Consider the following 114,261-nt stretch of genomic DNA (forward strand, 5'->3'; position numbering starts at 1 on the left):
TCGTGCACCCCCGGGCTGCATAGGCTGGAGGCCATGAGGACTCCCCCGCCGACCGTGGTCGCCGCCCCGATGGCGGGAGGCCCGAGCACCCCTGCCCTGGTCGCTGCCGTGACCCGAGCGGGAGGGTTCGGCTTCCTGGCTGGGGGCCTCAAGACCCCTGACGCCCTCGCCGCGCAGATCGCGGAGCTCAAGGCAGAACTCGGCCCCGACCAAGGGTTCGGCGTGAACCTGTTCGTCCCCAATCCCGAGCCCCCGGTCAACCTGGAGCCCTATCGCGACGAGCTTGCCGAGACTGCCGCTCGCTTCGGGGTTGAGGTCGGCCAGTCGAACTGGGACGTCGACGACCACTACCCCGCCAAGGTCGAACTCCTCGCCTCCGAGGGCATCGAGGTGGTCTCCTTCACCTTCGGCATGCCCGCCCGCGAGGTCATCGAACGCCTGACCACCGCCGGCTCCACGGTCTGGGCGACGGTCACCAATCCGGCCGAGGCCATTGCCTCCTGGAGCCAAGGAGTCGATGGGCTTGTCGTCCAGGGCCCGGATGCCGGCGGCCACCGTGGCACCCAGCGCCCCGGCGTGAACCCCGACCAGACCCCGCTCCCGCAACTGGTCGCCAGCATCGCCGAACTGGTCCCCCTCCCCCTGTTCGCCGCCGGAGGCATTCGCGGACGCGAGGACATCACCGAACTGCTGCGAGCCGGCGCCCAGGGCGTCCAGATCGGCACGCTGCTGCTGCGCACCCCCGAGTCGGGCGCCCAGCAGGTGCACAAGGACGCCCTCGCCTGGGAGCGCGAGACGCTGGTGACCCGGTGCTTCAGCGGACGCTGGGCGCGGGCGATCCGCAATCAGTTCACCGATGCCCACCACGCGCAAGCGCCTGGAGCCTATCCACAGGTCGCCCAACTCACCGCGTCCATTCGGGCCGCGGCCCAGCACGCCCAGGACCCGGAACACCAGCAGCTGTGGGCAGGAACCGGGCATCTGCAGGCCCGTGCCGTCCCGGCCGGCGAGGTGATCGCAGATCTCTTGCCCTGACGGCGTGGCGCAGCACCGGATTTGGTTGGATGGAGGGGTGGCCATCGAGACTCCAGTCCGGCCCAAATTGGGCATCCTCACCAGCGGGGGCGACGCGCAGGGCATGAACGCCGCCGTGCGGGCCGTGGTCCGCTCCGCTCTGACCGCCGGCGCCGATGTCTTCGCGATCTATGAGGGCTACCAGGGCATGATCGAGGGCGGCGACGGCATCCGCCAGTTCGGCTGGGACGACGTCGGCAGCATCCTCCACCGGGGCGGGACCGTGATCGGCACCTTCCGCTCGATGGACTTCCGCGAACGCTGGGGACGCCGCCAGGCCGCGAAGAACCTGGTCGAGCGCGGCATCGACCGTCTCGTGGTGATCGGGGGCGACGGTTCCCTCTCCGGACTGGACGCCTTCCGGCAGGAGTGGAGTGAGCTGCTCCAGGAACTGGTCGAGGCCGGCCAGATCGACGCCGAACTGGCCTCCCGCTACCCAGCCCTCATGATCGCCGGGCTGGTCGGCTCGATCGACAACGACCTGGTCGGCACCGACATGACCATCGGCGCCGACTCCGCCCTGCACCGCATCATCGAGGCCACCGACGCGCTGAGCAGCACCGCAGCCAGCCACCAGCGCCGCTTCGTCGTCGAGGTGATGGGACGCCATTGCGGCTACCTGGCCCTGATGGCCTCCATCGCGGGCGGCTGTGACTACGTGTTCATCCCCGAGAACCCGCCGCCGCCGAACTGGCGCGAGTCCATGTGCGAGGGTCTGGTCCGCGCCCGCGAGGCCGGGCGTCGCGACTCCATCATCGTGGTCGCCGAGGGTGCCCAGGACCTGGAGGGCAACCGCATCACCTCCCAGGAGATCGCCGACACCATCAAGGATCGGCTCAACGAGGACGCCCGCGTCACCATCCTGGGCCACGTCCAGCGCGGCGGCGCGCCCAGCGCCTATGACCGCTGGGCCAGCACCTGGCTGGGCTACGAGGCGGTCCAGGAGGTGCTGGGGGCAGGCCCCGAGACCGAGCCGAAGGTGATGGGTGTCCGCGGCAACCGGACCGCCGCCATCAGCCTGCGCGAGTCCGTGGCCCAGACCCGTGAGGTCCCCAAACTCATCGCCGCGCAGGACTATGCCGGCGCCATGGAACTGCGAGGCAGCAGCTTCGTGAACTCAGTGCGCATCCACAAGGAACTCTCCACGACGTTGCGCACTGAACCCATGCCAGGGTCCAAGAGGATCGCGATCCTGCACGCCGGCGGCTTGGCCCCGGGCATGAACACGGCCACCCGGGCGGCCGTCCGACTGGGCATCCAACGCGGGTTCACGATGCTCGGGGTCGAGAACGGCTTCGACGGGCTTCGCGAGGGGCTGGTGCGTGAGCTGACCTGGCGGGAAGTGGACGGCCTGGTCGGCGAGGGTGGGGCGGTGCTCGGCACCCGCCGCACGGTTCCCGAAGTGGAGGACCTCTACGCGATCAACCGTTCCCTGGAGGAGCACCAGGTGGACGCCCTGATGGTGATCGGCGGCTTCAACGCCTACGAGGGGGCTTGGCGAATCCACAATGAACGCGGACGCTACCCAGCGTTCACGCTGCCCATCCTGTGCATCCCCGCCTCGATCGACAACAACCTTCCCGGCTCGGAACTGGCCATCGGCCCCGACACGGCCCTGAACGTCATCACCGACGCCCTCGACAAGGTCAAGATGTCCGGCTCGGCAGCCCAGCGCTGCTTCGTAGTCGAGACGATGGGACGATACTGCGGCTACCTCGCGCTGATGAGCGGCCTGGCCGGCGGGGCCGAACGGGTCTACCTGAACGAGGAGGGCATCACCCTCGACCAGCTCAATGAGGACGTGCACTGGCTGAACGAGGAGTTCTCCACCGGGCGCAAGCTCTTCCTGGCGATCCGCAATGAGAACGCCAATGTGCACTTCACCACCGACTTCATCGCCCGGCTGTTGGAGGAGGCCGGCGGTCACAAGTACGACGTGCGCCAGTCCATCCTCGGCCACATCCAGCAGGGCGGCTCCCCCTCCCCCTTCGACCGCCTCCATGCCACCCGCCTGGTCTCCAGGGGCCTCGACATCCTGGCCGAGGAACTGGCGAGTGACGAGCCGGAGTCCTGGTACATCGGGCTGGTGGCGTCCCGGATCGAGAAGGCACCGCTGCAACACATGCACGACTTCATCGACGAGAAGCACCGGCGCCCGCGAAAGCAGTGGTGGCTGGAGCTGCGAAAGGTGCAGCGGGCAGTCGCGGGATGACCCCCTCTCGCGTGGATTTGCTTTGCACACACGGGTGTTGCGAACGAACCGTGCCACCTGGCCTGCTTCGCGACTCGTCGTGAACGACGATGTTGCCAGCCCGCATCAAGCGGACTGGCAACATCATTGGCCGATCAGTTTCCTGAGTTCGGCAGGCCGGGACGGGGCTTGCCGTTACCCGGGGACTCGCCCGGAAGCGACGGGGTAGGCGTTGGTGTGGGCCCTCCTGTACCCGGCGATTCACTCGGAACCGACGGGGTAGGCGTTGGTGTGGGCCCTCCTGTACCCGGCGATTCACTCGGAACCGACGGGGTAGGCGCCGGTGTGGACCCTCCGGTACCCGGCGATTCACTCGGAACCGACGGGGTAGGCGCCGGTGTGGACCCTCCGGTACCCGGGGATTCACTCGGAAGCGACGGGGTAGGCGTCGGTGTGGGCTCCCCTCCACCAGCGGGGACGGGTGGGATCCAGCGGTAGAGGAAAGTGCCGGAGGCCATGGCGATGCTGCCGTCGTTCAAGACGTCGAACGTGCGATAGGGGAACTTGCCGAAGGACTCGTATTCTCCGGTGGCGGGATCGACGCGGTAGAGGTTGCCGCCCACCTTCACATAGAGAAGGCCGGTGGTTCCATCCAGCTTGATTTCGGCGACGGGCGCGGGCCACGTCGGGCGGCCCATAGCGGGATCCTCGGTGAGACGGAGCTGCTCGAGGACGGACCCATCCTTGGTGGAGAGTTTGTAGAGGCTGCCTCCACCCACAACCCACAGGTTGCCGTCGGCCGTCAGAGTCGTGCCCAAGAAGGCCGGATGGCCGTCGCCGGGCGAGACTTCCCACAGCACCTTGTCCGCGTCGAGGTCGTAGGCCAGCACGGTGCCCTCGCTCTGCGGCGGTGTGGGGCTGCCTGTGCCTCCGTAGATCCAGGTTGCTGCGTAGACAACGGAGCCGACGCCATCGAGAGAAGTCACTGCACGGTTTTCCGAGATGGGCTCGATCACCCGCGGCTCGGTGCCTTCTCCGCCTGATACCACCAGGGCGCCACCGAAGTTCGTGAGCTTGGGACCGGTAGCGCCGATGATCCTGTTGCCAACCCGAGCCAAGTCAAAGATGCGGTCCTGTTCGGTGCCGGCGTACTCCTTGAAGTCCCATAGCCGCGCCGGGTTCAGATCCGGCTGGCTCGTGGCCAGTGGGTGCAGAGGCTTTTTTGGATCGTAGGAGTAGCCGCGGGCATCAGGGTAGGTCCCAATGTAGAGGCGATCGCCGTCGTCGAGGAGCACCTCGGACTGAGCGAAGCGCCGAAAGGCGGTCTGGCCGTTGTCCTTGTTGACGTGGGCGAAGCCGGCAAGATAGCCGCCAGCCCAAATGTGACCGTCGCTGGACCCTTCGACGGAGAGGACGTTCTGCGTGCCACCGGGGACACCGATGAGGCTTGCTGTGGATTTCCCTGTCTGCGGATTGTAACGAAACACCTCACCGCGCCAGAACAGGCCGACGAGGGTCTGGCCGGGCCATGCCGGGTCATCCAGGTCCGCCCAGCCGACCCCGCGGTAGTTGTAGACACGGCCCTCATAGCGAAGCCCCGTGCCACTGATTTCTCCGGTATGGGGGTTCCAAGCGGTCAGCTCGTTTTTGCGTACGACGTAGATCTCGCCGTCTTTGCCCGGCTTCGGCAGTTCAAGGCCGGCCACCATGTCGATGCTGTGCTCGCCCCAAGCTCCGGCTTCGACGTCGTACATGAACAGGGGGGCATACTTGATGTCGGTGCCGATGCGCACGAACAGGTCATCGCCAGAGAAGTTGATGTCGAAGACCGACATCAGAGGATTGGCGTCGTCAATGGACTCGGGCAACTCCAGCTGCGTTTTCTCCCCGGTCTCGGCATCGATCTTCCAGAGCAGGGCGGGCGCCATCGTTCCGTAGTAGATCTTGCCGTCGCGGGCGGCCAGCGTCCGGCCCTGTTCGCTGGCATCGGTGATCTGTCCGTAGTGGCGGAACTTGTCGGTCGCCGGATCGAAGGAATACAGCTCAGCGCCCGGGAAGGTGCTGCCGTAGATTTTGCCGTCGTCGCCAACGGTGATGTCCCAGGCAAAGGTCTGCCCCTTGCCCACCGAGCCCAGATCTTCCAACTTGTCGCTGCCGGCTCGCAGGCGGTAGAGGTGCCCGTTGGTGTTGGTCGAGGTGTACACGTCTCCGTCGTCCGTCACCACGACGGAGTACGAGCTGGAAGCACCGGGGATGTCGATGGCATTGGTCACCTCATTGGAGCGCAGGTCGACGATCACCAGCTGGGCCGGATCGCCGCTGACAGCGGTGTACAACTTGGGTAGGCCGTCTGCTCCGGTGTGGACAGCACCACCAACCGCGTTGACATCCATCAACGGCTCGCCGAGGCTGGTGGCCTCTTTCGGGATGTCGGGGGTCTCCTCGGCCTTCGCGGCGATGCCGCCGAGCCCCAATAGAGCACCGATGAGCATTCCGGCGGTCAGCCCTCTGGACCATCGTAGAGATCTGGTGGCGGTCATAGTGTCCTCACTCTCCTGCCGGCACGTCCTTGTGAGCCGGAGTTGTCGGTTGCTGGCAACTTAACACGATTCTGGGAGCGCTGAAAGGGTTTTCTCTAGGGTTGATACCCCCAGACGGCGCAACGGCGCCTGCCAGTACGATCGCTTACTACCCAGGACCTCGAGTGGCCCGACATCGACAAGAACGGCGCGACCGACCTGCTCATCCGTGACACCACGGGCTCGCCACCGCTGGCCGACACGCACCGGCGGTGCCTGCATGAGCCCACGCCCCTGCCGTTCGGCGGCCCGCGAGGCGCAGAGCGCCCGTACTCGACGGGACGCCGCACACCGGTGGGGCGACGGCATGGGATGGCAGGGGTCAGCGCCGAGCGCGCACAAGATCCTTCATCGGGGAGGCAACCTTCCGTGCCCGGCCGGCGTCTTGATGATCAGGACGGCAATTCACGCTCAACCAGGAAGGCACTTCGATGAACACCACCCACCGACGAGTGGCGCGCCGCATCGCCACCCTGTCCATCGCAGCCGGCATGGCCGCCGCTGGCGCCCTCACCTCGACTCCCGCCCAGGCACTGCCCCCGCAGCCCGGATCGGTTCCCCACATCAACTTCGGCGACACTCGCGATGTCGGCCTGGTCCGACTGCACGTTGACTACCCCACCCAGGTGGGCGACGCCTCGATCTACGAGACCAAGGTGAAGATCTGCAATCTCGGCACCGAGAAGCGCTGGGTCGGCCCGGACACCTTCAGCTACACCGTCGCCAACTACGACACCCGGTTCTACAACCCGCACGGCGGCTACATCTACAAGGGCCTGGCCAACCGGTGGCTGGCCCCTGGGACCTGCGCCACCGGCTCCCTGGTGAATACGGGCAAGGAGCCAGCCCAGCTCGCCTTCTACGACAACTGGACCAACAAGCGCGTCGACATCCTGCCAGCCACCGAATGGGAGGCCATCTTCAAGGTGGGCTACGCGAAGTCGGACGGCGCCTCCGGCTACCACGGTGACGTCACCGGCGACAAGCGCGCTGACATCATCGGCCTGAAGAGCAACTCCCTGATCACCTATCAGACCAACACCGGTCCGATGCTGGTCACCCAAGGCGTCCTGAAGCACAACCTGCCCTACCCCACCACGATGAACTTCGTCGCGAAGCTGCCCGACATCGACAAGAACGGCGCGACCGACCTGCTCATCCGTGACACCCATGGCACCATGTTCCTGCAGAAGATGATGGGCAGGGGCCGCGCAGGCGACTCGCGCATCGTCGGCCAGGGCTTCCAGGGCAACAGCCTGATGCTGGTCGTTGATGACGTCACCGGCGACGGATGGCCCGAACTGTTCGGACGCAACTCCAGGAACCAGCTGGTGCGCTACACCCTGTCCCCCACCGGCATCCGCAACACCACGGTGGTGGGCTGGAACTGGCAGGGCGTCAACCGCATCCTCTCGGTCGGCGACTTCTCCGGTGACGGCATCCCCGACCTGCTCGCCACCACGACCGACGGCCGCCTGATGCGCTACACCCTCAATCGCAGCGGCGCCATCACCAGCACCCGCCAAGTGGGCCACGGCTGGAACCAGATGAAGCTGGCCTTCAGCCCTGGCGACATGAACCAGGACGGACGCCGCGACATGGTCGGCATCGGCAATGACGCCAAGCTCTACTTCTACGCCAACCTTGGTGCCAGCCGCTGGGGCACGAAGAAGCAGATCGGCCACGGCTGGACTGGCTTCGAGACCATCGCCTGATCACCGGCCAGGTACTGCCACCCGTTCCACCCCGCAGGGCCCGAGGCGTTCACCCGCGCCTCGGGCCCCTTGGGTTGGCGCCGCACTTTTCACTTGACTGGAATCAAGTCAATTTACTAGTGTCGAGGCATGGCGAAATCCACCTTCCGACCTGCGGGTGCCCTCATCGGGTCCACCATCGCGATTCCGTTCGGCCTCGTCTTCGTACTGGTGAACGGCTCCCGACTGCCCGGCTGGGGGCGAGCCGCCTCGATGACCCTGGCCGTCGTCGGAATCCTCGCCGCCGTCGGTCTGGTGGTCGCCCGTCGTGGTCCGCTCCTCCACGCAACCGACGCCGAAGTGCACCCCCATGCCTTCGATCGCCGCTACTGGCTGATCGTCCTCGGGGAGGCCATCCTGCTGTTCGGCGGCCTCCAGGTGCTGCGCCACCTGGGCCACGCCGACGGTGGCGTTGCCTGGGTTGCCACCATCGTGGGCCTTCACTTCCTGCCCCTGGCGCGCCTCTGGAAGGAACCGGTCCACCTCTGGATCGGCCTGGCGCTCATGGTGCTCGGTCTGACCGGGCTGGTGCTGCTGGCCTCAGGCAGCGAGCCGTGGGTCATTTCGGCCATCGCGGGCGTGGGTTCCGGGGTCGTGCTCTTCCTGTCGGTGATCCACGGGCTCGCCACCGCTGGCCGACACGCACCGGCGGTGCCTGCATGAGCCCACGCCCCTACCGTTCGGCGGCCCGCGAGGCGCAGAGCGCCCGTACTCGCGAGCGGATCCTCGCCGAAGCTCTGCCCCTCTTTCTGGCCGGAGGATTTCGCGGGACCAGCCTGACTGCTATCGCACGGGCGGCGGGCACCACATCCCAGACCATCCACACCCACTTCGGCTCGAAGAGCGGCATCCTGCTGGCCCTGCTGCAGCAGCTCGAAACCACCGCGGACGCCGAGGGCTGGCGCCAACGAGTGGCTTCTGCGCCCAGCGGCCGGGAGCGTCTGGTCGCCTGGGCAGGCTGGTCGGTGGCCATGCTGGCGCCTGCACGCCGGCTGGCAAGCCTGATGCAGGAGGCGTCCGCGGACCCCGCGATGCGCGAGCTCAAGGAAATGGGCGACCAGCACCGGCGCGCAGGCGTGCGGGCACTCGCCGAGCAGATGGCCGTCCGGGGAGAACTGCGACCCGGCATTGATGCGGACCGGGCCGCCGACGAACTGTTCATCCTCACCGGACTGGAGGTCTACCTGACTGCGGCGTCCTGCGGGTGGGATGACGAGCACATCGCGCAGTGGCTCGCCGACCTGCTGGGGCGCCAGCTGCTGCCGTGACTACCACGATGTGCTGCCGCTGCGGCAGCACATCGCGGTAGGGCCCAGCTGACCATGACAAGCAGCCGGCCGCCCCACCTGGGAGCGGCCGGTCGTTGCAGCGTGCGGCGTGGATCAGCCCTTCGAGGGGGCGGTCATGTCACCGGGGACGACCCACTGGTCGAACTCCTCGGAGGTCAGCTCGCCGGACTCGAGCGCCGACTCCTTGAGGGAGATGCCCTTCTTGTGGGCGTTCTTGGCGATCGCGGCGGCCTTGTCGTAACCGATGTGGCGGTTCAGCGCGGTGACCAGCATCAGGTTGCTCTCCAGGTTCGCGTTGATGCGCTCCATGTTCGGCTCGATCCCCACCGCGCAGTTCACGGTGAAGGAATGGCAGGCATCGGAGATGATGCGGATCGACTCCAGCACGGCGTGGGCCATGACGGGCTTGAACACGTTGAGCTGGAAGTTGCCCTGGCTGGCGGCGAAACCGACGGTGGCGTCGTTACCGAAGACGCGGGTGGCGACCATGGTCATGGCTTCGGACTGGGTGGGGTTCACCTTGCCGGGCATGATCGAGGAGCCGGGCTCGTTCTCGGGGATGACCAGCTCACCGATGCCATTGCGGGGGCCGGAGGCGTACCAGCGCACGTCGTTGGCGATCTTCATCAGCGCCATGGCCAGGTTGCGCAGCGCAGAGCTGACCTCCGCCAGCGCGTCGTGGGCCGACAGCGCAGCGAACAGGTCGGGCGCCTGCACGAACGTGAGCTCCGTGCCCAGAACCTTGGACGCCTCGGCGGAGATCTTCTCTGCGGTCAGCTTTCCGAAGTCGGGGTGCGCGTTGAGGCCGGTGCCCACGGCGGTGCCGCCGATGGCGAGCTCGCGGGCGCCCTCGTCGGCCTGGTGGACGGCGTTGAGGGTGAAGTCGAGCTGTGCGACCCAGCCGGCGATGACCTGGCCGAGCTTGACCGGGGTGGCGTCCTGGAGGTGGGTGCGGCCCACCATCACGACGTCCTTGTACTCCTCGGCCTTGGCGGCCAGACAGTCACGCAGCTCGGCGACCTTGGGGTAGAGGCGCTCGGTGAGGTCCATCACCACAGCGATGTGCATGGCGGTGGGGAAGGTGTCATTGGAGGACTGGCCACGGTTGACGTGGTCGTTGGGGTGGACCGGGGCCTTCGAGCCCATCTCGCCACCGGCGAGCTCGATGGCGCGGTTGCTGATCACCTCGTTGGAGTTCATGTTCGACTGGGTGCCGGACCCGGTCTGGAAGACGACGAGCGGGAAGTGGTCGTCCAGCTTGCCGGCGATCACCTCGTCGGCGGCCTGAACGATCAGGTCGGCGACATCCGTCGGCAGCTCGCCCAGCTCACCATTGGCCTGGGCGGCACTCTTCTTCAGGATGCCGAGGGCACGAATCATCGAGGGGCCCCACACGAAGGTGTCGCGGCCGATGTCGAAGTTGTGCAGGGAGCGCTCGGTCTGGGCGCCCCAGTAGCGGTCGGAGGCCACCTCAATGGGGCCCATGGAGTCCTTCTCGACACGAGTAGTCATGCCCCCGAGCCTATTGGGTCGGGGGTGGGCCGATCAGCGGGGGTCCGAGGTTGGGAACAGCACCCTCACCGTCGCCCCTTCCCGCGCAGGCTGGGGACGCCGCGTCCGGGCGCGTCCTCAGATCTGGGTGCCGAACAGGACGCCGACACCCCAGGTGATCCCCAGCGCCGCCGCACCCCCCACCACCAGGCGCAACACGGCACGCGCGACCGGGGCGTCCCCGATGCGCGCCGAGATGGTGCCGGTGATCCCCAGCGCCAGCAGCACAGCCGCGAAGGTGACCGGAACCCGCAGGCCGGCGGGTGGCAGCAGGATGGCCAGCAGTGGGATCGCCGCACCCAGCGCGAAGGCTGCGAAGGAGGCGATGGCAGCATTCCACGGGCTGACGACGTCGTTGATGTCGACGCCGTGCAGCAGTCGCAGGGAGGTGGCCAGGGGATCCTTGCGAGTGGTTTGGCCGGCGGCCCTGAGGGCTGTCGCGGGTTCCAGACCCTGCTCCTCGAAGAGGCCGGCCAGGTCACGCTCGACCTCAGCAGGGTTGTCTGTCAGCCGGCGGCGCTCACGGGCGATCATCGCGTGCTCGGAATCAGACTGGCTGGACACCGAAACGTATTCCCCCAGCGCCATCGAGATGGCACCACCGACGATCGCCGCGATACCGGCAGTGGCGATGGCGCTGTGGGACGAGGTGGCACCGGCCACGCCCACCACGACGGCCGCGACCGACACGATCCCGTCGTTGGCGCCGAGCACCCCGGCGCGGAGCCAGTTCAGCTTCTGGCTCATGCTCTGCTGTTCAGCCCCGGCCCCAGCCACCTCGGACCCGGCCCGGGTCTGGCCAATGGGAATCTCCGCTGTCTCCATGACAGCAAGGTCTACCCCGTGTCAGAGCTGGTCTCCAGCAAGGATAGGCGGCCCTAAGAGCTAACCCTCGTCACGCTTTCACCACCCCTGCGCGTGAAAAACACCAGCCCGAAAGGGGGTGTTTGCCATGATTGACGGTGTTCCCAGCCTGAGGCCGCAATTGCCAGCTGTAGCATCTCAGGAATGCCTCGCCCTCGCCTCCACGATGAACGGCTCAAGGAGCGGCTCCTTGAAGCCGCCTCCCGGATGATCTCTTCCTCCGGCGGCGACTTTGCCCTGCGCCCTCTCGCCAAGTCCGTGGGAACCTCCACCACCGCCGTCTACTCGCTGTTCGGTTCGCGCCAGGCCCTCGTGGACGCGGTCGCCCTGCGCTCAGCGCACTCCTTGCGCGACGCCCTGCTCGCTGCCACCGACGACAACCTCCTGTTGCGGCTAATGAACCAGGGGCTCGGCTACCGTCGCTCCGCCGTGGAGAACCCCGGCATGTTCCGCATCGTCTTCACCGGCGAACACCACTCCGACGACTTGCTCGCCGCCCAGGAGGAGATCGCCATCCCCTTCCGCCGGACCGTGAGCGAGGCCATGGAACAAGGGCTGCTCCACGGCGACCGCAAGCGCATCCTGCGCCACCTCCATTCCGGAGTGCACGGCTTCCTTCGGCTCGAGGGCAGCGGACGCATGGGCAGCGACCCCGAGTTCCGCCTGCTGCTCATCGACCTGATCTCGGCACATGTGACCGAGAAGGGACGCAAGGAGCTGGCAGCACTGGACGCCGCCGGGGAGACACTGGCGTCCTGACCCGGCGCTGGGCCGAACAATCGCCCCGGCGCCCAATCCCTGCGCTAGCGTGAACACGTGGACGAACAGGTCGCGGCGAACGTCCGGCAGCAGATCAGCCTCTACGGGCGCCCCTTGGGCGAGGTGGTCCGTGACGTGACCACTGCCCTGGGCATCAACCAGGGCCGGCTGGCCGACGTGCTGGGGATGAGCGCCCCGATGCTGTCCCAGCTGGCGTCCGGGCGTCGGGTGAAGATCGGCAACCCGCAGGCAGTGGCCCGCCTGCAGTCCCTGCTGGACCTCTGCGGCGTGGCCGCCACCCTGAAACCAGACGAGGTCGAGCGCCAGATCGAGCAGATCGCCTCCACCTCGGCGACCATCACCACCAGCACCACCAGCGATCCGCTCATCCACCAGCTGCGCGCCATCGCCGGCTCCCCCGATGCGCTTCTGGCTGCCGCCCGAGCTTCCGAGATCCACTCCCCCGCGCTGGCCACCCTGTTGAGGCGTGCGGCAAGCCATGGCTGATGTGGTCGCCGGACGCTTCCAGTTGCTCGACGCGCTCGCGTCCGGTGGCATGGGAGAGGTCTGGCGGGCCCGAGACCTGCGCACCCACGAGGTGGTGGCGGTCAAGGTCCTGACGCAGTCACATGCGTCGGGCCTGATGCGATTCATGCGCGAGCAGGGGATGCGGATCCATCATCCCCACGTGCTGACCCCGCTCGGCTGGGCAGCAGCCGACGGCCGGGTGCTCTTCTCGATGCCGTTGGTCGACGGCGGCTCGGTCGCCACCCTGGTCGGGGACTACGGCCCCCTACCCACCCGCTACGCCGCCGAACTCCTTCGCCAGTTGCTCGAGGGTGTGGCCGCCGTCCACGCCGCCGGCATCATCCATCGCGACGTGAAGCCCCAGAATCTTCTGCTGGACGCCACCGGGTTCGAACGTCCCCGGCTTCGGCTCAGCGATTTCGGTGTCGCGCTGCCCGAGGACGGTGTGCGGCTGACCACACGGTCCACGGTGGTGGGGACACCTTCCTACCTGGCTCCAGAGCTCCGCCTGGGGGCAGAACCCAGCCCCGCGCAGGACGTCTACGCGGTGGGAATGGTGGGCCGCGAGCTGCTCACCGGCGTCCGACATGTGCCGGGGGACCCGGAGCCGGATCGCCCTCCGCAGGCCGACCCCGAGCTGTGGCGCCTGCTCGATTTGCTGATCCAGGAGGACCCCGCCCGGCGTCCCGGCGTCGCAGAGGCGCGACAGGCGCTGGAGGACCCGCGTCATGGGTGGGTGGAACAGGACGACATCGAGGTCTTCCACCAGCTCCCCGACTCCCCGACCGACCTGGAGCCGACCAGGCGGGTGCTCCGTCGCAGGGCGCCAGCCCCGACCCCCCTTCCTCACACCCCTTTCTCCCAGATGCCAGGCAATCCCCACACCCCATTTCCCCTGGCACCACCGCCGGACTCCCCTGCTGATCCCGCAGCGACGCCCCTCACGACCGCACCGGCAGCCTCGGTTGTGGCGCTTCCGGCAGCCCGGCCCGGTGTGTCCCGACGCAGAACCGCGCTTGCTGTGACATTGGTCGCGGGCGGGCTCGCGGTGGTCGTGGCCCTGGTGGCAATGGCCGTACTCGGCTGAGGATTGCGGCGAGGGTGCGAGGGCCCGCTCCGATGACGGGACTCATCTCTTGAGGTCAAGACTTTCGAGCCCGAGGGGTGACCGTATAGTCTGGGCCCACCTGCCTCCGTCCACAACGCATGCCGTGACGGATGACGTGACAGGTCAACTCGCTTCAAGGAGGAACCGACCCATGACCGATGCCGCAGTTCTGAACGTCGGCGAAGCATCCCTCGAGATGCCCATCGTCCCGGCGACCGAGGGACAGGACGGCTTCGACGCGTCCAAGATCCTGGCCACCACGGGCAAGGTGTCCCTGGACGTCGGCTTTGTGAACACCGCGTCCTGCCAGTCGTCGATCACGTTCATCGATGGTGACCAGGGCATCCTGCGCTATCGCGGCTACCCGATCGAGCAACTGGCTGCCGAGGCCACCTTCCTCGAGGTTGCCTACCTGCTCATCTACGGCGAGCTGCCAACCCAGGACGAGCTGGACGCGTTCACCGAGCAGATCAACGACCGCATGATGATCGACGAGCGCCTGCGCGAGCTCTACCGCGCCTTCCCCCGGGGCGCCCACCCGATGATGGTGCTGGCTGCCGGCGTCCTCGGTCTCGGTGCTTACAACCGCGCCCGCATCGACCCGCACAGCCCCGAGGACGTCGAGGAGTGCACCTACCGCCTGTTGGGCTCCATGCCGACCCTGGCTGCCTACGCGTACAAGTCCTCGGTGGGCCAGCCCTTCCTCTACCCCCAGGCCAAGCTGAGCTACGTCGAGAACTACCTGCGCCTCTCCTTCGGCACCCCGATGGAGGAGTACAGCCTCGACCCGGCCGTCGTCCGCGCCTTCGAGACCCTGTTCATCCTGCACGCCGACCACGAGCAGAACTGTTCCACCTCGACCGTTCGCATGGTGGGCTCCTCGGATGCCAACATCTACGCGTCCATCTCATCCGGTGTGAACGCCCTGTCCGGCCCGCTGCACGGCGGCGCCAACCAGGCGGTGCTGGAGATGCTGGCCGAGATCAAGGCCGAGGGCATCGACACCAAGACCTTCGTCTCGCAGGTCAAGGACAAGAAGTCCAACCGTCGCCTGATGGGCTTTGGCCACCGCGTGTACAAGAACTACGACCCGCGCGCCAAGATCATCAAGGGCCACGCCGACGAGTTGCTGCGCTCCTCGGGCAAGTCCAACGCCCTGCTCGACATGGCCCTGGAGCTGGAGGAGACCGCGCTGAACGATGAGTACTTCATCGAGCGCAAGCTCTACCCGAACGTCGACTTCTACACCGGCCTGATCTACGAGGCGATGGGCTTCCCCGCCACCTACTTCACCGCGCTGTTCGCTCTCGGCCGCCTCCCCGGCTGGATCGCCCAGTGGCGCGAGGAGGGCCAGGACCCCAAGCGCAAGATCGGTCGCCCGCGTCAGGTCTACACCGGCGAGGCGCTGCGCAACTACAAGCCGATCGACGAGCGCTGACCGTGCCTTCGTCGAACTGAGCGCCCCGACCTGAAGGGCTCCGTCCACCTGGGCGGAGCCCTTCGCCGTTCCACATCCCCCGGCCATGACGCGTTTGCACGAGTCCCATGCGACCGCCCGCGATATGTCCAGGGCAGGAGCATGCCCGGCGGGCAAACGCGGGTAGGGGCGGCGGGCACGCGGGGAGGGGGCGGCGAGGACCCGGGTGGGGCCGGTGGACTCCCAGTCGTGTCCCACCCGGGAGCTAGGGTGGCACCAGACCGCCCACCACCCCCGGCACCACGGAGGACCCATGGCCACCTCACTCGGACGCCTGCCGCGCGCGCTCACCCCCCTCCTTCTCGGCCTCGCCATGATCCTCAGCCTGGGCCTGGCCGGGTGCAGCAAGCTCGGGCCCGAGTCGACTGGTGGGAAGAGCCAGGGGGGTCAGGGGCGTCCCCCGGCAGGAGAACCCGACGCCGCACCCAGCGCCACCGACTTGGCGAAGGCCCTTGTCAGCGGCAACTTGACCGCGGTGAAGTTTGTCGGCGACCAGGCCACGGCCTCCCAAGCGGCCATCGACGACTACACAGTGATCATGGCCGGCATGGACGGCATCCGTCCCGTGAAGGTCGATCTGAAGGGCGTCGCCTACAGGGGGAAGGGGCTGGCCACCGCGGGGCTGAAGCAGACCTGGCAGATCGGGGGCAAGACCTGGACCTTCGACACCGAGGCGTCCATGAACCTGGTCGACGAAACCTGGTACATCGTCTGGAAGCCCACCATCGTCCACCCCCAGCTGACCGACCACTCCCGCATGCGCCACACCCGAGAGCTTCCTGCGCGCGAGCCGATCCTTGACCGCGACGGCAAGGCGCTCATGGAGGAGCGCAACCTGGTCCAGGTCGGCATCGACAAGGCCAACCTCGGCAAGGACAAGTGGTCCTCCTCGGCCCGGCAGCTTGCCACCGAGCTCAAGATCGACCCGGCCGAGTACGACACGAAGGTCCAGTCCGCCGGCGAGAAGGCCTTCGTGATCGCCAAGACCATCTCGATGAACGAGATGACCAGCACGGCCATCAACACCCCCGGCGTGGTCTCGGTCGACATCACCCGCACCCGACCGATCTCCCCCGGGTTCGCCGAGTCCATCCTCGGCTCGGTGGGCGAGGCCACCCCGGAGCAGGCGAAGGCGTCCAAGAACCTCTTCCAGCCCGGTGACCAGGTCGGTCAGAGCGGCCTGTCCAAGCGCTACGACGCCTGGCTCCGTGGCACCCCGGGTGAGGTGATCACCCTGGTCAAGCGCAAGTCCGCTCCCAAGGATTCCGACCACGTCGACATCACCGTCTTCTCCACCGAGAAGAGCGCCGGGAAGTCGCTGCAGCTGACCCTGTCGACCGAGCAGCAGAAGAAGGCCGAGCAGGCCCTGGAGGGCGTCGACCAGGTCGCCTCCGTGGTCGCCATCAACGCAACAACCGGTGAGATCCTGGCTGCCGCGAACTCCACGGCGCGTCCGGCCAACCCCGACGCCACCTTTGGACGCTACGCGCCCGGCTCGACGTTCAAGGTCGTCACCGCCCTCGCGATGGTGCGCCAGGGCATGAGCGCCGGGACGCGGGTCTCCTGCCCGGCGACCCTGACCGTGAACGGGCGCACCTTCAAGAACTACAACGACTACCCCACCAGCAAGTTGGGCACCGTCACCCTCGCCGAGGCGCTCGCATACAGCTGCAACACCGCCTTCATCGGGCAGGCCGCCAAGCTCCCCAAGGACGCCCTGAAGTCGGCGGCCGCATCGCTTGGGATGGGCGTCGACTTCGACGCCGGGTTCCCGGTCTTCTACGGATCGGTCCCCACCACCGATGATCCCGTCGTGGCAGCGGCGAACACCATCGGACAGGGCCAGATCGAGGCCTCCCCGCTGGCGATGGCTGCGGTCGCCGCATCGGTCGCGGGCGGCACGACGGTGGTGCCGTGGCTGATCAAGGGCAAGACCCCCAAGGCCACCGCCGAGCCACTGACGGCGAACGAGGCCGAGCAGCTCCGCCTGATGATGCAGGCCACCGTCCAGGAGGGCGCTGCCCGCTTCCTGGGCTCGAAGGCCGATGGGGCCAAGACCGGCACCGCCGAGTTCGGCAATGAGACCCCGCCCAAGACGCACGCCTGGATGATCGCCTACAAGGGCGACCTGGCCGTCGCCGTCATGGTCGCCGAGGGCCAGTCCGGGTCGAGCACCGCCGGCCCGATCCTGTCGAAGTTCCTGGACAACTGAGGAGGAATCGTCATGGACTCCGCAGACATCACCAGTGACCGTGAGCACCGGGCCCTGGTCGCCGCCACCTCCCTGATCGGGGAGGCTGATCGGATCGCCTTCCTCACCGGGGCGGGCATCTCCACCTCTGCCGGCATCCCCGACTTCCGCGGCCCCCAGGGCGTGTGGACGCTGGACCCGGCTGCCGAAGCGGCGTCCACCCTCTCGCGCTATCTCGGCGAGTCCGAGGTCCGCCGGGCGGCCTGGCAGCTGCGCCAGGCCGAGGGCCTCTGGGGCGCCGAACCCACCCCGGCCCACCGGGCCATCGCTGCCGCCGAGAAGGCGGGGCGCGTCACGGGCATCATCACCCAGAACACCGATGGGCTGCACCAGGTGGCCGGCAATTCCGACGGGCTGGTGCACGAAGTCCACGGCAATGCCCGGATCACTCGCTGCGAGCGCTGCGGCGCCGAGCAGGAGACCTGGGATGTCATCACGCGGGTCCGGGCCGGTGACCTCGACCCGCACTGCCGCGAGACCATCGAGGACCACGACTGTGGCGGGATCCTGCGCGCAACGACGATCCTGTTCGAGGAGCCACTGCGTCCTGAGGTGATGGACGCCGCCGCGACTGCTGTCGAGGATGCCGACGTGCTGGTCACCGTCGGCACCCTGCTCAGCGTCTTCCCCGTGGCGGGCCTGGTGCCCTTCGCGATCGCCAATGGCAAGCCGGTGGTGATCCTCAACCGCGACGAGACCCAGTACGACGACTTTGTCCAGGCCGCTGTTCACCGGGACGTGCAGGAGGTCGTCCCCGCCCTGCTCGGCCTGGGCTGAGCCCGCGCCGATCGGGCGATCGGCCTGCCCGGGCAGGCGTTCGTTGAGGTGGAGCGGATACAGGATGCTGAAGAGGACTGACCCGCCGCTACCCTTGTCGCAGACAGCCACCTGAGGAGAGCCCCATGTCGACCTGGCAGCCCGAGAACAACCCGTCCGCCGGGGAGTACTACCCGCCCACCCAGCAGCTGCCTGGTCAGGACCCGTACTACCAGGCCTCGCCTGGCTCCTATGGATCTGCGGCCCAGCCCTACGGCAACACCCAGCCCTACGGCAACACCCAGCCCTACGGCAACACCCAGCCCTACCAGCAGCCGATGCAGGGTTACGCGCCCGATCCCTATGGTCAGGCCTACGGAGCGCCGATGGGGTATTCAGGCGTTCCCGCCCCCTACGGCGTCGACCCCATGACCGGCCTTCCCTACAGCGACAAGTCCAAGCTCGCCGCCGGACTGCTGAACATCTTCCTCGGCAGTCTGGGCGTGGGTCGGTTCTACACCGGCCACTGGGGCATCGCCCTGGGCCAGATCGCCGCCACGTGGCTCACCTTCGGCATCGGTTCGATCTGGCCGCTGATCGACGGCATCGTGACCCTGACCTCGAGCTCCCCCAAGGACGCCCAGGGTCGAGTACTGCGCCCCTGAGCTGCGGGGCCCCTGAGCTGCGGGGGGCCCCTGAGCTGCGGGGGCACGAGCCCCCGGGCCTGGGGCCGCGGTCCTGCTACTTGTGCTCTCCGCCATGCTTGCGCCGTTCGGCGAGCTTGGCGTACATGTCGTCAATCATGGTGGCGAACTTCTTCTCCACCTCACGCCGGCGCACCTTGAGGGTCGGTGTGAGCAGCCCGTTCTCGATGGAGAACTCCTCCAGTGAGGTCCGTAGGTCCTTGATCTGCTCCTGGCTGGGCAGCTTCTCGGTCACCTTCGCCACCCGGGCACGCAGTTCGTCGAGGATGCGCTGATCGTTGGCCAGATCCTCATCCTTCTCTGAGGTGACCCCGAGCTTCGCGGCGAGGTCCTTCAGCTGGGGCAGCGAGGGACGCACCAGGAGCGTCAGGAAGGGGCGTCCCTCACCGATGAGCACGGCATGCTCGAACAGCGGATCGGCCAGCAGCAGCCCCTCGATCTGCTGCGGGGCGACGTTCTTGCCGCCGAGGGTGACGATGATGTCCTTGATCCGGTCGGTGATGACCAGGAAACCGTCGACGTCGACGTAGCCGGCGTCCCCGGTCTGCAGCCAACCGTCCTTGAGCGCCTCAGCGGTGGCCTCGGGGTTGTTCCAGTAGCCCTTCATCACGTTCGGGCCGCGGTAGAGGATCTCCGAGTCCTGCCCGATCGCCAGTTCGCCGCCGTGCATGACACGACCCGCGGTGCCGATCTTGAAGTCCTGCTTGGAGTTGAAGCTCACCAACGGCGAGGCCTCCGTGAGACCGTAGCCGACCTGGATCGGCAGGCCGGCCGCGGAGAAGAACTCCTCCACCTCCTTGCGGATCGGGGCACCACCGCAGGCCATCACGGCCTTCGGCCCGCCGATCGCCTGGCGGATGTTCTTGAGCACCAGCTTGTCGGCGAGGGCGCGCTGGGTCTGCAGAAGCGTGGAGGGGGTGCGTCCCTTGCGGTACTGGCGCTGGTTCTGGCCACCGACCCGCAGCGCCCAGTCGAAGACCGTCTTCTTCACCGGGGACGCGGCAGCACGCTCACGGGCGACCTTGTACACCGTCTCGTAGAGCTTGGGGACGCTCACCAGCAGCGTGGGCTGGACCTCCATCAGGGCGTCGGCGACCTCGCGCGCATTGGGCAGGTAGGTGTTCAGGCAGCCATGGCTCAGCACGACGCTGGTCCAGGCTCGCTCCAGTGCGTGGCTCAGCGGGAGGAAGCACAGCGAGTGGTCGGTTGGCTGGATGTCGAACATCATCGAGACGGCATCGATCTGGGCGACCAGCGCCTCGTGGGTCAGCATGACGCCCTTGGGTTCGCCGGTGGTTCCCGAGGTGTAGATGATGGACGCCAGGTCCTCACCGGCGGCCTGTTCCCTGCGGCGGGCCACTTCAGCGTCCAGGTCGCCATCGACCTCGGCAACCAGCCACTGGTCCAGTTCTGGGGTGTCGTCGGTGACCGCACCCAGCGAGATGATGCGTTCGAGGTGCGGAAGTTGCTCATGCGCCTCGCGGACGCGTCCCAGTTCGGACTCACCGCCCACGAACATGAGCCGGGCGTCCGAATCAGCCACGATGTGACGAATCTGCTCAGGAGTGCTGGTGGCGTAGATCGGCACCGGGACACCGCCGATGCGGGCCAGGGCGTAGTCGATCTGGCTCCATTCGGGGCAGTTGTTGGCGAACAGGGCGACCCGGTCCCCGCGCTGGATCCCGTCACGAACGAGGGCACGCGCGATGGACTGGACCCGCGCGTCGAACTCGCGATAGGTCTGGACCTTGTACTCCGGGGTCCCATCGGCACTCGTGCCGGTCTTGATGCGGGTGGCGGGGCGGTTGCCGTGGACGTGCACAACGTGGCTCAGCAGGCGGTCGAGGTGCTTGACCTCGATGCTGTCACCGGGGACGCGCTTGCCGGCGCTCGTCTGCTTCTCTGCAGCCATCAGACACTCCTGGGTCGACGTAACTTACGCCAGCGTAGCCTGTCGCCGAGGAGCAAAGGTGACGTAGCCATGGACAACGTCGACGCCCTGCAGCTGCGCCATGCCTGTACCGCTCGGCCTACGCTGTCCCAGTGACCGACGCTCCGCCCACCATTTGCCCAGCGCGACCCCCACGCAGCCTTGCCCCGGACCTTGCCCGCGGGCTGATGCTGCTCTTCATCGCGCTGGCGAATGTGGCCTGGTATCTCTACGACCGACCCGGGGGCATCATCGGGGCCCACCCCGAGCCGGGCTCGGTACCTGACAAGGTCGCGCAGGCACTGATGATCACCTTCGTGGACGGCCGGATCTTCCCGCTGTTCGCCTTCCTCTTCGGCTACGGGATGGTGCAGTTCTACACCAGCCGACGCCGTCAGGGGCTGTCCGACAAGGACGTCCGCACCATGTTGGCCAGGCGGCACTGGGCGATGTTCGGTCTGGGTGCCGCGCACGCCATCCTGCTCTTCGTCGGCGACGTGCTCACGTCCTATGCCATCGCCGGCCTGGTCGTCGGCGCGATCTTCTTCCGCCATCGCACAGGGGTGCTGAAGTGGTGGCTCATCATCCCCGGCTCCCTCGGCGCCCTGGTGGCGGGGCTGGTGGTCGTCATCGGCATCCTCGCCGGGCCCGGCACCATGGAACCCCTCGACATCGCGCAGTCCACCGCAGGCGAACCGAGCTACGTCGCCTCGATGCGCACGCGGACTGTCATCTGGGCCGAGACCGCCGCCGTCGCGGGCCTGTTCTTCACGATTCCCTTGCTCCTGCTCGCGTCCTGGGTTGCTGCCCGCGTTCGGCTGCTCGAGGACGCGGCCCAGCACCGCCGACGGTTGGTGACCATCGCCGTCCTCACCCTGCCGATCAGCTGGGCGGCGGGAGCGGCCCAGGCACTGCAGCAGATCGGGGTCCTGACCTCCATCGCGCCCTGGACCTTCACGGCCTGGGAGATGTTCGTCGGCCCCATCGCCGGCCCGGGGTATGCCGCCCTGTTCGCCCTGCTGGCCACCCGCTACACCGACCGTCGGCCTGCCTGGGTGCTCGCAGTCTCTGCCGTCGGGCAGCGTTCGCTGAGCTGCTACCTGTGGCAGTCGATCATCATGGCGCCCGTGCTGTCTGCCTGGGGCCTGGGTCTGGGTGGACGCCTGACCACCTGGTCCTCGCTCCTGTTTGCCGCCGCGGTCTGGCTGGTGTCGGTGGTGATCGCCGACCAGCTTCGGCGGCACGGGAACAGGCGAGGGCCCTTCGAGCTGCTCCTGCGCAGGCTCACCTATGGCGGCATCCCGGCGCGCGCGCAGCCGGTCACCGCCCCGGTACTGATGCCCTGGGAGATGCCCGCGGGCTGGATGCTGCCGCCTGCCCACGCCCCAGGGGCACCCCCACCACCCAGCTGGACGCCCCCACAGGGTTGGGCTCCCCCGCCACCCGGGTGGGCAGCTGCCCACGAAGCGACGAGCGTCAGCGCGCCACCGGCTGCTCCAGCAACTCCGGTGAGGCCGCGAGATCCTGCTCGCTGAAGGGCGGGAACCCCACCAACTCTCAGAGGCGTTCCCGCAGCCAGGCCAGGTCGTCCGACTGCCCCGACACCCCACCGGGGGTCTCAACCACCACCGGCGCTCCCGCCACACGCACGACCTCGACCAGGCCCTCCGGGTCGCACTGCCCGGACCCGAAGTTGGTGTGCCGGTCGGCGCCCGAATCGAAGGCATCGCGCGAATCGTTCGCATGCACCAGGTCGATGCGTCCCGTGATCGCCTTGACCCGCTCGACCAGCCCAACCAGCTCTTCGCCGCCGGCATGCGCGTGGCAGGTGTCCAGGCAGAAGCCGACGCGGTCGGCATTGGCCGATCCCTCGATGGTCGACCACAGCTGGTCGATGCGTTCCAGCTTCCGGGCCATCGCGTTGGCGCCGCCAGCGGTGTTCTCGATCAGCAGCGGGACGTCGATGGTCAGTCCGTCGATGGCCTTGCGCCAGTTGTCGAAGCCGAGCTGGGGGTCCTCATCGGCAGTGACGTGCCCGCCGTGCACGATGACTCCCTTCGCCCCGATCTGGGCGGCCAGGGTGAGGGTCTGTTGCAGCAGCTTGCGGCTGGGGATGCGGATGCGGTTGTTCGAGCTGGCCACGTTCATCACATAGGGCGCATGCACGAAGAGCTGGACGCCGGCCTCCTCAGCGACACCCTTGAGCACCTCCGCGCCACCGGCGTAGGCCAGCTTCGGGGCCTTCCAGCTCTGCGGATCCCCGAGGAAGAACTGCGCCACGCTGGCATCGCGGGCCAGCGCCTCGGCGATCGGGTCGTCCTGGTCAACATGCGCACCGAGCGCCACGGGTTCAGCCATGCCGACAGTCTAGGCACGCCCTCCCGGGTGGGCTGGCGGGCCAGCGGCGCCTACGGTGGCGTAGCCTGCGGGAATGGCCATCCTCCGCGACGCACCCCTGCCCCAGGTCTTCCGCCACAGCGCGCAGGAGCATCCCGAGGCCCTCTGTTGGCGCGTCCGCCGCGATGAGGAGTGGCAGACCTGGACCTATGCCCAAGCCGATGCCGAGGTGCAGCGGCTGGCGTCCGCACTGGTGGCTGATGGCATCCAGCCCGGTGACCGCGTCGGCATCTTCGCCAACAACCGTCCCGAATGGACGCTGGCAGACCTGGCGATCCTCAGCATCGGCGCGATCGTCGTGACGGTCTTCGCAACCTCTGACGTCGACCAGGCCGAGCACATCCTGCGCGATTCCGGGGCGACCCACTGCATCGTGGCGGGGCGTGGGGAGGCCTTCGTGCTCGCCCAGGCCCACCTGCCGATGATGCGCCACATCCTCACCATGGACCGGGTGCCCGGCTACGACTCCCTGGTCGAACTGATGGATCGCGCGCCCGACGCGTCCGATGAGGTTGCCCGGCGCAGCGACGCGCTGACGCTCGATGACGTGGCGACGATCATCTACACCTCCGGCACCACCGGGGCGCCGCGCGGCGCGATGCTCACCCACGGCGGTTATGCGCACCAGCTGCGCACCATCGATGACCTGTGGCACCTGGGGCCCGGCGAGTCGAGCCTGAGTTTCCTGCCGCTCGCCCATGCGCTGGAGAGGGTCTGGACCTTCTATGTGATGGCCAGCGGCATGGCCAACACCTACTGCGAGGACCCGCGCACCGTGGCCGAGCTGATGCCGCTCGCGCGTCCGACCACCATCATCTCGGTGCCCAAGCTCTACGAAAAGGTCTATGCCGGGGCGCACGAGAAGGCGTCCGGGTCACCGCTCAACCGTGCGATCTTCGACTGGGCGCTCCGCGTCGGGGGACGCAACCAGCGCCACCATCGCAAGGGTTCCACGCCGCCGTGGTGGTGGCGTGCCCAGTTGCCGTTGGCCGACAAGCTGGTGTTGCGGGCGATCCGCGAGGCGGTCGGAGGTCGCAAGACGCTGCTGATCTCCGGCGGTGCGCCGCTGCGGATCGAGGTCGAGGAGTTCTTCTCCGCCGCCGGGATGCTGCTCGGCCAGGGCTATGGGCTGACCGAGACCGGCCCGATGACGACCGCCTTCGCGAAGGACAGTTTCAAGCTGGGCACGGTCGGCAAGCTGGTCGCCGAGGCCGAGATTCGGCTTGGCCGCGACGGGGAGATCCTGCTCAAGGGCCCCCACATCATGAAGGGCTACTGGAACAACCCCGAGGCGACGGCCGCGATGTTCGACGAGGAGGGCTGGTTCCGCACCGGCGACGTCGGCTACGTCGACACCCAGGGCTATGTGGTGATCACCGACCGACTCAAGGACATCATCGTCACCCTGGGCGGCAAGAACGTCGCCCCGCAGCCGATCGAGGGGCTGATCCTCTCCGACCCCCTGTTCGAGTACGCCGTGGTGCTGGGCGACAACCGCCCCTACCTGACGGCGCTGCTGCAGCCCTCGATCCCGGCCCTGGAGGAACTGGGTCAGGCGATGCAGCTGTCCTGGGAGACGGTGGGTGAGCTGCTCAAGCACCCGCGGATCCTGTCGGAGGTCACCGAACGGTTGAGCCGGCTGCAGTCCCGCGTCCCCGGGCATGAGAAGGTGCGTCGGGTTCGGTTGCTACAGGGGCTCACGATGGAGGACGGCACGCTGACGCCGACGTTGAAGGTGAAGCGGAAGGTGGTCGAGAGCCGGTTCGCGGAGCTGATCGAGCAGATGTACGCGGGGACGCCGGCACGCTGAGTCCAGCCCCGTCGGGTCGCGGCCCATCACCGGACTGCTCCTGACCGTCACCGCCCAGCCCGAGGGGCGCCAGTCGTCAGACCAGGTCGACGAAACGGACCGTGCCGGACAGCAGGTCGATGACGGCCAGGCGTCCGGCGAGTGGTTCGCCCAGGCCCGTCAGAACCTTGACCGCCTCGGCGGCTTCCCAGGCCCCGGCCAGGGTCGGCGTGGCACCCAGGATTTGCGGCGGCGCGGGCAGTTCCTCGCGGACGCCCACGACGTCCTCCCACTGCGGACCGCCGGGCACGAAGACCGAGACCACGGCGGTCCAGCCGTCGATGCCCGCCCACACCCACGGACGCCCCGCAGCCCGGCAGGCGGCTGAGATCGCTGCTCGGGAGGCCTGCCGGTCCGTGCAGTCCACGACCAGGTCGTGGGCCGCGACGAGGTCGACGTCGTCGGCGGTCAGGCGGTAGTGGCGTCCCTCGATCTCACTGTCGGGCGACAGCGCCCGCATGCGCGCAGTGGCGAGTTCGACCTTGCGCCGACCGACGTCCTCGGTGGTGAACAGGGTCTGCCGGTTCAGGTTGGAGGTGACGACGTGGTCGTCGTCGAGCAGGGTCAGGTGACCGATACCGGCCGCCGTCAGCGCGGGGATCGCCCCGGCACCCAGGCCACCGCACCCCACCACGAGGACGCGGGAGTTGCGCAGTTTCTCATGGCCTTCGCCCAGCAGTCGTCGCTGCCGGAACCACTGGTCGTCCTCAGCATTCACCCAGACCCACCCACTCCGTGGTGCCGTCGGCGAAGGTCTGGTGCTTCCAGACCGGGACGCGCTCCTTGATGCGGTCCACCAGGGCCGCGCAGGCGGTGAATGCCTCGGCGCGGTGAGCGGAAGCGCACGCAGCGACGAGCGCCAGGTCGCCGACGACCAGGTCGCCGACGCGGTGCTCGGCATGGATCGCGACTCCGAACTCGGTCTCCACCTCGGCAGCGACCTCGGCCATGATGCGGGCGGCCTCGGGGTGGGCGGAGTAGCTCAGTGCGGTGACGGGGCGGTCATGGTCGTGGTCCCGCACGATTCCCTCGAACAGGACGCAGGCGCCGTCGGCCCTGGTCACCACTGCCTCTCGGGCGCGGATGGGATCCAGCGGGGTGCCGGAGATGGCTGCATGGGGCATGCCCTTCAACCTAGCTCACCTGCAAGGATGGGCGACATGAGCGATGTGGCCTGGCACCGAACATTCGAGCAGCATCGGGAGGCCTGCGTGGCCTTGGCGCCCGCGCCGACTCGGGTGGACGTGCCCGTGCTCGAAGCCCGCCGACTGGTGCTGGCCGAGGATGTGCACGCGACCCTCAACCTGCCCGCCACCGACGTCTCGGCCATGGACGGTTTCGCGGTGCGGCACGCCGATCTCCGCGAGGGCGTCGTGCTGCGCGTGGTCGGCGATGTCCCCGCCGGTGCCCCCGCAGACGGTGAGGTCACCGAGGGGACGGCAGTCCGGGTGATGACCGGCGCCGGGATTCCGGCGGGCGCGGACACCGTGGTGGCGGTCGAGCTGACCGACATTCCCCGCGGGCCGGTTCCGCTGCCGACGCAGATCACGGTCCGTGAGGTCCCTCCCCTGAACGACGCCACCCGCAGGACTGGCTCAGACGTCGAGTCCGGCAGCCTGGTGGCGTCCGCGGGGACGATGGTCGGACCGCTCGAAGTCGCCGCCCTCGCCGCGCTGGGACGCCCCACGATCCCCGTGCTGCGGCTCCCCCGCGTGCGCTGCGTCGCGACCGGGGCTGAGCTGCGCGGTCCGGGTGAACCGCTGGAACCCGGGCAGCTGCACGACTCCAACTCCTATGCGCTGGCTGCCCTGTGCGAGTCGCTGGGACATCCGGTCGACCGGGTGACCATGGCCCACGACGACCCTGACGCCATGGCTGCTGTCCTCCCCGGACTGCTCGCCGATGTTGACGTGCTGGTCTTCACCGGTGGGGTCAGCGCCGGCGCCTTCGAGGTGGTGCGCCAGACCCTGGCCGAGCGCGGCGTCGAGTTCGGCCAGGTCGCGATGCAGCCCGGCAAGCCGCAGGGCGTGGGAGTGATCGACGGCGTGACGATCTTCTGCCTGCCCGGCAACCCGGTGTCCACCGTGGTCAGCTTCCTGGGCTTCGTGCGGCCCTGGCTGGACGCAGCCTCCGGGCGTCCTGCCGCCCAGCCGCTCACCGCCACCTTGACCGAGGGTTGGTCGAAGAAGCCGGGACGCGCCCAGTTCATGCCGGTGCGACTCATGCTCGGGGCCACCGGCCATGAGGCCAGCCAGGCCACCGCCGGAGGCTCGCTGTCGCACCTGGTCAGCCGGCTGGTCGGGGTGGACGGCTTCGCGATGGTCGACGCGGAGGCGTCCGAGGTTCGTGCCGGCGACGAGATCAAGGTCATGATGGTGCCATGAGCCAGCAGTTCACCCACGTCGATTCCCGAGGCGCCGCCCGCATGGTCGATGTCTCCGGCAAGCAGCCCACCGTCCGTCGCGCCACCGCGCGTGCGGTGGTCGAGCTGGGGCCGACCGTGGCGTCGGTGATGGATGACGACGCCGTGCCCAAGGGTGACGTGCTCGCCGTCGCGCGCATCGCCGGGATCGCGGCTGCCAAGAAGACGCCTGAGCTGTTGCCGCTCGCCCATGTGATCGGCGTGCACGGGACCACCGTCGACATCGAACGCGAGGGCGAGGTCCTGACCATCACCGCCGAATGCGCCACCGCTGACCGCACCGGCGTCGAGATGGAGGCGCTGACTGCTGCCTCCGTGGCAGCACTCGCCGTGGTGGACATGGTCAAGGGGCTCGACAAGGGCGTCCGGATCGCCGGGGTCGAGCTGATCGCCAAGTCCGGCGGCAAGTCCGGCGACTGGCACCGCGCCTGAGTCCTGCGAACTCGGCACGAACCGCTCAGTGATCTCCGCCCGCGGCCTGGGCGAGCAGGTGGTCCAGCAGCGGGTCCAGCACGTCGATGGCGTCCCGGCAGCCACCGACGCTGCCCGGGAGCGTGATCACGACCGTCCGCACGGAGCCCTCGATCACGCCGGCGACGCCGCGGGTCAGGGCCGCCCCCACCACTCCAGCGGACGCCCCTTTGGCTCGCACCAGCTCAAGGATCCCCGGGATCTCCACGGAGAGCAACGGGGCCACCACCTGCGGGGTCAGGTCGCGCGGAGTGATCCCGGTGCCACCCGTGGTGAGAACCAGCGCCGCACCCGAAGCGACAGCGTCCGAGACCGCCGCAGCGACCGGTGCCCCATCAGGCACCAGCACCTGCGACACCTCAAACCCGCGTCCGCGCAGCCACTCCGCCAGCAAGCGGCCGGAGCGGTCCTCCCCGATGCCGGAGCTGATCCGGTCCGAGGCAGTGACCACCACCGATGAGACGTTCATCACGCCAGTGTAGAGTCGAACGCATGTCCGTCCTGCCCCTCGCCGACCGTTTCGGTCGCACGGCCACGGACCTTCGGCTGTCGGTCACTGATGTCTGCAACCTCCGCTGCACCTACTGCCTGCCCGCCACGGGCGTGACCTGGCTGCCACGACCGACCATCCTGACCGCCGAGGAACTCGCCCGCCTGGCCAGGGTGGGGATCGAGCGTCTCGGCATCACCAAGATCCGTCTCACTGGTGGTGAGCCGCTGACCCGCCCCGACCTGGTCGAGATCGTCGAGCGCATCGCCGGCCCGCACCCGGAGGTCGAGATCGGCCTCACCACCAATGGCGTCGGCCTCGCCGCCCTGGCCCATGACCTCAAGCGAGCGGGCGTCGACCGGGCCAACATCTCCCTCGACACCATCCACGCCGAGACCTACCAGGCCATCACCCGCAGGGACGGCCTGACGTCAGTGATCGCCGGCATTCGCGCGGCCTCGGAGGCGGGCCTGGGTCCGGTCAAGGTGAACGCGGTGCTCACCAAGGGCGTCAACGACAGCCAGTTCCTCGACCTGCTCGACTTCTGCCTCAACGAGGGCACCGAGTTGCGTGTCATCGAACAGATGCCGATCGGCGCCACCCGCGACTGGGCCGCCGAGAACCTCATCTCCGCCGATGCGGTGCGCGCGATGGCCGAGGAGCGCTATGAATTGCGTCCCCTGCCCGGGCGCGGAGCCGCCCCCGCTGCCCGCTGGGAGGTCGTGGACAACGGCACCGTGCGCGGCACCCTGGGCATCATCGCCTCGGTCACCGAACCCTTCTGCGGAGTCTGCGACCGCACCCGCATCAGCGCGGATGGGCAGCTGCGTTCCTGCCTGTTCTCCCGCGACGAGACCGACCTGCGCACTCCTCTGCGGGGGGGCGCGACCGATGACCAGATCGTCGAACTCTGGGCCGGGACGATGTGGGAGAAGCCGCGTGCCCATGGCTCGGGCCACGGCGGTTTCGGCCCCGGCTTCGAGCAGCCAGACCGACCCATGAACGCGATCGGAGGATGACATGCTGATTCGCTGGTTCGCCGGTGCGGCCCAGGCCGCCGGCACCACCGAGGAGACCATCGACGACCCACGGGAGGGCACGATCCGCGAGGTGCTGACCGGTGTGCATCCGGACGCCGCCGAGGTCCTGCAGCGGTGCAGCTTCCTGGTCGACAAGAAGTCGCTGCCCGGGGACGCCCCCTGGCCCAGCGACGCGCAGACCCTGGACGTACTACCCCCCTTCGCAGGCGGGTAGGTCGTGACCGAGCACCACAACGCACCCGTCATCTGTGAGGGCGCGACCCCGGCATTGGGGGAGGCAGCCGCCCATGTGCTGATCGTGACCCACACGACCGACGGAGTCTGCGAGAACCGCTCCGGGCGCACCCTGGTCGAGGCCCTGGAGGAGCTGGGCTGCGACGTCACGCTCACCATCGTCCCCCCAGACGTCGACAGCGTCCGAGCTGCGTTGGCACAGGCCATCGCGAGTGCCGACGTCGTGGTGACCTCGGGCGGCACTGGCGTGCGCCCCGGTGATGTCGTGGTGGACGAAACCCTCGCTCTCGGTGTGGTGGAACTGCCCGGGATCGCCGAGGAGATCCGGCGCCGCGGCACAGCCAGGACCCCCGTGTCGATGCTCTCGCGGGCGGTCTGCGGCATCGTCCGCGACGGCGAGCGGCGTGTGGTGGTGCTGAACTCCCCCAGCTCCCGTAGGGGCGCGGCGGACGCGACCAGTGTCCTCGGCGAGGTCCTGCACCACCTGTTGCGCGACCTGCGCGGCGTTAGCCGCAGCGGCTGACCCGCTCCAGGTCAAGCGGTGGTGCGACGTCCCTTGAGCAGCAGCGTCAGCACCAGGCCCAGCGCTGCCGTGATGACCAGCGCCCACAGGCCGAAGGCGTACGAACGGGTCTCGGGGTTGTAGGTCGCGGCCATCAACAGCGGCGGGAAGTAGCCGCCCAGACCACCGGCCGCGGCCACCGTTCCCGAGACAGCGCCGACCTTGTCCTTGGGCGCGACCCGCGGTACCCAGCCGAAGATCGAACCCTGGCCAAGGCCCAGGGAGGCAGCCATCAGCAGGAAGGTGACGCCTGTGACGATGCCCTCCGGCGGCTGGAAGCTCACGATTGCGGCGGTGACGATGATGCCCACGAAGGCGATCGCCGAGATGATCCTGGCCCCGAACTTGTCGGCGAGCGTCCCGCCAAAGGGGCGGGCGACCACCGCAGCCAACACGAACATTGCCATGCGGTTGCCGGCGCCGATGACGTCCACCTCCGTCGGGTAGACGGTGGTGAGGTACTTCGGCAGGAAGGTCGAGAAGGCCACGAAACCGCCGAAGACGATGGCGTAGAGGAAGCACATCTGCCAGGTGATACCCAGCTTCAGCGCGGCTGTGATGCGCGGGATGATCGGATTCACCTGGCGGTCCCAGGCCGGGGACTCCTTCATCAGGAACCAGACGACGGCAGCCATCACCACCAGCACGCCGGCGATCGCGTAGTGGGTGCCTGCGTAGCCCAGGCTGCCCTTGGCCAGGCGGGGCGTGACCAGAGCAGCCACCGCGGTGCCGCACATGCCCATCCCGAAGATGCCATTGGCCAGACCGCGCTTCTCGGGCTCGTACCAGGCCGAGGAGAAGGGGATGCCGATGGCGAACACGGTGCCGGCAATACCGAGGTAGAAACCGGCAGCCAGCAGCAGCGGGTAGGACTTCATCTCCCCGGCCACCGACACCAGGATGACCGCCGGTGCGGCGAGGAGCAGGATGGTCGCGAACATCGTGCGGCCGCCGTATCGGTCAGTCAGCGCACCGACCAGGATGCGCCCCAGCGAACCAACGAGCACCGGCATCGCGAGCATGATCGCGATCTGGCCCTCGGACAGGCCCATCGAGGTGGCATAGGTCTTCTGCAGCGGCGCAATCGACATCCAGGCCCAGAAACCGGTCATGGACGCGATCGTCGCCAGGATCACCTGGGGCAGCTGCTGCCGCAGGTCATGGCCAGCGGCAGGCGAGGTGGGGGCCGGGGACGTGGGGGTGGCGGAAGTGCTCATCATCGGGTCCTCTTCTGACCGACGGTCTGCCAGCTGCTGCCCTGGACGGGGCGGGTGCCGCGGCTGCGGTAGACGATGTAGGGGCGGAACAGGTACTGCACGGGTGCGGCGAAGGCGTGCACCAGGCGGGTCAGCGGCAGGATGCAGAACAGGAGCAGACCCACCACCACGTGGATCTTGAAGGGCAGGGTCGCGGCTTCCATCGCCGCGATGTTCGGCTTAAAGGTGAACAACGAGCGGAACCAGACCGAGACGGTGTCGCGGTAGTTCACCTCTTCACCGTTCGGGCGCTCCCCGCCGAAGAAGGTGGCCACCAGACCGAGCACCAGCGCTGCGGTCAGGACGACGTACATGCCCTTGTCATTCCACGTCGTGGCGGCGAACACCGACGGGTTGGTGCGGCGCCGGATGATCAGCGCGAACAGGGCCAGGACGCAGACGACACCGGCGATACCGCCGACCACCAGAGCCATCAGGTGGTAGGTGTGCTGGCTGATCCCCACCCTGTAGGTCCACTCCTTGGGGATGAGCAGACCCACCAGGTGACCGCCGAGCACCGCGAACAGCGCATAGTGGAACAGCGGCGAGGCGATCTTGAGGATGCTCTTCTCGTAGATCTGCGAACTGCGGCTGGTCCAGCCGAACTGGTCGAAGCGCCGCCGATACCACAGGCCACCGATCAGCAGCAGCAGAGTCAGGTAGGGCAGGACGCCCCACAGGAAGACACTCATCTCACGGCCTCTCGGTTGGCTGGGCAGGCTGGCATTGCTGGGTGGGGTCTGCGCCGGCGGGACGCACCAGCGGATCCGGCAGGAAGGTCACCGGGTCTCCCCCGTAGCCATCGAGCCCGACGGTCTCGACCGGCATCGCCGCCTCGGCCAGGGCCTGGACCTCCGCGCGAGTGGTCGGCGAGGGCCCGGGCAGGGTGGCACAGATGGCCTGCAGGATGCCCGCCTGCGGCAGGTCGTCCTTCTCGAGCTGCAGACGCAACAGTTCGAGGCTGGGCCGGTAGCGGCGCAACAGGTCGCGTCCCCGTTCAGGGTCACCGATCGCGGCGAACTCGAGGACCATCGGCAGGTGGTCAGGCAGCTCGCCGGCCAGGTCGACCAGCAGCCCGGAGTCGCGATAAACCTGCTTGAACTGGGCCAACACCTGCCCGCGCCGGCGGGTGTCACCGTCGGTCCAGTAGGACAGGTGCAGGGCATGCCGGCGTGAAATGTCGAACTCCTGCACATGCCATGACTGCGCCCCCGCCAACGGCATCGAGCGCAGATGGGACAGGGTCGGCGCGAACTGGGCCTCCGCCCCGGTGCCGACCAGCGCCTGCTCGAGCATGTCGAGACGTCCAAGCAGTTCCTCGTCCGGGTAGGTCAACAGCAGGGACGCCGCCTGGTACACCACGGCCACCGTCCTGTCGCCCACTTCCTTCTGCTGGGCCGACTCCTTCTGCGGGGCCGACGGTTCCGGTGACGCTTCAGCCCTCTTGGATCTCCCCCACATCAGCGGACTCCGGGCACTTCGTCGCCGGCCGGCGGCAGCGGCGGCGGGGCCTGGTCGGCCTCGGCTGCAGCCCGGCGTGCCTGCATCGACGCGAAGGTCTCGATCGCCACCGGAACCGGGGCACCAGAACCACTGCCGAAGGGCCCGTCGTCGGTCACCGACCCGTCGAAGTCGACCGAGCAGCCCATCTCCTCCAGGTTGTGGGCCATCTCGTAGTGCGCCTTGGGGATCACATAGCGCTCGTTGTACCTGGCGATGGCGACCAGGCGATAGAGCTGCTCCATCGCCTGCGGGGTCATCCCGACGGCTTCGGCGATGGTCGGGTCGCCCTTGCCACGCAGGGTCACCTCACGCATGTAGGAACGCATCGCCGCCAGCTTCTGCAGCACGTCGATCACCGGGGCGGGGTCACCGGCGGTGAACAGCTCGGCCAGGTAGTCCACCGGGATGCGCAGGGCATCGATCGCCCCGAACAGGTTCCCGGCCGCCTCGGCATCGTGCCCCTGCTCACGCAGCAGGTCAACGACCGGCGACAGCGGCGGGATGTACCAGACCATCGGCATGGTGCGGTACTCCGGGTGCAGCGGCAGCGCCACCCGGTAGTGCTTGATCAGCGCGTACACCGGCGAGCGCCTGGCGGCATCGAGCCAGTCCTCGGCGATGCCCTGGGCGCGGGCTGCGCGCAGCACTTCCGGGTCGTTCGGGTCCAGCATGACCTCCAGCTGGGCGGCGTAGAGGTCCTTGGGGTCCTTGGTCGCCGCCGCCTTCGTCACCCGATCGGCGTCGTAGAGGATGATGCCGATGTGGCGCAGGCGTCCGACACAGGTCTCGGAGCAAACGGTCGGGATGCCGGCCTCGATGCGTGGGTAGCAGAAGTGGCACTTCTCGGCCTTGCCGGAGCGGTGGTTGTAGTAGATCTTCTTGTACGGGCAGCCGGTGATGCACTGGCGCCAACCCCGGCAGGCGTCCTGGTCGACGAGCACGATGCCGTCCTCCTCGCGCTTGTAGATCGCGCCCGAGGGGCAGGCGGCCATGCACGACGGGTTCAGGCAGTGCTCGCAGATTCGGGGCAGGAAGAACATGAAGCTCTTCTCGTACTCGAACCGGATCCGCTCCTGGGACTCGGCGTGCAGCTTCTCGACGATCGGGTCGCGTTCCTCCCAGCCCGGGCCACCGCCCAGCGAGTCGTCCCAGTTGGCCGACTGCTCGATCGCCATGGTGCGTCCGGTGATCAGCGATTTGGGGCGTGCCACCGGGAAGTCATCCCCGAGCGGCGCATTGGTGAGCGTCTCGTAGTCATAGGTCCACGGCTCGTAGTAGTCGTCCATCTCCGGTTGCACCGGGGACGCGAAGATGGTCAGCAGCTTCTTCAGGCGTCCACCCGAGCGCAGCTTGATGCCCCCGGACGCCGTGCGGACCCAGCCGCCCTGCCACTTCTCCTGATCCTCGTACCGGCGCGGGTAGCCCTGGCCGGGTCGGGTCTCCACATTGTTGAACCAGACGTACTCGGTGCCGGTGCGGTTGGTCCATGCCTGCTTGCAGGTGACCGAACACGTGTGGCAACCGATGCACTTGTCGAGGTTCATCACCATCGCCACCTGGGCCATGACTCGCATCAGTACGTCACCTCCTGGGAGCGCTTGCGGATGGTCGAGATGATGTCGCGGTTGACGCCGGTGGGGCCGATGTAGTTGAACGCATAGGCCAGGTGGGCGTAGCCGCCGATCAGGTGGGTGGGCTTGAGCAGGATGCGGGTGACCGAGTTGTGGATGCCGCCGCGGCGTCCGGTGGCCTCGGACTTGGGGACGTCGATGGTGCGCTCCTGAGCGTGCTGAACATAGGCGACACCCGGTGGCAGCTTGTGGCTGACCACCGCGCGGGCCACGAAGACGCCGTTGGCGTTGGTGCACTCGACCCAGTCGTTGTCCTTCACGTCGATGGCCTCGGCGTCCTGCACCGAGAGCCAGGCCTGTGGGCCTCCGCGACCCAGCGAGAGCATGAACAGGTTGTCCTGGTACTCGGAGTGGATCGACCACTTGTTGTGGACGGTCAGGTAGCGCAGCGCAATCGACTTCTCACCGCGGGTGCCGATCTCGGGTTCGCCGTACATCCGGCCCATGTCCAGCGGGGGCCGGAAGATCGGCAACTGCTCACCGGCATCGATGAGCCAGTCGTGGTCGAGGAAGAAGTGCATGCGTCCACTGAGGGTGTGCCAGGGCTTCTTGCGCTCGGTGTTGATCGTGAACGCGGTGTAGCGGCGGCCGCCGGTCTCCGAACCGGACCACTCCGGGGAGGTGATCACCGGCTGCGGTGCCTGCTGGGTCTGGACGAAGGTGATCAGGCGTTCCTCCGAGCCCGCCGACAGGTCCGCCAGTTCGACGCCGGTGCGCTTCTCCAGGGTGTGGAAGCCCTGAGTGGCGAGCTCGCCGTTCGTCGTGCCGGAGAAGGCCAGGATCGCCTCGGCCATCCGTTCGTCGGTGTTGATCGCCGGACGGCCGGCAGCGGGACCGGAGTCGAAGACACCGTGCTTGCGTCCCAACAGGTCGACCACCTTGGTGACGTCGAAGGTGACGTTCTTGGTGGTGAAGCCGAGCCGGTCGGCCAGCGGCCCGACCGAGACCAGCTTGTCGGCGATCGCGGTGTAGTCGCGCTCGACGATCATCAGGTTCGGCATGTTGCGACCGGGGACGGCCGGGACGTCGGTGCCCTTCCAGTCCGGCACCACGCCGCCGGGCTGTGCCAGCTCCCCGGGGGTGTCGTGCTGGAATGGGACGGCCACGATGTCCTTGCGGACGCCCAGGTGCTTGCGGGCCAGGCGGCTGATCGCGGTCGCGAGCTCCTGGAAGGTGCGGAAGTCGCTGCGCGCCTCCCACGGCGGGTCGATCGCCGGGGTGAAGGCGTGCACATAGGGGTGCATGTCGGTGCTGGAGATGTCGTACTTCTCGTACCAGGTCGCGGCCGGGAGCACGATGTCGCTGAGCAGTGTGGAGGAGGTCATCCGGAAGTCGGAGGTGATCAGCAGGTCGAGCTTCCCCTCCGGCGCCTGCTCGTGGTACTTCACGTCGCGGGGCCGGTTGTCGGTGCCATGCCCGGTGGCCATCACGTTGTTGTGGGTGCCGAGCAGGTGCTTGAGGAAGTACTCCTCGCCCTTGGCGGAGCTACCGAACAGGTTCGAGCGCCACAGGATCATGGTGCGCGGCCAGTTCTGCGGGGCATCGACGTCCTCGATGGCGGAGTGCAGTTCCTCGTTCTTCAGCTTCTGCGCGACCCACTGGTTGACGTTCTCCGCCTCGCCGCGTTCGACGGCAGCCAGCGCCTCGTCGGCCAGGTCGAGCGGGTTCTGGTCGAACTGCGGGTAGAAGGGCATCCAGCCCAGGCGGTTGGCCAGCGCCATCGCGTCGGCGGCGTGCAGGCCGTCGAGCTTGCCCCGCGAGAGCGGGGAGGTGATGGCATCGGCGGAGAAGCCGTCATTGCGCCACTGGTCGGTGTGCATGTACCAGTAGCCGGTACCGATCATGGTCCGCGGGGGACGCGACCAGTCCAGCGCATTGGCCATGTTGAACCAGCCGGTGATCGGGCGGCACTTCTCCTGGCCGACGTAGTGCGCCCAGCCCCCACCATTGCGACCGATGCAGCCGGTCAGCATGAGCAGCGACATGATGGCGCGGTAGGTCGTGTCGGCGTGGTACCAGTGGCAGATGCCGGCGCCAATGATGATCATGGTCCGGCCCTCGGACTCCTCGGAGTTCTTCGCGAACTCCCGCGCGATGCGTAGGCAGGCCTGGGCGGGCACGGACGTGATCGACTCCTGCCAGGCCGGGGTGTAGGGGGTGTTGGCATCGTCATAGCCGGTGGGCCACTGCCCGGGCAGACCCTCGCGACCCACGCCGTACTGGGCCAGCATCAGGTCCAGAACGGTGCAGCAAGTCATCCCGTTGACTTCGATGGTCGGGACGCCGCGGCGGATGATCGAGCCCTCGCCGCGTGGGTCCTCGAAGCAGGGCAGGGAGATCTCGGCGACACCCCGGCCGGGGGCGTCCATCACCGAGAGCGCGGGCTTCAGGTCGCCCAACTCCAGGTTCCAGCGGCCCTCATCCTCGGCGTTGTGGCGGAAGCCCATCGAACCCTGCGGCACGGCGGTCTGGCCGGTGGCGGAATCCCAGACCACCGTCTTGAAGGCAGCGTCCGGCTGGTTGGCGTGTTCAGGCAGGTCGCTGGCGAGCACGAACTTGGACGCAGTGAGCCCGTGCCCCTGGGGGTGCTCCTCAAGCCTCACCAGCATGCTGAGGTCCGTGTTCTGGGTGACGTAGTCGCGGAAGAAGGGGACTTCGCGTTCGACGAAGTTCTCCTTGAGGATGACGTGCCCCATGGCCATCGCCAAGGCGCCATCGGTGCCGGCCTGGGCGGGCAGCCACTCGTCGGCGAACTTCACGTTGTCGGCATAGTCAGGGGCGACGGTGACGACCTTGGTGCCGCGGTAGCGGACCTCGGCCATCCAGTGGGCGTCGGGGGTCCGGGTGACCGGGACGTTGGAGCCCCACATCATCAGGTAGGTGGCATCCCACCAGTCGCCGGACTCGGGCACGTCGGTCTGGTCGCCGAAGACCTGCGGGCTGGCCACCGGGAGGTCGGCGTACCAGTCGTAGAAGGAGGTCATCGCCCCACCGAGCAGGTGGGTGAAGCGGGTGCCAATGGCGTGGGAGACCTGGCTCATCGCCGGGATCGGGGAGAAGGAGACGATCCGGTCGGGGCCGTAGTTCTTGATGGTGTTGACATAGCTGGCGGCGCAGAGCTCCATCGCCTCCTCCCAGCTGATCCGGACCAGGCCGCCCTTGCCGCGGGCCTGCTGGTAGCGGCGGCGCTTCTCCGGGTCGGTGGAGACCTCGCGGAAGGCCTCGACCGGGTCGCCCAGTCGCTGCCGGGCCTCGCGGTACATCTCGATCAACTCCGCGCGTCCGTACGGGTGCCGGACGCGGGTGGGCGAGTAGGTGTACCAGCTGAAAGCGGCGCCGCGGGGGCAGCCGCGGGGCTCGTACTCGGGACGGTCGGGCCCGACGCTCGGGTAGTCGGTCTGCTGGGCCTCCCAGGTGATGATCCCGTCCTTGACGTAGACCTTCCAGGAGCAGGAGCCTGTGCAGTTCACACCGTGGGTGGAGCGGACCACCTTGTCGTGGCTCCACCGGTCGCGGTAGAAGACGTCACCCTGCCGACCGCCTTCACGGAAGACCGCGCGCCCGTCAGCTGACTCCTCCCAGCGGGTGAAGAATCGTCCGAGGCCCAGAAGTGCATTGGCCGCTGCGCCATCCGTGCGTGCAAGGTCCGTCATGGCACCAATCAAATCATCGAATCCTCGCCTTCACTAGGATTTCGCCATGGAAAAACTCGGCGCGGTGATTGTTGCCGGCGGCGCTTCTCGGCGCATGGGAACGCCCAAGGCACGGCTGTTGCTGAATGGCGTCCCGCTGCTGCAGCTTGCGGTGGATGCCTGTGCGGAGTGCGCCGCGGTCGTGGTGGTTGCCCCCGACGCGTTCGCCGACCTGTTGACCCTCGACCCGAGGGTGAGCTTCACGCGGGAGGAACCCGCCGGTTCCGGGCCGGCGGCCGGCCTCGTTGCCGGCCTTCGAGCACTCCCATCGGACGCGGACGCGGTCCAGCTGCTCGCCTGCGACCTGCCCCGCGCCGCCGAACTGGTCGCGGCACTGTCAGCCACTGAGTGGCCCCCAGACGCCGACGCCCTGGTGCCGATTGACGCCGAGGGCTGGCCGCAATTCCTCTCAGCGCGCTATCGAGCCGACGCCCTGAGGTCGGCGGTGGCACCGTTCGGCGACGCCCGCGAGATCTCGATCCGGCGGCTGCTCGCGGGCGTCCGCCATGAGGCGGTGGAGCTGGACCCGGGGCTCCTGCTGGATGTCGATGACCCCGCTGCCGCGGCTGCGGCAGGGATCGACGTACCCCCGCCAGCCGGAAGAGGTCGCCCTGACAAGGAGTGATGTCTAGTTTGACGGCTGCTCGTCGCAGTCGGCACCCTCGGCGGGATAGGTGAGCACCCCGTCGTGGTTGACGGCGTCCGCACCCCACATACCCAGTTGGTGCTTGCGTGGCTTGCCGGTGGTGATGAGGTGCTCGACCTGCCAGCCGCGGGCGGTCAGGGTGTTGGAGACGAGCAGTCGGTGGCAGCGCCAGGGCATCGGTTCCCCGCACAGGATCGCGACGTGGTGGGTGCTGGCGAGTTCGGTCAGCTCGTCGATCCCCTGCTCGTAGTCGGCGGTCTGGGTGTAGTCGGCGTAGTTCTTGAAGCTGGCGTTCTGCCAGCCCGCGTTGAGGGTGGGGTCGACCTCGGGCTGGCGCCTGCGGCGTCCGGCCAGCAGGGGGAGCTGGACGTAGCCGATGCCGTCAACCTCCAGCCACTCCTGCATCTGGTCAGCGTTGAACTGGGGGCTGCGGCGCGAGCCGGGAAGAGCGCGCACGTCAGCGACCAGGTCAATCCCTGCATATTCGATGGTCTGTAGAAACTGTTCCGGCGGGCAGGTCCAGTGACCAATTGTCCAGATTGTTTTCGAAACATGTTCGTGTGGCATTTGGATCTCCTTGGGGCTCCCCTGTGGCGCATATTCTTGAGGGCATGTCCTCCGCCCCCATCCGCCGCCCTGTGCTCTCGGCGCCACGTTCCCGCGTGCTGGACGCCGTGGCCCGCCTGGGGGGCGGCCGGCGGCCAGTCCGACTCGAAGAAGTGGCCAATGACCTGGGGGGGGCACCCCAACAGCTCACGACAGCACCTGGACGCGCTCGCCGAAGCCGGACTGTTGGAAGTCGTCACCATCATGCACCGCGACACCGGACGCCCGCCGCGTGGCTACTCCTTGACCCGTCGCGGCCGGGCAACCCTCGGCGGCACCGGGGAGGACGCAAGCCGCGAACTGCTCGCAGCGGCGTCAAGTTTCTTCGGCGAGACCGAGGAGGGACCGGAGCAGGCTCGAAGGATGGGCGAGAAGTGGGGGGCGAGCCGGGCCCGAGCGGCGGCGGCGTCCGGGCACTCGGAGCCCGAGGAGGTGGTGACTGACGTCTTCACCGCGCTGGGCTTCGACCCGGGACGCCCGGGGAAAGGCCGGGTGCTGCTTCGCGCCTGCCCTCTGGCCGACCTGGCCCGGGCCAACCCGACCTTCATCTGCACCGCCCACGAAGGCATGGCCCGCGGCATGATGCGGGGACTGGGCGTCGACGGCGAGGTCCGACTCGAGCCCTTCGCCGACCCCAGTGGCTGCGTCCTGCACCTGCCGCGGGCCGCCGAACCGGGGGACGCTGGCAGGTCCCCGGGAGCGTCCTTGCCGGATGAAGCGAGGATCAACGACGAGCGAATCGCAGCTTCCACGCCTCCGGACCCTGCTCCAGGTAGCTGATCTCCACACCCTGGCCCCAGCGCTCCCCGATCTGGGCGAGCAGCGGCTTGGGGTCGTGGGGGGCGATCAGAGCCATGGCAGCACCGGGCTGGAGCTGGTCGATGGCACCGAGGATGGCGCCGTGACGGATCGCGTGCGGGATCTCGCGGGCGTCCAGGGTGGGCAGGTCGGCGTCGTGGCTGCAGCCACAGCCGCAGCCGGAGGTCGGGGCGGGGGTCAGGTTGAGTTCCATGCCCCGGAGTTTATACACACGCGGCTGTAGAAATATGTCCGGGAAGCGTATTCTGGGCTCGTGTGTGAGTACTGCGGCTGCCGTTCCATCGAGGTCATCGGACTTTTCTCCCGGGAGCACGACGACGTGCTGACCCGCTTGGGCAACTTCGGGCGGGCCTGTGACTCGGGCGATCTGGAGGCCGTGGGACGCACCGGCGTGGCGCTGGCCGAGATGCTCTGGCCGAACACCAAGGCCGAGGAGACCGGGCTCTTCCACGATGCTCTGATCAACGTCTGCGGTGACGTGTGGGAGCGGATCACTGCGCGCACCCGCGAATTCGACCATGCTGCTGGGGCGGCCCATTCCCACGACGACGAGGAAGACCATTCGCATGGACACGATCACGACCACGCCCACTGAGGAGCCTGTCGCATCCGAGCAGCGGGGCGTCGGCTCCGTCCTGATCGTGGGCGGCGGTGTCGCCGGCACCATGCTCGCCCGCGAGCTGCGCCAGCAGGACTACGCCGGGGAGATCACGCTCGTTTGCCCCGAGGGGATGCCGCATGACCGTCCGCCACTGACCAAGGACTACCTGGCCGGCCGTGCGCAGGACGCTGACGTCGCGCTCTGCGAGGACGGCTGGTACGAGGGCCACCACGTGCGTCTGGTCGCCGACCGCGTGACCGGGATCGAGCTGGGCGGTTCGCGTCCGACTGTGACACTCGGTTCCGGTGAGCAGCTGGACGCCGACCTGGTCGTGCTCGCGACTGGCCTTGTGCCGAGGCGTCCTGTTCCCGGGAGCGACCTGCCCGGGGTCTACACGATCCACACCCTGGCCGAGGCGCGCGAGGTGCGTGAACGGCTGGGCAAGGGCCACCGGCTGGTGGTGATCGGCGGCGGTCTGATCGGCGCGGAGGCGGCGGTGACCGCCTCCCGCGAGGCCGATGTCACCATGGTGAGCCGAACCGACGCCCCGCTCGATGGGGCCTTCGGGCCGACGATGGCGCGGTGGCTCCACGAGCATGTCGCAGCCGCTGGGGTCCGGACTCTCGTCGGCGACGTCGCCGGTATCGACGCCGCAGACGACGCCTTGGTCGTCCGGGTTGGGACTGACCCCGTTCCTGCGGACACCGTGCTGATCGCCCTGGGTTCTGAACCTGACCTCGAGCTCGCCCGTTCCGCCGGTCTGGACATCGACGTCCGGGTGGTGGTCGACGCCGGTCAGCGCACGTCGAATCCGCGTGTGCTGGCGGTGGGTGACCTGGCCGCTCCCCTCGGCGAACGGCACTGGCGCAGCGCCCTGGCCAGCGCGATGCGGGCCGCGTCCACCATTCTTGGCGAGCCCTTGCCGGACTCGCCGATCCCCTGGTTCTGGACTGATCGTGCCGACCTGCATGTTGAGGTGGTCGGCTCCATGGTCGGCGCCCGCGAGGTGGTGCGTGAGGGCGACGGACGCCCGGTGGCGGTCTTCGGGGTCGCTCGCTCCGGCGTCCTGATGGGGGCCGTGACCCTGGACAACCCGCGGCTGGCGCGGCAGGCGCGCAAGCTGATCGAGAGCGGGCGGAGCGTGCCTGACGGCGTGCTCGCCGACCCGACCCAGGACCTGCGCAAGCTCCCGGAGGTGGAGTCGATCGCGCCGGTGGACGAGGTGCGTCCTGTGGTCGAGGCTGCCGCGTCCCCCGGCGACGCGGAATGGCAGGACCTCTGGGGACGCGCCCTGGAGCAGGCCGGCGACGCAGTGATCGTCATCGACCGCGAGGGCTTGGTGCGCGGGTGGAACGAGAAGGCCGAGGACGTCTTCGGGCACAAGCGGGCCGATATCCTGGGGCACAACATTGAGGTGATCATCCCGCCGAAGCTGCGCTCGGCCCACGAGATGGGCTTCGGGGCGGCGATGGAAACCGGGCACCTGGCCAGTGATGGGCGCGCCCGGCTGACCAAGGGCATCCGCGGCGACGGCGGCTCGGTCTACGTCGAGATGACCTTCGCGGTGATCAACGGCGACGACGGCTCGGCGATCGGTTCGGTCGCGGTGGCCAGGCAGGTCCCCAAGCCGAGCCGCTGACCGACCCCGGTCTGGCCGCCGCCGAGGTGGGCGGGCAAGGAGGGGGCGCCGGTGGGAGGCGCGGCAGGGAGGAAAAGGCGGGGAGCGGCGGCCCCACCGGCGTCGGCTTCCGTATAGTCACCCTCGTGACCAAGGTTGTTTACCTCGCCTCGCCCGAGGGCCGTGTCGGGAAGTCCGTGATCGCGCTGGGCCTGATCGAGGCCCTCGCCAGCCAGGTGAAGTCCGTGGGCGTGTTCCGGCCCCTGGTCAAGACCCTGCGCCGTGACCAGGTGACCGAGACCCTGCTCGACCTGCCCGGCATGAAGCAGAGCTACGAAGAGGCCGTGGGCGTCAGCTACGGGGAGATGACTGCCGACCCCGACGAGGCGATGACGCTGATCGTCCAGAAGTTCGAGCAGATCCGTGACAAGTTCGACGCGATCGTGGTCGTCGGTTCGGACTACGCCGGGGTTTTCAGCCCCACCGAAATGCACTTCAATGCCCAGATCGCGGCCAACCTCAACGCTCCGGTGCTGCTGGTGGTCAGCGGCCACCGCCACGGTGCCGAGAACATCGAACGCTCGGCCTCCATCGCGATCAGCGAGTTCTCCGGCCAGCACACCAACGTGATGGGCGTCATCGCCAACCGCGTCGCCCCCCGCGACGTGAATCGAGTGCGGGAGGACCTGGCCAAGCTCGGCCCCGAGTACGTCACCGGCGCCATCCCGGAGAGCCGCGTCCTCTCTGCCCCGACCGTGCGCGCCCAGTTCGAGTCGACCCAGGCCGCCCTGTGGGTGGGCGACAACCGCCTGCTGGATCGCGAATCCCTCGGCGTCCTCGTCGCCGGCATGACCCTGCCCAATGTGCTGGACCGCCTCGAACCCGAGTTCACCCTGGTGGTGCCCTCCGACCGCCTCGACCTGCTCCCCGGTCTGGTGATGGCACACCGCTCGAGCTCCTTCCCCAACCTGGCCTCGATCATCCTGGTCGGCGGCTACCCGGTTCCCTCGGCGATCAACCGGCTGGTCTCCGGCCTGGACATCGACCTGCCCATCGGCTTCACCAGCACCGGCACCTTCACCACCGCCGAGAACCTCTTCGGCATGGAGGGCACCATGACCTCCAGCGCCCGCAAGATCGAGGTCGCCCGCCGCACCTTCGCCGACAATGTGGACGCCAAGGCCCTGCTCAGTGCCCTCGACGTGAAGCGCGCGGCCATCCGCACGCCGCTGATGTTCGAGTTCCAGCTGATGCACCAGGCTCGCAGCGACAAGAAGACCATCGTCCTGCCGGAGGCCTCCGACGACCGCATCCTGGAGTCGGCCAGCATCCTGGTCACCCGTGACGTGGCCAACCTGATCCTGCTGGGTGACGAGGGCGAGATCCGCCATCGCGCCCACCTGCTCGGCTTCGACCTGAGCGGAGTGCAGATCGTCAGCCCGCACAACCGCGTCCTCATCGAGAAGTTCGCCCGCGAGTACGCCCGACTGCGTGCCCACAAGGGCGTCACCATCGAGCAGGCCCGCGAGAAGCTGAAGGACCTGTCCTACTTCGCCACGATGATGGTCCACTTCGGCATGGCCGACGGCATGGTCTCCGGCGCGGTCAACACCACCGCCAACACCATCAAGCCCAGTCTGGAGTTCGTGAAGACCAAGCCCGGCGTCAAGGTGGTCAGCAGCTCCTTCCTGATGTGCATGCCCGACCGCGTCGTGGTCTACGGCGACTGCGCGGTCAACCCCGACCCCACCGCCGAGGAACTGGCCGACATCGCCATCGGCTCGGCCGAAACCGCCGAGGCCTTCGGCATTGAGCCCCGCGTCGCGATGCTCTCCTACTCGACCGGCACCTCAGGCTCGGGGGCCGACGTCGACAAGGTGCGCGCCGCCACCGAGCTGGTCAAGCAGCGCAGGCCCGAGCTCAAGGTGGAGGGCCCAATCCAGTTCGACGCCGCTGTCGACCCGACCGTGGGCAACAAGAAGATGCCCGGCTCGGAGGTTGCCGGCCAGGCGACGGTCTTCATCTTCCCCGACCTGAACACCGGCAACAACACCTACAAGGCGGTCCAGCGCACCTCCGGCGCGGTTGCGGTCGGCCCGGTGCTGCAGGGCCTGAACAAGCCGGTCAACGACCTCTCCCGCGGTGCGCTGGTCGACGACATCGTCAACACCGTCGCCATCACTGCCATCCAGGCGCAGATGGACGCCCAGCGTGCCGCGCTCCAGGCTTCTGCGTCGGGCGAACTCCAGGCCGGCAGCGACCAGCAGGCGTCCCAACCGGTGGCCGAGCTGGGCGACCTGGCCCGCCCCGATGATTCGCTGCCCGCTGAGGCCGTCACCGAGGTCCTCCCCGAACAGGAGTTCGGCGCCGGCCCGCGCCTCTCCTGACCGTCCCGTCCACACGCCAGAGAAGAGAAACTGATGCCCCGCCCCATCCTGTTGCTGAACTGCGGATCGTCCTCGATCAAGTACCAGATGATCGACGCCGATAGCGAAGAGGTGATGGCCACCGGCCTGGTGCAGAAGGTAGGTGACTCCTCCCCCGGGACGCTGGACCACGAGGTCAGTGGCGAGACCCACCATCTGGAGCGTCAATTCGCCGACCACAAGCATGCCCTGGAGGCCGTGGTCGACATGTTCAACGAGCACGGACCCCGACTCGAGAACGTCATCGCCGTCGGCCACCGCACTGTTCACGGTGGTGAGACCTTCCGCCAGACCACCCGGATCAACGACGAGGTCATCCAGAAGCTGAAGGACCTCTCCGATCTGGCACCGCTGCACAACCCCCCCGGCATCGCGGGCATCGAGGCCGCGATGAGCGCGCTGCCGGGCGTCCCCCACGTCGCGGTCTTCGACACCGCCTTCTTCAGTGACCTGCCCCCGGCCGCCTACACCTATGCGATTGATGCCGACATCACCGAGAAGCACGGTATTCGTCGCTACGGTTTCCACGGCACAAGCCATGACTACGTCTCGTCGCTGGCCGCAGAAACCCTGGGACGCGACCGGTCTGAGCTGAAGATCATCGTGCTCCACCTGGGCAACGGCGCCTCGGCGTCGGCCGTCGACAGGGGACGCCCGGTCGCAACCTCGATGGGTCTCACCCCTCTCGAGGGCCTGGTCATGGGCACCCGTTCCGGCGACATCGACCCCGGCCTTCCCGCCTTCCTGCACCGCGAGCTCGACTGGAACGTCGACGACCTGGACACCTTCTTCAACAAGCGCTCCGGCATGCTCGGGATGACCGGCAAGACCGACATGCGCGAGGTCAAGAAGCTGGTCGACGAGGGCAACCAGCGCGCCGAGATCGGCGTCGGTGTCTACGTCCACCGCCTGGTCGGCTACATCGGCGCCTACACCGCCCACCTCGGTGGTCTGGATGCCCTGGTGTTCACCGCCGGCGTCGGCGAGAACGCGGACTGGATCCGTGAGCGGGTGATCAAGCGCCTCGAGCCCTTCGGTGTGGTGCTCGACGAGGACGCCAACGCCGTGCGCTCCAAGCAGCCGCGCGTGATCAGCACCCCAGAGTCGAAGGTGCCCGTGATGGTGGTGCCGACCAATGAGGAGCTGTCGATGGCCCGCCAGGTCCTGACGGTGATCGAGGGCTGATGAACGCTGCCAAGGGGTGTTCTGCGGAGCTCCTCCTCGACGGTTTTTCCCGCCTGGTCTCCGACGAAGCCGAAGTCAGCGCCCTGGGGGTCCTGGGTGACATCACCGCCGGCACGATCACCCTGACCGCGCAGACCCGGGCGGGCGAGGTGGCAGCCCGACTGCACCAGGGCGCCGAGCACATCGTCGAGGCCGAAGACCCCGAGGAGAGCCCCCGAGTCGACCCGCGCCTGCACAAGCTGCGCGCAGAGGCGAGCGCAGAGTTGGCTGGGGCACGCGTCCGAGACTGCCTCCACGAGCTCGAATCAGCCCTCGAAGAACTCGTGGACAGCGGAGAGCTCAAGCAGCTCGCCCCTGGGGCAGAGGTCGTCCTGGGCATCACGGGTGCCGATCCCGACGCCGACCGAATCCGGGTGCTGACCCGACCCGAGACCCTGTGAACCCTGCGGCCAAGGCGGCTGGGCGGGCAACTGACCGCAGGCGGCAGCCCTTTCACCGATCCAGTAAGTTGGGACCATGGCAACTGCATTGGTGACCGGTGCCACGTCGGGCATTGGTCATGAGTTCGTGCGTCAGCTGGCGGAGAAGGGCGATGACCTCGTCCTGGTCGCCCGCGACGTCGAACGCATGGAACGGATCAAGAACGAGTTGGAGGCTGCTCACGGCGTCCGGGTCGAGATTCTGCCCGCTGACCTCTCACTCGCCGAGGACGTCACCCGCGTTGCCGAGCGCCTGGAGGACCCGACGCGCCCCATCGACATGCTGGTCAACAACGCCGGTTTCGGCTTGCACGTGAAGCTGCTCGACAAGGACGCCCTGGAGACCCACCGCAGGGCTTTCGCTGTGATGGTGTGGGCCGTGCTCGAGCTCAGCGCCGCGGCCGGACGCGCCATGAGCGCCCGCGGGCACGGCTCCATCATCAACGTCGCCTCCACCTCGGCCTGGATCCTGTCGGGCAACTACTCCCCCATCAAGGCCTGGGTGCTGCGCTACACCGAGTCGCTCGCCAACGAGATGGCAGGCAGCGGCGTCCAGGTGACCGCCCTGTGCCCCGGTTGGGTGCACACGGAGTTCCACGAACGCGCCGGCATGGGCACCACCAAGCTTCCCGACCTGGTCTGGGTTGACGTCGATGACCTGGTGCGCGAGGCGCTGGCGGACAATGCCCGGGGGCGCATCGTCTCGATTCCGACCTGGAAGTGGAAGGCCGCCACGACCTTTGCCACCCACGTCCCGCGCGGCTTCATCCGCTGGTTCAGCCGCAAGCTGACCTCCAGCCGCAGCAAGGGTGCCAAGTGAGCAAGTCCGAAGGCTCCGGCGGGTTGCCGACCCGCAAGGCCGGCGAGTTGCGCGACAAGTACGCCAACCCGCTGCAGGCGGTGGCCCGACGCGCCACCCGGATGCTGCTGCTCAAGCCCTACGTCTGGCGCCTCCTGCGGGTCCAGGTACACGGGGTGGAGAACCTGGAGGACTGTCCCGATACCTTCGTGGTGGTCGGCAATCATTCCAGCCACTTCGACACCCCCCTGATCTATGGTTCGCTGCCCCCGCGGATGGCGCGATACCTCTCGGCCGGCGCCGCCGCTGACTACTGGTTCCGCGACTGGGGACGCTCGACGGTGGCCTCCCACTTCTTCAATGCGTTTCCCGTGGAACGCTCCCGCAAGCCGAGCGAGAAGAAGAAGGAAGCGCCGGACCCCAAACGCGACGAGAAGGCCCGCTCGCACCGCGGGCTGGCTGCCGCGTTGCTGAGTGATGGCGTCCCGATCCTGCTCTTCCCCGAGGGTGGACGCAGCTACACCGGCGCCATGGGCGTCTTCACCCCCGGTGCCGCCGGGCTCGCGATCAGCCGCAACGTGCCAGTCGTGCCAGTGGCGATCGTGGGCGCCTTCGCCGCCTGGCCGCCCCACCAGAAGCACCTGCCCAAGGGGCGCCCGCCCGTCCACGTCGTCTACGGCCACCCGATGCGGCCCAATCCCGGCGAGATCACCTACCGTTTCAACGAGCGGATCCGCCGCAAGATCATCGAGCTTCATGACACGACTGCGCGGGCCTACGGCATGAAAACACTGGCGGAGTACGCGCGCATGGTAGCCATCGAAAAGTCCCGCACCCAGAACAAGGAGACCCCATGAACAATGCGCTTCGAGCCGGTGTGAAGAACCAGAAGTGGTGGGGTTGGGGTGATGAGGGCACGAACTACTCCTTCGACAACAAGCCCAAGTTCGCTCCCTTCGTGAAAGAGAAGCTGGGCGTCGACATCAATGCTGTACCGGTGAAACGGCCCTCGTTCAGTGACCTGAACGTCCCGGAATCGCTGCTCACCGACGAGCTGCGGGCGTCCCTGGTCGAGGCGCTGGGTGAGGAAAACGTCTTCACCGACGACGAAACCCGCGTCATCCACGCCTTCGGCAAGGGAGTGCGCGACCTGGTGCGCGTGCGCCGCGGCGAACTCGGGCGCGTCCCTGATGTGGTCGTGTATCCGGGATCCGAAGATGACGTGATCGACGTGATGGACGCGGTGATCGCGGCGGACGGCGTGCTCATCCCCTACGGCGGCGGTTCGAACATCGTGGCCGCTCTGGAAGCTGTGCCGGGCGAGACCCGCCAGGTGGTCAGCGTCGACATGGGCCGCCTGAACAAGGTCCTCGAGATCGATGAGGTCTCCGGCATCGCGCGGATCCAGGCCGGCACCTACGGGCCCGCGATGGAGGAGCAGCTCAACGCCAAGGGCTGGACCCTGGGCCATTTTCCCGACTCCTTCATCTGGTCGACCGTCGGTGGCTGGGTCGCGACCCGTTCCTCGGGTGCGCAATCGGACAAGTACGGCGACATCGCCGACATCACCCGCGGCATGCGCGTCGTGCTGCCTTCGGCCACCGCTGGTGAGCGGGTGCCCGGGCAGTGCACCCAGGTGCTGCATCTCAACCCGCTGCCGAGCTCGTCGTCAGGCCCCAGCGTGCGGGAGATGATGCTCGGCTCCGAGGGGCGTCTGGGCATCATCACCGAGGTGTCGATGAACGTTCACAAGCTCGCCGAGGCGCGCGAGATCCAGGCCTACTTCTTCCCCGACTATGACTCGGGGCTCAAGGCTGCCGAAGAGATCTGCCACTCCGATGCGTCCCCGATGATGGTGCGCGTCTCGGACGCCAACGAGACCAAGTTCACCATGGCCAACGGCGCGAAGTCCTCGACGATCAGCCACTACATGAGCAAGGCGATCCAGCAGGTCATGGTCGCCAAGGGCATGGACCTGGACCAGATCTGCCTGAGCTTCATCGGCTTCGAGGGCTCCCCGGTCAACGTGCGCTTCCAGAAGTCCTTGGTGGGGCGCATCGTGCGCAAGTGGGGCGGCCTGGCCGTCGGCAAGGGCCCGGGAAGCTTGTACGACCAGAAGAAGTTCGACATTCCCTACATCCGCGACTTCCTACTCGACCGCGGCATCCCCGCCGACGTCTCGGAGACCGCCACTCCGTGGTCGCTGACCAAGACCATCCACGACGAGACCGTGAAGCGGGCCGAGGAGGCCTTCGAGAAGGCCGGGCACAAGGGCTTCATCATGTGCCACCTCTCCCACAGCTACTCCTCAGGGGCCTGCCAGTACTTCACCTTCGCGATCGCCGACTCCTCCGAGAGCAATCTGGAGAGCTACGACATGGTCAAGCAGGCCGTGCAGCAGAGCTTCGTTGACCTCAAGGGCACCGTCAGCCACCACCACGGTGTGGGCGAGGAGCACTCGCCCTGGATGGCCCAGGACATCTCCGAAGCCGGCGTGCACATCCAGAAGGTGCTCTTCGACGGCGTCGACCCGGGCAGGAACCTGAACCCCGGAAAGATCGTCCACGACGGGCAGCCAGGGGTTTCCAGCAACTCCAAGCAGAGCTGAGGCGCGCTCAACGGCCCCACCCTTGCAGCTTCTGCGGCTTCGATATCACGGGATATACTGGGGTTGGAGGTGTGCCATGCCCGACGTTCTGATTCGAAACTTCCCTCAGCATGAACTGAAGCTCCTCGATGACCAGGCAGCTCGGCTCGGTCTGTCGCGGAGCGAACTGATCCGCAGGAAACTGCACGAAGAGGCGGTCCGCTCCCAGGCGTCCGTGAGCGCCAGCCAACTGAGCGAGCTCGGCGATCTGTTTTCCGGGCTTGGCGATGAGGAGTTGATGAGGACCGCGTGGTCGTGACGTCCTGGTTGATCGACAAGTCCGCGCTCGCCAGGCTGCATCTCGCCACAGAGGCCAATGATTGGGCGTCGCGCATCAGTCGGGGACTGGTGGCGGTGACAACGGTGACGCGTCTGGAAGCCGGTTTTTCGGCACGCAATCTCGCTCATCATGAGCAGCTGATCGGCGGCGTCCCCATGGCGCTGATGCCGGTCGAGTACCTGACGCCTGCCATAGAGGACCGCGCGCTGGCAGTCCAGCGGCTGCTCGCTGCCCAGGGGCACCATCGGGCACCGTCCGTGCCGGACCTGCTGATCGCGGCAACGGCTGAGCTCTCGCGCCGCATCCTGTTGCACGTCGACAAGGACTTTGAACTGATTGCCGAGGTCACCGGCCAGACTGCGGAACGCCTCAATGTCATTCCTCAATGACGCAGCACGCCCTCACCACTAACTTCGGCACCGTCACCGCGTTGTCGAGTGAGACTGCGCAGACGTGATCCAGTCCGTTCTCCTCAGCTTCAGCATCCGCCCACCCCGGTAGTCTGGGCCCGTGATCCAGATCAGGCAGATCCAGGCCGCCGAGCACCTCGCCTTTCTCGAGAAGGTGTCGGCTCCCGGCTCCGACTTCCCCGCGACCATCAGCTTCCTGCAGACCCCCGCGTGGGCGAAGGTGAAGCCGGAATGGAAGCCGGAAATGCTGGGATTCTTCGACGGTTCCGAACTGGTCGGCGTCGGTCTGGTGCTGAACCGCGCACTGCCGAAGATCAAGCGTCACTTGGCCTACCTGCCCGAGGGACCGGTCCTGGACTGGACCCGCAATGACGTCCCCGAGATGCTCGACGCGCTGGTGAAGCACTGCCGCAAGCAGGGCGCCTTCGCGGTCCGCATCGGGCCCACCATCAACCACCGCGTCTGGCACACCGACACCATCAAGGACGCCATCGCCGACGACTCGGTCACCAGCATCGCCGACGTCCCCGCCGATGAGACCGTGCGCGAGGCGACCCGCCTGCGCAACACCCTGGAACACCTGCGCTGGCGCGCCCCCACGTCGGAGGAGGGTTTCGCCGCCGGCCAGCCGATGTTCAACTTCCAGCTGCCGCTGGTCACCCGCAACGAGGACGGCTCGGTCACCCGCAAGAGCGCCGACGAGGTGCTCAAGGGCATGAACCAGCTCTTCCGCCGCAACATCAAGAAGGCCGACAAGTCCGGCGTCACCATCCGACAGGGCGGACGTGAGGACCTGGCCGCTTTCCACAAGGTCTACCTCGAGACCGCCGAACGCGACCGCTTCACAGGACGCCCGCTGGGCTACTTCGAGACCATGTGGGACGCGCTGACCGCCGAGAACCCGGATCGGATGCGCGTCTACCTGGCCGAGCACGAGGGTGACGTCGTCGCTGCCACCACCTGGATCCAGGTCGGACGCCACGCCTGGTACTCCTACGGGGCCTCCACCAATGCCAAGCGCGAGGTGCGTGGTTCGAACCGCATCCAGTGGCAGATGATCCAGGACTCCATCGATGCCGGCGCCGAGGTCTACGACCTGCGCGGCATCACCCCTGGCGTCGGCGCGGACGACCCGGAGATCGGCCTGATCCAGTTCAAGGTCGGCACCGGCGGTCAGGCCGTCGCCTACATCGGCGAGTGGGACAAGCCGATCAACTGGCCGCTCTACTCAGCCTTCACGGCGTACATGAACCGTGACAAGCTGCCGCGTCCCAAGGCCGTGGTGGCCGGTGGCGTCAGCGCCATTCGCGGTCTGGTCGGTGGACGCCGATGAGCCTCACCCTGCACCTCGACCTCCAGCCCTGGCGTGAGCATCTGGACGCCACCAGGGACGCGATCCCCGGGCTGGTCCCGGTGGCGAAGGGCAATGGCTACGGTTACGGCCTGCAGCGACTCGGGGCCGAAGCGGAACGCATGGGCGTCCCGGTGCTGGCGGTCGGGACCTCACAAGAGGTGGCGGCCGTGCGCGAGGGCGGTTGGGAGGGTGATGTCGTCGTCCTCACCCCGTGGTCGCGCCATGACGAGGTCGCCACCGGGCTGTTGGCCGATGATCGCGTGATCACCACCGTCGCTCGGGTCGATGACCTGGCCGAGGTGGGGCGCCTGCGTCCGGGAGCGCGGGTGATCGTGGAGCTGCTCACCTCGATGAAGCGCCACGGCGTGAGCGTTGACGACGTGACCCGCGTGCGCGGGCTGCTCGAGCAGGTCTGCTTCGAGGGCTGGACGATCCACCTGCCGATGAAGGCTGCTGACCCGCTCGGCGAGGCGCACGCATTGGCCGCCGCTGCGATCGTCGAGGTGGAGGCGCCGGTGTGGCTGTCGCACCTCTCCCCCGCCGACTTCGCCACCCTGACCTCCCGGCTGCCGGTGGTCACCCACCTGCGGATGGGCACCAAGCTCTGGCTGGGCGCACCGAAGACTCGGCGCGTGACGGCACGCGTCCTCGACCTGCACCCGGTCAAGCGCGGCGAGAAGGTCGGCTACTGGCAGCACCGCATGCGCAGCGAGGGCTGGGTGGTCGTGGTCTCCGGTGGCACCGCCAACGGCGTGGCGCTCACCGCGCCCACCTCGGGCGCCACGCTGAAGCAGCGCCTGGTGACCGCGGCGTCCGGCGCGATGGACGCCACCGGTTTCGCGCTCTCGCCCTACACGATCGCTGGCAAGAAGCGGATGTTCGTCGAGCCCCCGCACATGCAGTCCAGCTTGGTCTTCCTGCCCGGGGCGGGGTCGGTGGCGATCGGGGATGAGGTGCCCGTTGAGCTCCGCCTGACCACCGCCACCGTCGACCGGATCATCGAGCACTGATCCGTCGATCACAGCAAGCGATCGGCCTGCCAGTCGGCAGCTGATTCGAAGTAGTCGGCGTCCGGCGGAGTAGTCGCCATGGCACGTCGAACAGCGTCGAACCGCTGGCGTCGCGCCTCGTCGTCCAGCAGCCTTTCGATGTGCTGCTCCAGCGACCGACCGTTGGACATCGCGGCCAGCCGCAGTCGCTCGTGGAGCTCTTGTGGGATGTCGATGGTCACCATGGCCATGAAGCCAGTATGCCGATCGCCCAGTGGCACTGCGATAGCCTGACAATGACCTGCCCACGGCCGAGGAGACCTGATGAGCCAGAAGTACGCCCTCGTGATCAACCAGTACGCATTCCCCCGCGAGTACGGCGGCATCACGCGCAACTTCGACATGTTCAGCCGGCTCAAGGACTGGAGCTTCTCCATCATCTCCAGCAAGCGCCACCACCTCACCGGCGAGGTGATGAGCTCGGTGGACAAGCGGTTCTCACTCGTTCCGATCCCCGCCTACAGCGGCAACGGGCCCAAGCGCATGATCGGCTGGGCAGTCTTCGCGGCCGAGGCCTTCGGTGTGGGGCTGTTCAAGCGTTTCGACGTGGTCTTCGCCTCCTCGCCACAGCTGCTCGCCCCCGTTGCCGGCCTGGCGCTGGCGAAGGTCACCCGCAAGCCGTTCGTGCTGGAGGTTCGTGACCTGTGGCCGGAGTCGCTGGTCACCGGTGGCTCGCTCAAAGAGGGCAGCAGCGTCCACAAGGTGCTGAAGTTCCTCGAGAAGACCCTGTACCAGAACGCCGCCCAGATCATCACCGTCACGGCTGGCTGGGAGGACCACTTCCGTTCCCTCGGCATCGACACCTCCAAGCTCAACGTGGTGCCCAATGGCGCCGACCTGGCCGAGTTCGACCTGCCCGAGACCAAGGAGGAGCTGCGCGCCGAGAACGGCATCTCCGGGTTCACCGCCGTGTTCAGTGGCTCGCACTCGAACTACGTCGGCCTCGACCTCATCGTGGACGCCGCCCAGCAGCTGCCCGATGTGAACTTCCTGCTCATCGGTTCCGGCGCGCGCAAGGCGTGGGCCCAGGAGGAGGTCGAGAAGCGCCGCCTGACCAACGTCCGCTTCCACGACCAGGTCCCGAAGGACAAGATGGTCCGCCTGCTCAAGGCCTGCGACGCCGGCCTGCACACCGTCAGCCCGCAATCGGTCTTTGACAAGGGAATGAGCCCCAACAAGCTGTACGACTACCTGGCCTCGGGCCTGATGGTGGTCTCGAATGCGAAGGAGCCGCTGAAGGCCGTGATCTCGGATGACGAGGTCGGTGCCGTGGTCGAGCCGACCGAGCTGGTCGAGGGCATCAAGCGGGTCAGGGACGCCGACCAGGCCACCCGCGATCGCTGGCACCAGCGAGCACGGGAGCTGATGACCAATCGGTTCAGCCTGCAGGCGAGTGCGGACAAGCTCCAGGAGGCGCTGGACAAGGCCGTCAAGCGCTGAACTGCGGGCGTCCCCTGGCCTTGATCCGGCAAACCCACCCATCTTTGTCAGCCCTACCTGCCATTGCGGGTAGGGCTGACAAACGTGGGTAGGTTTGCGAGGAGCTGGGTTGCCAAGACCCCATCGGCACGGCCCCACCCCGCAGTAGGAACGCGGTAGTATTCTGGTGGCATGAGTCAGATGAAGCTGAGCATCAGCCTCTCGGAGGAAGACGTGAGGGTGCTCGACCAGTATGTCGGCGCCGCCAGCCTGGGGTCCAGATCGGCTGCGATCCAGAAACTGATCCGCTCACTGGGCGATCCCGGACTTCGCGAGGAGTACGCGGCAGCCTGGGACGAATGGGAGCAGTCCGAGGACTCGGCTCTGTGGGATTCCGCCGTTGCCGATGGCCTCACCGATGCTGCGCGGTGAGATCTGGCTGTGCGACCTGGAGCCCGCCGTCGGGCATGAGGCGAACAAGTCCCGCCCGTGCATCATCGTGAGCAATGACGACGTCAATGCCAGTGCAGCCAGACGTGGTCGTGGAGTCGTGACGGTGGTGCCGATCACCAGCAGCCTGCGTCGCGTCTACCGTTTCCAGGTGGAACTGCCGGCAACAGACACGCGCCTCACGCTCGACGCCAAGGCGCAGTGTGAACAGGTTCGCTCGGTCGCCACGGAGCGCCTCCGACGACGGCTGGGCATGGTGCCCCTGCACCTGATGACGCAGGTGGACGCCGCACTTCGGCTCCACCTCGGCCTCTAGCCCTGCACATGTACCCAACTTTGTCAGCCCTACCCGCAATGGCAGGTAGGGCTGACACTTTCCGGGTGGTTTGCGAGGTCAGTCTCCTGCCGGGGACCGACTGGCTGGGTTTCGTCCACTCGATCGTGTGCCGGAAGCCGATTCGTCGCCGCAACTGCGCGCCCGGCATCACCCGTCCAAGTAGCTCTCGTAACTCAGCGAGCGTCACCTCCGGGTCGCGCACCGGGAACGGATCCTCCTGCTCCGCCCCACGAGCGACGCCCGGGTGCTTGACCAGCCCGATCAGCGGATTCGTGACCGAGCACCACACGTCCCACGCAACGTCAACCGTCGACTCGCGACGCGCGAGCCCGACGACTAGCAGCTTCCCCCCCGGCGCCAGCAGTTCGCGCACCCGCGCGAGGGCCGACTCGACGTCCAGGTGGTGGAGCACTGCCACCATCGTCACCAGGTCAAGACCCGGTTCCAGGTCGTCCAGCTGGGCATCCGAGATGATCACGTGCGACAGCCCGGCCACCCGCTGGGACGCCTCCGCCCGCATCCTCGGGTCGAGGTCTGTTCCGACGACCGAGTCGAAGTGGGGCGCAAGACGCGAGACCAGCAGCCCCTGACCGCATCCCACATCAACCGCCCGCCCACGGCAGACCGGCAGCCGGGACAGGATCCAGTCGTGGAAGTGGTCGTTGTGGCTCCACGGGTGGCGGGTGTTGAACGCATCCAGCCCGCGTACGACGGGTCCGAAGAGGCCGGTCGGTGAGGGACGCGAGAGTGGAGGCATGCCCACAGGCTAGGCCGTCAGCGAGGCCAGTCGAGCACCCATTCCCCGTTGATCGTCACGCTGCGCTGGAAGGCAGCTTCCTCGGCGGATGCCTGTTCTCCGGGCGCACCGCCGCCCGCGCGGCGGCCGGGTCTGTGGGCTGAACGGTCCCACGCACTAGACTGACGGGCGATTCGTGACGCGCCTGCCGGTTGCGCACGCCCCGAACCCAGAAGGGATGTCCGTGGCCCGCAAGGACAACTTCGCCAAGGCCGAGAAGCTGCTGATGGTGATCGCCGATGCAGTGATCTTCGCCGGCACGCTGATGGCGTCCATCTGGCTGCGGTTCAGCCCCCTGTTCGGCTGGGAGAAGGGCATCCCCGGGCGCAACCTGGAGGCGGTGACCTCGACGCTGGCCTACGCGGTGGTCGGATTCATCGTGATCAGCGTGTTCAGCGGCATCTATGTGCTCTACAACAAGACCCCGCTGGATGTCGCGATCATCACCCTGATCGACATGGTGCTGGTCAGCCTGTGGATCGGTGCGGCCACCTTCGCGGGCTCCTGGATCGCCTTCCCCCGCATGGGCCTGGTGATCAACTTCGTCCTCGGGACGCTCGTGCTCACGCTGTGGCGCTGGATTGTCTACGCGGTCTATCGTCGCGTCCGGGGCAACAACCGGGTGATGGTGCTGACCATCCCCAACCACGAGTCCAAGGCCGTGCGGAACTTCGCATCCAGCCGTTCCCCACGCCACAAGCTGACCCACGTGGTCGACGGCAACTACCTCGACAACGTCAGGGCACACCTGGACGAGTTCGACTCGGTCCACGTCTCGGACAAGATCGACGTCAACACACGCCGGACGATCTATGACTACCTGCTCGACAAGGACAAGCAGATCTTCATGACCGCGGACTTCCAGCGGCTGCTCACGATCAACCCCAACATCATGAGCATCGAGGACGAGTCGATCATGCTGGTCAGCCCGTTCAAGATCCCCGCCGAGTACGACGTCCTCAAGCGGGCGGTCGACTTCCTGATCTCGCTGGTGGGCGTGGTCCTGATCTCCCCGATCCTGCTCATCACCGCGATCCTGGTGAAGGCGACCAGCCCCGGTCCGGTGTTCTACAAGCAGATCCGCATCACCAAGGACGGCCGGGAGTTCGAGATCCTCAAGTTCCGCTCCATGGCCGCCAATGCGGAGGCCAAATCCGGACCGATGCTGGCGACGTCCAATGACGCCCGCGTGACCAAGGTCGGCAAGTACCTGCGCTCGCTGCGCATCGACGAGCTGCCCCAGCTGATCAACGTGCTGCGGGGTGACATGTCGCTGGTCGGCCCCCGCCCGGAGCGTCCCTTCTTCGTGGAGCGGTTCACCGAGATCAACCCGCACTACCCGCTGCGCCACAATGTGCGCGCCGGTGTGACCGGGTATGCGCAGGTCTACGGCAAGTACGCCAGCGACTTCGAGAGCAAGCTGAACTTCGACCTGCTCTACATCAAGCGCTACAGCCCGATCCTGGACCTGAAGATCATGCTGCAGACCGTGAAGATCCTGTTCGACAAGGTCTCCTCGCAGGGGCTTGAGGACGAGCAGGCGGGCGGCGAGGTCGTGCTGCCGGCTGACACCAAGATCCTGCACTGATTGCCCCCCCCCCCGCCTACTACGCGCCGTGGTTTTGCACTCGGACCAGCGACGTCGGCGGTTCAGGTGTGAAATTACGGCGCGTAGTAGCGGGGTGGGGTCACGCCGTGAGGGTGCGAACGAGGTTGACCAGCTTGGCGGCCTCGTTCTCGAAACCGAAGCGCTCCTGGACGGCGCGGCGGCCGTTGGCGCCCAGTTCGGCGCAGCGTCCGGGGTCGTTGATCAACTCACTCAGTGCGGACGCGACCGCCGCCGGGTCGTCGGTGTTCACGAAGACACCGGCGTCATAGCCGCCGAACAGCTCCTGCCATGCCGGGAAGTCCGTGGCCAGGAAGGGCACGCCGGAGGCCATGTACTCGAAGACCTTCGTCGGCAGCGAGTTCTCGTAGTTGGGCAGCCGCTTCAGGCAGACCAGCCCAACCCGCGCCTGTCCAATGATCTCGGCCAGTTGCGAGGGCTGCACCAGCCCGCGGTAGTCCACCACCTCGGACGCGGTGAGTCGCTCGTCGGTGCCCACTGTTCCCAGCGCACGACCGGCGAGCAGCAGGGACGCCCCGGGCACCCGGCTGGTGGCGTCCACCATGGTGGTGAAGCCACGCTCTTCGGACAGGTCGCCGGTGTAGACCGCGACCGGGCCGTTGGACACCACGTCGGCGTCGGGGAAGTCACCAGCCCAGGGCAGGTTCTGCACCACGACGACGGGGCGGTCGCCGCGTCCGATGCGGTGGCGGCGGAAGGTTCCGGCGATGGGCGTGGTGGCCGCGACGATGGCATCGCAGCCCTGGTCGGCGAGCAGCAGCAGCCAGCGGGCAACGCCCCGGACCACCTGGCCCTTGCGTCCGCGGACCCACGGCTTGGTCTGCAGCTGCTTGACCAGGTCCTCATGGGCGTCATAGATGACCGGACGCCGGTGCAGCCTGCCCCACCAGATCGCCAGCGGGATCAGCTCCGGATCGTGGATGTGCAGCAGGTCAGGGTTGAGTTCACGCAGCTTCCGCCAGGCCTCACGCTGGGAACCGACGAGCCGCCCGAGGCGTCCCCGCTTGCGGATGGCGTGGACGTGGACGCCGTGGGTGGTGCGGTCCTCCGGCGCGGAGATCACCAGGTGGGTGTCGATCCCGGCCTGGGCCAGGGCACGACACTCCTTGTTGATGATGCGGTTGTCCCAGTCGTGGTGGACCGTGGACAGGTGGACGACCCTGGGCATCAGGCCCGGGCGTCCCATTCGAGCAGGACGCGCGCCACATTGTCGGCGGCGTGGCCATCGCCGTAGGGGGCGGTGGGGTCCTCGGCCGGGGCGGGGCGGGTGGCCGAGGTGGCGATCTGGGTCAGCTCGGGGTCGAGGATGTTCCAGCCGTTGGCGATGGTCTCGGTCCACTCGGTCTCGGTGCGGACGGTGGTGCAGACGGTGCCGAGCAGGAAGGCCTCCTTCTGCAGGCCACCGGAGTCGGTGACGACGCCCTTCGCGTGGGTGACGGCGTTGACCATGTCGGGGTAGGCGAGCGGCTCGATGACGTGGAGGCGTCCGCGCTCGATCTGGATGCCCTGGGACTCGGCGCGGGCCTTCACGCGGGGGTGGACGGGCAGGTAGACATCGACGTCGAGGGCGCCGAGGGCGTCCAGGATGGCGTTGAGGCGGGCCGGGTCATCGGTGTTGTCGGCGCGGTGGATGGTGGCCAGCACGTAGTCGGAATCGGCCGGGATGCCGGGGACCGGGCGCGGATTGGCCACCACGGCGTCGCGCACCTGCAGGCAGACGTCAGTCATGACGTCGCCCACCAGCACCGAACGCTCGGCCAGGCCCTCGTCGGCAAGGTGCTGCATGGCCAGCTGGGTGGGGGCCAGGCAGAGGTCGGCGGCGTGGTCGGTCATCACCCGGTTGTGCTCCTCAGGCATGCGCCGGTTGAAGGAGCGCAGGCCGGCCTCGAGGTGGGCCACCTTCAGGTGCTGCTTGACCGCCGAGAGGGTGCCGGCGATGGTCGAGTTGGTATCGCCGTAGACCAGCACCCAGTCGGGCGCCATCTCTTCCAGGACGGGGTCGAGCTGCTCGAGCATGCGACCGGTCATGACGCCGTGCGTCCCGCCCCCCACGCCCAGGTGGACGTCAGGAGAAGGGATGCCCAGGTCGACGAAGAATGCGTCCGACATGTTCACGTCGTAGTGCTGGCCGGTGTGGATGATCTTGTGCTCGATCCCGGCCTTCTCGAAGGCCTTGGCCACGGGGGCGAGCTTCACGAACTGGGGGCGGGCCCCGACGATGCTGACGACGCGCACGTATCCTCCTGGTGGCCGACGCGGACGTGGATCACTCTAGTGGCTCCTGTTCTGGGAGCCCTCGTCCCCGGCCAAACGGTGCCGAAAGCGGATGTGTCAGCTGCGAGTACTCCACTACTGTCACCGCATGCCCATTACCCTGACGCGTCTTGATCCGACAGGCGCTGATCGTTCTGCACTGATCGACTTCCTCGTCTCGAACACCTGGCCCTTCCACGGTGGCTCACGTCGAACCATGAACGAGGTGGCCATGGCGGTCGATAATGGCGCCTACCGAAACGAGGACAACGACACCTACTGGGTCGACCACTCCGAGGCCGGCACCATCGGCATCATCCGCTTCGAAGACCTCACGAGCTCACCCCTGTTCGATCTTCGGTTGGCCGAATCGGCTCGCGGACACGGGTATGGGGTTCACGCCCTGAACGAGGCGACCCGGCACGTGTTCTCCACGATGCCCACGGTGCACCGCTTCGAGGGAACCACTCGGGAAGACAACATCGCCATGCGGAAGACGTTCCTCGCAGCAGGCTGGGTCAAGGAGGCCCACTACCGAGAGGGGTGGCCTGTGTCTGAAGGGTTCGCGCTGGATTCCGTCGGCTATGCCGTGCTGCGCAGCGACTGGGAGGCCGGTGTCACTACGCCCGTGCGATGGGACGACCTGCCCTAGCCTGTTCAAGGCGCTCCTCGGCCACACCGGGGCTCCGCCAGATGGCGGAGCCCCTTGTCAATTCAGGGGTGATAGTTGTAGTCAGGCCTGACCGTCACCGACCACGAAACGGGTGACACCCTGCCAGTTGGCGGCGTCCGTGATGTGGCGACCGTCGACCAGGACCTTGAGGCCGGGGATCGACTCGGCGGTCAGTTCCTTGTACTCCGGGTGGTCGGCCTGGATCACGGCGGCGTCCGCAGAATCACCGAGGTGGTAGGGCTGGAAGCCGAACTTCTCCAGCTCCTCGTCGGTGAACATCGGGTCGTGGACGAAGGTGTCGGCGCCACGGGCGATCAGCGCGGCGACGGCCGGGAAGACGCCGGAGAAGGCGGTTTCCTTGACCTTGCCGCGGTAGGAGGCGCCGAGCACGACGACCTTCTTGCCGGTGAGGTCGCCCAACCCCTCCTCGACCTTGCTGATGGTGTACTCCGGCATGGTCATGTTGGCCTCACGCGCGGTGCGGACGATGGTGGCGTCCGGGTCGGTGTAGAGGTACAGGCGCGGGTAGACCGGGATGCAGTGGCCACCGACGGCAATGCCGGGCAGGTGGATGTGGCTGTAGGGCTGGGAGTTCGAGGCCTCGATGACCTTGAAGACGTCGATGCCGTTCTTCTCGGCGAACTTGGCGAACTGGTTGGCCAGGCCGATGTTGACGTCACGGTAGGTCGTCTCGGCGAGCTTGGCCATCTCGGACGCCTCCGCCGAACCCATGTCCCACACGCCATTGGTGCGGGGGGCCAGGTCGGGGCGCTCGTCGAAGTCCAGGACCTGCTCGTAGAACTCGATGCCCTTCTGGGTGCCCTCCTCGGAGAGGCCACCGACCAGCTTGGGGTACTTGCGCAGGTCCTCGAAGACGCGACCGGTCAGGACGCGCTCGGGGGAGAAGATGAGGTGGAAGTCCCTGCCCTCGGTCAGGCCGGAGATCTCCTCGATCATCGGCTTCCAGCGGTTGCGGGTGGTGCCGACCGGCAGCGTGGTCTCGTAGCTGACCAGGGTGCCGGGGGTGATGTGCTCGGAGAAGGACTTGGTGGCGGCTTCCATCCAGCCGAAGTCGGGCTGCCAGGTCTCGTCGTTGACGAACAGGGGCACCACGATGACGATGGCGTCCACACCGGGGATGGCCTCGGAGTAGTCGGTGGTCGCGCGCAGCTTGCCGGCGGGGACCAGTTCGGAGAGCTTCTCCTGCAGGTGGGCCTCACCAGGGAAGGGCTCCTTGGCGGCGTTCACCGCGTCCACGACGGACTGCTGCACGTCAATGCCGACGACCTCATGTCCCTTGTCGGCGAACTGGACGGCCAGCGGCAGGCCGATCTTGCCAAGTGCGACAACCGCAATCTTCATGGTCCGAGGACTCCTTCGAGCGTCAAGTGGGCTGGGTTCAGCCTACCGCCCTCGACTGCCCGGCCCCCACGAGCGACTCCGCATCACGTGGCACCACTTTGCACCGGACGCCCGTCCCGCTACTACGACCCCGCCCAGGTGCCCGATGCGCTGTTCATCCGGCAGCTTCGGGACGTCGGGTTCTCCGTCTCGGCCATTGCCGCCCTGCTCCCGCTGCGTGCCGATCCCGAAGCCCTCGGACGCGCGCTGGCCGTGCAGCGCGACCAGCTCCTCGCCGACGCCCCCGAAGCCCGCCGCCGCGTCGCCGAACTGGACCACCTCGTATCAGCCCTCCAGGAGGAGACCATGACCACCATCACCACCACGACCGTGCCCGCCATTCGCGTCGCATCCCTGCGCACGGTGATCCCCAACTACCCGGCCGAGGGCCTGGCCTGGCAGAAGATCATGACTGAGGTCGGACGCCAGGGGCTGCGTCCCACCGCCGATCCCTGCGGCGCCACCTTCCACGACGACGGCTACCAGGAGGGGGATGTCGACCTCTCGGTGTGGGTGCCGGTGGGGCTGAATGCGACCGCGTCTGAGCCGCTCGCGATCGAGGAGCTGCCCGAGCAGAAGGTCGTGCTCACCACCGTGCACGGGCCCTTCGATGGGATCGGTCCGGCCTGTGACGCGCTCGCCGAGCACATCGCCGAGAACGGTCTGGTGCCCAACGGGAAGATGTTCAACCGCTACCTGGTCGGCCCCGGCCGCACCCAAAACCCCGAGGAGTACGTGACCGAGGTCTGCATCCCGATCGCCTGACCACCCCCATCACCTACTACGCGCCGTAGTTACACACTTGGACCGGCGACAAGGCTGGTCCGAGTGCAAAACCACGGCGCGTAGTAGCGGGCGGGTCAGAGTTCGCCGAAGGCCTCCGGGGAGGGGCAGGAGCAGACCAGGTTGCGGTCACCGTAGGCGTTGTCCACCCGACGAACCGGCGGCCAGTACTTGGCGCGCACCCGCATCACCGCGTCCATGTGGGTGGTCGGGGCAGCCTCGGCACCGTCCTCGCCCTGGCCGAAGGACGCCTGGACCCCCGGGTAGACCGCAACTTCACGGTCGTAGGGGTGCGTCCACTCGCCCTTCACGATCGACTGGGCCGTGTGCGGGGCGTTGACCAGCGGGTTGTCGTCGGCCGGCCACTCACCGGAGGCGACCTTCTCGGCCTCGCGGGCGATGGCGAGCATCGCGTCGCAGAAGCGGTCGATCTCCATCAGGTCCTCCGACTCCGTCGGCTCGACCATCAGCGTCCCGGCAACGGGGAACGACATGGTCGGGGCGTGGAAGCCGTAGTCGATGAGGCGCTTGGCGACATCGTCGACCGTGATGCCGGTCTTCTTGGTGAAGGGGCGCAGGTCGAGGATGCACTCGTGGGCCACCAGGCCGTTCTCGCCGCGGTAGAGGATCGGGTAGCTGTCCTCCAGTCGCTTCGCGATGTAGTTGGCCCCCAGCACCGCCGAGGCGGTCGCATGGCGGAGCCCCTCGGCGCCCATCATCCGGATGTAGGCCCACGGGATTGGCAGGATCGAGGGCGAACCGTACGGAGCCTGTGAGACCGGCGCGCCGCCGTGCTCGACCGCCCCGGCAGCGCCCATCGGGTGGGTGCTGCGCTGGGCGAAGGGGTGACCGGGCAGGAAGGGAGCCAAGTGCGCCTTGGCCGCCACCGGACCCACACCAGGACCGCCGCCGCCGTGCGGGATGCAGAAGGTCTTGTGCAGGTTCAGGTGCGAGACATCCCCACCGAACTCCCCGGGACGCGCCACGCCGACCAAGGCGTTGAGGTTCGCCCCGTCGATGTAGACCTGTCCACCGGCGTCGTGGACGAGCTGGCACACGGTCCGCACCTCGGACTCGTAGACGCCGTGGGTGGAGGGGTAGGTGATCATGATCGCGGCGAGGTGCTCCCCGTGCTTCTCGATCTTGGCCCTGAGGTCCTCGAGGTCGACATTGCCGTTCTCATCGGACGCCACCACGACCACGCGCAGGCCGGCCAGCACGGCCGAGGCCGCATTGGTGCCGTGTGCAGAGGAGGGCACCAGGCACACGTCGCGGTGCTCATCGCCCCGCGACAGGTGGTAGGCGCGGATCGCCAGCAGGCCGGCGTACTCGCCCTGGCTACCCGCATTGGGCTGCAGAGAGACGGTGTCGTAGCCGGTCACCTCGGCCAGCCAGGTCTCCAGCTGATCGATCAGCTCCAGGTAGCCCTCGACGTCCTCGGCGGGTGAGAACGGGTGCGGGGCCGAGAGCTCCGGCCAGGTCACCGCGTTCATCTCGACGGCCGCGTTGAGCTTCATGGTGCAGGAGCCCAGCGGGATCATGCCGCGGTCCAGCGCGTAGTCCTGGTCCGAGAGGCGGCGCAGGTAACGCATCATCGCGGTCTCGGAGTGGAAGGAGGAGAAGACCGGGTGGGTCAGGTACTCCGAGCTGCGCCTGAGGTTCTCGGCCCAGCCCTTGCCGACCAGCTCCGGATCCGCGGCCTCCGCGCCGCGGGGAGCGGCGCCGAGCAGCCGGGCGATGGCGTCCAGCTCGGCATCGGTGATGGTCTCGTCGAGCGATACCTGCAGCAGGTCCTGGTCGACCACGTGCACCAGGAAGCCGGCCTCGCGCAGGTCGTCGGAGACTTTCTCGGCAGCGCCGGGGAGGCGCAGCTGGAGGGTGTCGAAGACCGACTCGCGGACCACCTCGACGCCGGCCTCGCGCAGGCGTGCGGCCAGGTCGGCGGTGAAGGTGGCGACGCGCTCGGCGATCTCCTTCAGGCCCTTCGGGCCGTGGTAGACCGCGTACATCGAGGCCATCACGGCCAGCAGCACCTGCGCGGTGCAGATATTGCTGGTCGCCTTCTCGCGACGGATGTGCTGCTCACGGGTCTGCAGCGCAAGACGCAGGGCGCGCTCGCCATCGGCGTCCTGCGAGACACCGACCAGACGACCGGGGATCTGGCGCTCGAGGCCGGAGCGGACCGCCATGAAACCGGCATGCGGGCCGCCGAAGCCCATCGGGACGCCGAAGCGCTGGCTGGAACCGACGACCACGTCCGCGCCCATCTCACCGGGTGGGGTGAGCAGGGTGAGGGCGAGCAGGTCAGCCGAGACGACCGCGATCCCACCGGCACCGTGGATGGCGTCGATGACCGGGGTCGGGTCCAGCACACGTCCGGAGGCCGCCGGGTACTGGACCAGTGCACCGAAGGCGCCGGCCTCGACCTCAGCGGCCAGGGTGTCGGCGTCGGACAGGTCGGCGACGACCAGGTCGATACCGACGGCCTCCGCGCGTCCCTTCATGACGGACAAGGTGGCCTCGAAGACATCCGCGTCGACCAGGAAGCGCGCAGTCTTGTTCTTGGACGCCCGACGCGCCAGCAACATGCCTTCTGCGGCCGAGGTCGCCTCATCGAGCATGGAGGAGTTCGAGATCGGCAGGCCGACCAGGTCACCGACCATGGTCTGGAAGTTGAGCAGCGACTCCAGACGTCCTTGGGAGATCTCGGGCTGGTAGGGGGTGTAGGAGGTGTACCAGGCCGGGTTCTCCAGAATGTTGCGCTGGATCACCTGCGGGGTGTGGGTCCCGTAGTAGCCCTGCCCGATCAGCGAACGGCGAACCGTGATGCGCGAGGCGAGCTGGCGCAGCTCGGCCAGCGCCTCGTTCTCGGTCGCCGGCTTCGGGAGCAGGTCCTCCAGCTCGGGGCTGAGCAGGATGCTGCCGGGCACGGCCTTCTCGACGAGCTCGTCGAGGGAGCCGATGCCGAGCAGGTCCAGCATCTGCTGCTGGTCATCGGGGGTGGTGCCGACGTGGCGGCGGACGAAAGCGTCGTGCTGGTGCATCGTCACTCGCCGATGAGTTCGCCGTACTTCTCGGCGGACATCAGGGAGTCGGGCAGTTCGGTGACGGCGACCTTGAGCAGCCAGCCGGCCTCGTAGGCGTCCTCGTTGAGGGTCTCGGGGGTGTCGATGACGGTCTGGTTGACCTCGACGACCTCGCCGGTGACGGGGGCGTAGAGCTCGGAGACCGACTTGGTGGACTCGATCTCGCCCATCGGCTCACCGGCGGTGATGGTGTCGCCGACCTCCGGGAGGTCGACCAGGACGATGTCGCCGAGCTGCTTGGTGGCGAAGGCGGTGACGCCGACCAGGGCGGTGTTGCTGGCCTCGTCGACCTTCACCCACTCGTGCTCTTCGGTGTAGGACAGGTTCTCGGGCAGGGTGGTCATGGTGTTCTCCTCGATGGTGATCGGGTGTGGGGTGGGGTCAGGCGCGCCGGTAGAACGGGAGCGGGACGACCGTGGCGGGGACCTGCTTGCCGCGGACGTCGAGGGCAAGTTCAGTGCCCTCATCGGCGTACTGCGGGTCGACGAAGGCCATCGCGATGGGGTGACCGAGGGTCGGCGAGAGGGTACCGGAGGTGATTTCACCCACCGTCTCGCCGGAGGCCGTGACGACCGGATAGCCCGCACGACCGGCTCGGCGTCCCTCGGCGGCCAGGCCGACCAGGACGCGGCGCCCGGTCATGTCGGCATTCTCGATGCCCTCGCGGCCGATGAATTCCTCCTTGGCGGTCAGGGCGACCACGCGACCGAGGCCGGCCTGCGCCGGGAGGGTCTGGGTGGACAACTCATGGCCGTAGAGCGGCATGCCGGCCTCGAGGCGCAGGGTGTCGCGGCACGCCAGGCCGCAGGGGCGCAGCTCGTCGCCACCGGCCTCGACCAGCAGGTCCCAGAGCGCCTGGGCCTTTTCGATGGGCACGTAGAGCTCGAAGCCGTCCTCGCCGGTGTAGCCGGTGCGAGCCAGCAGCAGGGGGGCGTCGTCAAAGGTGCCCGCCAGGCAGCGGTAGTACTTCAGGTCAGAGATGTCCTGTACGGCGAAACCGTTGGCGCGGGCCTCTCCGGTGGACGCCAGCAGAGCGCGGGTGATGATCTCTGCGCTCCGCGGGCCCTGGACGGCGACCAGAGCGGTCTGCTCGGACTCGTTGGTGAGCTCCACGTCGAAACCCTCGGCGCGCCGGCTCAGGGCGTCCCAGTCGGCATCGACGTTGGAGGCATTGGCGACCACCAGGAACTCGTCGCGGTCGTCGCCCTCGGCGCTGGCGGCGAGGCGGTAGAGGATGAGGTCATCCAGAACGGTGCCCTCGGGGGTGAGCAGCAGCGTGTACTTGGCCCGTCCGCGGGTCAAGCCGGAGAGCTTGCCGGCCAGCGCGTGGTCGAGGTAGCGCTCGGCATCGGGGCCGGTCACCCGGATCTCGCCCATGTGGGAGAGGTCGAAGAGGCCGGCGGACCTGCGGACCGCGTGGTGCTCCTCGAGGTCGGAGGTGTAGCGGACGGGCATGTCCCATCCGGCGAAATCGGTGAAGGTGGCGCCGAGATCGGCGTGGACCTTGTGCAACGGGCTCTGTCGGGGCCTCATCGCCCCGGCGGTCACGTCGGACATGTGTCTCCTCGGTTGAGTCTGGACCGCGGCCCACTCTAGCCAATGGGGTGACGCTCCACGATATCCCCTTGGAGCGCCTCCCTCCTCCCGCTACTACGCGCCGTAATTTCACACTCGGACCGGCGACGTCGGCGGTCCCAGTGCGTAGATGAGGTGCCGAGTGCGTTGAACCGGCTCCACGTCGGCCGCACACCGCGAGGCTCGGAGCTCACCAGAACACGACCGAGGTGTTGTCGCACTGGGCGCAGGTGTTGGCGATATGCGTCCGAGTGTTGTCCGTCCTCCTGGAGCCCTTCCTTGGGAGGCACCGGCCCGCGCAGGGTTGCCGCATGATCGCCATTCACTCGCGCACCGACCTCCACGCCACCGGACTTGACGACCGAACGATCCTGCGCCTTGAGCGTCAGGGACAGTTGGTGCGCGTCCGCCGCGGTCACTACGTCTGGGCACGTGAGGGCATCGGCGAGCTTGATGTCAGGGGACGCCACGCGCTGGCGTGCCGAGCAGCTCTGCTGGACCGTCCGGAAGCGGTGATCAGCCACGGCTCCGCCGCGACGTTATGGAATCTGCCGGTCCCGAGTTCTGCGCGTGAAGAGGTGCACCTGACGGTGCCCGGGGCGCGTGCTGGACGCGTCCGGGCTGGCATACAGGTGACGCGAGGGCAGTTGCAGGAACTCGACGAGGACGTGCTCGACGCCATGCGCGTGACGACCGTTCCGCGAACCCTCGTCGACCTCGGACGCCACGAGTCCCTGCGATGGACGGTCGCTGCGGTGGACGACGCTCTTCATCGGCAACTATGCACGCTCGAGGAGGTGCTGGCGGCTCTTGAACGGTCGGCACGTGTTCCGGGGATGGTGATGGCCAGACGCGCTGTCCTGCTCGGAGACGCCCGTGCCGAGAGTGTCGGCGAATCACTCAGCCGCATGATGTTCATCGATGCAGCGTTGCCTCCCACCGAGCTGCAGAAGGAGTTCACCTGGCCAGGCGGCCGTGCCCGGGTCGACTTCTGGTGGGGAGGAGGCGTGGTCGGCGAGTTTGATGGCAGGGTGAAATACAGCGGCGATGCCGGTGACCCTGCCCAGGTTGTCTGGGATGAGAAGCGACGCGAGGACGGACTGCGAAGCCTCGGTCTGATCGTGGTGCGATGGACGTGGGACGAGCTGTGGCACACGCCGAAGAAGGTCGTGGCTCGTCTCAGGACGGCGCTGGCGAGGGTTCGCGCCGCTGCCTGAGATCGGCGGAAAACGCAGGGCGCGACGGTCATGGACGGGAAGGCCGGGCTGGCCGAGTCTCATCTGCGTCCGGTCCCCCAGGAGCTGCTACTACGCGCCGTAAATCCGCACTCGGCACCCCGAATACGCACTCGGACCGCCGACGTCGACGGTCCGAGTGTGAAATTACGGGGCGTAGTAGCGAGAGGGGGTGCCGGGGTGGGGGCGCGCCCCGCTCGAGCGCACCCGTGGGCGAGTGGCCTCAGTCGATCTTGACGAACTCGTTGGTCCGGCTGGACTCGATCATGGCCTCGCAGACCTCGACGACGCGGGCGCCTTCATCGAGGGTGACGATGGTCGCGCCCTCCTTGCCCAGCACCGCGTCACGGAAGTTCGCATGCTCGGTGCGGAGCGGCTCGGGCTTCGGGATGGCGAAGCGGGTCATGTCACCCTCGGAGACACCACGGAAGTTCGCGATGTCGTCCCAGGTGGTCTCGACGGTGCCGTTGGCGTAGAAGGTGAGGTCGGCGGTCAGGGTGTCGGCGACGAACATGCCGCGCTCACCGGTGACCATGGTCAGACGCTCCTTGGCGGGGGTGAGCCAGTTGACCATGTGGTTGCTCATCAGACCGCCGGTCAGGGTGCAGGTCGCGGTGACCATGTCCTCATACTGGCGTCCAGACTTGAACATCGAACGGGCAGCGACCCACTCGTACTTGCGCTGGGTCACCCAGGCAGTCAGGTCGATGTCGTGCGAAGCGAGGTCCTTGATCACACCGACGTCGGCGATGCGGTTCGGGAAGGGCCCCTGACGGCGAGTGGCGATCTGGTAGAGGTCGCCCAGATCACCGTTCTCCAGCCGCTTGCGCAAACTCTGCAGCGCCGGGTTGAAGCGCTCAATGTGGCCGACGGCACCGATCAAGCCCTTGGACGCGAAGGCCTCGGCCAGGGTGCGGGCTGCCTGCGTGGACGCGGCCAGCGGCTTCTCGATCAGGGCATGTGCCCCGGCCTCGGCAATCTTGAGGCCGATCTCCTCGTGGTACGCGGTGGGAGCCGCCACCACGACGTAGTCGAGGTTGTTGTCCAGCAGGGCATCGATGTCCGGCAGGACCGGCATCCCGTCGGCAACACCGAACGGGTCCTTGCCGGAGGCGTCCGCCACCGCGACCAGGTCGACCCCGTCGATGGCCTTCAGGTTGCGGGCGTGGTTCTTGCCCATCGAGCCAATGCCGATGAGGCCTGCACGCAGGTTCGCCATGGCTCAGGCACCTGCCTTGACCGCAGCGTTGACGGCGGTCACGATGCGCTCGAGGTCCTCCTGGGACAGCGAGGGGTGCACCGGCAGCGAGATGACCTCGGCGGCCGCCTTCTCGGTCTGCTCGAGGTGCTCGGAGGACTTGAAGGTCTCCAGGCGGTGGTTGGGGATCGGGTAGTAGACGCCGCAACCGACCTGGTACTCATTGCGCAGGGTGTCGACGACCTGGTCGCGGCCCTCGGCGACGCGGATCGTGTACTGGTGGTACACGTGGGTGGCCTCCGGGGCGACCGGCGGGACGACGACGCCCTCGAGGTTCTCGTTGAGGAACTTGGCGTTGGCGCGACGCTTCTCGGTCCAGTCGAGCACCTTGGTGAGCTGGACGCGACCAATGGCGGCGTGCACGTCGGTCATGCGGTTGTTCAGGCCAACGACCTCGTTGGCGTACTGCTTCTCCATCCCCTGGTTGCGGATGAGGCGTACCTGGCGGGCGATCTCCTCGGTCTCGCAGGAGACCATGCCGCCCTCACCGGAGGTCATGTTCTTGGTGGGGTACAGCGAGAACATGCCGAACTGGCCGAAGGTGCCGACGGGGGCACCATTCCAGGTGGCGGCGTGGGCCTGGGCGGCATCCTCGAAGAGCATCAGGCCGTGCTTCTTCGCCAGGGCCTGGAAGGCGTCCACGTTGAAGGGGTGCCCGTAGAGGTGCACCGGCATGATCGCCTTGGTCTTGTCGGTGATCTTGGCCTCGGCGTCGGCCGGGTCCATGCAGAAGTAGTCCGGCTCGATGTCGACGAAGACCGGGGTGGCGCCGGTGATGGCGACCGAGTTCGCGGTGGCGGCGAAGGTGAAGGAGGGCACCAGCACCTCGTCGCCGGGGCCGATGCCGCAGGCCAGCAGGCCCAGGTGCAGCCCGGAGGTGCCGGAGTTGACGGCCACGCAGGTGCGTCCGTTGGTCATGACCTGGGCGAATTCCTCCTCGAAGGTCTTCACCTCCGGGCCCTGGGCGATCATGCCCGACTGCAGGACGCGGTCGACTGCTGCACGCTCGTCGTCACCGATGATCGGCTTGGCTGCGGGAATCATGGCGTTCACTTCGTCTCCTCCACCAGAGTGAGTTGCTCGTTGTTCTCGACGAACTCATCGCCCGTCTTGGGGTCCTTCCAGCGTCCTTCGCCGGCGGGTTCCAGCGGGAAGCCGGAACGACCGACCCACTTGATGCGCCTGGCGGGGACGCCCGCCACCAGAGCGTAGTCCGGGACGTCCTTGGTGACGACAGCGCCTGCGGCAACGGTCGCCCACTCCCCGATCGTGATGGGGGCGACGCACACGGCGCGTGCCCCCACCGAGGCGCCCTTCTTCAGGCTCACGCCGACGGGTTCCCAGTCATGGGCGCTCTTGGACGATCCGTCCGGGTTGCAGGCCCGCGGGAAGGTGTCGTTGGTGAGCACGGCGGCCGGGCCGATGAACACGCCGTCGGCGAGTTCGGCGGGCTCGTAGACCAGCGCGTAGTTCTGGATCTTGCAGTTGTCACCGATGTGCACGTCGGAGCCGATGTAGGCGCCTCGGCCAATGATGACGTTCTTGCCGATCCGTGCTCCACCACGCACCTGCGCCAGGTGCCAGACCGAAGACCCATCACCGATCTCGACGTTGTCGTCCATGTCAGCGGTGGGTTGGATTCGCGCGTTGCTCACATTTCCTCCCAGAAACTTCGGCCCACCGGCGGCAGCCGGCTGGCCAGTGTTCGCATTCTTTCACGCCGGACGCGCCGAGTGGGCGACCCCTCACGTCCTTTGCCGTTCCTCACTCCCCCGGAACCCGGTTTCGCGCACCGGCGCGTCGGGCCCCAGCATGTCGGGCACTGCGTGACGCCGGGCCCAGCTCTCGTCCGAGCCGATCATGAGCGCCCCGAAGGCCAGCGTCCACCACAGCATCGACACGCCGAAGTTCTTGAACAGGTAGAGGTCGAAGGTGAACCCGACCAGGCAGGCACACACCCCTGACACCAGCACCACCAGCGGGGTCGACCCGCCGCGGAACCACTGGGCCACCAGCGGCCACAGCATCGCGACCAGCAGCAGGGTCCCGAGAATCCCCAGCTCCACCAGCACCGTCACGTACAGCGAATGCGCGTGGTAGAGCACGTAACCGAATGGTCCCCAGACCCGACGCGAGCCGGGCAGCCCCTGCCAGCCTGACTCATAGGCGAACCAGGGCCAGATCGTGCCGCTGCCCAGCCCGAACAAGGTCGTGGCCCAGTCCCCCTCGAGGGCGGCGATCCCAGCCCGCCAGCTCATCAGCCGCCCTGACTTCTGGTCCAGACGCCCCAGGATCGGCGAGACCGCCGTGGCCGCGAGCACCCCCAGGAAACCGACGACCAGCACCGAGGGCGGCAGTCTGCGGAGCCGTTCCCCGGCTCCGGTATGTCGCCGGGCGAGCCGAACCACCAGCAGCAGCACCAGCACGGCGAGCACCACCAGACCGCCACGGGAGGCGGTGAGGAACAGGAAGATGAGGTGGAAAACAGCGATCCACTGGCTCATCCGCGTCCGGTAACGCCGAACGGCACAGGCCATCGCGATGGTCATGCACAGCAGCACCACGATCGGATAGACCGCCGCATTGCCGAGCTGTGTCCACAGGCGTATCACCGGACGCCCCTGGGTGATCGAGACCCGAGCCCAGCCGATGATCGTCATCGGCACCATCAGCGCCGAGAGCCGCCACAGCAGCGGAGTCCGTTGGGATCGTGAGGTGACCGCCATCACCAGGAACCCGGCCAGCATCGCCATCACACCGTTGAGTAGCGGCACCCTCACCAGCCACTCCGGCACCTCGCGCACGACGCGTTGCGGGCCGACCCAGATCTCGTGTCGATGGAAGAAGGTGGTGGTGATCGCCCACCCGAACAATGCCAGCCCGAACAGCAGGAACCACCGAACCACCAGCGGCGGGAGCCCCAGCGGGCCCAGCGAGATGTCCTCAGGATCCAGCGCGCCATGGGTGATGCGCGGCCCGCTGCCGCGTCCCCGGAGTCGAAGCACCAACAGCACCACGCCCGTCAGCAGGAAGAAGGGCATCACGGCCGTGAAACCCTGCGCATACGCGGTGCCGGGCAGGGGACCCTCCAGGTTCACCACGCTCATCAGGCAGACCAGCACCAGGAATGCCGTGCCGTACCACCCTGCCGCCCTGTGGAGGACGCCCGGCTCGACGGGGTGGTCGGGAGGGGCCATGCGTGCCAGTCTAGGCATGCGCCCGGTCAGCAGCGTCCGCGTATGCTTCACCCCCGTAGGCTCATCGGGTGTGAGGTGGTCGTGCAGGTGACAAACGAGACGGGTGAGGCGAAGCCTCTGTCCACCCGCACCCCACGCATCCGCAACGAGTTCGTGCGCAATGTGCTCACCCTGATGTCGGGCACCGCGTTTGCGCAGGTCCTCAACATCGTCTCGGTCATCATCATGGGACGCCTGTTCGAGCCCGAAGCGGTGGCGATCTTCGCGCTGGTGTTGGGAGCTGCCCAGATGGTCAGCCCAGTGGCAGCTGGGCGCTACGAGCTGGCCATCGTGCTCCCGGAGAAGGATGACGAAGCCCGCCAGCTGCTGAAGCTCGCGACGCTGATCAATGCCGTCGTGGCGCTGGTCCTCACCGTCTCCATGATCTTCCTGGCCCCCACCGTGGCGGACCTGCTCACCAATGACGCGGACAAACGGCTGGTCCCCGAGCTGGCGAAGTGGCTCTATGCCGCTGGGCCGTTGGCCTGGCTGATCACCCAGCTCACCACGATGACCTACTGGCTGACCCGCACGAAGAACTTCAAGCAGGTCGCCCAGAACAAGATCCACCAGGTCACCTCGGTCACCGGTTTCCAAGCCGGCGCGGGACTGCTGCACCTGGGCGTCTTCGGGCTCGTGGTGGCCGCCCTGGTGGGGTACTCGACGTCGCTGATCAACCTGCTCCGCCACACGCGCGGGCAGTACGCGGTCACCGGCCCAGTCGCCTCGATGCGGACGCTGGCAGCCGAGCACAAGAAGATGCCCCTGCTGAACGGGCCCAATGCGCTGGTCGACTCCGTGCGCCTGAACGGCATCCTGATGATGATCTCGGCGCTGTTCTCAGTCGCGGCCTCCGCCCAGTTCTCGCTGGCCTGGCGGGCCCTGCAGGCACCGATGTCGCTGATCAATGCGGCGGTCTCGCAGGTCTTCTTCCCCCAGCTGGTCCGCGTCGCCCGCGGGCGGATGTTGTCGGTGGTGCGCAAGGCTGTCCTGCGCGGCGTCCTGCTCGGCATCGTGCCTTTTGGGCTGATCTGGCTGCTCTCACCATGGCTGATCCCCTTCGTGCTGGGCGCGAGGTGGCAGGTCGCCGGACTGGTGGCGCAGGTGCTGGTCCCCTGGCTCTTCATGAACTTCATCACCTCCCCGATCAGCACGGTGTTCGTGGTGGTGCGGCGCCAGTTCACGATGCTGCTGTTCGCGATCGTCTACTGCGTGGTGCCGTTGTCGATCATCTGGTTCCGGCACGATGACCTGCTGGAGACGATGGGTCTGGTGGCGTGGTCAATGGCCGGCCTGCTGGTCGGGTTCGTGCTGCTGGCGCTGCTGGTCGCTTGGCAGTTCGACCGGGGCTTCGGTCAGCCCTCTGACCGGGTTGAGGACGCCGAGGATTCTGCGGACGAACGGGTCGAGGCCGCCGAGGAGGTCGTCACCGATGAGGGTCCGCTCGAGCGCTGAACCCCGCCGAGGGTGGCGAAGACTGCGACCCACCACCAGAAGCTGACCGCGAAGTTCTTCAGCAGGTAGTAGTCGAACACGAAGGTGACCAGGCTGGCAACCAGTGCCAGCAGGACGCCCTCGCGCGCTCCCGCCCTGCCGTTCTCGCCAGAGGCCCGGCCCCGTGTACGCCAGGCGTCCCCCACCGCGACGAGAAGGAGCACGATGATGCCGGCGAGCAGCAGCAGCCCGACCAGGCCTAGTTCAACGCCCACACCGAGCGGGACGGAGTGGGGGTTGGTGAGCAGGTCACCCGCGCTGGTGCGGAGGCGTCCACCCCAGGGCAGCCAGTAGAAGCGGGCGTCGAAGGCATACCAGGGCCACACCCGGCCGGACCCGACCCCGAACAGCAGGTCCAGCGGGTCCGCAGTCCACAGCCGCAGGGCGGTCCTTGCATTGATGACCCGCCAGGGGTCGCTGAAGTTGAGCAGGCGGCTGGCCGGGGTGAGCAGCACCAGACCCAGCCCCACCACTCCTGCAATGAGGACGGCGAGGACCAAGCGGGGGTTGAGTTTGGCACCGATCCAGGCCAGAACGAGCACCACGAACGCCGCCAGCGCGAGCAAGCCTGCCCGCGATCCCGTCATCAACAAGCACAGGACCGAGACCGCTGCCAACGCGAGCGAGGCGCGGGGCCGGTGGCGCTGCCAGAAGGCGCCCAGGAAGAGCCCGGCACAGAGCAGGAAGACGAGGTGGACCGTGGACGACCCGCCCATACCGGTGGCCAGTCGGGGCGAGTTGTGGACCTCGATCGCGCGCGGCCACAGGGCCAGCGAGCTGCCCAGCATCAGCGCCGCAAGCCACCACATCCGCTCCAGCCGGGAGCGAGCGGGTATCAGCGCCATCGCCAGCGCGGCGGCGGCCATGGTGACCCACGCGGTCACCAGCGGGACGATGCGGTAGAGCAGGGGCGCCGGCATCAGCACGCGTGGCGGGGCGGCGGTGGGCAGGGTGCGCCAGGGCCACAGCGGCGGTCCGCTGACCAACGCCGACCCGATCCCCCAGGCGACCAGGGCGGTGAAGAGCCCGGCGACCGTCCAAGCCGGCCGTGACAGGCGGGCTCGCAGGGTGATCGCCAGCGGTGCCCCGACGAGCAGGAAGAGGCTGAAGCCGATCAGCAACGCGCTCCAGACCCAGCCCGGCCCGACCAGGCCCCGGCGCAGGTCGAACAGCTGCATCAGCAGGAGGATCGGGAACAGCAGCCAGCTGGTGAGCGTCCACAGGCCCCATCGCTGGCGCGCCCGGCGGCCGGGTTCAGTACTCACAAGGCCCCCTCGGATGCACTCAGGAGGCCCACTGCCCCGAGTAGTAGAGCCAGGCCCAGGTCGCGGCCAGGATCACCGACAGCGTACCCAGCACGCCGAGGGTGAGGGTTTCGAGTTCGCCCCCGCGGCGTCCGCGGCGGTGGAAGGGGCGGCCGAGGACCGCCCCCAGCATCAGGAAGAGCGGGAACCAGAGCAGCACGGCGCGGTTGACCGACATGTACCAGTAGCTGGTGCCGAAGGCTGCCAGTTGGACGCCGACCCAGGCGGCCTCGGCCCAGCGCTTGCGCAGCAGGCAGGCCAGGGTGGTCACCAGGCCCACCGCCATCGCGACGATCTCGGCGAAGAAGACCGGCGCCACCAGCCTGCGTCCGGGCCAGCTCTCCGGTTGCGCGGCTCGCCAGGTGTGCAGAAGGGCATCCTTGGGGTGGGTGAACCTGCGCCCCCAGCCGGCCTGCTGGGCCTGCAGCCAGGCGGTCCAGGAGCCGGTGAGTCCGTGCAGCCACCAGGCGTAGGCGCCGAGGACCGCCAGGGGCAGCAGCAGCCAGGCGGCGTCCCTGAGGCGGATGGACCAGTCGTCGCGCCAGACCTCGTCATCACCATTGCCGATTAGGGCGAGCACGAGCAGAGCGACGACCAGGAAGAGCCCGGAGATGCGGAGGCTGCAGGCCAGCGCGGCAAGGACCCCGGCCTGGGCGAAGTGTTTGTCGCGGGCCCGTTCCCAGGCCCAGAAGGCGGCGGCACAGAAGGGTGCCTCGGTGTAGGCCACGGAAGTGAAGACGGTAGTGGGCGCGAGCAGCCACAGACCGGCAGCGATGGCTCCGGTGGCGGGCTGCGAGGCCGGGCCGAAACCCCACCCTCGGGATCCGAGCCGGTACAGCGCCCAGGCGGCCAGTCCGCAGCAGAGGAATGAGAGCAGCGCCCCAGCCAGGGCGGTGTCGGCGCCAAGGGCATGCAGGCCCCGCAGCACGAGCGGCAGGCCGGGGAAGAAGGCGACATCGGTGTCCTTGGTGTAGCCGTGCTCGGCCAGCCGGGTGTAGATCGCGGCATCCCAGCCGCGCAGGGCCTCACGCACGGGGCGGTTGCCGGCCGCGACCCACACCAGGACGCCCACCAGCAACAGCCTGCTCGCGGCCCAGGTGATGGCCACCGCCAGCGCGGGCTGCGCAGCCCTCGCCACGGCCCGTGAGCGGGGGCGGCTCATCGGGCGGGGAGGGGCGGGGTGGTCATCCAGGCGGCATCCGCCACCCCGTCCAGTGTCCCGCCCTGGGGATCGTCCGCACCGAAACGGCGGATCGGGTCGCGCCAGGGTTCGAGCATGTCCCGGACAATGGTCCACACGATCCAGCCGGAGGCCGCGAGACGAATGATGATCGCCGGCGGGTAGCCGATGTCCTCACCCGGGCCGAGGCGGATGTTGCCCTGGAGGTGGCCCCAGACGGCCAGGAAGTAGAGCAGTTCGGCGCCGCTGTAGAGGGTCCAGTCACGCAGGTTCGGGCGGGCGAGCGCCACCCAGCCGAGGCCCCACAGAACGTATTGCGGGGAGTAGGTGGGGGCGAGCATGAGCCCGGCGAGCATGAACAGGCAGGCCAGTTGGGCCACCCGGGGCCGGCGCGGCGAGCGCAGGGCGAGCAGGGCGATGCCGGCAAAGGCCACTGCGATCGTGGCCTTGCTGAGACCGGGGATCAACTGACCGGCGAGCCCCGCGTCCTTGAGGATGTACCACATCGACCCCAGCCCAGCCTCGGGGTCGAGTTGGGCCAGGTACGCGCGCCGCACCGCAGAGGCGCTGCGGGTCGCGGCCAGCGCCACGACCACCAGCAGGGCCGCGAGCAGGCCCAGGCTGTAGCGCAGCAATTCCTCAAGCTGACCAGCGCGGACGCAGCAGATCGCCAGGGCCAGCACCAGCACCATGGGGGCGATGCCGGCGCCCAGGGCCACGCCGGTCAACACCCCCGCTGCCAGGACCTGTCCGCGCGTCCAGAGCATCAGCGCGACGGCTGTCAGGGCGGGGGCGACCAGGTCCCAGGCAATCAGCCCGGTGCTCAGGATCCCCACCGATGAGGCGATGAAGAGCGCGTCGAAGCTGCGAGCAGGGCCCGACACGAGGCGACCGCGGGCATCACGGCGGCGGCCGCGAGTCGAGTCGCGTCCCATCAGCATGTGCGCAACGACCCAGGCCAGGAAGAAGCAAAACAGGACCACGGCATTGGTCACCAGGAAGACATTGCCCAGGTTGAGCTCCTGCTGGGCGCTGAGTCCCGACCCGGCGGGCAGGAAGAGCTCCAGGAGGATGCGCTGCACGCTGATCAGGAAGGAGATGACCGGCAGTTGCGGGAGCTGCGTGGCGTCCCCCAGGGTCGGCAGGCCCCGCGACCAGCCATTGGAGGCCCAAACGATCGGCACGTCGGAATAGCACATCCGCAGCATCGTCTTGATCGGGTCGTTCGGGTTGGTCTGCATGCAGGTGGACTGATGCAGCATCCTGACCCACCAGAGCAGCGTGGCGACCAGCAGCACCCAGGGCGCCGGGTCATAGAAGAGGCCGGCCGGCCGGGCATGACGCCCGCTGGGGCCACCCAACCGCCTACCCGTCAACCCCATCTGTTCAGCCACGCTCACCCGGACACTGTGCCACGTCTGCAGCCCAGCTGGCGCGTCACCACATCACGGACCGGTGGACGCAGTCGGTTCGGAGGTGCGGGCCGCCGTCGTTCGGGCGGTCGGCTCGGCAGGCGGCTGCGTCGGGCGGGTGGTCGGCTCGGCAGGTGGCTGCGTCGGGCGGGTGGGTTGAGTCGGCTCGGGAGCAGCCTCGGTGGTTTGGGTCGGTGGTGCAGACGTGCTGGGCTCCGTGGTGGTCTCCGTGGCAGAACTCGTGGGTGCCTCGGTCGTCGGAGGGGCGCTGCTGGTGGCGGGTTCGGAGGTCGTGGGTGCCTGGCTCGATTCGGGGACCGTGACCGACGGCTCCGAATTGGTCCCGGGGGCCCGGCTCGGTTCCTCGCGGTTTCCGGTGTTGACCCAGGCCGGTTCGTCGAAGTCGAGGGGCTCCTTGCCCTTCATCGCGACCTTCATGAACTCAGCCCAGGTCTGGGCCGGGTAGGTGCCGCCGAAGAAGGTGCCGTCACCGGGGCGCTTGTAGGGGTCGAGGTCACCGTTGCCGCCGTCGCCGGCCACGAACATCACCGAGGTGGAGATCTGGCGGGTCGCGGCGACGAACCAGGCCGAGGTGATCCGCTCCTCCACCCCCGAGGTGCCCGTCTTGCCGGCGATGGGGAAACCGAGATCGCTCACGGCCCGACCGGTGCCCTGGTCCACCACAGACTTCAGCGCGTGGGTGACGTCGGCAGCGATCGGCTTCTCGATCGCCTGGGTGGTGGCCCCCTTGGCGGTGAACAGGGTCTTGCCGTTGATGTCCTTGACCTGCTTGATGACGTGGGCGTTGCTGCGCTTGCCGCTGTTCACCAGAGTGGCGAAGCCGATCGCATTGTCCAGCGGGCTGACCTCGGCCGTTCCCAGCGCGATGCGGTTGTTCAGGTCCCAGCCGGAGCGGGTGGGGATGCCGGCATCATTGGCCGCCTTGACCACCTTGGCGGGGCCGCTCTGCAGCTGTTGGGTCATGTCCACGAAGGCGGTGTTGACAGACTTCTCCAACGCCTCGGACAGGCTCACCTCGCCGTACTGGTAGCCGAACTCGTTGCGGACCTCGGTGGCATCGCCCTCGGGGGTGAAGGTGTTGCCGTTGAACTGGGAGTACAGGCTCTTCCCGTTGCGCAGTGCGGCCACCGCTGCCCAGACCTTGAAGGTGGACGCCGAGGGGCGCGCGGTGGTCGACCAGTTGCGGGAGTTCTTCAGGTAGTCGGGGCCGCCGTACAGGGCCAGCACCTCACCATTCGTGGCGTCCACCGAACTGATGGCCACGTGCAGGTTGGCCGCGTCCTGCTGTGGTTCGGCCGAACTGGCGACCTTGCGGGTCATCGACTGGGCGGTGCTGATCGCATGCTGTTGCAGCATCGCGTCGAACGTGGTGGTGACCCGCAGGCCGCCGCCGTTGATCTGGGCGTCGGTGAAGCCCTGGTTGAGGAGTTCCTCGTGGACCATCGCCATCAGGTGCCCCTGAGGCCCGGCATAGCGGTTGTTCAGCGGCACCTCGGGGAACGGCGGCAGCGCCTTCCATGCCTTGCCATGCTGGGCCTGGGTGATGGTGCCCATCTCGAGCATGCCGTCAAGGACGTAGCGGTACCGGTTGAGCAGCCGTTCCTCGTTCTTGGCGCCCGCACTCGGATCGAACATGGTCGGGTTGTTCAGCACGGACGCCAGCACTGCGGACTGCTCGAGGGTCAGCTTCTTCGCGTCCGTGAGGAAGTAGGCGCGGCTGGCCGCCTGGAGACCGTAGGCGCCACGGCCGAAGTAGATGGTGTTGAGGTAGTCCCGGAGGATCTCCTCCTTCGGCTTCTCCCGCCCCATTTTCACCGCCAACGCCAGTTCCCGCATCTTGCGGGTCATGGTGCGGTCGGAGGTGAGGTAGTAGATCTTGATGTACTGCTGGGTGATGGTCGACCCGCCACCCTGGATCTCGCCGCCGCGGAGGATGGACCAGGCTGAGCGGGCGATACCGCTGGGCGAGATGCCCCGGTCGGTCCAGAAGGTCCGGTTCTCCGCGGCGATGACCGCATCCTTGGCGTACTGACTCATGTCGGCGTACGGGATGGTCTGTCGGTTCTGCACCGCGAAATTGCCCAGCTTGGTGGTGCCGTCGCGGTAGTAGATGAAGGTGGTGTTGGTGGCGAAGTCCTTGTTCGGGTCGGGCAGCTCGGTGCGCTGGTAGAAGACCAGGGCGGCGATGACTGCGACCAGCGCGAGCACGAGGCTGAGGATGCCCAGCACCGCGAAGCTGCGCCCAACGAAGGTGAGGATCGGGGATCGACGTCGATGCCCCGGCTTCCTGCGTCCCTTCGCGGGAGCGCGTCCGGTCGTGGTTCGCCTAGCCATAGATGTCCTCGACTGTCTCCTCGCGGCGCGGGGCACGCCGCTTCCTGCCATCACCCAGCACGAAGGACCGGGTCATGTGGTTCCACCGGCAGTCGGGGCAGACCTCGACCTCCCTCACGGTGAACTCTCCGAAGGAGTCCTGCATCTCCTCCAGCTCCTCCGGGCTGCGAATCCGCCCCGAATACTGGCCGAGCTGGTCACCGAACACGTAGTCCAGCAGCATCAACCGGTCGGACGCGCAGATTGGGCACTCCTGCCCGGCCAGGCGCCCGTGGTGGAGTGCGGACTTGACCAGGATCGGCTCGGCGTCGCAGGGGTCGTCCTCGTTGAGCGCACGACCGGGCCGCCTCAGCGCTTCGAGTTTGGCCCGGCGCTGCAGCGCATAACTGACTTCCTGACGTTGCGACCACATCACATCAAGGGTAAGTGGTCGCGCCAAGAGTCCTGTGGACACGTGTCAGGGCATTCAGCGACGTTCCGCGCTGGACGCGATCACACGCCAGCCACCCTCGCCCTCCTCATCGTCGACCAGGGGGAGCGGTCCGTACTGTTCGCGCAACCCGCGCAGGGTCTCCACGTGCTGCCACAACGCCCGGTCCTCCGGCGTGGAGGGCCGGAACTGCGGTGCGGTCAGCGGCCTCCCGTGGTCATCGAGGGAGACGTAGGTGGCGGAGCAGTGCAGGGCCGGCTGCAGCATGTCCTCTCCGGTGCGCGGGTCGCCGCTGCGCAGGTGGACGCTCATGTGCATGGCGTGCTTACCGGTGTGGAGCAGGCGGGCCTCGACCTCGACCAGGTCACCGATGTGAATGGGCTTGTAGAAGCGGATTCCACCAGCGTACACGGCGACGGTGGGGCGGCGAACCCATCCCATGGAGCACGCGGTGGCGGCTTCGTCGACCCACTCCATGGCGGTGCCGCCGTGGACCTTGCCGCCCCAGTTGACGTCGGTGGGTTTGGCGAGGAAGCGCGTGGTCAGGCGAGGGGCCGTTCCGGCGTCGGTGTAGACCTGCTTGGCCATCTCCTCCTCGATGGCCTCGCGCAACTCGATCCGGGACAGGGCCGCCTCCTTCAGGTGCTTCTCGGCCGGGGTGGAGGGCTCGAAGGAGGGGACCTCGGTGGGCTGGCCGTGCTCGTCGACGGCGACGAAGATCACCAGGCAGTCACAGGCGCGGGTCCAGACCCCGTCGCGAGGATCAGCCGAGAGCACCTCGTTGACGATGTGCATGCTGGAGCGCCCGGTGTGGGCGATCCGGGAACGCACCTCGACCAGGTGGCCCGAGGGGATCGGTCGGGTGAAGTGGATGTGGCCGAAGTAGGCGGTGACGCAGTACTGCGAACTCCACTGGGTGGCGCAGGCATAGGCACCCTTGTCGATCCACTGCAGGACGCGTCCCCCGTGCACACCGAGGGAGTCGGAGAAGAGCACGTCGGTGGGAGCGGCCATGAACCGCATGGTCGTGGAGGTTCTGGGAGCCATGGGATGAGCGTAGGGCAACACGCTAACCGCTGAAATGCCACTCCATCCGGCTGCGGTACTCCTCGCTCGGACGCAGGATCACATCGTCAGCCCAGGATTGGTTCGGCGAATCCGGGTGGACGTGGGGCTCCAGTGCGATGGCGTCACCCTGCCGAAGGCGTCCATTGCGGGAGGCCCAGGTGCCGTCCAGGAAGTTACCTGTGTAGATCTGGAGTGCGGGCGCGTCGGCGTGCAACTCCATCCGTCGCCCGGACCCCGGATGCTCCAGCGTGGCAACGACCCTCAAGCCCGATCCGTTGAGGTCGAAGGAGTGGTCGATGCCCTTGGCCAATTCGATCTGCTCGTGGGCTTCGCGCACCCGATCCCCGATCCGGGCCCCCTGGCGCAGGTCGAAGGGAGTGCCCTCCACCAGGACCGGACCCGACACTGGGATCGAAGCGGAGTCGATCGGCACATAGCCATCGGCATCCACCGTGAGGACGTGGTCGTCGAGGCTGCCGCCACCGGCCAGATTCACGAACAGGTGACTGGTCAGGCAGAGCGGAGTGGCGCGGTCGGTGGTGGCTGCCAGCTCAAGCCCGAAGCCATCGTCCAGCAGCCGGTAGGTGGCGCGGATCTCCACCTCGCCGGGGAAGCCCTGGTCACCATCAGGACTGGTCAGCGCGAAAGTGATGACGTCCTCCGTCTGGTCGGTGACGCGCCAGACCCGCTTTGAAATGCCTCCAGGGCCGCCATGCAGGCTGGTGGTCCCCTCATTGGTGTCGAGAACGAACTCCTCCCCGTCGAGGGTGAAACGTCCGTTGGCGATGCGGTTGGCATAGCGGCCGACGACGTCGCCGAAGTAGCTCGCCGAGCCGATCAAATGCTGGGCGAGGGTATCGAAGCCAACCAGCACCTCACTCCCGGCGTCCCCGGCCTGCAGGCGGTAGCTGCTGGCGCTCGCACCCAGGTCGAGCAGCTGGAGTCGAGCTCCCGAGGGGCTTGTCAGGGTGTAACGGCGAACGTCTTCGCCGGTGGGAGTGGTACCGAACAGTTCGGTCACTTCGTGTCCTCTCCGGTGAAGATGGCACGCAGGGTCTCGATCGGCAGTTTGGGGACGCGGTTCTCATCGCACAAGCCGTTCGCCTCCTGCAGGGTGTCCGTCAGCTGGGTCCAGCAGAAGCCTCGCACGATGCTGGAGGCCAGCACCGGCTCCATGATGTCGCGCATGCGACGCTCGTAGTCATCGGCGTCTCGCGCGGAGGAGTATCCCCAGGTCTGGTCGGCGCTGGGGACGGTGACGAACTCAACCCCACCGAACTCGGTCAGGAGGACGGGTGCTTCCGAGGACTGGTCCTCACCGACGACCAGGACGCGTCCCGCGGGGCCGGTGGTCGCGAGCATGGTCTGGATGCCATCGAGGGTGTACCTGTCGGCCAACACCTCCCGGCGCCATTCGTAGTCATGGATGGTCAGCAGGTCGGAATCGGCGTGCTCCCAACCATCGTTGGAGATCACCGGCCGGGTCGGGTCCAGGGCCCGGGTCAGGTCGGAGATGCCACGGCTGAAGGCAGCCTGGGCGGGATCCCGGGAAACATGGGTGATTCCCCAGGACTCGTTGAACGGGGTCCAGGCGATGATCGAGGGATGCCCTTCATTGGCCCGCACGATGTCGACCCATTCGACCGCGAATCGCTGGATGGCCACCGAATCGAAGGTATAGGCGGAGGCAGTTTCGCCCCACACTGTGAGGCCCATGGTGTCGCAGAAGAACAGGAAGCGCGGATCCTCCACCTTCTGGTGGATGCGGCAGTTGTTGAGCCCCATGTCGAGCATCAGTTGAACCTCCGCCTTCATCGCCTCCACCGAGGGCGGGGTCAGGCACGACTCGTGCCAGTAGCCCTGCTCCAGCACCGAGCGGAGGTAGATCGGGAAGGAGTTGATGGTCATCCCAGCCCGGCTCGCACCCACCTGGCGGTACCCGAGGTAGGAGCGGGTCTCGTCGGGGATGTCCCCATGCACCACGACCCCGGCGTCCATCAGCACGGGACGTTGCGGCATCCAGACGAACCGCTCGAGGTCCACACCGTTGGTCACCCGGGTCAGATCGACGGTGACGGTCGCTGCCTGCTCAGCCAGCAGAGCGGTGGTGTGGCCGATCAGATCACCGTCGAAGGCGATGGCGATCTCGACCTGGGTCGCTTCGGCCGGACGACGGTTCAGCTCAACCAGCGCCTCGACTCGGCCTGAGGTGATGTCGGGACGGAAGACCAGACGGGTGAGATGGAGCGGCGGAACCGACTCGAGCCACACGGTGCGCCAGATGCCGGTGGTCCGCTGGTACCAGATGACGTGCGCTTCGGGGAGCCAGTCCTGCTTGCCGCGGGGCTGGCGGCAGTCCAGCGGGTCGTCGAAGGCACGAACCGTAACGACATGGGTGTCGACCTCTGGGTCCAGCGCCCTCGTGATGTCGAAGCTGAAGGGTGTCTGCCCACCCAGATGGGTGCCGACCTGCTGACCATCAACGAAGACGGTGGTCTCATAGTCGACCGCACCGAAGTGCAGCACCAGCCGGCGTCCCTCGCTGTGACCGGCGGACTCGAGATCGGCGGCGGTGATCTCAATGCGGTACCAGACGCACGGGTGATAGCCGGTCTCCTCGATTCCCGACAGCTTCGATTCCGGAGGGAAGGGCAGCTGAATCTCACGCGAGAACGGCTCGGCACTGCTGTACCACCTCTCATCCAGGCCCACCAGGTCGTCATCGTGGGCGAAGCCGACCTTGCGGTCCAGCAGGGTCGACTTCCCGCGGACCATCAGCGGGCGTGGGTAGTGCCCGTCCTGCTTCGAAGCCGGGGAGGTGCAGGCCAGCGTTGCGGCCGAGGTGGTCATGGCTACTCCAGGTTCAGGGGTCAACGGGGACTCAGGGAAGGGGCTTGTGGGGGTTGGCGGCGAGTGGGGGCTCAATTGTGACGGTGCGGCCGTTGAACTCGACGCGGGAAAGGAACATTTGGCGACCGGTCATGCTGTCGCCGATGCCACCGGGGAGCCAGGCGTGGTACACCGTCCACCACTGCTCCCCCACCTTGATCAGCTGGTTGTGCCCGGGACCGGCGGCCACATCGTTGGTCACCAGGACCGGTTCGGCATCCTTGGTAAAAGGTCCGGTCGGCGAGTCGCCCACGGCATGGCCCACGGCGTACTTGTCCGTCCAGAAGCCATTGCCGGAGTAGAAGAGGTGGAAGACCCCGTCCACCTCGACGATGGCCGGCCCTTCGACCAGCATGTCCTCCCAGGGGAGGTCGTTCTTGATCAGGTTGGTGGGCTTGCCGACGAGCGATTTTCCGTCCTCGGACAGCTGCTGGACACGGATCCAGCTGGTCACACCGATAGCATTGCCGTCGTTCTTCCAGTAGAGCCAGGCACGTCCCTTCGAGTCGATGAAGGGGGACGCGTCGATCGAGCCGCCCTCCTTGGGCTCGTACACGAGCGGCCCCTTCTGCTCGTCAACGTAGGGGCCCTCAGGCCTGTCGCTCACGGCGACCCCGATCGCCTGGACCTCCGGGTCCGGGCCCCGGGTCGTGTAATACAGCCGGTAGGTGCCGTCGGTCCACTTGATGGCCTCGGGCGCCCAAACCTTGCCCGGGCTCGACCACGCGCCAACCTTGGGCAGGGCATCCGAACCCTGCTCCCAGGTGACCATGTCGTCGCTGCGGAGGACCTGCACGTTCATGCCATTGCCGTTCGTGGCAATGGCGATGAACTTGCCCTTCCCGTTGACGAGGACCTGCGGATCCGGGAAGTCGAAGGGGTACACCGGGTTGGTGAAGCCGTTCACGGACGCCCCTGGGGTCGTGGGCGTGGACGAGGCCCCGCCCGGGGAGGTACCGCTGCACGCACAAAGCGCTGCGGCAGCGGTACCCATTCCCGCGAGAGAGAAATTGCGACGGGAGAACACCATCACGCGAAGATCACTACTCACCGAGGCCAGGTTCCGGGAGCTGACTGCGCCTCGGAGAGGGTGAACGAGTGGAAGACGGCGTTGGCGGCCGGGGAGGCGCCGCCGCCGGCATAGATACCGATTCGAGGTGTCGAACCTGCCGGGAAGGTCCATGTGGCGCCCCAGATCCAGTGCACGCCGTCCGTGCTGATGCCGGCCCGATAAAGGAGGTCGCCCGCGGCGTCACGGTGGTGGGCTATGCGCATCCACATGGTCGAGGCGTTGGCCCCGATGATCGCTCCGCCATAGATGAGGCGGCCATCGGATCCCGCTGCCAGCTCACGGCCGTACTCCACCGTCCGAGTGCCCCAGATGGACACTGACCCGAGCCGAGCGAAGTCGTCGTCGTTCCTCCAGACCACCAGGCCGGCCTGCTGGAAGTTGCGGTTGTTCGTGCCCGAGCCGAGATCAAGGGTGAACTTGGTCTCGGCAATCCAGTCACCGCTTGGTGCATCCCGCAGAAGGAGCGCACCCGATCCACCGGTACCAGTCAGGTCCACACCCTTCAGTGGCCAGGTCAGCCCCTGTGGGGAAGTCCTGATGCTCGAATCGGGACGTATCCACGACCAGCCAGAATCAAGCGGCTTGCTGAAGTCCTGGGTCAGCAGCACGGTACCGGGCTTCGGCTGCGGGCTGGGTACGGTGTCCTCCACCGCAGGACGCGCGACGGTGAGGTTGTCGACCAACCCGTTGCCATTGATCCTGAGCGGAGCGGCGGGAAGTTCAAAGTCACCCAAGTCCATTCGCACGATGGCAGAAGGATCTGCCAAGTCCTCCGACGAGACGTAGGCCGTCAGTCGACCCTTGTCGAGCTCGACGGCGACGGTCCTCCACCCCTCAGCGGCAGGCAGGACATCGGTGACCGTGCGACCGTTCGCCGAGGCAGTCAGCGTCCCAGCCATCGGATCCACCCAGACCTTGATCTGTCGGTTCTTCTCACCAAGGAATACGGTCGCGGGCTGCTCGGACTTGAGGTCGAAGCGCACCCGAACGTCTCCAGCAGGGATCTGTTCGGTGCTGACGCGGCCATCGATCCTCGCGCTGACGCCGCCTTGGGGGTCGGTGACGGCCTTGGCACGATGGAGCCCATTGGCCGGTTCCCACGGCGTCGCCCTGACCAGCGACGTGGTGACCGGTCCAGGCATCGGGGTGTCGGAAGGGCCGAAGCCGGCGTTGATGACCGGCCAGCCATCGATCCAGTCGATCTTGTCGATGAGCATGGGGCGTCGGTTGATGCCGAACGGCTCGTTCAACCACGCGTTGTCCTTCGGAATCGCGTGGTAGACGAGGAAGTCACGCCCCTGCGCGTCCGTCATCATGGCATTGTGACCTGCGCCGATCCACCGGTTGCCATTCTGGGTGGCCAGGATGGTGCCACCGGTGACGGACGCGTTCATGTCACGACCCTCCCTGTCCACGAAGGGTCCCATGGGTGACGTGGAGCGTCCGACAAAGACGGAGTAGCCCGTGGCAGGGCCAGCGCAGCAGTTGGCGGAGGACGCCATCAAGTAGTACCAACCGTCATGCTCCACCACGTAGGACCCCTCATAGCGGTCCCAGTGGCCCACCTGCTTGGGCTCCCCAGTGGTTGTCAATCCGTCCTTGCTGACGCGGGTGACCCAGACGCCGCCGTAGTAGGAGCCCCAGTAGAGGTACTGGTTGCCATCGGTATCTGTGAATCCCGCGGGATCGATGGTCCAGTAGTAATCCCCCTTCGGACCCCGCGGAGCGACCAGAGGCTGGTCGGTCGGGACCCAGGGACCAGCAGGCGAGTCCGCAGTGGCCACGCCGATCGCATTGTCGTTGCCCGGGTTGAGAGTGGTGTCGGTCACGGTGAAGTACATGACGTACTTGCCATTGATGTAGCGCACGTCGGGCGCCCAGAGGCCCGCCGTGCGGGTGGCCCAGCTGGGCCGGTTGGCGCTGGTGAAGATGGGCCCCACGTATTCCCAGGAGCTGAAGTCGCGGGTTCGAGTGATGTGTCCGATGACGGAGGGGCCACCGGACCTCAGAGGATCTGCGGTGGCATAGGCGTACCACCATCCGTCCTTCCCCTGGATGATCGCGGGGTCGGCATAGGTGTCCGCGAAGGACTGGGAGACGGGGTTGGAGTACGTGTCGCCAGGGGCGGCGGCCTGCGCTCCTGACACTCCACAAGCGGCGACGATGGCGATGGCAGCAGTGGCGGCCAGGATGGAGCGGGTCACACGGGAAAACACGATCCTTGTCCTTTCGGAAGGGACACCCCGAGGGGTGCGAACAGCCAACAGGTGGTCGGGACCTCAACCCTTGAGGCCGGACGCAGCGACACCCTGAATGATGTAGCGCTGCAGGAAGATGAAGAGGATGAGCACTGGAATCGCCGCGACCGCTGCGCCTGCCATGATGACGGGGTAGTCGATGGTGTAGGCACCCTGAAGTCGTGCGAGGCCGACGGGAAGGGTCAACCTGTCGTCGCTGAACAGGGTGTACAGGGGCCAGATGAAGTCATTCCAATTCGCCAGGAATTGGATGACGAGCAGCGTCATGATGGCCGGACGTGCATTGGGCAACATGATGCTGAAGAAGGTACGGAAGGGTCCTGCTCCATCAATTCGCGCTGACTCTTCCAGTTCCTTGGGCAGGGACAGGAAGAACTGCCTCATGAAGAACAGCCCGAAGGCGCTCGCTGCACCGGGGAAGATCAGCGCCTGGTAGGAGTCCAACCACTGCAGCTTGCTCATCAGCTCGAAGTTCGGCATGAGGAACACGAAGCCGGGGATGAACATCATCCCGATGATCGTCCCGAAGACAGCATTGCGACCGGGGAATTCCATACGAGCCACGGCATATCCCGCCATGGCGCAGATCGTGACCGACAGCACGGCAAAGATCGTGGCTACGACCACGGAATTGCCCAGCCAGGTGAGGACAGGTGAGCCTGGATCGTTGAACAACTTCGTGAACGAGTCGGTGGTCCAGGCCCGTGGCAGGAATCGTGGCGGCGAGGTCTGGGAATCGACACGAGTCTTGAAGGCCGTGATGATCATGTAGGCGATCGGCAGGACGAACACCGCCGCCAGGAACAGCAGGGCTAGGTAGATCAGCACACTGGGTCGGCGCTTCATCGATTCGTCTCCTCAGCCCGTCGACGTGCCTGGAATTCCTTGGCTGCCCGCTTCTGCTTCTTTCGCTCTGCAGCGGCATCACGATCACGCATGAGCCAGAACTGGATGACCGACACGATGCCGAGACAGATCGCGAGAATGTAGCTCGCCGCAGCCGCAGCTCCAGCACGGGACTGACCGAAGCCCAGCTCGGTCATCACCATCAGTACGGTCTTGGTGGATTCGCTCGGACCGCCGTTGGTGACCATGTAGGACTGACCGAACATGTTCGCGCTGGCGAGCACTGTGGTGATGAGGATGAAGATCAGCACTGGGCGCAGGCCGGGGAGCGTGATGTGGGTGAACTTCCGCCAGGTGGTGGCCCCATCGAGCGAAGCGGCCTCGTACTGCTCCTCCGGAATGTCCGACAGACCGGCCATGTAGATGATCGCGTTGAAGCCGATGGTCCACCACACGGTGATGCCCACCAAGGAGATCCACGCCCAGGGCTGTTCGGTCGTCCAGTTGATCTGCGCCCCGAGCATTCGGTTGAGGAAGCCGAACTGGGCGTCGAGGATGTACTTCCACATCACGCCGATGACTGAGACACCGAGAACATACGGGGCGAAGATCGTGGCGCGGAAGAAGGTCCTACCCGGGAACTCGCGATGCAGCAGCATTGCCAGGAGGAGCGGGAGGGTCACCAGGAACGGAACGCTGAACAGCACGAACAGGAAGGTGTTCTTCATGCCGTTCCAGAACGGCTTGTAGGTCACCGACTCCGCATCGAACAGGTCCTTGTAGTTCTGCAATCCCACGAAGGGGCGCCCCGGCAGCGTGAAATCCCAGTCATGCAGCGAGATGTACAGCCCGTAGAAGGCTGGAGCGATTGTGAAGGTCGCGAACAGAACGAGGAACGGTGCCATGAACAGCCAGGGCACCATCGGGTTGCCGGCGAGGCGTGGACGCCGCCGGCGCCGCCCCGCCCCCGGCACAGTGGCAGCCGGGGGCGTGGCGATGGTCGGATTGGTCGTCATCTGAGCGCTCTCCCGGCGTCAGGCGATCAGGCGCCGTACTTCTTGGCATTGGCCTCGAGGATCTTGTTGGCACGGCCAACCGCGGCGTCCAACGTTGCCTTGATGTCCTTGCCGCCCAGCACGATCTCATTGAATGCCTTGTCGAACTCCGCACCGGCGTCACCAATGCCGGGAACGGCAGGCAGGAACACCAGGTCGTCGATCTGCGTGGCGAGAGCCGCTTGCTCGTTGAGCGCCTTGAACTCTGCGGATTCGCGCACCGAGTTGCGCGCCGGGACCTGACCACCCTTGGCCCACTCGAGGGAATGCTGGGAGATCCAGTTGAGGAAGACTCGAGAGGCCTGGTCCTTGTTGGCGTCCGCCTGCTTGCGTGTGGGGAGGACGAATTGGTGCGAGCCAGCCCAGGCAGCCTTGGTGCCACCGATGTTCGGGAGGGGCGCGACACCCCACTTGAGGTCGGACTTCTCCTTGAGCGTGTTGATGGACCAGATGCCGTTCCAGTTGAAGGCGGTCTTGCCGTTCTGCAGGGCGAGGAAGTCGGCGTCCTGACCGACCTTGGCTGGCGAGTAGCCCTTCTTGATGAGGTCCACCCACCAGGTCATCGCCTTGATGGCGGGCTCCTCGTTGTAGACAGCCTTGGTGGCGTCCTCGCTGTAGAGGGAGCCGCCGAATTGCTTGATCAGGCTCTGCATGGACAGGCCACCGGTGAACGGGTGCGGGGATGCCCAGTGGCCCTGGATGCCCTTGCCCTTGAGCTTGTCCAGGGCGTCCATGTACGAGTTCAGATCCGTCGGGGGCTTCTCGGCGTCGAGCCCCGCTTTGTCCATCAGGTCCTTGTTGTAGAAGAAACCCAGAGGGTGGACGTCCAGCGGGATGGAGTACCGCACGTCCTTGTAGATGCCGGCCTTCCAGGGGACGGGGGCGAAGTCGGTCTCGGAGAGCTCGAGGGCCTTCGCGACGTCATCGAGTGGCTGGACGATCTTGCGGGCAGCATTGGTGGCCACGGAATCGACGTGCATGACGGCGATGTCGGGCCCCTTGCCAGCCTGAACTGCGTTGGGGAGCTTGGTGTAGTAGTCAGACCACTGCATCACCTGCATGGTGACCTTGATGTTCTTGTGCTCGCCGTTGAACTGCTCCACGAGCTTCTTCATGAAGGCGCCGTCACCACCGGTGAAACCGTTCCAGAAAAGCAGGCTCACATCGGGTCCGTTGTAGCCGGACTTGCCGCCGTCACCGGTCGCCTTCGTTGTGGCGGATCCCGCACCCTTGCCTCCGCCGCAGGCGCTCAGGACGCCGAGGGCGCCGACGCTGATGCCTGCACCGAGCACACCGCGGCGGGAAAATCCGTTGGTGGTCATGTTTTTGTCCCTTCGTCCTGCGACTGGCCACGTCGTCGTGGGGCCAGTTGCCGCTGGTGAACCGCGCTCTGACTGAGACGGCCCTGTGGAGGTGTAGGGGCTCCTCGCCGAGCCCTCGTTCCGGTCACACTACTCCCGTTGTAAAAGATTTACAACGGGCGAACTTCCGCTGTGAGCAAACCGTGATGTTGGTCTAGGGTGTTGCCATGGCTGCCACTCTTCGGGATGTCGCCAGCGCGGCTGGCGTCTCAGTGAAGACGGCCTCAAACGTCATCAATGATCGTCCCCACGTGAAGCCCGCCACTCGAGCCAAGGTCGAGGCCGCCGTCCGTGAGCTCGGATATCGCCCCAACCTCACGGCGCGAGGGCTGAAATACGGACGCTCGGGTTTCCTGGCGCTCGCCATTCCCCAGATCGACATGCCCTACTTCGCCGAGTTGGCCATGCACTTCACCGACGCCGCGAGCGAGGCGGGTTACGTGCTTCTCCTTGACGTCACCAGAGCTGACGTCGAGATGGAACGGGCACTGCTCCAGGGCGTCGCGCCGCTGAAGGTCGACGGCCTCATCTTTTCTCCTCTCCGGGTGACGGCGGAGGAGATCTCCCAGCGGTCCGACTCAACCCCTCTAGTGCTGCTGGGTGAGCGCGCCGTGCCCGTCGGGCACGACCACGTCGCTCTCGATTCTGTCGCTGCCGCACGCGCAATGACGGAACACCTGTTGTCGATACACAAGCGGCGCATCGCGGTGATCGGCTACGAGTCAGCTGAAGGTACTGCGTCGGTGCGACTGCGTGGGTTCCACGCCGCGCTGGACGCCGCTGGCCTGCCCCATGTCCCCGAGTACGAGGTGGGGGTCGGCCAGTACGAGCGTTACGAAGGTAAGGCGGCGATGGAGCGCTTGCTCGCGCTACCGACCAGACCAGACGCCGTCTTCTGTTTCAACGACCTGATGGCGATCGGCGCCTTGCAGGCATGTCGGGAAGCCGGGGTCCGTGTCCCCGACGAGATTGCGATCGCCGGCTTCGACAACATCGCCGAGACGAAATACTGCTCCCCCGCACTCACCACCGTGGCCCCGGATCTGGACGTCCTCGCCCGCGAATCCATCCGCCTCCTGGTGGGCCGAATCACCGGTAGTCGTACTGATGCGGAGTCCGTCGAGGTGCCGTGGGAGATTCACGTCCGCGCCAGCACTGTGGGGTGAAGACCGATCGGCATACCCCGCGACCATGGCCCTCGGCACCAGCTCGGACATGAAGCGCTAACAATCGCTGGTGCGCGAGCCCTTCCTGCAACGACAAGCCGCCCTACAAGACCCATCAGGGACTGCCATTCTCCGGCGCGCCCGACCGTGGGGGCTGAGGAAGAGCTGGCGGCGCGAAGACCTGTGGATGACTTCCCAGCGCGGGTGTGACGACAGACCTGACATCGTGGGCACCCAGCCGCGGGCCGTGGTCGCGGATCCATCACGCCGGTAAACGGAACGTGACGAGCTGGGGCCGGTTGGTAACGCCCGTCTGACGCGAGGGTATGGGAGGGGCACATGTTATCCACAGCTGTGGACGCAGACCGGAGATATCCCCTGAGTTGTCCACAGACTCAACGCATTGCTCCCAGCCACCACGCGCATCACAGTGCTTGTGGACAACCCCCGTGATCCTGTGGACAGGCTCGCTTCTTGTGGATACTGGTCCCATGGAGTCAGCCCACACGACCAACGTCGCCGAACGGTGGGCGCGCTTCGCCCGCAACGAGACTCCCAGGCACTCGCCGGTCATGCGCGCCTGGGCCGCGGGAGTGTCCGAGGACCCGGAGGTGCTGGCTCTGATCGAGGAACTTCCCACCCGAGAACGCCAGCCGAACCTGGTCATCGCTGCCGCCCGCCTCCTTGTTCCAGATCTGGTCGACCCGCACCAGCTCGAGCCAAGACCAGACGAATACGCCCGGCTCCGCGGCGTCCTGCTGGAACGCTGGGACGAGGTTCGGCGGATCACTGCCACCCGCCACACCCAGACCAACGAGCCCGCCCGACTGGCGGTGATGCTGCCGGCACTGGCCGCGTTGCATCAGCAGTCGGGACGTGAGTTGGCGATCATCGAACTGGGCGCCTCTGCCGGTCTGGCGCTTCACCCCCAGCACTGGCGCTTCCGCTACCTCTCCCGCTCCGGAGAGGTGCTCTCGGAGTTCGGCATCCCCCAGCCAGGCCCCGGTCAAGAGGTGGCGGTCACCATCAAGTCCCATGAGGATGCCCCTGACCGTGACCAGGTCCCGCCTGTTCCGCTCCCCCAGGACCTGCCGCCGGTCCAGTGGCGGCTCGGCGTGGACCTCAACCCGCTCAACCCCGCCCACCCAGACGATGCCAACTGGCTGCGAACCCTGGTGTGGCCCGGTCAGGCCGAGCGGCTCGAACGGCTCGAGACCGCGCTGAGGGCCGGGGTCGAGGACCCGGTTCTGGTCCTGCAGCGCGACATCACCCACTCCGCCGTGCTCGACGAGATTCTGGCGCTGGTGCCCACCGACTACCTGCCCGTCGTCGTGCATGGTGCTGTGATGGCCTATCTCGAGGACGCCGACCGCGAAGCACTGGAAGCCCGCCTCCTCGACAAGGTCCAGGGTGGTCAGCTGCACTGGCTCAGCAATGAGGGCCACTCCGTGGTGCCTGGCATCCGCGCCGAGATTGCTCGGCGCCCCGAGTTCGAACGCCGGCTGCGAGCAGGAGCGTTCGTGGTCGCACTGGACGGCGTCCCGCTGTACCAGGCGGACGGCCACGCCAGCTGGCTGCTGTGACCTCTGCCCGCGGAGGAACTCGCGCGCGCTGAACTAAAGTCGAGGGCCGCGGCCAGCGGAGGATTCAGCCGTGCTTATAGTTCTCACGGACGGCAAAGTAGCCGATTCTAGGACAAGGGGACGCCATGATGAAGGCGCTGAGGAGATCGCTGACCACGCTGGTACTCGTGCTGAGCCTCACCATGGGTGTGATGCCCCTGCCGATCCCGGCAGCGAACGCTGCCACCTGGGTACAGGCTGAGAACTCGCTCCAGGGATCGCGAGGGTGGGATGTGCCGCTGACTGCGTACGCGTTGGAAACAGACCTCTCTGCGTACACGCTGCAGACGTCGGTGACGCCCGGACAGCCAGTGACGCTGCGCATCCACAACCAGATCTCCGCCCAGCAGAGAATCCAGGCCTACCGTCTGGGCTGGTATGGCGGCGAGGGCGGCCGCCTGGTGCACACGAGCGAGTGGACCCCCGGCATCCTGCAGCCCGAATCGAAGCTCATCACGACATCCCCCGAGGGCAAGCTCGTCAACACCGTGGACGCGTCGGACTGGAAGGACACGATGACGCTGTCCACCGAAGGCTGGCCGGCAGGCATGTACTTCCTGGTGATCGACAGCGGGAAGGGGTTGAAGACACAGGTTCCCCTCGTCGTGCGCTCCACCTCTTTCGCTGGGCGCACAACCTTGGTCACCGCCCCGGCAACCTGGCAGGCCTACAACCGCTACGGCGGTTATTCCGCCTACTACGGACCCACGGGCACCTCTGATCGCTCACGGATCCTCAGCTTCAACAGACCCTATGACCGCCGCTACGGCATGGAGCACTTCCACGTCATGGAACGCGGACCCATCGTCGAAGCCGAACGCCTGGGGTTGGACCTCGCCTACACCTCCGGTCTTGACCTCGACCGCGAGGGGCCCGACGCGTACCGCGGCGCCGCAGCACTCATCACCCTCGGCCATGACGAGTACTGGACCAACGCACAGCTCGGCGCCGTCCAGCGCCTGCGCGACGCCGGCACCAACTGGATCGCCATGGGCGGCAACACCTTGTGGTGGCGGGTCAGATTGAGTGGGGACCAGCGCACGATGGACATCTACAAGGGCGTCTACGACGACCCCCACCCGGACCCGGCGCAGAAGACCATCAACTTCGCCGACTCCACCATCCGCTCCACGCTTGGATCCGTCTATCTGTGCGCTGGACTTGCGGGCGCCAACAGCGGGGACCTGGTCGTCACGGACCCGTCCATGTTCTTGTTCCGGAACACCGGCGCCACCAGGGGACAGGTCGTGCCCGGCCTCATCAAGATCGAGGCCGACCGCGCGGTGCTGCGCAGCTACAATCCCCAGAACCTCTCGGTTGCCGCCCATTCGCCGATCCGCTGCCCCACCTCGGGGACGCAGAGCTTCAGCGACATCACCTACTACTCCGTCGCCTCGGGCGCCGGAGTGGTGAACATGGCCTCGATGGGTTTCGCGATCGCCACCAACGACCAGCTGCAGGACCGGCCGGAGTACCGGATGCCGGCAGCGTCCCTTGCCTTCGCACGGGCAATGTTCGCCAACGCTCTGGTCGAGGCATCCCGGGGACCATTGGGCAAGAGGTTCCCGCCGTCGGGCAATGCCTCCTCAGTGCTGAACGCGGATCCGCCCATCGTCTTCCCGGAACAGCCGAGTATCCCGGCACCCACCGTCCCCGGTGTCGGTTCGAGTGTCCGCGGTGACTTCACCGCAGACAAGCTTGCTGATGTCATGGCTGTGAGCGCGGACGGAGCGCTGCGCCTGTACGCCACCCGGTTGGGCCGAACCATGGCCGCGCCCGTCACGACAGGCTCCAACTGGCTGGTGATCAATTGGTTCACGCATGTCCCGGACCTGAACAGGGACGGCCAGACCGAACTCCTGGTGCGCCGCAATGACGGCACGATGTGGCTCTATCCGGGCCGCGGCAAGGGCTATTTCGGCGTTCCGGCAAAGGTGGGTAGCGGGTGGAATGGCATGTCCACCATGACGGTGATCAGCGACATGAGCGGTGACAAGCGACCTGACATCCTGGCCCGACACAGCGACGGAAAGCTCTACCGCTATTCCCTGACAAACCTCACAGGATGGATCTCGAACAGGGTCCAGATCGGGCATGGATGGAATGCCATGCGGTCGGTCATCGCCGTCAACGACTTCACCGGCGATACCTCCCCCGATGTCCTGGGGGTGCGTGAGGATGGCAGCCTGTGGGTCTACCGTTCCACTGGCGGGGTTCTCACCACCGTCAGGCAGGTCGGCAGCGGTTGGCAAGGGATGCGCAAGGTTTTCAGCCCTGGTGATGCCAACGGCGATGGCAGGGAGGACCTCATGGGGGTCGATGCCCACGGAAACCTGCGGCTCTATGCCAACCTGGGCATGCGCTGGGCCTCTCCGCTGACGGTCGGCAGCCGCTGGGACAGTGTGCTCATGCTCGCGTAGTTCGCCTGCCAGCCGGAGTTGGATGGTCGGCGGGGGTCAGGCGGCGTCGCGCGCCCGGCGACGGTTGCGCAGGACACGGCTGACGACGAACCAGGCCAGCAACCCGAGGATGATCACGTAGACGATGTTGCTGATCCAGTTCGTGTAGGGCTCGATCACGTGCCAGTTCTCGCCCAGGAAGTAGCCGAAGCTCACGAAGATGGTATTCCAGATCGCCGAACCGGCGGCGGTAAGCAGGGTGAACTGCCAGATCGGCATCTTGTACACACCAGCGGGGATCGAAATGAGCGAACGGATGCCGGGCACCATGCGCCCGAAGAATATGCCGCTGCGGCCATGCCTGGCGAACCAGTCGACCGACTTGTCGTAGTCCTCGACCTCCAGTAGCGGCAGCTTTTCGCACAGCCACCGGACGCGCTCGCCGCCCAGGGCCACGCCCAGACCGTAGAGGAGCCAGGCCCCGACCAGGGAACCGACGATCGTCCAGGCCAGGATGATCCAGTAGTTGTTGGTGCCCTGGCCCGCAGTCACACCGGCCAGGGGGAGGATCACCTCGCTGGGGATCGGCGGGAAGACGCATTCGAGGAAGAGCAGCAGGGCAACCCCCGGCCCGCCCATCTGACCAATGATGCGGATGGCCCAATCGACGATGTTCACTGCGTTATTTCCCCTTCATCTGCCCCTGGCGGGGCGTTCCAAGGGAAGAGCCTATGTGCTGAAGGCTGCGGAACCGGGTAGGTCGAGACCGCGGGCCGATTCGAATCGGCGCATGGTCCCATCAATCGGGTCACCGAAGTCGAGCCGCCAGGCCAGCAGTTGCAGCGGATCGTCAAAGTCGTCGATGGGCTTGTCAATGTCCACCGGGTACAGCGGGTCGTGGCGAATGGGGACGCCCAAGGAGTTCAGGTGCAGGCGCAGCTGGTGGGTGCGGCCGGTGTGCGGCGTGAGCAGATAGCGACCCCACCGAGTGCCCTCGGCGTCCTGTTCGCCGTGTTCGAGCAGCTCGACCAGCGTGCGGGAGTTCGGTTCACGACCGGGCAGCTCCCAGGCCTGCATGATGCCGCGCTCCTTGTGGATGTGGGATTGGACCACACGCGGCAGCTCCAGCTCCGGGCGGTACGGCGCGATCGCCTGGTAGGTCTTGGTGACGCGGCGTTGGGCGAAGAGGTCCTGGTAGGGCGCCCGCCACCCCTTCTCGGTGGTCAGCACGAGGACGCCCGCAGTGAGCCGGTCCAGGCGATGTGCTGGCGAGAGTTCCGACAGGCCCAACTCCTCACGCATGCGCACGACAACCGACTGCCGGATGTGGCGACCCCGGGGGATGCTGGCCAGGAAATGTGGTTTGTCCACCACCACAATGCGCTCGTCGCGGTACAGCACCGGGATGTCGCCGGGAACCTCGGGTTCCTCGCGCAGCTCACGGTGGAACCAGACGAAGGTGTGCGGCTGGTAGCGGTGGTGTTCGGTGAGCCGGCTGCCGTCCTGAAGGACGAAGTCACCGCGCGCCAGCATCCGGTTGACGCCCTCGACGCCGATCACCGAGTAGCGCTCGCGCAGGTAGTCCGCCATCGTCTCCCAGGCCGCCGGACGGGCCGGGTCGCCGTCGGGGGTGCGCATCCAGGCAGCCTGCAGCCCGTGGCGTGGTGGCAGCGGGGAACGGGGTGGCACCCCGAAAGTCTAGGTCGCCCTACGACCGGGTGCCCTGCGACCGGGGGACGAGCGAGTCACCCACGCGGGGGACCACGGTCTGGTCGACGCTGGCCGGAGGACCGATGTGCCCGGCCGGCTGGTTGGGAGAGGCTCGAGGCATGTCCACTCCCCCAGCCCACCTCGTCCAAGCTGCCCTACCGCGATGTGCTGCCGCAGCGGCAGCAGGACTCCTGTTCGGCGTCGTCTCCGCAGGTGCTGCCCTGGCGGCAGCACCCGGCAACCTCATCGGGGACGCCGCCCGCGGCCTGCACCTCCTGGCTCCCCACCTCGGCAGTGCGCTCTCGCGCATGATCGGGAGCTGGTGGGGCTGGGGCGTCGCGCCCACACTGGCCGCGCTGGTGGTCTCCCGTCGCACGCACCGTGGGGCGATGGCCTCCGGTGTCCGGGGACAGCAGCTGTGGCTCCAGGCAACTGCGGCCGCGTGGGCGTTCCTGGTCTTCGCCGTGTTCGCCTACTACCTCGCCGACCCGCTGGTCGGGGTGAGATTCGACATCACCTTGCTGGGGCTGTGGCTGGTGGGGTCCTTCGTGGTCGCTCCCGTGATGGGGCTGGTCGCGGTGGTGGGTTCGTCGGTGACGCACTGGGGGACGCTGGTGCGCGTCCTGATCCCGTTGAGCAGCATCGTCGAAATCCTGATGCTGCCGCCGACATCACTGTCGACCCGCCCCACCGCCTGGAGTGAGTTGATCGGCTGCCTCATCCTCATCGGGGTGGCTGCCCTGTGGGCGATCCTCGCCTTTGCCCGGGCAAGCCATGAGCTCGTCCAGGCCGGTGACGTCGCCGGGAGCGCTACCGTGACGGCATGGGAATCACAGCTTCGCCGTCCCCACGGTGGCAGCTCGCTGAGGTCCGTCGGGGACGCGTGGGCACCCTGCACGGCAAACCCTCCGCGATCCGCAAACACTCGGTCACTGGCCGCGTAACCGTTGGCCCGCTGGGCCTGGAGGGTGACGAGCAGGGAGACCGGACCGTCCATGGCGGTGTTGACAAGGCGGTCCACCTCTACCCGCGGGACCACTACCCGCTGCTGTCGGGACTCAGACCAGAACTCGCGGACCGGCTGACTCCGGGCGTCCTCGGGGAGAACCTGAGCATCAGCGGGATTGACGAGTCCTCCTGCTGCCTGGGCGACCGCTTCCGGGTGGGCACGGTGCTGTTCGAGGTGTCGCAGCCGCGCCGCCCTTGTTGGAAGATCGACGCGCGCCTGGAGTCGGAGGGCATGGTCAGGCTGTTCCACGAGTTGGGCACCACCGGCTGGTACTTCCGTGTCCTCGAGCCGGGTGAACTCGGGGTGGGCGACGCGGTCGAGCTGGTCGAACGACCGCGACCCGACCTCACGATTCGCGACCTGTTCACCACCTTCCACTCCCCCACTCCGGACGCGGACAGGCTGCGTGATTTCGCCACTGCTCCCGGGCTCACCCAGTCCTGGGTCGAGCGGCTCCTGCGCCGGGCCAACGCCGCACCGCGCCTGGGCTAACCGCTGGCACGCGCTCGACTCAGACCGGCTGATTCGGTCACAGGCGGCTAGGTTGGGGTACATGCCCGTCGAGATGAGCCCGGAGGAGTTCGACGAGTGCGTGGACGAGGCCCTCGACACCATTCCCGATGAGCTGGCCGCCCTGATCGACAACTGCGTCGTGCTGGTCGAGGACGGGCCGCCTCACGGTGAGGACCTGTTCGGCGTCTACGAGGGCATCCCGCTCACCGAACGGGGCTGGGACTACGGCGGTGTGCTGCCCGACCGGATCCTGATCTTCCGTGAACCGCACCTGCAGGAAAGCTCCACGCGCGAGGAACTGGTGGACGAAATCCACGTCACGGTCGTGCACGAGATCGCCCACCACTTCGGCGTCGACGACGAGCGGTTGCATCAATTGGGCTACGCCTGAACTCACCCTGAACCGTGGGTGCGGCTCGCTCCAGGCACTGGTCTGGCAATCCGGCCCCGGGATGACGGCCTCAATTGGCTCCGCCGCCGTTACGAAGCGGACCAGCACGCACACGGCACGCGAGCGGGGTTGCGCGTCCCAGGCCCGGTGTCAGTGCTGCGGTGGGAAGCGGCGTTTGATGACCCCACGAATGACGCCCTTCCAGTCGGTGTTGTCGGTGCGGTAGCGCACCGCGTGGCATCCCTGTGGCCGGCCTCGTCAATGGGGGTAGCCTGACGCGTGGTGTAGTTCCACGGCGCACTGTCGGCTCGGGAGGTTCGCGGGGCAGCCGCTTCGAAGGCAGGCTCTTGACGCTCGGACTGGACGGCGCTGACGGGCGTCGACAACGATGCGGGTGGCCCGCGTGTCGAGCAGCAGGTGCAGGCCCGCGGCCTCCAGGTCGGCGCGGGTGCGGTGTGCCAGGTGGTGCCAGTCTCCGACCTCGCCGGAGATGTGGTGGGGGATCCCTCAGATGGAGAAGTTCTGGTAGACGTCGGCCACCACGACGGTGACCTCGGTCGACGGGGCGAGTTCGCGGGCACGCAGCCCCGCGGAGATGCCGGCATCGCTGCCGCCGACGCACACAACGTGCATGGGGCGATGTCCTTTTGGGTCGCCGGGCCTCAGCCCAGCATGGCGAGGTACTCGTGCAACGCGGTCAGCCCTTCGGGTCGCGGGGTGAAGTGCGCCCACTTGCCGCGCATTTCCTTGTCCACCAGCCCGGCCTCGACCAGCTTCTTCAGGTGGTGTGACAGCGTCGGCTGGGTCACGCCGAACACCTGGGGCATGTGGCACGCGCACACGCTGGAGCACCGGCTGGCCGCGATGTGGTGCAGGATCCGCAGCCGCACCGGGTCAGCGAGCGCCTTCACGACGAGCGCAACCCGTTCCGCCTGCTCCATCGAGATCGTGCCACCACCCGGCGCGCAGGCCTCGGCGGCGGCCATCGGGGCTTCCAGCAGTTCGGTCATGCAGACATGCTACCCGCTCATATTGACACCTGTCGATACGTGTGCCACGCTCACTCATATCGACGGTCATCAATGCGTGATGGTCGTCCCCCACCCGAGCCGGAGGTTTCCCATGCCCGTCATCCGTGTCTTCGAACCTGCACTGTGTTGCAACACCGGGGTCTGCGGCCCCGACCTCGACCAGGAGCTGGTTGACTTCACCGCCGCGGTCAACGCCCTCAAGGCGCAGGGGGTGGACGTCCACCGCGCTAACCTGGCCAGCGAGCCGGCGCAGTTCGCGGAGCACCCCGTGGTCGTCCAGTTCCTGCAGGCCGCCGGCTCTGAGGGGCTGCCCCTGACGCTGGTCGACGACGTCACCGTGCTGGCCGGCCGCCACCCGCGCCGCGACGAGCTGGAGCGCTACGCCGGCCTGAACCCGACGAAGGACGCCCAGCCCCAGGGCGGATGCTGCGGCCCGCAGCAGGAAGCCCCCGCCGCGTCCACAGGCTGCTGTGGGCAGCCCGCCACTACCAGCACCGTGTCCGGCTGCTGCTGACCCCGACTCGAACTTTCAGGAGATTGTGATGACCCAGTTTCTCGACGACCCGCCCCGGCACTTTTTCTTCACTGGCAAGGGCGGTGTCGGCAAGACCAGCATCGCGTGCGCCACGGCCGTGCACCTCGCCCACCAGGGCAAGCGGGTGCTGCTGGTCAGCACCGACCCGGCGAGCAACGTCGCCCAGGTGTTCGGTGCCACCATCGGCAACAAGATCACCCCGATTCCGCAGGTGCCCGGCCTCGACGCGCTGGAGATCGACCCCGACGAGGCCGCTGAGGCCTACCGCAACAAGATCCTGGAACCGGTGCGCGCGGTCCTGCCCATCAAGGAGATCGAGGCCATCACCGAGCAGCTGTCGGGCTCCTGCACCACCGAGATCGCCTCGTTCAACGAGTTCACCGACCTGCTCGCCGACACCCAGGCCACCGCCGGCTACGACCACGTCATCTTCGACACCGCCCCCACCGGCCACACCATCCGCCTGCTGCAGCTGCCCGGCAGCTGGACCAGCTACCTTGACAACGGCAAGGGCGACGCGTCCTGCCTGGGGCCTATGAGCGGGCTCGAGAAGAACCGCGCCACCTACCGCGCCGCCGTCGAGGCCCTCACCGACCCCACCAGCACCCGCCTGGTGCTCGTCGCCCGGGCCCAGCAGTCCACGCTGCGCGAGGTCGCCCGCACCCTGGACGAGCTCGCCGAGCTCGACATCCACGCCACCAACCTGGTCGTCAACGGCGTCTTGCCCGCCGCGGCGGCCACCGACGACCTGTCCCGCGCCATCCACGACCGCGAACAGGCCGCGCTCGCTGCCATGCCCGCCGCCCTGGCAGCCCTGCCCCGCGACACGGTGAGCCTCAAGGGCGTCAACATGGTCGGCCTGGAGGCACTCGCCACCCTGTTCCACTACGAGGACGCCCCGCAGGCCGACGCGCAGGACACCGGCGGGCAGGGCACCGGCCAGCAGCCGCACCTGGCCGGCCTGGTCGACCAGCTCGCCGAGGCCGACCATGGGCTCGTGATGACGATGGGCAAGGGCGGTGTCGGCAAGACCACCGTCGCAGCCGCCATCGCCATCGCCCTGGTCCAGCGCGGCAAGAAGGTCCTGCTCACCACCACCGACCCCGCCGCGCACCTGTCGTCCACCCTCGGCAACGACGTCGACGGGCTCGAGGTCAGCGCCATCGACCCCGAGAAAGCCATCCAGGAGTACCGCGACCACGTCATGGCCTCCAAGGGCGCCAAGCTCGACGACGCCGGCCGCGCCGCCCTCGCCGAGGACCTCATGAGCCCCTGCACCGAGGAGATCGCCGTCTTCCAACAGTTCAGCCGCGCCGTGAACAAGGCCCGTGACCAGTTCGTCATCATGGACACCGCCCCCACCGGCCACACCCTGCTCCTGATGGACGCCACCGGTTCCTACCACCGCGACATCACCCGCCACCTCGACGACGACCAGCGCGGCCACGTCACCACCCCGCTGATGCGGCTCCAGGATCCGGACCACACCAAGATCATCGTGGTCACCTTGCCTGAGACGACCCCCGTTACCGAGGCGCAGGCTCTGGCCAGTGACCTGGAACGCGCCAGCATCCACCCGTGGGCGTGGGTGGTGAACAACTCCCTCGCGGCAGCCCACCCCACCAGCCCACTGCTCGCCACCCGGGCACGTTCCGAGCAGCATCAGCTGGACGCGGTGGCCGCCACCACCAGCCGCATGGCAGTAATCCCCACCCAGACCCGCGAACCCGTCGGCACTCAACAGCTCACCGCTCTCAGCAACTGACCCCATGAGTGACGCCTACCGCCGGATCCACCAGTGGGGTCCGGCGGTGGGCGACTGCCTATTCGCAGGGTGTCACCCGGCCTGTCAGGCCCGAGTTTGGGTCGCCTCCACCCGGCGCCCGGGATCTGCGCCCGCCGGACCCGCACGTAGTTCCGCACCGTGGAGTAGCACAGGTCCGTGGCGCCGTGCTCGTCACGTAGCCGGGCCAGGGTCCTGGTCGCGGTATGGCTGCTTGCTCAACTCGCGCGTCGTGGCGGATGTCGCGTACAGCTGCACTCGTGACCCCATCTTGGCCCTCTTGCCCTCGCGACTGGTTCCCAGAGATGGGGAGCAGCGTGGAGGGGAGGGGCCAGTTCAAACCGTCAAGACCCCGGCAAGTCGCGCGCGGGGCCAGATCAGGCCGTCACAACGGGGCCAAACCAAGCTGTCATAACCACACTGGTCGGCGTATCCGGGGTTTCTGTGGTGCGCTCGAGCCTCGCCAAAGGTCGACTGACCTACTCTCGGACACATGAGCGAAGCCCTCGACGTTCTCTGCTTCTACGTCCCGACTGCTGACACCGAGCGGGTCCTGGATGCGCTCTTCGCAGCGGGCGCAGGCCGCCTGGGTGACTACGAACGTTGTGCCTGGGTGGTGGCAGGTGAGGGACGCTTCCGCCCGCTGCCCGGTGCCGACCCCACGATTGGTGCGGTCGGGCAGGACGAACGTGTTGCCGAGGACAAGGTTGAACTGACCTATCCGCGCCGGCTGCGCCGCAGTGTGGTTGCCGCGCTCCACGCGGCCCATCCCTACGAGGAGCCCGCCTTCCACGTCGTGGAGAATGTCGCTGCTCAAGGATGAGCTGTGCGTCCTGCAGGCAACGAAAAAGTCGCTCGACCCTCGGGGTTTGCCCTGTCGAGCGACTCTTGCTGGGGTGGGCCTAACTGGACTTGAACCAGTGACCTCTGCCTTATCAGGGCAGCGCTCTAACCGACTGAGCTATAGGCCCGCATCGCCGGACGCGTCCGGCAGCACTGGAAGACTCTAGCGGACGCAGCCGGTTGCACTCAAATCGCACCCATCTCAGTCCTCGGCGAGGGTGACCTCCAGCCCACCGAGGACGGTGGCCGAGAGGTTGTAGAGGAAGCTGAACAGCGTCGCCAGGGCAGTGAACAGGACCACATCAGCCGCGGCGATCAGCGCGGTGTAGCCCAGGACGCGCGCGCCGGTGATGTAGCGACCCATGTCGAAGGACGACGGACTGTTGGGCGTCCCCATCAGGTCGTTCACGGTGGTGTTGATGGATTCGAAGGCACCTGAGGACTGCAGAACCATCCACAGCACCCACACCGCGACCAGACTCAGGATGCCGAAGGCGATCGAGAACATCAAAGCAGTCTTCATCACAGACCAGGGATCAATGCGGGCGATGCGCAACCGCGCCTTGCGGGTACGACGCGTGGGTGAGGCGCCGGTCGACGTCGCACCGGTCGAGCCGGTGGTGGCGCCCGACTTCGCGAGCATGCCGGACAGGCCGCTCTTCAGGGACCCACCGAACTTGGTGATCGCTGCCCCGGCAGCGGCACCAGCAGCCGCCGCCCTGGCGCCTGCGGACCCGGAGGTGGTGTCGACTTCCTGGGGCTCACTTGCCAGCGACGGGGCCTCGCGGGGGGCTGTGGGCACGTCGGTGCTGCGGGGACGGATCTGGGTGGCCTCCGAGTCTCCCCACTGAGCTCGCTGCTGGTGGTCCGCTCGCTGCGGTGCAGACGACTGAGAGACCGCCGACCGGGGAGCCGAGGCCGGAGACTGCCCCCCTGCCCAACCGCCCGAGTACTGCTCAGGGTTCTGGCGGTAGAGCGGCTGGTCGGAGGCCGACCGTGCGAATGGCGAAGCCTGGGGACCCTGCTGGCCCTGGGGGTTGTCACTCACCGTCGGTGCCCTCCTCTGCCCCCTCGGGGGCGTCATCCTCGATGACGTCGACGACCTCATCCTGCTCCACGGTACCGGCATCGACCCCGTTGGCAGCACTTGATCCGGCGGTGTCCGTGTCATTCTCGGCAGCGTCGGCCGCCGTGTCGGACACCTCCTCGTCCTTCTCCGGGTTGAGCGCGATGACCGAGACGGCGTCATCACCGCGAACGGAAACGAACTTCACGCCCATGGTGTCGCGCCCCGTGACCGAGACCTCGTCGACCGCCGATCGGGTCACCTGGCCGGAGTTGCGGATGGCAATGACCTCGTCGGATTCACTCACCACCAGACCGCCGACCAGGGAGCCGCGATCCTCATGCAGCTTCATGGCCTTGATGCCCAGGCCGCCGCGGCCCTGCTGGCGGTACTCACTGACCGGGCTGCGCTTGGCGAAGCCGCCGTCGGTGACAGTGAAGACGAATCGGTTGTCCTCGGGCATGTCCGCATCGATCACGGCCATCGACAGCAGTTCGTCGCCCTTGCGGAACTTCATGCCGGTCACCCCGGAGGTCGCACGACCCATCGGGCGCAGTTGCTCGTCGTCGGCGCTGAAGCGGATCGCCTGACCCTTCTTGCTGACCAAGAGGACGTCGTCCTGGGGACCGCAGATGTCGGCGCCGATCAGCTCGTCGTCCTCGTCGCGGAAGTTGATGGCGATGATCCCAGCCTGGCGCGGGGAGTCATACAGCGACAGGTCGGACTTCTTCACCAGGCCCTGGCGGGTGGCCAGCAGCAGGTAGGGAGCATCCTCGTAGCTGCGCAGGGTCAGCACCTGGGCGATGCGCTCATCCGGGAGGAAGGAGAGGAGCCCGGCCACGTGACCGCCCTTGGCGTCCCGGCCTGCTTCGGGCAGCTGCCAGACCTTGGTGCGGTAGACCCGACCCATCGTGGTGAAGAACAGGATCCAGTGGTGGTTCGACGTGGTGAACAGGTGCTGCACCTCGTCGTCGGCACGCAGGGACGCTCCGCGAACTCCCTTGCCACCACGCTTTTGCACACGGTACTGGTCGGTGCGGGTGCGCTTGGCGTAGCCGCCATGGGTGATGGTGACCACCATGTCGAAGTCGGGGATGAAGTCCTCTTCGCTGACGTCACCCTCGGCCGCGATGATCCTGGTACGGCGCTCGTCGCCATACTTGGCCACGATCTCGGCGAGCTCGTCACTGACGATCTGGCGGCGCCGGTCCTCGCGCTCGAGGATGTCCTTGAGGTCGGCGATGATCGCCTCGAGCTCTTCCAGGCGCTTGATGATCTTCTCGCGCTCCAGGGCGGCGAGGCGGCGCAGCTGCATGTCGAGGATCGCGTTGGCCTGGAGGTCGTCGATGCCGAGCAGGTCCTTCAGGCCCTCGCGCGCGATCTCGGTCGTCCGGGAGGCACGGATCAGCGCGATGACCTCGTCCAGCATGTCGAGGGCCTTGACCAGGCCGCGCTGGATGTGGGCGTCGGCCTCGGCCTTCTTCAGGCGGAAGGCGGTGCGGCGCTGGATGACCTCGAGCTGGTGGGTGATCCACTCGGAGATGAACTGGTCGAGTCGCAGCGTGCGGGGTACGCCGTCGACCAGGGCCAGCATGTTGCAGCCGAAGGTGTCCTGCAGCTGGGTGTGCTTGTAGAGGTTGTTCATCACCACGCGCGGCTGGGCGTCGCGCTTGAGGACGATGACCAGGCGCTGGCCGGTGCGCGCGGAGGAGTCGTCGCGCATGTCGGCGATGCCGTTGAGTTTGCCGGCGTTGACCAGGTCGGCGATCTTCTTGGCCAGGTTGTCCGGGTTGCACATGTAGGGCAGCTGGGTGACGACCAGCTGGGTGCGTCCGGACTTGTCCTCTTCAATGTCGATGACCGCACGCATGGTGACCAGACCGCGGCCGGTGCGGTAGGCGTCCTCGATGCCCTTGCGGCCCACGATGAGGGCACCGCCGGGGAAGTCGGGGCCCTTGACGCGCTCAATACAGGCCTCGAGGAGCTCGGACTCGCTGGCGTCCGGGTTCTGCAGCGCCCACTGGACAGCGTCGTTGACCTCACGCAGGTTGTGCGTGGGGATGTTGGTGGCCATGCCGACTGCGATGCCGGTGGAGCCGTTGACCAGCAGGTTGGGGAAGCGGGACGGCAGGACGACCGGCTCGGTCTCGCGGTTGTCGTAATTGGGCTGGAAGTCGACGGTGTCCTCTTCGATGTCGCGGACCATCTCCATGGCCAGCGGCGCCATCTTGCACTCGGTGTATCGCATGGCGGCGGCCGGATCGTTACCCGGGGAGCCGAAGTTGCCCTGACCCTGGATCAGCGGAGCTCGCATCGCCCACGGCTGGGCAAGGCGGACCATGGTGTCATAGATCGCGGAGTCGCCGTGGGGGTGGTAGAGACCCATCACCTCGCCGACGACGCGGGAGCACTTGTTCCACCCGCGGTCGGGGCGGTAGCCGCCGTCGAACATGGCATAGAGGACGCGGCGGTGCACGGGCTTCAGTCCGTCACGCACATCCGGGAGCGCGCGACCCACGATGACCGACATCGCGTAGTCGAGGTAGGAACTCTCGACTTCTGCCTGCAGGTCGCGCTGCTCGACGCTGCCCTTCTGGGGAGCTGTGATCTCGTCGACAGTCGATTCGGTGTCCACTGCACCGTCCTCGGGCTGGGTCGGGTCCATCGGCTCGTCAGGAGTGTCAGTCATGCGTCAGCAGCATCCTTGGTCAGGGCCCGGTTGAGGGCATGGAGGGCCTTGCGGCCAGCCCTGACAGTCTACCGTGGTGTCTCGTTACCCAAGGGCCATCCAGGGCCCGCCCTGTCCGAGCGCACATCCACAGTGGCACCAACTGGTTCAGGCCACAGTGGTCTGGATCAGATGTCGAGGAACCTCACGTCGCGAGCGTTCTTTTGGATGAAGTTGCGTCGGCTCTCCACGTCCTCCCCCATCAGGATCGAGAACATCTCGTCCGCTCGCACGGCATCCTCCAGGGTCACCTGGAGCAGGATTCGGTTCTCCGGGTCCATCGTGGTCTCCCACAGGTCGGAGGCATCCATCTCGCCCAGACCCTTGTACCGCTGGATCGGGTTCACCGTGGGCAGCTTCTTGCCCTCGGCCAGTCCGCGGTCACGCAGGGCATCACGCTCGGCATCGGAGTAGGCGAGCTCATGCGGGGAATTGGTCCAGCGCAGACGGAACAGCGGCGGCTGCGCCAGGTACACGTGCCCGGCATCGATGAGCGGCTTCATGAAACGGAACAACAGCGTCAGCAGCAGCGTCCGGATGTGGGAGCCGTCGACGTCGGCGTCCGCCATCAGGATGACCTTGTGGTAGCGCAGCTTCTCGATGTCGAAGTCCTCGTGGACGCCGGTGCCGAGGGCGTTGATGATCGCCTCGACTTCCTGGTTCTGCAGGATGCGGTCGATGCGTGCCTTCTCGACGTTCAAGATCTTGCCGCGAATGGGCAGGATGGCTTGGGTGCGCGGGTTGCGTCCACCCTTGGCCGAACCGCCGGCGGAGTCGCCCTCCACGACGAAGACCTCGCACTCGACCGGATTGCGCGAGGAGCAGTCGGCCAACTTGCCGGGCAGGCCGCCGCCACCGAGCAGGCCCTTGCGGTTGCGTGCGATGTCGCGAGCCTTGCGGGCCGCCAGACGCGCCGCCGCCGCGGCCTGGGATTTGCGGACGATGTCCTTGCCCTCGGCGGGGTTGCGCTCGAACCAGTCGCCCAGGCGATCGTTCACGATGCGCTGGACGAAGCCACGCGCCTCGGTGTTGCCGAGCTTGGTCTTGGTCTGCCCCTCGAACTGCGGCTCGGCGAGCTTCACCGAGACGATGGCGGTCAGGCCTTCGCGGATGTCGTCACCGGAAACACGATCCTCGCGCTTCTTGATGAGTCCCCAGGTCTCGCCCCACTTGTTGATGGTGTTGGTCATCGCGGCGCGGAAGCCCTCGTCGTGGGTGCCGCCCTCATGGGTGTTGATGGTGTTGGCGAAGGTGTGCACCGAGGGGGTGAACGAGCTGTTCCACTGCATCGCGACCTCGACGCCGATGCCGTCCTCGGGGCGGTGGGCCTCCACAGCAATCACCGAGGGGTGAATGGCCTCCTTGGACGCATTGAGGTATTCCACGAAATCAATGAGTCCGCGATCGTACTTGTAGTGCACTTCCTCAGTGTCGTGGCCATCACGCAGGTCGACCAGGCTGATGGCCAGGCCCTTGTTCAGGAATGCCATTTCGCGGAAGCGGGTTGACAGCGTTTCGAAGGAGTATTCGGTGGTCTCGAAGATGTCCGGGCTGGCGAAGAAGGTGATGGTGGTGCCGGTGTCGTCGGTGGCCTCGAGCTGTTGCAGACCGCCTTGGGGGGTGCCGAGCTCGAACTCCTGGCGCCAGTGGTAGCCGTCGCGGAAAATGTCCGCGGTCATGGTGCTCGAGAGCGCGTTCACCACCGACGAACCCACGCCATGGAGACCGCCGGACACCTTGTAGCCGCCGTCGCCGAACTTGCCGCCGGCGTGCAGAACGGTGAGGACGAGAGTCACCGTGGGGATCTTCTCCACTGGGTGCTCCTTGACCGGGATGCCACGGCCATTGTCGACCACGCGCACCCCGCCGCCGTTCAGCAGCTCGACGCGGATCGTGTCGCAGTAGCCGGCCAGCGCCTCGTCCACGGAGTTGTCGACGATCTCATAGACCAGGTGATGCAAGCCGCGCTCACCGGTCGAACCGATGTACATGCCAGGTCGCTTGCGGACCGCCTCGAGACCCTCGAGGACGGTGATCTGGCTGGCGTCGTAGCTGTTGGCAGCGACGGAGCTGTCAGCGGAGCCCTCCATCGCCTCCAGGCGAGCGGTGACCTCCTCCTCGACCACGGCTTCCTGCTCGAGGATCTCCTCCTCCGTAGCCTCGACGTCATCGATGGACAGGGGCATGCCGGCGTCGCTCACCAAACGGTCCTCTCGTCATGCCGACCGCAAGGTGGCCAGCGTCTCCACTCTACCAAGTCAGCCGCTGCCACCCCTCAGCCGTAGGTGTCGCGAGGTCCCCTGCCACGGACCGATCGGATGCCATGCTTCCAGCTTGGTGCCTGGGGTCCGAGGACCACCACCCGCTTCACCGCGCCCTCTCCCAGCTCACTGTTGAGTTGGGCCACCAGGTTCGGGGCCAGCGACCTCAGGGAGGTCGCCCACGTCGTCGATTCAGTGCGAATCGTCAGCACACCGTCCTGATAGCTCTCCGGGTGGGAATGGTTCGCATTGACCGGCCCGACCAGGTCGCTCCAGCGCGCCAGCAGCGTGCGCAGGTTCACCTGCGTGGTCCATCCGCGCTCCCGAATCACCTTCCCCAGCACCGCGCCCACCCGCTGCGGGTCTCGCTCATCAGGCCGCGCCCCACTGAACTGGACGCCCTCAGGGCGCTGCGACCTCCGTCGTCGTGGTCCCTGACCGCTCACCCCGCGTGGGGGCGGAAGGGGCACCCCGGTGCCCGAGACGTCCGGGCTGCTGGCGGCGGTCTGGTGGGCGATGCTGGTGGCAAGTTCAATCCCCAGCGGGTCATGGGACGCCAGGAGTTCGGCGTCACGTGCGTCGTTGTCCACAGGGAGGGACTGCTCCCCCTCCTGTCGCCCAGTCCCGGGCCGCTCCATCATGGCTCTCCCTTGTCCAGAAGGTCTGTGGACAACTCAGATCCTGGGGACAACCCGTCTCCATCCACGGTGATCTCGCCAGCCCTGACGCGGAAACGGCAACCGCCGAGTTGCTCGGGGACGTCGGCCCCCACGGCGGCGGTGATCAGCACCTGTTCAGCATCGACGATGGCCCGGGCCAATCGCTCTCGGCGAGTGACGTCCAGTTCGGCGAAAACGTCATCGAGGATCAGAACCGGTTCGATGCCGTCATCCCGCACGAGCGCGAAGGCGCCCAGCTTGAGGGACAACGCCAGGGACCAGCATTCGCCGTGGCTGGCATATCCCTTTGCGGGCAGGCCGCCGATCTGCAGCACGATGTCGTCTCGGTGTGGTCCGACCAGGGAGACGCCGCGCGCCATTTCGTCCTTGCGCCGCTCCCCCATGGCCGCCTTGAGGCGGGCAGCGAGCACTTCGCGCGTGACGGGCTGGTCGTCGGCCTCCGGCTCGAGGTTGAGCGTGGTCTGGTAGCTGGCCCGCACCTCGTTGTTGGTGGGAGCGATGTCGGCGTACGACGTGGAGGTGTGGGGCATCAAGTCCGCGAGCGTGTCCAGTCGTGCCAGCAGCAGCTCGGCGCCGACCTGACTGACCTGGTCATCAAATACCTCGAGGGTGAACAGGGCATCCTCATCCACGGGTTTGGCCCCACGAGCCGCCAACTGCTTGAGCAGGCTGTTGCGCTGGCGCAGCAACCGGTCGTAGTCGGCCTTCACCCCCGCCATCCGGGGCCAGCGGGTGATCACCACCAGGTCGATGAAGCGACGACGGTCCGAGGGGTCACCCTTCACGATCGTCAGGTCCTCGGGTGAGAACAACACCGTTCGCAGCACTCCGAGGAGATCACGCGCCCGGGGCTGGGGGTTCTTGTTGATCCTGCCCCGGTTGGACTTGCCCGGGTTGATCTCCAGTTCCAACAACAGGGTTCGGGCGTCCTCACGACCAGCCCGCACCCGAGCGCGGGCTATGGCCTGCTCGGCCCCGGCGCGGACCAGTGGGGCGTCCGTGCTGACCCGGTGGCTGGAGAGCGTCGACAGGTATTCGACGGCCTCGACCAGGTTGGTCTTGCCCTGGCCGTTCTGGCCGACGAAGACGTTCACACCGGCCTGTAGGGGGACCTCCGCGCTGCGATAGCAGCGGAAATCGCTCAGGCTCAGGTGCTCGACATACACCCCACCACCCTACTGGGAGGGCCTACTTCTCGACCTCGTCCCCGATGCCCGGCCGAATGCGCGACGTGTCATCCTCGGGCAGCACGCGGTGACCACCGAATTCGTTGCGGAGCGCGGCGATCATCTTCATCGCCGGTGAACCCTCCTGGCGAGAGACAAAGCGCGCGAACAGGGCGGCGCTGATCGCCGGCACCGGAACGGCGAGGTCGATGGCTGACTGCACGGTCCAGCGTCCCTCACCGGAATCCTCGGCGTAGGCCTTGATGTCGCTGAGGTCCTCATCCTTCTCGAGGGCCTGGACGAGCAGGTCCAACAGCCAGGAGCGGATGACGGTGCCCTCCTTCCAGGACTTGAAGACTCCGGGCACATCGTCGATTTCGCCGGCCGCTGTCAGCAGCTCCCAGCCCTCGGCGTAGGACTGCATGATCGCGTACTCGATGCCGTTGTGAACCATCTTGGCGTAATGCCCGGCCCCGTGCGTCCCGGCGTGGACGAAGCCGTAGTTGCCCTCGGGTTTGAGCGCCTGGAAGATCGGCAGGCAGTACTCGACGTCGACCTTGTCCCCGCCGACCATCAGCGCGTAGCCGAGTTCCTTGCCCCAGACGCCGCCGGAGACACCCACGTCGAGGTAGTGGATGCCCTGGGGCGCCAGCTCCTCGGCGTGACGCTTGTCATCAACCCACTTGGAGTTGCCACCGTCGATGATGATGTCGCCCTCGCGCAGTGAACCGCTCAGCTCGGCGAGCACCGAGTCGACCGCCTGGACAGGGACCATGATCCACACCACACGCGGTGTGTCCTCAGGCAGCTGGGCCACCATGTTGGCCAGGTCGGTGGAGTCGGACAGCTCCTGGTTGCGGTCGTAGCCGACCACGGTCAGCCCGGCGCTGCGCAGGCGGTCGCGCATGTTGCCGCCCATCTTGCCCAGACCCACCAAGCCCAGCGAGAACGAGCCCTCCATCGCACAATCCCTTCGCCCCGGACGCTGTGCTGCGTCCACCGTGAATCACGCTAGTCGCTGCCCGCGCGCTGGGCTGGGGATGGAGACAGTTGACCGAACTCGATCAGTTCGGCAGGCGCATCAGCATGATGACGTGCTTGTAGTCGCTGTGGGGCTCGCCATCGATGGAGTCCAAGCCGGTCACCAGACAGGGTTTGCCGGGCGCGGTGAAGGAGAAGTGTACGAAGGGGGCGTCGACGGCCGAGAGGGCGTCGGAGAGGTAG

General features: G+C 67.3%; 100 protein-coding genes, 1 tRNA gene and 1 pseudogene (1 of these 102 only partly in view). 50 read left to right on the top strand and 52 right to left on the bottom strand.

What is annotated here, in order from left to right; all coding sequences use genetic code 11:
- Window positions 1–33: 33 nt before the first annotated feature.
- Together M3G03_RS00005 and M3G03_RS00010 are read left to right on the top strand one after the other, a co-directional pair.
- A complete protein-coding gene (locus M3G03_RS00005) occupies window positions 34–1,035 on the top strand; it encodes a nitronate monooxygenase (RefSeq protein WP_259807145.1) in 1,002 nt (333 codons plus the stop codon).
- A 37-nt stretch (window positions 1,036–1,072) separates the two neighbouring features.
- Window positions 1,073–3,286, top strand: coding sequence for a 6-phosphofructokinase (locus tag M3G03_RS00010; protein ID WP_259807148.1), 2,214 nt, complete (start codon window positions 1,073–1,075; stop codon window positions 3,284–3,286).
- Window positions 3,287–3,420: 134 nt separating this feature from the next.
- Here the strand turns inward: M3G03_RS00010 and M3G03_RS00015 are convergent, their stop codons facing one another.
- A complete protein-coding gene (locus M3G03_RS00015) occupies window positions 3,421–5,805 on the bottom strand; it encodes a PQQ-like beta-propeller repeat protein (protein ID WP_259807151.1) in 2,385 nt (794 codons plus the stop codon).
- Window positions 5,806–6,275: 470 nt separating this feature from the next.
- Here M3G03_RS00015 and M3G03_RS00020 point away from each other — a divergent pair, with 470 nt between their 5' ends.
- The 3 genes from M3G03_RS00020 (at window position 6,276) to M3G03_RS00030 (ending at window position 8,866) form a co-directional block, all read left to right on the top strand.
- Entirely contained in the window at window positions 6,276–7,559 is a 1,284-nt protein-coding gene (locus tag M3G03_RS00020) for a VCBS repeat-containing protein (RefSeq protein WP_259807153.1), read from the top strand.
- Window positions 7,560–7,688: 129 nt separating this feature from the next.
- Window positions 7,689–8,261 carry a hypothetical protein gene (locus M3G03_RS00025; protein ID WP_259807155.1) on the top strand — a complete coding sequence of 191 codons (573 nt, stop codon included), beginning with the start codon at window positions 7,689–7,691 and terminating at the stop codon, window positions 8,259–8,261.
- Window positions 8,258–8,866 (top strand): TetR/AcrR family transcriptional regulator, encoded by a 609-nt coding sequence (locus M3G03_RS00030; RefSeq protein WP_259807157.1) that lies wholly within the window; start codon window positions 8,258–8,260, stop codon window positions 8,864–8,866. Before M3G03_RS00025 ends, M3G03_RS00030 begins: the two co-directional genes overlap by 4 nt.
- Before the next feature lie 114 nt (window positions 8,867–8,980).
- Here M3G03_RS00030 and fumC read toward each other — a convergent pair whose 3' ends face one another.
- Together fumC and M3G03_RS00040 are read right to left on the bottom strand one after the other, a co-directional pair.
- A complete protein-coding gene (gene fumC / locus M3G03_RS00035) occupies window positions 8,981–10,399 on the bottom strand; it encodes a class II fumarate hydratase (protein ID WP_259807159.1) in 1,419 nt (472 codons plus the stop codon).
- 117 nt (window positions 10,400–10,516) lie between these two features.
- Window positions 10,517–11,185, bottom strand: a complete 669-nt coding sequence (locus tag M3G03_RS00040; protein ID WP_259807162.1) for a VIT family protein — start codon at window positions 11,183–11,185, stop codon at window positions 10,517–10,519.
- A 261-nt stretch (window positions 11,186–11,446) separates the two neighbouring features.
- Between M3G03_RS00040 and M3G03_RS00045 the strand changes: the two genes are divergently transcribed.
- From M3G03_RS00045 to M3G03_RS00075, 7 genes are all read left to right on the top strand, one after another.
- On the top strand, window positions 11,447–12,061 hold the full coding sequence (locus tag M3G03_RS00045; RefSeq protein ID WP_259807164.1) for a TetR/AcrR family transcriptional regulator: 615 nt from the start codon (window positions 11,447–11,449) through the stop codon (window positions 12,059–12,061).
- Window positions 12,062–12,118: 57 nt separating this feature from the next.
- The gene (locus M3G03_RS00050; RefSeq protein ID WP_259807166.1) at window positions 12,119–12,568 is read left to right on the top strand and encodes a DNA-binding protein; all 450 of its coding nucleotides are present in this window, start codon (window positions 12,119–12,121) and stop codon (window positions 12,566–12,568) included.
- Window positions 12,561–13,676, top strand: a complete 1,116-nt coding sequence (locus M3G03_RS00055) for a serine/threonine-protein kinase (protein ID WP_259807168.1) — start codon at window positions 12,561–12,563, stop codon at window positions 13,674–13,676. Before M3G03_RS00050 ends, M3G03_RS00055 begins: the two co-directional genes overlap by 8 nt.
- Before the next feature lie 172 nt (window positions 13,677–13,848).
- On the top strand, window positions 13,849–15,135 hold the full coding sequence (locus M3G03_RS00060; protein ID WP_259807170.1) for a citrate synthase: 1,287 nt from the start codon (window positions 13,849–13,851) through the stop codon (window positions 15,133–15,135).
- A 292-nt stretch (window positions 15,136–15,427) separates the two neighbouring features.
- On the top strand, window positions 15,428–17,386 hold the full coding sequence (locus tag M3G03_RS00065) for a penicillin-binding transpeptidase domain-containing protein (RefSeq protein ID WP_259807172.1): 1,959 nt from the start codon (window positions 15,428–15,430) through the stop codon (window positions 17,384–17,386).
- Between the two features lie 12 nt (window positions 17,387–17,398).
- Complete coding sequence (locus tag M3G03_RS00070; RefSeq protein ID WP_259807174.1) at window positions 17,399–18,202, top strand: Sir2 family NAD-dependent protein deacetylase; 804 nt, start codon at window positions 17,399–17,401, stop codon at window positions 18,200–18,202.
- Between the two features lie 125 nt (window positions 18,203–18,327).
- Entirely contained in the window at window positions 18,328–18,846 is a 519-nt protein-coding gene (locus M3G03_RS00075; RefSeq protein WP_259807176.1) for a TM2 domain-containing protein, read from the top strand.
- A gap of 76 nt (window positions 18,847–18,922) precedes the next feature.
- Here the strand turns inward: M3G03_RS00075 and M3G03_RS00080 are convergent, their stop codons facing one another.
- Window positions 18,923–20,797, bottom strand: a complete 1,875-nt coding sequence (locus M3G03_RS00080) for a long-chain fatty acid--CoA ligase (protein WP_259807177.1) — start codon at window positions 20,795–20,797, stop codon at window positions 18,923–18,925.
- A gap of 131 nt (window positions 20,798–20,928) precedes the next feature.
- Here M3G03_RS00080 and M3G03_RS00085 point away from each other — a divergent pair, with 131 nt between their 5' ends.
- Window positions 20,929–22,350, top strand: coding sequence for a DUF418 domain-containing protein (locus M3G03_RS00085; RefSeq protein WP_259807178.1), 1,422 nt, complete (start codon window positions 20,929–20,931; stop codon window positions 22,348–22,350).
- Window positions 22,351–22,372: 22 nt separating this feature from the next.
- Here M3G03_RS00085 and M3G03_RS00090 read toward each other — a convergent pair whose 3' ends face one another.
- Window positions 22,373–23,173, bottom strand: coding sequence for a deoxyribonuclease IV (locus M3G03_RS00090; protein WP_259807179.1), 801 nt, complete (start codon window positions 23,171–23,173; stop codon window positions 22,373–22,375).
- 73 nt (window positions 23,174–23,246) lie between these two features.
- Here M3G03_RS00090 and M3G03_RS00095 point away from each other — a divergent pair, with 73 nt between their 5' ends.
- Window positions 23,247–25,022 carry a long-chain fatty acid--CoA ligase gene (locus M3G03_RS00095; protein WP_259807180.1) on the top strand — a complete coding sequence of 592 codons (1,776 nt, stop codon included), beginning with the start codon at window positions 23,247–23,249 and terminating at the stop codon, window positions 25,020–25,022.
- A gap of 76 nt (window positions 25,023–25,098) precedes the next feature.
- Here M3G03_RS00095 and M3G03_RS00100 read toward each other — a convergent pair whose 3' ends face one another.
- Together M3G03_RS00100 and M3G03_RS00105 are read right to left on the bottom strand one after the other, a co-directional pair.
- Window positions 25,099–25,779 (bottom strand): HesA/MoeB/ThiF family protein, encoded by a 681-nt coding sequence (locus M3G03_RS00100; RefSeq protein ID WP_259807181.1) that lies wholly within the window; start codon window positions 25,777–25,779, stop codon window positions 25,099–25,101.
- Window positions 25,769–26,185 (bottom strand): molybdenum cofactor biosynthesis protein MoaE, encoded by a 417-nt coding sequence (locus M3G03_RS00105; RefSeq protein ID WP_259807182.1) that lies wholly within the window; start codon window positions 26,183–26,185, stop codon window positions 25,769–25,771. Before M3G03_RS00105 ends, M3G03_RS00100 begins: the two co-directional genes overlap by 11 nt.
- Window positions 26,186–26,221: 36 nt before the next feature.
- Between M3G03_RS00105 and glp the strand changes: the two genes are divergently transcribed.
- Window positions 26,222–27,445: a gephyrin-like molybdotransferase Glp gene (gene glp / locus M3G03_RS00110; protein ID WP_259807183.1), complete on the top strand. Its 1,224-nt coding sequence runs from the start codon at window positions 26,222–26,224 to the stop codon at window positions 27,443–27,445.
- The gene (gene moaC / locus M3G03_RS00115) at window positions 27,442–27,915 is read left to right on the top strand and encodes a cyclic pyranopterin monophosphate synthase MoaC (RefSeq protein ID WP_259807184.1); all 474 of its coding nucleotides are present in this window, start codon (window positions 27,442–27,444) and stop codon (window positions 27,913–27,915) included. Before glp ends, moaC begins: the two co-directional genes overlap by 4 nt.
- 25 nt (window positions 27,916–27,940) lie before the next feature.
- On the opposite strand, the gene M3G03_RS00120 is transcribed toward moaC, so the two are convergent.
- Window positions 27,941–28,423 (bottom strand): molybdenum cofactor biosynthesis protein B, encoded by a 483-nt coding sequence (locus tag M3G03_RS00120; protein ID WP_259807186.1) that lies wholly within the window; start codon window positions 28,421–28,423, stop codon window positions 27,941–27,943.
- A gap of 23 nt (window positions 28,424–28,446) precedes the next feature.
- On the opposite strand from M3G03_RS00120, the gene moaA reads away from it, so the two are divergent.
- From moaA to M3G03_RS00135, 3 genes are read left to right on the top strand one after another with little or no spacing between them, the layout of a single operon-like run.
- Window positions 28,447–29,463: a GTP 3',8-cyclase MoaA gene (moaA, locus tag M3G03_RS00125; RefSeq protein ID WP_259807188.1), complete on the top strand. Its 1,017-nt coding sequence runs from the start codon at window positions 28,447–28,449 to the stop codon at window positions 29,461–29,463.
- A gap of 1 nt (window position 29,464) precedes the next feature.
- Window positions 29,465–29,698 carry a MoaD/ThiS family protein gene (locus tag M3G03_RS00130; RefSeq protein ID WP_259807190.1) on the top strand — a complete coding sequence of 78 codons (234 nt, stop codon included), beginning with the start codon at window positions 29,465–29,467 and terminating at the stop codon, window positions 29,696–29,698.
- Window positions 29,699–29,701: 3 nt separating this feature from the next.
- Window positions 29,702–30,241: a molybdenum cofactor biosynthesis protein B gene (locus M3G03_RS00135; RefSeq protein ID WP_259807191.1), complete on the top strand. Its 540-nt coding sequence runs from the start codon at window positions 29,702–29,704 to the stop codon at window positions 30,239–30,241.
- Between the two features lie 11 nt (window positions 30,242–30,252).
- On the opposite strand, the gene M3G03_RS00140 is transcribed toward M3G03_RS00135, so the two are convergent.
- Genes M3G03_RS00140 through M3G03_RS00160 form a run of 5 tightly spaced genes read right to left on the bottom strand, consistent with a single transcriptional unit; the run spans window position 30,253 to window position 38,323 of the window.
- Window positions 30,253–31,497 carry a NarK/NasA family nitrate transporter gene (locus M3G03_RS00140; protein WP_259807192.1) on the bottom strand — a complete coding sequence of 415 codons (1,245 nt, stop codon included), beginning with the start codon at window positions 31,495–31,497 and terminating at the stop codon, window positions 30,253–30,255.
- A complete protein-coding gene (gene narI, locus M3G03_RS00145) occupies window positions 31,497–32,228 on the bottom strand; it encodes a respiratory nitrate reductase subunit gamma (protein WP_259807193.1) in 732 nt (243 codons plus the stop codon). The genes M3G03_RS00140 and narI overlap by 1 nt, the downstream gene beginning before the upstream one ends.
- 1 nt (window position 32,229) lies before the next feature.
- Window positions 32,230–32,997, bottom strand: coding sequence for a nitrate reductase molybdenum cofactor assembly chaperone (gene narJ / locus M3G03_RS00150; RefSeq protein ID WP_259807194.1), 768 nt, complete (start codon window positions 32,995–32,997; stop codon window positions 32,230–32,232).
- Complete coding sequence (gene narH / locus M3G03_RS00155) at window positions 32,997–34,613, bottom strand: nitrate reductase subunit beta (RefSeq protein ID WP_259807195.1); 1,617 nt, start codon at window positions 34,611–34,613, stop codon at window positions 32,997–32,999. Before narH ends, narJ begins: the two co-directional genes overlap by 1 nt.
- Window positions 34,613–38,323 (bottom strand): nitrate reductase subunit alpha, encoded by a 3,711-nt coding sequence (locus M3G03_RS00160; RefSeq protein WP_259807196.1) that lies wholly within the window; start codon window positions 38,321–38,323, stop codon window positions 34,613–34,615. Before M3G03_RS00160 ends, narH begins: the two co-directional genes overlap by 1 nt.
- Window positions 38,324–38,369: 46 nt before the next feature.
- On the opposite strand from M3G03_RS00160, the gene M3G03_RS00165 reads away from it, so the two are divergent.
- Window positions 38,370–38,987, top strand: a complete 618-nt coding sequence (locus M3G03_RS00165; RefSeq protein ID WP_259807197.1) for a molybdenum cofactor guanylyltransferase — start codon at window positions 38,370–38,372, stop codon at window positions 38,985–38,987.
- Window positions 38,988–38,990: 3 nt separating this feature from the next.
- Here the strand turns inward: M3G03_RS00165 and M3G03_RS00170 are convergent, their stop codons facing one another.
- Entirely contained in the window at window positions 38,991–39,575 is a 585-nt protein-coding gene (locus M3G03_RS00170; protein WP_259807199.1) for a DUF488 family protein, read from the bottom strand.
- A gap of 159 nt (window positions 39,576–39,734) precedes the next feature.
- Here M3G03_RS00170 and M3G03_RS00175 point away from each other — a divergent pair, with 159 nt between their 5' ends.
- Entirely contained in the window at window positions 39,735–40,394 is a 660-nt protein-coding gene (locus tag M3G03_RS00175; protein WP_259807201.1) for a metalloregulator ArsR/SmtB family transcription factor, read from the top strand.
- Here M3G03_RS00175 and M3G03_RS00180 read toward each other — a convergent pair.
- The gene (locus M3G03_RS00180; protein ID WP_259807203.1) at window positions 40,339–40,626 is read right to left on the bottom strand and encodes a DUF2249 domain-containing protein; all 288 of its coding nucleotides are present in this window, start codon (window positions 40,624–40,626) and stop codon (window positions 40,339–40,341) included. The genes M3G03_RS00175 and M3G03_RS00180 overlap by 56 nt on opposite strands.
- Before the next feature lie 60 nt (window positions 40,627–40,686).
- Here M3G03_RS00180 and M3G03_RS00185 point away from each other — a divergent pair, with 60 nt between their 5' ends.
- The 12 genes from M3G03_RS00185 (at window position 40,687) to M3G03_RS00240 (ending at window position 53,242) form a co-directional block, all read left to right on the top strand.
- On the top strand, window positions 40,687–41,028 hold the full coding sequence (locus M3G03_RS00185) for a hypothetical protein (RefSeq protein ID WP_259807205.1): 342 nt from the start codon (window positions 40,687–40,689) through the stop codon (window positions 41,026–41,028).
- Window positions 41,000–42,673, top strand: coding sequence for an FAD-dependent oxidoreductase (locus M3G03_RS00190; protein WP_259807206.1), 1,674 nt, complete (start codon window positions 41,000–41,002; stop codon window positions 42,671–42,673). The genes M3G03_RS00185 and M3G03_RS00190 overlap by 29 nt, the downstream gene beginning before the upstream one ends.
- A gap of 125 nt (window positions 42,674–42,798) precedes the next feature.
- Entirely contained in the window at window positions 42,799–45,039 is a 2,241-nt protein-coding gene (gene pta, locus M3G03_RS00195; RefSeq protein ID WP_259807208.1) for a phosphate acetyltransferase, read from the top strand.
- Between the two features lie 33 nt (window positions 45,040–45,072).
- Entirely contained in the window at window positions 45,073–46,263 is a 1,191-nt protein-coding gene (locus M3G03_RS00200) for an acetate/propionate family kinase (RefSeq protein ID WP_259807210.1), read from the top strand.
- A complete protein-coding gene (locus tag M3G03_RS00205) occupies window positions 46,263–46,703 on the top strand; it encodes a hypothetical protein (protein ID WP_259807211.1) in 441 nt (146 codons plus the stop codon). Before M3G03_RS00200 ends, M3G03_RS00205 begins: the two co-directional genes overlap by 1 nt.
- Window positions 46,704–46,779: 76 nt before the next feature.
- Window positions 46,780–47,562: an SDR family oxidoreductase gene (locus M3G03_RS00210; RefSeq protein ID WP_259807213.1), complete on the top strand. Its 783-nt coding sequence runs from the start codon at window positions 46,780–46,782 to the stop codon at window positions 47,560–47,562.
- On the top strand, window positions 47,559–48,398 hold the full coding sequence (locus M3G03_RS00215; RefSeq protein WP_259807215.1) for a lysophospholipid acyltransferase family protein: 840 nt from the start codon (window positions 47,559–47,561) through the stop codon (window positions 48,396–48,398). Before M3G03_RS00210 ends, M3G03_RS00215 begins: the two co-directional genes overlap by 4 nt.
- Complete coding sequence (locus tag M3G03_RS00220) at window positions 48,395–50,149, top strand: FAD-binding oxidoreductase (RefSeq protein WP_259807217.1); 1,755 nt, start codon at window positions 48,395–48,397, stop codon at window positions 50,147–50,149. The genes M3G03_RS00215 and M3G03_RS00220 overlap by 4 nt, the downstream gene beginning before the upstream one ends.
- A gap of 76 nt (window positions 50,150–50,225) precedes the next feature.
- Window positions 50,226–50,447 carry a ribbon-helix-helix protein, CopG family gene (locus M3G03_RS00225; RefSeq protein ID WP_259807219.1) on the top strand — a complete coding sequence of 74 codons (222 nt, stop codon included), beginning with the start codon at window positions 50,226–50,228 and terminating at the stop codon, window positions 50,445–50,447.
- A complete protein-coding gene (locus tag M3G03_RS00230) occupies window positions 50,438–50,857 on the top strand; it encodes a PIN domain nuclease (protein WP_259807221.1) in 420 nt (139 codons plus the stop codon). Before M3G03_RS00225 ends, M3G03_RS00230 begins: the two co-directional genes overlap by 10 nt.
- A 121-nt stretch (window positions 50,858–50,978) precedes the next feature.
- The gene (locus M3G03_RS00235) at window positions 50,979–52,211 is read left to right on the top strand and encodes a lipid II:glycine glycyltransferase FemX (protein WP_396121836.1); all 1,233 of its coding nucleotides are present in this window, start codon (window positions 50,979–50,981) and stop codon (window positions 52,209–52,211) included.
- The gene (locus M3G03_RS00240; RefSeq protein WP_259807223.1) at window positions 52,208–53,242 is read left to right on the top strand and encodes an alanine racemase; all 1,035 of its coding nucleotides are present in this window, start codon (window positions 52,208–52,210) and stop codon (window positions 53,240–53,242) included. Before M3G03_RS00235 ends, M3G03_RS00240 begins: the two co-directional genes overlap by 4 nt.
- 8 nt (window positions 53,243–53,250) lie before the next feature.
- Here M3G03_RS00240 and M3G03_RS00245 read toward each other — a convergent pair whose 3' ends face one another.
- Window positions 53,251–53,472 (bottom strand): FitA-like ribbon-helix-helix domain-containing protein, encoded by a 222-nt coding sequence (locus tag M3G03_RS00245; RefSeq protein WP_259807225.1) that lies wholly within the window; start codon window positions 53,470–53,472, stop codon window positions 53,251–53,253.
- 73 nt (window positions 53,473–53,545) lie between these two features.
- On the opposite strand from M3G03_RS00245, the gene M3G03_RS00250 reads away from it, so the two are divergent.
- The 3 genes from M3G03_RS00250 (at window position 53,546) to M3G03_RS00260 (ending at window position 55,466) form a co-directional block, all read left to right on the top strand.
- On the top strand, window positions 53,546–54,721 hold the full coding sequence (locus tag M3G03_RS00250) for a glycosyltransferase family 4 protein (protein ID WP_259807227.1): 1,176 nt from the start codon (window positions 53,546–53,548) through the stop codon (window positions 54,719–54,721).
- Window positions 54,722–54,892: 171 nt separating this feature from the next.
- Window positions 54,893–55,132, top strand: coding sequence for a ribbon-helix-helix domain-containing protein (locus M3G03_RS00255; protein WP_259807229.1), 240 nt, complete (start codon window positions 54,893–54,895; stop codon window positions 55,130–55,132).
- Window positions 55,119–55,466: a type II toxin-antitoxin system PemK/MazF family toxin gene (locus tag M3G03_RS00260; protein WP_259807231.1), complete on the top strand. Its 348-nt coding sequence runs from the start codon at window positions 55,119–55,121 to the stop codon at window positions 55,464–55,466. The genes M3G03_RS00255 and M3G03_RS00260 overlap by 14 nt, the downstream gene beginning before the upstream one ends.
- A gap of 286 nt (window positions 55,467–55,752) precedes the next feature.
- Here the strand turns inward: M3G03_RS00260 and M3G03_RS00265 are convergent.
- Window positions 55,753–56,244: pseudogene (locus M3G03_RS00265) on the bottom strand (class I SAM-dependent methyltransferase); the annotation flags it as partial.
- A 217-nt stretch (window positions 56,245–56,461) separates the two neighbouring features.
- Between M3G03_RS00265 and M3G03_RS00270 the strand changes: the two are divergent.
- Window positions 56,462–57,871, top strand: a complete 1,410-nt coding sequence (locus M3G03_RS00270; protein ID WP_396121850.1) for a sugar transferase — start codon at window positions 56,462–56,464, stop codon at window positions 57,869–57,871.
- Window positions 57,872–57,971: 100 nt separating this feature from the next.
- On the opposite strand, the gene M3G03_RS00275 is transcribed toward M3G03_RS00270, so the two are convergent.
- Entirely contained in the window at window positions 57,972–59,096 is a 1,125-nt protein-coding gene (locus M3G03_RS00275) for a glycosyltransferase (RefSeq protein WP_396121837.1), read from the bottom strand.
- A complete protein-coding gene (gene wecB, locus M3G03_RS00280) occupies window positions 59,078–60,145 on the bottom strand; it encodes a non-hydrolyzing UDP-N-acetylglucosamine 2-epimerase (protein ID WP_259807237.1) in 1,068 nt (355 codons plus the stop codon). Before wecB ends, M3G03_RS00275 begins: the two co-directional genes overlap by 19 nt.
- 127 nt (window positions 60,146–60,272) lie before the next feature.
- Between wecB and M3G03_RS00285 the strand changes: the two genes are divergently transcribed.
- A complete protein-coding gene (locus M3G03_RS00285) occupies window positions 60,273–60,815 on the top strand; it encodes a GNAT family N-acetyltransferase (protein ID WP_259807239.1) in 543 nt (180 codons plus the stop codon).
- An 81-nt stretch (window positions 60,816–60,896) separates the two neighbouring features.
- Here M3G03_RS00285 and M3G03_RS00290 read toward each other — a convergent pair whose 3' ends face one another.
- Window positions 60,897–62,198, bottom strand: coding sequence for a nucleotide sugar dehydrogenase (locus M3G03_RS00290; protein ID WP_259807241.1), 1,302 nt, complete (start codon window positions 62,196–62,198; stop codon window positions 60,897–60,899).
- Between the two features lie 87 nt (window positions 62,199–62,285).
- On the opposite strand from M3G03_RS00290, the gene M3G03_RS00295 reads away from it, so the two are divergent.
- Window positions 62,286–63,002, top strand: a complete 717-nt coding sequence (locus M3G03_RS00295) for a MerR family transcriptional regulator (protein ID WP_259807242.1) — start codon at window positions 62,286–62,288, stop codon at window positions 63,000–63,002.
- 95 nt (window positions 63,003–63,097) lie between these two features.
- Here M3G03_RS00295 and gcvP read toward each other — a convergent pair whose 3' ends face one another.
- Genes gcvP through gcvT form a run of 3 tightly spaced genes read right to left on the bottom strand, consistent with a single transcriptional unit; the run spans window position 63,098 to window position 67,663 of the window.
- On the bottom strand, window positions 63,098–66,064 hold the full coding sequence (gcvP, locus tag M3G03_RS00300; protein ID WP_259807884.1) for an aminomethyl-transferring glycine dehydrogenase: 2,967 nt from the start codon (window positions 66,062–66,064) through the stop codon (window positions 63,098–63,100).
- A 2-nt stretch (window positions 66,065–66,066) separates the two neighbouring features.
- A complete protein-coding gene (gcvH, locus tag M3G03_RS00305) occupies window positions 66,067–66,450 on the bottom strand; it encodes a glycine cleavage system protein GcvH (RefSeq protein ID WP_259807243.1) in 384 nt (127 codons plus the stop codon).
- Window positions 66,451–66,487: 37 nt separating this feature from the next.
- Window positions 66,488–67,663, bottom strand: a complete 1,176-nt coding sequence (gene gcvT, locus M3G03_RS00310) for a glycine cleavage system aminomethyltransferase GcvT (RefSeq protein WP_259807244.1) — start codon at window positions 67,661–67,663, stop codon at window positions 66,488–66,490.
- 329 nt (window positions 67,664–67,992) lie between these two features.
- Between gcvT and M3G03_RS00315 the strand changes: the two genes are divergently transcribed.
- The gene (locus M3G03_RS00315) at window positions 67,993–68,898 is read left to right on the top strand and encodes a type IV toxin-antitoxin system AbiEi family antitoxin domain-containing protein (RefSeq protein ID WP_259807245.1); all 906 of its coding nucleotides are present in this window, start codon (window positions 67,993–67,995) and stop codon (window positions 68,896–68,898) included.
- A 241-nt stretch (window positions 68,899–69,139) separates the two neighbouring features.
- Here the strand turns inward: M3G03_RS00315 and M3G03_RS00320 are convergent, their stop codons facing one another.
- From M3G03_RS00320 to M3G03_RS00335, 4 genes are all read right to left on the bottom strand, one after another.
- Entirely contained in the window at window positions 69,140–70,135 is a 996-nt protein-coding gene (locus M3G03_RS00320) for a Gfo/Idh/MocA family protein (RefSeq protein ID WP_259807246.1), read from the bottom strand.
- A gap of 3 nt (window positions 70,136–70,138) precedes the next feature.
- Window positions 70,139–71,218 carry a DegT/DnrJ/EryC1/StrS aminotransferase family protein gene (locus M3G03_RS00325; RefSeq protein ID WP_259807885.1) on the bottom strand — a complete coding sequence of 360 codons (1,080 nt, stop codon included), beginning with the start codon at window positions 71,216–71,218 and terminating at the stop codon, window positions 70,139–70,141.
- Between the two features lie 5 nt (window positions 71,219–71,223).
- Entirely contained in the window at window positions 71,224–71,796 is a 573-nt protein-coding gene (locus M3G03_RS00330) for an acyltransferase (protein WP_396121852.1), read from the bottom strand.
- A gap of 123 nt (window positions 71,797–71,919) precedes the next feature.
- Entirely contained in the window at window positions 71,920–73,371 is a 1,452-nt protein-coding gene (locus tag M3G03_RS00335; RefSeq protein ID WP_259807250.1) for an O-antigen ligase, read from the bottom strand.
- A gap of 87 nt (window positions 73,372–73,458) precedes the next feature.
- On the opposite strand from M3G03_RS00335, the gene M3G03_RS00340 reads away from it, so the two are divergent.
- Entirely contained in the window at window positions 73,459–74,865 is a 1,407-nt protein-coding gene (locus tag M3G03_RS00340; protein WP_259807252.1) for a lipopolysaccharide biosynthesis protein, read from the top strand.
- Here M3G03_RS00340 and M3G03_RS00345 read toward each other — a convergent pair.
- The 13 genes from M3G03_RS00345 to M3G03_RS00405 form a co-directional block, all read right to left on the bottom strand.
- Window positions 74,766–76,169 carry an O-antigen ligase family protein gene (locus tag M3G03_RS00345; protein WP_259807254.1) on the bottom strand — a complete coding sequence of 468 codons (1,404 nt, stop codon included), beginning with the start codon at window positions 76,167–76,169 and terminating at the stop codon, window positions 74,766–74,768. The two genes, M3G03_RS00340 and M3G03_RS00345, sit on opposite strands and share 100 nt — an antisense overlap.
- Window positions 76,170–76,188: 19 nt before the next feature.
- Window positions 76,189–77,370, bottom strand: coding sequence for a mannosyltransferase family protein (locus tag M3G03_RS00350; RefSeq protein ID WP_259807255.1), 1,182 nt, complete (start codon window positions 77,368–77,370; stop codon window positions 76,189–76,191).
- Complete coding sequence (locus tag M3G03_RS00355) at window positions 77,367–78,788, bottom strand: hypothetical protein (protein WP_259807258.1); 1,422 nt, start codon at window positions 78,786–78,788, stop codon at window positions 77,367–77,369. Before M3G03_RS00355 ends, M3G03_RS00350 begins: the two co-directional genes overlap by 4 nt.
- A 45-nt stretch (window positions 78,789–78,833) precedes the next feature.
- The gene (locus tag M3G03_RS00360; protein WP_259807261.1) at window positions 78,834–81,155 is read right to left on the bottom strand and encodes a transglycosylase domain-containing protein; all 2,322 of its coding nucleotides are present in this window, start codon (window positions 81,153–81,155) and stop codon (window positions 78,834–78,836) included.
- Complete coding sequence (locus tag M3G03_RS00365) at window positions 81,148–81,567, bottom strand: DUF5318 domain-containing protein (RefSeq protein ID WP_259807263.1); 420 nt, start codon at window positions 81,565–81,567, stop codon at window positions 81,148–81,150. The genes M3G03_RS00360 and M3G03_RS00365 overlap by 8 nt, the downstream gene beginning before the upstream one ends.
- A gap of 54 nt (window positions 81,568–81,621) precedes the next feature.
- Entirely contained in the window at window positions 81,622–82,632 is a 1,011-nt protein-coding gene (locus tag M3G03_RS00370) for an acyl-CoA thioesterase (protein WP_259807264.1), read from the bottom strand.
- 22 nt (window positions 82,633–82,654) lie between these two features.
- Window positions 82,655–83,674 carry an aldose epimerase family protein gene (locus M3G03_RS00375; RefSeq protein WP_259807267.1) on the bottom strand — a complete coding sequence of 340 codons (1,020 nt, stop codon included), beginning with the start codon at window positions 83,672–83,674 and terminating at the stop codon, window positions 82,655–82,657.
- Window positions 83,671–85,503 carry a glycoside hydrolase family 2 protein gene (locus M3G03_RS00380; protein WP_259807269.1) on the bottom strand — a complete coding sequence of 611 codons (1,833 nt, stop codon included), beginning with the start codon at window positions 85,501–85,503 and terminating at the stop codon, window positions 83,671–83,673. Before M3G03_RS00380 ends, M3G03_RS00375 begins: the two co-directional genes overlap by 4 nt.
- A 31-nt stretch (window positions 85,504–85,534) precedes the next feature.
- Window positions 85,535–86,449 (bottom strand): glycoside hydrolase family 43 protein, encoded by a 915-nt coding sequence (locus M3G03_RS00385; RefSeq protein ID WP_259807271.1) that lies wholly within the window; start codon window positions 86,447–86,449, stop codon window positions 85,535–85,537.
- A gap of 140 nt (window positions 86,450–86,589) precedes the next feature.
- On the bottom strand, window positions 86,590–88,830 hold the full coding sequence (locus M3G03_RS00390) for a family 43 glycosylhydrolase (RefSeq protein WP_259807273.1): 2,241 nt from the start codon (window positions 88,828–88,830) through the stop codon (window positions 86,590–86,592).
- Between the two features lie 63 nt (window positions 88,831–88,893).
- Entirely contained in the window at window positions 88,894–89,718 is an 825-nt protein-coding gene (locus M3G03_RS00395; protein ID WP_259807275.1) for a carbohydrate ABC transporter permease, read from the bottom strand.
- The gene (locus M3G03_RS00400) at window positions 89,715–90,734 is read right to left on the bottom strand and encodes a carbohydrate ABC transporter permease (RefSeq protein WP_259807276.1); all 1,020 of its coding nucleotides are present in this window, start codon (window positions 90,732–90,734) and stop codon (window positions 89,715–89,717) included. Before M3G03_RS00400 ends, M3G03_RS00395 begins: the two co-directional genes overlap by 4 nt.
- A 26-nt stretch (window positions 90,735–90,760) precedes the next feature.
- A complete protein-coding gene (locus M3G03_RS00405) occupies window positions 90,761–92,095 on the bottom strand; it encodes an ABC transporter substrate-binding protein (protein ID WP_259807278.1) in 1,335 nt (444 codons plus the stop codon).
- Between the two features lie 206 nt (window positions 92,096–92,301).
- Here M3G03_RS00405 and M3G03_RS00410 point away from each other — a divergent pair, with 206 nt between their 5' ends.
- The 3 genes from M3G03_RS00410 (at window position 92,302) to M3G03_RS00420 (ending at window position 97,342) form a co-directional block, all read left to right on the top strand.
- On the top strand, window positions 92,302–93,300 hold the full coding sequence (locus tag M3G03_RS00410) for a LacI family DNA-binding transcriptional regulator (RefSeq protein ID WP_259807279.1): 999 nt from the start codon (window positions 92,302–92,304) through the stop codon (window positions 93,298–93,300).
- A gap of 491 nt (window positions 93,301–93,791) precedes the next feature.
- Window positions 93,792–94,883: a DUF2332 domain-containing protein gene (locus M3G03_RS00415; RefSeq protein WP_259807280.1), complete on the top strand. Its 1,092-nt coding sequence runs from the start codon at window positions 93,792–93,794 to the stop codon at window positions 94,881–94,883.
- Between the two features lie 125 nt (window positions 94,884–95,008).
- Complete coding sequence (locus M3G03_RS00420; protein ID WP_259807281.1) at window positions 95,009–97,342, top strand: VCBS repeat-containing protein; 2,334 nt, start codon at window positions 95,009–95,011, stop codon at window positions 97,340–97,342.
- Between the two features lie 36 nt (window positions 97,343–97,378).
- Here the strand turns inward: M3G03_RS00420 and M3G03_RS00425 are convergent, their stop codons facing one another.
- Together M3G03_RS00425 and M3G03_RS00430 are read right to left on the bottom strand one after the other, a co-directional pair.
- Complete coding sequence (locus M3G03_RS00425) at window positions 97,379–97,999, bottom strand: DedA family protein (RefSeq protein ID WP_259807282.1); 621 nt, start codon at window positions 97,997–97,999, stop codon at window positions 97,379–97,381.
- A 51-nt stretch (window positions 98,000–98,050) separates the two neighbouring features.
- Complete coding sequence (locus M3G03_RS00430; RefSeq protein WP_259807886.1) at window positions 98,051–98,911, bottom strand: pseudouridine synthase; 861 nt, start codon at window positions 98,909–98,911, stop codon at window positions 98,051–98,053.
- Window positions 98,912–99,150: 239 nt separating this feature from the next.
- Between M3G03_RS00430 and M3G03_RS00435 the strand changes: the two genes are divergently transcribed.
- The 3 genes from M3G03_RS00435 (at window position 99,151) to M3G03_RS00445 (ending at window position 100,944) form a co-directional block, all read left to right on the top strand.
- Entirely contained in the window at window positions 99,151–99,975 is an 825-nt protein-coding gene (locus M3G03_RS00435) for a hypothetical protein (RefSeq protein WP_259807283.1), read from the top strand.
- A complete protein-coding gene (locus tag M3G03_RS00440; protein ID WP_259807284.1) occupies window positions 99,915–100,532 on the top strand; it encodes an MOSC domain-containing protein in 618 nt (205 codons plus the stop codon). Before M3G03_RS00435 ends, M3G03_RS00440 begins: the two co-directional genes overlap by 61 nt.
- 61 nt (window positions 100,533–100,593) lie before the next feature.
- Window positions 100,594–100,944 carry a metallopeptidase family protein gene (locus M3G03_RS00445; protein ID WP_259807286.1) on the top strand — a complete coding sequence of 117 codons (351 nt, stop codon included), beginning with the start codon at window positions 100,594–100,596 and terminating at the stop codon, window positions 100,942–100,944.
- Window positions 100,945–101,451: 507 nt separating this feature from the next.
- Here the strand turns inward: M3G03_RS00445 and M3G03_RS00450 are convergent.
- The gene (locus M3G03_RS00450; protein ID WP_259807287.1) at window positions 101,452–101,577 is read right to left on the bottom strand and encodes a hypothetical protein; all 126 of its coding nucleotides are present in this window, start codon (window positions 101,575–101,577) and stop codon (window positions 101,452–101,454) included.
- Between the two features lie 29 nt (window positions 101,578–101,606).
- Window positions 101,607–101,954 carry a helix-turn-helix transcriptional regulator gene (locus M3G03_RS00455; protein ID WP_259807289.1) on the bottom strand — a complete coding sequence of 116 codons (348 nt, stop codon included), beginning with the start codon at window positions 101,952–101,954 and terminating at the stop codon, window positions 101,607–101,609.
- A 112-nt stretch (window positions 101,955–102,066) separates the two neighbouring features.
- On the opposite strand from M3G03_RS00455, the gene arsD reads away from it, so the two are divergent.
- From arsD to M3G03_RS00470, 3 genes are all read left to right on the top strand, one after another.
- Complete coding sequence (arsD, locus tag M3G03_RS00460) at window positions 102,067–102,489, top strand: arsenite efflux transporter metallochaperone ArsD (protein ID WP_259807291.1); 423 nt, start codon at window positions 102,067–102,069, stop codon at window positions 102,487–102,489.
- Window positions 102,490–102,517: 28 nt separating this feature from the next.
- Window positions 102,518–104,275 carry an arsenical pump-driving ATPase gene (gene arsA, locus M3G03_RS00465; RefSeq protein WP_259807293.1) on the top strand — a complete coding sequence of 586 codons (1,758 nt, stop codon included), beginning with the start codon at window positions 102,518–102,520 and terminating at the stop codon, window positions 104,273–104,275.
- Window positions 104,276–104,786: 511 nt separating this feature from the next.
- Window positions 104,787–105,116 (top strand): hypothetical protein, encoded by a 330-nt coding sequence (locus M3G03_RS00470; protein ID WP_259807294.1) that lies wholly within the window; start codon window positions 104,787–104,789, stop codon window positions 105,114–105,116.
- 74 nt (window positions 105,117–105,190) lie between these two features.
- Here the strand turns inward: M3G03_RS00470 and M3G03_RS00475 are convergent.
- The 8 genes from M3G03_RS00475 to dnaN form a co-directional block, all read right to left on the bottom strand.
- A tRNA-Ile gene (locus M3G03_RS00475) sits at window positions 105,191–105,264 on the bottom strand.
- A gap of 74 nt (window positions 105,265–105,338) precedes the next feature.
- Window positions 105,339–106,184: a DUF3566 domain-containing protein gene (locus tag M3G03_RS00480; RefSeq protein WP_259807295.1), complete on the bottom strand. Its 846-nt coding sequence runs from the start codon at window positions 106,182–106,184 to the stop codon at window positions 105,339–105,341.
- Window positions 106,177–108,891, bottom strand: a complete 2,715-nt coding sequence (gene gyrA, locus M3G03_RS00485; protein ID WP_259807297.1) for a DNA gyrase subunit A — start codon at window positions 108,889–108,891, stop codon at window positions 106,177–106,179. Before gyrA ends, M3G03_RS00480 begins: the two co-directional genes overlap by 8 nt.
- A 167-nt stretch (window positions 108,892–109,058) precedes the next feature.
- Entirely contained in the window at window positions 109,059–111,116 is a 2,058-nt protein-coding gene (gene gyrB / locus M3G03_RS00490) for a DNA topoisomerase (ATP-hydrolyzing) subunit B (RefSeq protein ID WP_311197449.1), read from the bottom strand.
- An 89-nt stretch (window positions 111,117–111,205) separates the two neighbouring features.
- Window positions 111,206–111,829: a DUF721 domain-containing protein gene (locus M3G03_RS00495; RefSeq protein WP_396121853.1), complete on the bottom strand. Its 624-nt coding sequence runs from the start codon at window positions 111,827–111,829 to the stop codon at window positions 111,206–111,208.
- Window positions 111,829–113,037: a DNA replication/repair protein RecF gene (gene recF / locus M3G03_RS00500; RefSeq protein WP_259807300.1), complete on the bottom strand. Its 1,209-nt coding sequence runs from the start codon at window positions 113,035–113,037 to the stop codon at window positions 111,829–111,831. Before recF ends, M3G03_RS00495 begins: the two co-directional genes overlap by 1 nt.
- A 22-nt stretch (window positions 113,038–113,059) precedes the next feature.
- On the bottom strand, window positions 113,060–113,998 hold the full coding sequence (gnd, locus tag M3G03_RS00505) for a phosphogluconate dehydrogenase (NAD(+)-dependent, decarboxylating) (RefSeq protein WP_259807301.1): 939 nt from the start codon (window positions 113,996–113,998) through the stop codon (window positions 113,060–113,062).
- A 103-nt stretch (window positions 113,999–114,101) separates the two neighbouring features.
- Window positions 114,102–114,261, bottom strand: partial view of a DNA polymerase III subunit beta gene (gene dnaN, locus M3G03_RS00510; protein WP_259807302.1) — the 3' portion only. 1,001 nt of this gene lie beyond the right edge of the window; 160 of the gene's 1,161 nt are visible here — the last part of the coding sequence; its start codon lies off the right edge, out of view; the stop codon is at window positions 114,102–114,104.

It is taken from the genome of Aestuariimicrobium sp. p3-SID1156 (assembly GCF_025144225.1).
Classification (GTDB): Bacteria; Actinomycetota; Actinomycetes; order Propionibacteriales; family Propionibacteriaceae; genus Aestuariimicrobium.

Excerpts from the sequence above, each read along its gene's own strand:
- M3G03_RS00005 (WP_259807145.1), top strand. The coding sequence starts at position 34 with ATGAGGACTCCCCCGCCGACCGTGGTCGCCGCCCCGATGGCGGGAGGC.
- M3G03_RS00015 (WP_259807151.1), bottom strand. The coding sequence starts at position 5,805 with ATGACCGCCACCAGATCTCTACGATGGTCCAGAGGGCTGACCGCCGGA.
- M3G03_RS00020 (WP_259807153.1), top strand. The coding sequence starts at position 6,276 with ATGAACACCACCCACCGACGAGTGGCGCGCCGCATCGCCACCCTGTCC.
- M3G03_RS00025 (WP_259807155.1), top strand. The coding sequence starts at position 7,689 with ATGGCGAAATCCACCTTCCGACCTGCGGGTGCCCTCATCGGGTCCACC.
- M3G03_RS00030 (WP_259807157.1), top strand. The coding sequence starts at position 8,258 with ATGAGCCCACGCCCCTACCGTTCGGCGGCCCGCGAGGCGCAGAGCGCC.
- fumC (WP_259807159.1), bottom strand. The coding sequence starts at position 10,399 with ATGACTACTCGTGTCGAGAAGGACTCCATGGGCCCCATTGAGGTGGCC.
- M3G03_RS00040 (WP_259807162.1), bottom strand. The coding sequence starts at position 11,185 with ATGAGCCAGAAGCTGAACTGGCTCCGCGCCGGGGTGCTCGGCGCCAAC.
- M3G03_RS00045 (WP_259807164.1), top strand. The coding sequence starts at position 11,447 with ATGCCTCGCCCTCGCCTCCACGATGAACGGCTCAAGGAGCGGCTCCTT.
- M3G03_RS00055 (WP_259807168.1), top strand. The coding sequence starts at position 12,561 with ATGGCTGATGTGGTCGCCGGACGCTTCCAGTTGCTCGACGCGCTCGCG.
- M3G03_RS00060 (WP_259807170.1), top strand. The coding sequence starts at position 13,849 with ATGACCGATGCCGCAGTTCTGAACGTCGGCGAAGCATCCCTCGAGATG.
- M3G03_RS00065 (WP_259807172.1), top strand. The coding sequence starts at position 15,428 with ATGGCCACCTCACTCGGACGCCTGCCGCGCGCGCTCACCCCCCTCCTT.
- M3G03_RS00070 (WP_259807174.1), top strand. The coding sequence starts at position 17,399 with ATGGACTCCGCAGACATCACCAGTGACCGTGAGCACCGGGCCCTGGTC.
- M3G03_RS00075 (WP_259807176.1), top strand. The coding sequence starts at position 18,328 with ATGTCGACCTGGCAGCCCGAGAACAACCCGTCCGCCGGGGAGTACTAC.
- M3G03_RS00080 (WP_259807177.1), bottom strand. The coding sequence starts at position 20,797 with ATGGCTGCAGAGAAGCAGACGAGCGCCGGCAAGCGCGTCCCCGGTGAC.
- M3G03_RS00090 (WP_259807179.1), bottom strand. The coding sequence starts at position 23,173 with ATGGCTGAACCCGTGGCGCTCGGTGCGCATGTTGACCAGGACGACCCG.
- M3G03_RS00095 (WP_259807180.1), top strand. The coding sequence starts at position 23,247 with ATGGCCATCCTCCGCGACGCACCCCTGCCCCAGGTCTTCCGCCACAGC.
- M3G03_RS00105 (WP_259807182.1), bottom strand. The coding sequence starts at position 26,185 with ATGCCCCATGCAGCCATCTCCGGCACCCCGCTGGATCCCATCCGCGCC.
- glp (WP_259807183.1), top strand. The coding sequence starts at position 26,222 with ATGAGCGATGTGGCCTGGCACCGAACATTCGAGCAGCATCGGGAGGCC.
- moaC (WP_259807184.1), top strand. The coding sequence starts at position 27,442 with ATGAGCCAGCAGTTCACCCACGTCGATTCCCGAGGCGCCGCCCGCATG.
- M3G03_RS00120 (WP_259807186.1), bottom strand. The coding sequence starts at position 28,423 with ATGAACGTCTCATCGGTGGTGGTCACTGCCTCGGACCGGATCAGCTCC.
- moaA (WP_259807188.1), top strand. The coding sequence starts at position 28,447 with ATGTCCGTCCTGCCCCTCGCCGACCGTTTCGGTCGCACGGCCACGGAC.
- M3G03_RS00130 (WP_259807190.1), top strand. The coding sequence starts at position 29,465 with ATGCTGATTCGCTGGTTCGCCGGTGCGGCCCAGGCCGCCGGCACCACC.
- M3G03_RS00140 (WP_259807192.1), bottom strand. The coding sequence starts at position 31,497 with ATGAGCACTTCCGCCACCCCCACGTCCCCGGCCCCCACCTCGCCTGCC.
- narI (WP_259807193.1), bottom strand. The coding sequence starts at position 32,228 with ATGAGTGTCTTCCTGTGGGGCGTCCTGCCCTACCTGACTCTGCTGCTG.
- narJ (WP_259807194.1), bottom strand. The coding sequence starts at position 32,997 with ATGTGGGGGAGATCCAAGAGGGCTGAAGCGTCACCGGAACCGTCGGCC.
- narH (WP_259807195.1), bottom strand. The coding sequence starts at position 34,613 with ATGCGAGTCATGGCCCAGGTGGCGATGGTGATGAACCTCGACAAGTGC.
- M3G03_RS00160 (WP_259807196.1), bottom strand. The coding sequence starts at position 38,323 with ATGACGGACCTTGCACGCACGGATGGCGCAGCGGCCAATGCACTTCTG.
- M3G03_RS00165 (WP_259807197.1), top strand. The coding sequence starts at position 38,370 with ATGGAAAAACTCGGCGCGGTGATTGTTGCCGGCGGCGCTTCTCGGCGC.
- M3G03_RS00170 (WP_259807199.1), bottom strand. The coding sequence starts at position 39,575 with ATGCCACACGAACATGTTTCGAAAACAATCTGGACAATTGGTCACTGG.
- M3G03_RS00175 (WP_259807201.1), top strand. The coding sequence starts at position 39,735 with ATGACCTGGGGGGGGCACCCCAACAGCTCACGACAGCACCTGGACGCG.
- M3G03_RS00180 (WP_259807203.1), bottom strand. The coding sequence starts at position 40,626 with ATGGAACTCAACCTGACCCCCGCCCCGACCTCCGGCTGCGGCTGTGGC.
- M3G03_RS00190 (WP_259807206.1), top strand. The coding sequence starts at position 41,000 with ATGGACACGATCACGACCACGCCCACTGAGGAGCCTGTCGCATCCGAG.
- M3G03_RS00200 (WP_259807210.1), top strand. The coding sequence starts at position 45,073 with ATGCCCCGCCCCATCCTGTTGCTGAACTGCGGATCGTCCTCGATCAAG.
- M3G03_RS00205 (WP_259807211.1), top strand. The coding sequence starts at position 46,263 with ATGAACGCTGCCAAGGGGTGTTCTGCGGAGCTCCTCCTCGACGGTTTT.
- M3G03_RS00210 (WP_259807213.1), top strand. The coding sequence starts at position 46,780 with ATGGCAACTGCATTGGTGACCGGTGCCACGTCGGGCATTGGTCATGAG.
- M3G03_RS00220 (WP_259807217.1), top strand. The coding sequence starts at position 48,395 with ATGAACAATGCGCTTCGAGCCGGTGTGAAGAACCAGAAGTGGTGGGGT.
- M3G03_RS00225 (WP_259807219.1), top strand. The coding sequence starts at position 50,226 with ATGCCCGACGTTCTGATTCGAAACTTCCCTCAGCATGAACTGAAGCTC.
- M3G03_RS00240 (WP_259807223.1), top strand. The coding sequence starts at position 52,208 with ATGAGCCTCACCCTGCACCTCGACCTCCAGCCCTGGCGTGAGCATCTG.
- M3G03_RS00245 (WP_259807225.1), bottom strand. The coding sequence starts at position 53,472 with ATGGCCATGGTGACCATCGACATCCCACAAGAGCTCCACGAGCGACTG.
- M3G03_RS00250 (WP_259807227.1), top strand. The coding sequence starts at position 53,546 with ATGAGCCAGAAGTACGCCCTCGTGATCAACCAGTACGCATTCCCCCGC.
- M3G03_RS00255 (WP_259807229.1), top strand. The coding sequence starts at position 54,893 with ATGAGTCAGATGAAGCTGAGCATCAGCCTCTCGGAGGAAGACGTGAGG.
- M3G03_RS00260 (WP_259807231.1), top strand. The coding sequence starts at position 55,119 with ATGCTGCGCGGTGAGATCTGGCTGTGCGACCTGGAGCCCGCCGTCGGG.
- M3G03_RS00270 (WP_396121850.1), top strand. The coding sequence starts at position 56,462 with ATGTCCGTGGCCCGCAAGGACAACTTCGCCAAGGCCGAGAAGCTGCTG.
- M3G03_RS00275 (WP_396121837.1), bottom strand. The coding sequence starts at position 59,096 with ATGGGACGCCCGGGCCTGATGCCCAGGGTCGTCCACCTGTCCACGGTC.
- M3G03_RS00285 (WP_259807239.1), top strand. The coding sequence starts at position 60,273 with ATGCCCATTACCCTGACGCGTCTTGATCCGACAGGCGCTGATCGTTCT.
- M3G03_RS00290 (WP_259807241.1), bottom strand. The coding sequence starts at position 62,198 with ATGAAGATTGCGGTTGTCGCACTTGGCAAGATCGGCCTGCCGCTGGCC.
- gcvP (WP_259807884.1), bottom strand. The coding sequence starts at position 66,064 with ATGCACCAGCACGACGCTTTCGTCCGCCGCCACGTCGGCACCACCCCC.
- gcvH (WP_259807243.1), bottom strand. The coding sequence starts at position 66,450 with ATGACCACCCTGCCCGAGAACCTGTCCTACACCGAAGAGCACGAGTGG.
- gcvT (WP_259807244.1), bottom strand. The coding sequence starts at position 67,663 with ATGTCCGACGTGACCGCCGGGGCGATGAGGCCCCGACAGAGCCCGTTG.
- M3G03_RS00315 (WP_259807245.1), top strand. The coding sequence starts at position 67,993 with ATGATCGCCATTCACTCGCGCACCGACCTCCACGCCACCGGACTTGAC.
- M3G03_RS00320 (WP_259807246.1), bottom strand. The coding sequence starts at position 70,135 with ATGGCGAACCTGCGTGCAGGCCTCATCGGCATTGGCTCGATGGGCAAG.
- M3G03_RS00325 (WP_259807885.1), bottom strand. The coding sequence starts at position 71,218 with ATGATTCCCGCAGCCAAGCCGATCATCGGTGACGACGAGCGTGCAGCA.
- M3G03_RS00330 (WP_396121852.1), bottom strand. The coding sequence starts at position 71,796 with ATGGACGACAACGTCGAGATCGGTGATGGGTCTTCGGTCTGGCACCTG.
- M3G03_RS00335 (WP_259807250.1), bottom strand. The coding sequence starts at position 73,371 with ATGGCCCCTCCCGACCACCCCGTCGAGCCGGGCGTCCTCCACAGGGCG.
- M3G03_RS00350 (WP_259807255.1), bottom strand. The coding sequence starts at position 77,370 with ATGAGCCGCCCCCGCTCACGGGCCGTGGCGAGGGCTGCGCAGCCCGCG.
- M3G03_RS00360 (WP_259807261.1), bottom strand. The coding sequence starts at position 81,155 with ATGGCTAGGCGAACCACGACCGGACGCGCTCCCGCGAAGGGACGCAGG.
- M3G03_RS00365 (WP_259807263.1), bottom strand. The coding sequence starts at position 81,567 with ATGTGGTCGCAACGTCAGGAAGTCAGTTATGCGCTGCAGCGCCGGGCC.
- M3G03_RS00370 (WP_259807264.1), bottom strand. The coding sequence starts at position 82,632 with ATGGCTCCCAGAACCTCCACGACCATGCGGTTCATGGCCGCTCCCACC.
- M3G03_RS00380 (WP_259807269.1), bottom strand. The coding sequence starts at position 85,503 with ATGACCACCTCGGCCGCAACGCTGGCCTGCACCTCCCCGGCTTCGAAG.
- M3G03_RS00395 (WP_259807275.1), bottom strand. The coding sequence starts at position 89,718 with ATGAAGCGCCGACCCAGTGTGCTGATCTACCTAGCCCTGCTGTTCCTG.
- M3G03_RS00400 (WP_259807276.1), bottom strand. The coding sequence starts at position 90,734 with ATGACGACCAATCCGACCATCGCCACGCCCCCGGCTGCCACTGTGCCG.
- M3G03_RS00405 (WP_259807278.1), bottom strand. The coding sequence starts at position 92,095 with ATGACCACCAACGGATTTTCCCGCCGCGGTGTGCTCGGTGCAGGCATC.
- M3G03_RS00410 (WP_259807279.1), top strand. The coding sequence starts at position 92,302 with ATGGCTGCCACTCTTCGGGATGTCGCCAGCGCGGCTGGCGTCTCAGTG.
- M3G03_RS00415 (WP_259807280.1), top strand. The coding sequence starts at position 93,792 with ATGGAGTCAGCCCACACGACCAACGTCGCCGAACGGTGGGCGCGCTTC.
- M3G03_RS00420 (WP_259807281.1), top strand. The coding sequence starts at position 95,009 with ATGATGAAGGCGCTGAGGAGATCGCTGACCACGCTGGTACTCGTGCTG.
- M3G03_RS00430 (WP_259807886.1), bottom strand. The coding sequence starts at position 98,911 with ATGGCGGACTACCTGCGCGAGCGCTACTCGGTGATCGGCGTCGAGGGC.
- M3G03_RS00435 (WP_259807283.1), top strand. The coding sequence starts at position 99,151 with ATGTCCACTCCCCCAGCCCACCTCGTCCAAGCTGCCCTACCGCGATGT.
- M3G03_RS00445 (WP_259807286.1), top strand. The coding sequence starts at position 100,594 with ATGCCCGTCGAGATGAGCCCGGAGGAGTTCGACGAGTGCGTGGACGAG.
- M3G03_RS00450 (WP_259807287.1), bottom strand. The coding sequence starts at position 101,577 with ATGCACGTTGTGTGCGTCGGCGGCAGCGATGCCGGCATCTCCGCGGGG.
- M3G03_RS00455 (WP_259807289.1), bottom strand. The coding sequence starts at position 101,954 with ATGACCGAACTGCTGGAAGCCCCGATGGCCGCCGCCGAGGCCTGCGCG.
- arsD (WP_259807291.1), top strand. The coding sequence starts at position 102,067 with ATGCCCGTCATCCGTGTCTTCGAACCTGCACTGTGTTGCAACACCGGG.
- arsA (WP_259807293.1), top strand. The coding sequence starts at position 102,518 with ATGACCCAGTTTCTCGACGACCCGCCCCGGCACTTTTTCTTCACTGGC.
- M3G03_RS00470 (WP_259807294.1), top strand. The coding sequence starts at position 104,787 with ATGAGCGAAGCCCTCGACGTTCTCTGCTTCTACGTCCCGACTGCTGAC.
- gyrA (WP_259807297.1), bottom strand. The coding sequence starts at position 108,891 with ATGACTGACACTCCTGACGAGCCGATGGACCCGACCCAGCCCGAGGAC.
- gyrB (WP_311197449.1), bottom strand. The coding sequence starts at position 111,116 with ATGCCCCTGTCCATCGATGACGTCGAGGCTACGGAGGAGGAGATCCTC.
- M3G03_RS00495 (WP_396121853.1), bottom strand. The coding sequence starts at position 111,829 with ATGGAGCGGCCCGGGACTGGGCGACAGGAGGGGGAGCAGTCCCTCCCT.
- gnd (WP_259807301.1), bottom strand. The coding sequence starts at position 113,998 with ATGGAGGGCTCGTTCTCGCTGGGCTTGGTGGGTCTGGGCAAGATGGGC.